The 115,343-nt window shown below is 70.7% G+C and carries 99 protein-coding genes, 2 tRNA genes and 2 pseudogenes (1 of these 103 only partly in view); 26 read left to right on the top strand and 77 right to left on the bottom strand.

Features of this window, described 5'->3' with window-relative positions:
- Positions 1–1,049, top strand: partial view of an ABC transporter ATP-binding protein gene (locus ACFYY7_RS01780; RefSeq protein WP_388655732.1) — the 3' portion only. It extends 883 nt beyond the left edge of the window; only the last 1,049 of its 1,932 coding nucleotides appear in the window; its start codon lies off the left edge, out of view; its stop codon occupies positions 1,047–1,049.
- Between the two features lie 67 nt (positions 1,050–1,116).
- Here ACFYY7_RS01780 and ACFYY7_RS01775 read toward each other — a convergent pair whose 3' ends face one another.
- The 6 genes from ACFYY7_RS01775 to ACFYY7_RS01750 all read right to left on the bottom strand — a co-directional run bounded on the left by ACFYY7_RS01775 (position 1,117) and on the right by ACFYY7_RS01750 (position 8,335).
- Positions 1,117–2,220, bottom strand: a complete 1,104-nt coding sequence (locus ACFYY7_RS01775) for an RNA polymerase sigma factor (RefSeq protein ID WP_388655730.1) — start codon at positions 2,218–2,220, stop codon at positions 1,117–1,119.
- 204 nt (positions 2,221–2,424) lie between these two features.
- Positions 2,425–4,335, bottom strand: a complete 1,911-nt coding sequence (dnaG, locus tag ACFYY7_RS01770; RefSeq protein WP_388655728.1) for a DNA primase — start codon at positions 4,333–4,335, stop codon at positions 2,425–2,427.
- Positions 4,336–4,488: 153 nt separating this feature from the next.
- On the bottom strand, positions 4,489–5,754 hold the full coding sequence (locus tag ACFYY7_RS01765) for an NAD(P)/FAD-dependent oxidoreductase (protein ID WP_388655726.1): 1,266 nt from the start codon (positions 5,752–5,754) through the stop codon (positions 4,489–4,491).
- Between the two features lie 92 nt (positions 5,755–5,846).
- Positions 5,847–7,178 (bottom strand): deoxyguanosinetriphosphate triphosphohydrolase, encoded by a 1,332-nt coding sequence (locus ACFYY7_RS01760; protein WP_388655724.1) that lies wholly within the window; start codon positions 7,176–7,178, stop codon positions 5,847–5,849.
- A gap of 64 nt (positions 7,179–7,242) precedes the next feature.
- A complete protein-coding gene (locus ACFYY7_RS01755; RefSeq protein WP_388655722.1) occupies positions 7,243–7,470 on the bottom strand; it encodes a hypothetical protein in 228 nt (75 codons plus the stop codon).
- Between the two features lie 67 nt (positions 7,471–7,537).
- Positions 7,538–8,335, bottom strand: coding sequence for a Cof-type HAD-IIB family hydrolase (locus ACFYY7_RS01750; RefSeq protein WP_388657080.1), 798 nt, complete (start codon positions 8,333–8,335; stop codon positions 7,538–7,540).
- Between the two features lie 185 nt (positions 8,336–8,520).
- Here ACFYY7_RS01750 and ACFYY7_RS01745 point away from each other — a divergent pair, with 185 nt between their 5' ends.
- Positions 8,521–9,231 (top strand): vancomycin high temperature exclusion protein, encoded by a 711-nt coding sequence (locus ACFYY7_RS01745; RefSeq protein WP_266733182.1) that lies wholly within the window; start codon positions 8,521–8,523, stop codon positions 9,229–9,231.
- 54 nt (positions 9,232–9,285) lie between these two features.
- Here the strand turns inward: ACFYY7_RS01745 and cutA are convergent, their stop codons facing one another.
- Together cutA and ACFYY7_RS01735 are read right to left on the bottom strand one after the other, a co-directional pair.
- Complete coding sequence (gene cutA / locus ACFYY7_RS01740; RefSeq protein WP_388655720.1) at positions 9,286–9,624, bottom strand: divalent-cation tolerance protein CutA; 339 nt, start codon at positions 9,622–9,624, stop codon at positions 9,286–9,288.
- Positions 9,625–9,710: 86 nt separating this feature from the next.
- Positions 9,711–10,325: an NADPH-dependent FMN reductase gene (locus ACFYY7_RS01735; RefSeq protein WP_388655718.1), complete on the bottom strand. Its 615-nt coding sequence runs from the start codon at positions 10,323–10,325 to the stop codon at positions 9,711–9,713.
- A gap of 86 nt (positions 10,326–10,411) precedes the next feature.
- On the opposite strand from ACFYY7_RS01735, the gene ACFYY7_RS01730 reads away from it, so the two are divergent.
- From ACFYY7_RS01730 to ACFYY7_RS01715, 4 genes and pseudogenes are all read left to right on the top strand, one after another.
- Positions 10,412–11,212: an aminotransferase class IV family protein gene (locus ACFYY7_RS01730; RefSeq protein ID WP_388655716.1), complete on the top strand. Its 801-nt coding sequence runs from the start codon at positions 10,412–10,414 to the stop codon at positions 11,210–11,212.
- A gap of 161 nt (positions 11,213–11,373) precedes the next feature.
- A pseudogene (locus tag ACFYY7_RS01725) lies at positions 11,374–11,940 on the top strand (IS200/IS605 family accessory protein TnpB-related protein); the annotation flags it as partial.
- Positions 11,941–12,361: 421 nt separating this feature from the next.
- Positions 12,362–13,153 (top strand): hypothetical protein, encoded by a 792-nt coding sequence (locus tag ACFYY7_RS01720; protein ID WP_388655714.1) that lies wholly within the window; start codon positions 12,362–12,364, stop codon positions 13,151–13,153.
- Positions 13,154–13,252: 99 nt separating this feature from the next.
- On the top strand, positions 13,253–13,876 hold the full coding sequence (locus tag ACFYY7_RS01715) for a class F sortase (RefSeq protein ID WP_388655712.1): 624 nt from the start codon (positions 13,253–13,255) through the stop codon (positions 13,874–13,876).
- 24 nt (positions 13,877–13,900) lie between these two features.
- Here the strand turns inward: ACFYY7_RS01715 and ACFYY7_RS01710 are convergent, their stop codons facing one another.
- Positions 13,901–14,689 carry a sulfite exporter TauE/SafE family protein gene (locus ACFYY7_RS01710; RefSeq protein WP_383709920.1) on the bottom strand — a complete coding sequence of 263 codons (789 nt, stop codon included), beginning with the start codon at positions 14,687–14,689 and terminating at the stop codon, positions 13,901–13,903.
- A gap of 182 nt (positions 14,690–14,871) precedes the next feature.
- Between ACFYY7_RS01710 and ACFYY7_RS01705 the strand changes: the two genes are divergently transcribed.
- Positions 14,872–15,801: an oxidoreductase gene (locus ACFYY7_RS01705; RefSeq protein WP_388655710.1), complete on the top strand. Its 930-nt coding sequence runs from the start codon at positions 14,872–14,874 to the stop codon at positions 15,799–15,801.
- Between the two features lie 13 nt (positions 15,802–15,814).
- On the opposite strand, the gene ACFYY7_RS01700 is transcribed toward ACFYY7_RS01705, so the two are convergent.
- From ACFYY7_RS01700 to dusB, 4 genes are all read right to left on the bottom strand, one after another.
- Entirely contained in the window at positions 15,815–16,222 is a 408-nt protein-coding gene (locus ACFYY7_RS01700) for a VOC family protein (protein ID WP_388655708.1), read from the bottom strand.
- A gap of 136 nt (positions 16,223–16,358) precedes the next feature.
- A complete protein-coding gene (locus ACFYY7_RS01695; RefSeq protein WP_388655707.1) occupies positions 16,359–17,333 on the bottom strand; it encodes an ArsR/SmtB family transcription factor in 975 nt (324 codons plus the stop codon).
- Between the two features lie 538 nt (positions 17,334–17,871).
- Entirely contained in the window at positions 17,872–20,619 is a 2,748-nt protein-coding gene (gene ppdK / locus ACFYY7_RS01690; protein WP_388655705.1) for a pyruvate, phosphate dikinase, read from the bottom strand.
- A gap of 600 nt (positions 20,620–21,219) precedes the next feature.
- Positions 21,220–22,368 (bottom strand): tRNA dihydrouridine synthase DusB, encoded by a 1,149-nt coding sequence (gene dusB / locus ACFYY7_RS01685; RefSeq protein WP_388655703.1) that lies wholly within the window; start codon positions 22,366–22,368, stop codon positions 21,220–21,222.
- Between the two features lie 70 nt (positions 22,369–22,438).
- Between dusB and ACFYY7_RS01680 the strand changes: the two genes are divergently transcribed.
- A complete protein-coding gene (locus ACFYY7_RS01680; protein WP_388655701.1) occupies positions 22,439–23,923 on the top strand; it encodes an MFS transporter in 1,485 nt (494 codons plus the stop codon).
- Here the strand turns inward: ACFYY7_RS01680 and ACFYY7_RS01675 are convergent.
- From ACFYY7_RS01675 to ACFYY7_RS01665, 3 genes and pseudogenes are all read right to left on the bottom strand, one after another.
- Positions 23,896–24,027: pseudogene (locus ACFYY7_RS01675) on the bottom strand (XRE family transcriptional regulator); the annotation flags it as partial. The gene ACFYY7_RS01680 and the pseudogene ACFYY7_RS01675 overlap by 28 nt on opposite strands.
- Positions 24,028–24,261: 234 nt before the next feature.
- Positions 24,262–24,498: a DUF6243 family protein gene (locus ACFYY7_RS01670; protein WP_266733156.1), complete on the bottom strand. Its 237-nt coding sequence runs from the start codon at positions 24,496–24,498 to the stop codon at positions 24,262–24,264.
- Positions 24,499–24,737: 239 nt separating this feature from the next.
- Positions 24,738–26,120, bottom strand: coding sequence for a glycine--tRNA ligase (locus ACFYY7_RS01665; RefSeq protein ID WP_383709946.1), 1,383 nt, complete (start codon positions 26,118–26,120; stop codon positions 24,738–24,740).
- 206 nt (positions 26,121–26,326) lie between these two features.
- Here ACFYY7_RS01665 and ACFYY7_RS01660 point away from each other — a divergent pair, with 206 nt between their 5' ends.
- The 4 genes from ACFYY7_RS01660 to ACFYY7_RS01645 all read left to right on the top strand — a co-directional run bounded on the left by ACFYY7_RS01660 (position 26,327) and on the right by ACFYY7_RS01645 (position 29,527).
- Positions 26,327–27,283, top strand: a complete 957-nt coding sequence (locus ACFYY7_RS01660) for a metal ABC transporter substrate-binding protein (protein ID WP_388655698.1) — start codon at positions 26,327–26,329, stop codon at positions 27,281–27,283.
- Between the two features lie 65 nt (positions 27,284–27,348).
- Entirely contained in the window at positions 27,349–28,131 is a 783-nt protein-coding gene (locus tag ACFYY7_RS01655; protein WP_388655696.1) for a metal ABC transporter ATP-binding protein, read from the top strand.
- A 2-nt stretch (positions 28,132–28,133) separates the two neighbouring features.
- Entirely contained in the window at positions 28,134–29,027 is an 894-nt protein-coding gene (locus ACFYY7_RS01650; protein WP_376320758.1) for a metal ABC transporter permease, read from the top strand.
- Between the two features lie 65 nt (positions 29,028–29,092).
- Positions 29,093–29,527 carry a Fur family transcriptional regulator gene (locus ACFYY7_RS01645; RefSeq protein ID WP_266733149.1) on the top strand — a complete coding sequence of 145 codons (435 nt, stop codon included), beginning with the start codon at positions 29,093–29,095 and terminating at the stop codon, positions 29,525–29,527.
- 78 nt (positions 29,528–29,605) lie between these two features.
- On the opposite strand, the gene ACFYY7_RS01640 is transcribed toward ACFYY7_RS01645, so the two are convergent.
- The 5 genes from ACFYY7_RS01640 to leuA all read right to left on the bottom strand — a co-directional run bounded on the left by ACFYY7_RS01640 (position 29,606) and on the right by leuA (position 34,541).
- Positions 29,606–30,139, bottom strand: coding sequence for a YcxB family protein (locus ACFYY7_RS01640; protein ID WP_388655694.1), 534 nt, complete (start codon positions 30,137–30,139; stop codon positions 29,606–29,608).
- A gap of 23 nt (positions 30,140–30,162) precedes the next feature.
- Positions 30,163–30,987 (bottom strand): isoprenyl transferase, encoded by an 825-nt coding sequence (locus ACFYY7_RS01635; RefSeq protein WP_266733146.1) that lies wholly within the window; start codon positions 30,985–30,987, stop codon positions 30,163–30,165.
- 35 nt (positions 30,988–31,022) lie between these two features.
- Positions 31,023–31,769, bottom strand: coding sequence for a DNA repair protein RecO (recO, locus tag ACFYY7_RS01630; protein ID WP_266733144.1), 747 nt, complete (start codon positions 31,767–31,769; stop codon positions 31,023–31,025).
- 57 nt (positions 31,770–31,826) lie between these two features.
- Positions 31,827–32,504, bottom strand: coding sequence for a TerB family tellurite resistance protein (locus ACFYY7_RS01625; protein ID WP_388655692.1), 678 nt, complete (start codon positions 32,502–32,504; stop codon positions 31,827–31,829).
- 240 nt (positions 32,505–32,744) lie between these two features.
- On the bottom strand, positions 32,745–34,541 hold the full coding sequence (gene leuA, locus ACFYY7_RS01620) for a 2-isopropylmalate synthase (protein WP_388655690.1): 1,797 nt from the start codon (positions 34,539–34,541) through the stop codon (positions 32,745–32,747).
- 294 nt (positions 34,542–34,835) lie between these two features.
- On the opposite strand from leuA, the gene ACFYY7_RS01615 reads away from it, so the two are divergent.
- Positions 34,836–35,912, top strand: a complete 1,077-nt coding sequence (locus ACFYY7_RS01615; RefSeq protein WP_388655688.1) for a M4 family metallopeptidase — start codon at positions 34,836–34,838, stop codon at positions 35,910–35,912.
- A 31-nt stretch (positions 35,913–35,943) separates the two neighbouring features.
- The gene (locus ACFYY7_RS01610; protein ID WP_266733137.1) at positions 35,944–36,210 is read left to right on the top strand and encodes a protealysin inhibitor emfourin; all 267 of its coding nucleotides are present in this window, start codon (positions 35,944–35,946) and stop codon (positions 36,208–36,210) included.
- A 105-nt stretch (positions 36,211–36,315) separates the two neighbouring features.
- On the opposite strand, the gene era is transcribed toward ACFYY7_RS01610, so the two are convergent.
- The 9 genes from era to ACFYY7_RS01565 all read right to left on the bottom strand — a co-directional run bounded on the left by era (position 36,316) and on the right by ACFYY7_RS01565 (position 44,819).
- The gene (era, locus tag ACFYY7_RS01605) at positions 36,316–37,290 is read right to left on the bottom strand and encodes a GTPase Era (protein WP_266733136.1); all 975 of its coding nucleotides are present in this window, start codon (positions 37,288–37,290) and stop codon (positions 36,316–36,318) included.
- Positions 37,291–37,352: 62 nt separating this feature from the next.
- The gene (locus tag ACFYY7_RS01600; protein ID WP_388655686.1) at positions 37,353–38,297 is read right to left on the bottom strand and encodes a WxL protein peptidoglycan domain-containing protein; all 945 of its coding nucleotides are present in this window, start codon (positions 38,295–38,297) and stop codon (positions 37,353–37,355) included.
- Positions 38,298–38,409: 112 nt separating this feature from the next.
- Positions 38,410–39,765 carry a beta-xylosidase gene (locus tag ACFYY7_RS01595; RefSeq protein ID WP_388657077.1) on the bottom strand — a complete coding sequence of 452 codons (1,356 nt, stop codon included), beginning with the start codon at positions 39,763–39,765 and terminating at the stop codon, positions 38,410–38,412.
- 190 nt (positions 39,766–39,955) lie between these two features.
- Positions 39,956–40,309 carry a cytidine deaminase gene (locus ACFYY7_RS01590; RefSeq protein WP_388655684.1) on the bottom strand — a complete coding sequence of 118 codons (354 nt, stop codon included), beginning with the start codon at positions 40,307–40,309 and terminating at the stop codon, positions 39,956–39,958.
- Between the two features lie 48 nt (positions 40,310–40,357).
- On the bottom strand, positions 40,358–40,711 hold the full coding sequence (locus ACFYY7_RS01585; RefSeq protein ID WP_351251266.1) for an MmcQ/YjbR family DNA-binding protein: 354 nt from the start codon (positions 40,709–40,711) through the stop codon (positions 40,358–40,360).
- On the bottom strand, positions 40,708–42,000 hold the full coding sequence (locus ACFYY7_RS01580) for a hemolysin family protein (protein WP_388655682.1): 1,293 nt from the start codon (positions 41,998–42,000) through the stop codon (positions 40,708–40,710). The genes ACFYY7_RS01585 and ACFYY7_RS01580 overlap by 4 nt, the downstream gene beginning before the upstream one ends.
- The gene (gene ybeY / locus ACFYY7_RS01575; protein ID WP_072483570.1) at positions 41,997–42,494 is read right to left on the bottom strand and encodes an rRNA maturation RNase YbeY; all 498 of its coding nucleotides are present in this window, start codon (positions 42,492–42,494) and stop codon (positions 41,997–41,999) included. The genes ACFYY7_RS01580 and ybeY overlap by 4 nt, the downstream gene beginning before the upstream one ends.
- 12 nt (positions 42,495–42,506) lie before the next feature.
- Entirely contained in the window at positions 42,507–43,535 is a 1,029-nt protein-coding gene (locus ACFYY7_RS01570; RefSeq protein ID WP_388655680.1) for a PhoH family protein, read from the bottom strand.
- Between the two features lie 177 nt (positions 43,536–43,712).
- Positions 43,713–44,819 (bottom strand): carbohydrate kinase family protein, encoded by a 1,107-nt coding sequence (locus ACFYY7_RS01565; RefSeq protein WP_388657074.1) that lies wholly within the window; start codon positions 44,817–44,819, stop codon positions 43,713–43,715.
- A gap of 368 nt (positions 44,820–45,187) precedes the next feature.
- Between ACFYY7_RS01565 and ACFYY7_RS01560 the strand changes: the two genes are divergently transcribed.
- The gene (locus tag ACFYY7_RS01560) at positions 45,188–46,543 is read left to right on the top strand and encodes an MFS transporter (protein WP_388655679.1); all 1,356 of its coding nucleotides are present in this window, start codon (positions 45,188–45,190) and stop codon (positions 46,541–46,543) included.
- On the opposite strand, the gene ACFYY7_RS01555 is transcribed toward ACFYY7_RS01560, so the two are convergent.
- From ACFYY7_RS01555 to hrcA, 9 genes are all read right to left on the bottom strand, one after another.
- Positions 46,507–47,499, bottom strand: coding sequence for an adenosine deaminase (locus ACFYY7_RS01555; RefSeq protein ID WP_388655677.1), 993 nt, complete (start codon positions 47,497–47,499; stop codon positions 46,507–46,509). The two genes, ACFYY7_RS01560 and ACFYY7_RS01555, sit on opposite strands and share 37 nt — an antisense overlap.
- A gap of 59 nt (positions 47,500–47,558) precedes the next feature.
- Complete coding sequence (locus tag ACFYY7_RS01550; protein WP_388655675.1) at positions 47,559–48,467, bottom strand: ribonuclease Z; 909 nt, start codon at positions 48,465–48,467, stop codon at positions 47,559–47,561.
- Between the two features lie 18 nt (positions 48,468–48,485).
- On the bottom strand, positions 48,486–48,845 hold the full coding sequence (locus tag ACFYY7_RS01545; protein ID WP_388655673.1) for a histidine triad nucleotide-binding protein: 360 nt from the start codon (positions 48,843–48,845) through the stop codon (positions 48,486–48,488).
- A 239-nt stretch (positions 48,846–49,084) separates the two neighbouring features.
- Complete coding sequence (locus ACFYY7_RS01540) at positions 49,085–52,309, bottom strand: PDZ domain-containing protein (RefSeq protein ID WP_388655671.1); 3,225 nt, start codon at positions 52,307–52,309, stop codon at positions 49,085–49,087.
- An 80-nt stretch (positions 52,310–52,389) separates the two neighbouring features.
- Positions 52,390–52,923, bottom strand: a complete 534-nt coding sequence (locus ACFYY7_RS01535; RefSeq protein WP_388655669.1) for a hypothetical protein — start codon at positions 52,921–52,923, stop codon at positions 52,390–52,392.
- 142 nt (positions 52,924–53,065) lie between these two features.
- Positions 53,066–53,812 carry a 16S rRNA (uracil(1498)-N(3))-methyltransferase gene (locus ACFYY7_RS01530; protein ID WP_388655667.1) on the bottom strand — a complete coding sequence of 249 codons (747 nt, stop codon included), beginning with the start codon at positions 53,810–53,812 and terminating at the stop codon, positions 53,066–53,068.
- The gene (locus ACFYY7_RS01525) at positions 53,809–54,882 is read right to left on the bottom strand and encodes a nitronate monooxygenase (protein WP_388655665.1); all 1,074 of its coding nucleotides are present in this window, start codon (positions 54,880–54,882) and stop codon (positions 53,809–53,811) included. The genes ACFYY7_RS01530 and ACFYY7_RS01525 overlap by 4 nt, the downstream gene beginning before the upstream one ends.
- A gap of 281 nt (positions 54,883–55,163) precedes the next feature.
- Positions 55,164–56,300, bottom strand: a complete 1,137-nt coding sequence (dnaJ, locus tag ACFYY7_RS01520; protein WP_376417895.1) for a molecular chaperone DnaJ — start codon at positions 56,298–56,300, stop codon at positions 55,164–55,166.
- Positions 56,301–57,317, bottom strand: a complete 1,017-nt coding sequence (gene hrcA, locus ACFYY7_RS01515; RefSeq protein WP_266733116.1) for a heat-inducible transcriptional repressor HrcA — start codon at positions 57,315–57,317, stop codon at positions 56,301–56,303. It abuts the gene before it with no gap.
- A 199-nt stretch (positions 57,318–57,516) separates the two neighbouring features.
- Here hrcA and ACFYY7_RS01510 point away from each other — a divergent pair, with 199 nt between their 5' ends.
- Positions 57,517–58,239 (top strand): MBL fold metallo-hydrolase, encoded by a 723-nt coding sequence (locus tag ACFYY7_RS01510; protein WP_388655663.1) that lies wholly within the window; start codon positions 57,517–57,519, stop codon positions 58,237–58,239.
- A gap of 32 nt (positions 58,240–58,271) precedes the next feature.
- Positions 58,272–59,108: a DUF3097 domain-containing protein gene (locus ACFYY7_RS01505; RefSeq protein WP_388655661.1), complete on the top strand. Its 837-nt coding sequence runs from the start codon at positions 58,272–58,274 to the stop codon at positions 59,106–59,108.
- Positions 59,109–59,226: 118 nt separating this feature from the next.
- Here ACFYY7_RS01505 and hemW read toward each other — a convergent pair whose 3' ends face one another.
- The 4 genes from hemW to lepA form a co-directional block, all read right to left on the bottom strand.
- Positions 59,227–60,468, bottom strand: a complete 1,242-nt coding sequence (gene hemW, locus ACFYY7_RS01500) for a radical SAM family heme chaperone HemW (RefSeq protein ID WP_388655659.1) — start codon at positions 60,466–60,468, stop codon at positions 59,227–59,229.
- 72 nt (positions 60,469–60,540) lie between these two features.
- On the bottom strand, positions 60,541–62,466 hold the full coding sequence (locus ACFYY7_RS01495; RefSeq protein ID WP_351251788.1) for an ATP-binding SpoIIE family protein phosphatase: 1,926 nt from the start codon (positions 62,464–62,466) through the stop codon (positions 60,541–60,543).
- 186 nt (positions 62,467–62,652) lie between these two features.
- Positions 62,653–64,542: an AMP-dependent synthetase/ligase gene (locus ACFYY7_RS01490; RefSeq protein WP_388655657.1), complete on the bottom strand. Its 1,890-nt coding sequence runs from the start codon at positions 64,540–64,542 to the stop codon at positions 62,653–62,655.
- A 315-nt stretch (positions 64,543–64,857) separates the two neighbouring features.
- Entirely contained in the window at positions 64,858–66,732 is a 1,875-nt protein-coding gene (gene lepA, locus ACFYY7_RS01485; RefSeq protein ID WP_388655655.1) for a translation elongation factor 4, read from the bottom strand.
- Between the two features lie 215 nt (positions 66,733–66,947).
- On the opposite strand from lepA, the gene rpsT reads away from it, so the two are divergent.
- Positions 66,948–67,214, top strand: coding sequence for a 30S ribosomal protein S20 (gene rpsT, locus ACFYY7_RS01480; protein WP_072483588.1), 267 nt, complete (start codon positions 66,948–66,950; stop codon positions 67,212–67,214).
- Positions 67,215–67,510: 296 nt separating this feature from the next.
- On the opposite strand, the gene holA is transcribed toward rpsT, so the two are convergent.
- Positions 67,511–68,497: a DNA polymerase III subunit delta gene (gene holA / locus ACFYY7_RS01475; RefSeq protein ID WP_266733107.1), complete on the bottom strand. Its 987-nt coding sequence runs from the start codon at positions 68,495–68,497 to the stop codon at positions 67,511–67,513.
- A 279-nt stretch (positions 68,498–68,776) separates the two neighbouring features.
- Here holA and ACFYY7_RS01470 point away from each other — a divergent pair, with 279 nt between their 5' ends.
- The 4 genes from ACFYY7_RS01470 to ACFYY7_RS01455 all read left to right on the top strand — a co-directional run bounded on the left by ACFYY7_RS01470 (position 68,777) and on the right by ACFYY7_RS01455 (position 70,549).
- The gene (locus tag ACFYY7_RS01470) at positions 68,777–69,325 is read left to right on the top strand and encodes an aldo/keto reductase (protein ID WP_388655653.1); all 549 of its coding nucleotides are present in this window, start codon (positions 68,777–68,779) and stop codon (positions 69,323–69,325) included.
- A complete protein-coding gene (locus ACFYY7_RS01465) occupies positions 69,292–69,681 on the top strand; it encodes an aldo/keto reductase (protein WP_388657071.1) in 390 nt (129 codons plus the stop codon). The genes ACFYY7_RS01470 and ACFYY7_RS01465 overlap by 34 nt, the downstream gene beginning before the upstream one ends.
- 65 nt (positions 69,682–69,746) lie before the next feature.
- Positions 69,747–70,001, top strand: a complete 255-nt coding sequence (locus tag ACFYY7_RS01460; RefSeq protein ID WP_266733105.1) for a hypothetical protein — start codon at positions 69,747–69,749, stop codon at positions 69,999–70,001.
- A gap of 80 nt (positions 70,002–70,081) precedes the next feature.
- A complete protein-coding gene (locus ACFYY7_RS01455; protein ID WP_388655651.1) occupies positions 70,082–70,549 on the top strand; it encodes a DUF5959 family protein in 468 nt (155 codons plus the stop codon).
- Positions 70,550–70,659: 110 nt separating this feature from the next.
- Here ACFYY7_RS01455 and ACFYY7_RS01450 read toward each other — a convergent pair whose 3' ends face one another.
- From ACFYY7_RS01450 to ACFYY7_RS01410, 9 genes are all read right to left on the bottom strand, one after another.
- On the bottom strand, positions 70,660–71,544 hold the full coding sequence (locus ACFYY7_RS01450; protein WP_388655650.1) for a YceI family protein: 885 nt from the start codon (positions 71,542–71,544) through the stop codon (positions 70,660–70,662).
- Between the two features lie 210 nt (positions 71,545–71,754).
- Positions 71,755–74,382, bottom strand: coding sequence for a ComEC/Rec2 family competence protein (locus ACFYY7_RS01445; protein ID WP_388655648.1), 2,628 nt, complete (start codon positions 74,380–74,382; stop codon positions 71,755–71,757).
- The gene (locus ACFYY7_RS01440) at positions 74,379–75,011 is read right to left on the bottom strand and encodes a helix-hairpin-helix domain-containing protein (protein WP_388655646.1); all 633 of its coding nucleotides are present in this window, start codon (positions 75,009–75,011) and stop codon (positions 74,379–74,381) included. Before ACFYY7_RS01440 ends, ACFYY7_RS01445 begins: the two co-directional genes overlap by 4 nt.
- Before the next feature lie 635 nt (positions 75,012–75,646).
- Entirely contained in the window at positions 75,647–76,492 is an 846-nt protein-coding gene (locus tag ACFYY7_RS01435) for a DegV family protein (protein WP_388655644.1), read from the bottom strand.
- A gap of 108 nt (positions 76,493–76,600) precedes the next feature.
- Positions 76,601–77,383 carry a hypothetical protein gene (locus ACFYY7_RS01430; protein WP_388655642.1) on the bottom strand — a complete coding sequence of 261 codons (783 nt, stop codon included), beginning with the start codon at positions 77,381–77,383 and terminating at the stop codon, positions 76,601–76,603.
- A gap of 163 nt (positions 77,384–77,546) precedes the next feature.
- Positions 77,547–80,420 carry a leucine--tRNA ligase gene (gene leuS, locus ACFYY7_RS01425; protein ID WP_388655641.1) on the bottom strand — a complete coding sequence of 958 codons (2,874 nt, stop codon included), beginning with the start codon at positions 80,418–80,420 and terminating at the stop codon, positions 77,547–77,549.
- Positions 80,421–80,763: 343 nt separating this feature from the next.
- Positions 80,764–80,836, bottom strand: a tRNA-Ala gene (locus ACFYY7_RS01420).
- Between the two features lie 142 nt (positions 80,837–80,978).
- A complete protein-coding gene (locus ACFYY7_RS01415; protein ID WP_015608461.1) occupies positions 80,979–81,212 on the bottom strand; it encodes a hypothetical protein in 234 nt (77 codons plus the stop codon).
- A gap of 248 nt (positions 81,213–81,460) precedes the next feature.
- Positions 81,461–82,912, bottom strand: coding sequence for an MFS transporter (locus tag ACFYY7_RS01410; RefSeq protein WP_388655639.1), 1,452 nt, complete (start codon positions 82,910–82,912; stop codon positions 81,461–81,463).
- Between the two features lie 270 nt (positions 82,913–83,182).
- Between ACFYY7_RS01410 and ACFYY7_RS01405 the strand changes: the two genes are divergently transcribed.
- Positions 83,183–83,962 (top strand): helix-turn-helix transcriptional regulator, encoded by a 780-nt coding sequence (locus ACFYY7_RS01405; RefSeq protein WP_388655637.1) that lies wholly within the window; start codon positions 83,183–83,185, stop codon positions 83,960–83,962.
- Between the two features lie 66 nt (positions 83,963–84,028).
- Here the strand turns inward: ACFYY7_RS01405 and ACFYY7_RS01400 are convergent.
- The 7 genes from ACFYY7_RS01400 to ACFYY7_RS01370 all read right to left on the bottom strand — a co-directional run bounded on the left by ACFYY7_RS01400 (position 84,029) and on the right by ACFYY7_RS01370 (position 88,246).
- Positions 84,029–84,101, bottom strand: a tRNA-Ala gene (locus ACFYY7_RS01400).
- A 105-nt stretch (positions 84,102–84,206) separates the two neighbouring features.
- Positions 84,207–84,860 (bottom strand): histidine phosphatase family protein, encoded by a 654-nt coding sequence (locus tag ACFYY7_RS01395; protein ID WP_388657068.1) that lies wholly within the window; start codon positions 84,858–84,860, stop codon positions 84,207–84,209.
- Entirely contained in the window at positions 84,857–85,288 is a 432-nt protein-coding gene (gene rsfS, locus ACFYY7_RS01390) for a ribosome silencing factor (protein ID WP_124717755.1), read from the bottom strand. The genes ACFYY7_RS01395 and rsfS overlap by 4 nt, the downstream gene beginning before the upstream one ends.
- Positions 85,289–85,402: 114 nt before the next feature.
- Positions 85,403–87,169 (bottom strand): LCP family protein, encoded by a 1,767-nt coding sequence (locus ACFYY7_RS01385; RefSeq protein WP_388655635.1) that lies wholly within the window; start codon positions 87,167–87,169, stop codon positions 85,403–85,405.
- A gap of 19 nt (positions 87,170–87,188) precedes the next feature.
- On the bottom strand, positions 87,189–87,806 hold the full coding sequence (gene nadD, locus ACFYY7_RS01380; protein WP_124717753.1) for a nicotinate-nucleotide adenylyltransferase: 618 nt from the start codon (positions 87,804–87,806) through the stop codon (positions 87,189–87,191).
- 38 nt (positions 87,807–87,844) lie between these two features.
- On the bottom strand, positions 87,845–88,009 hold the full coding sequence (locus tag ACFYY7_RS01375) for a hypothetical protein (protein WP_164495212.1): 165 nt from the start codon (positions 88,007–88,009) through the stop codon (positions 87,845–87,847).
- Between the two features lie 84 nt (positions 88,010–88,093).
- On the bottom strand, positions 88,094–88,246 hold the full coding sequence (locus ACFYY7_RS01370; protein ID WP_266733089.1) for a hypothetical protein: 153 nt from the start codon (positions 88,244–88,246) through the stop codon (positions 88,094–88,096).
- Positions 88,247–88,356: 110 nt separating this feature from the next.
- Here ACFYY7_RS01370 and ACFYY7_RS01365 point away from each other — a divergent pair, with 110 nt between their 5' ends.
- Positions 88,357–89,502, top strand: a complete 1,146-nt coding sequence (locus ACFYY7_RS01365; protein WP_388655633.1) for a M48 family metallopeptidase — start codon at positions 88,357–88,359, stop codon at positions 89,500–89,502.
- Here ACFYY7_RS01365 and ACFYY7_RS01360 read toward each other — a convergent pair.
- The 5 genes from ACFYY7_RS01360 to proB form a co-directional block, all read right to left on the bottom strand.
- Positions 89,414–90,556 carry a hypothetical protein gene (locus ACFYY7_RS01360; protein ID WP_388655631.1) on the bottom strand — a complete coding sequence of 381 codons (1,143 nt, stop codon included), beginning with the start codon at positions 90,554–90,556 and terminating at the stop codon, positions 89,414–89,416. The genes ACFYY7_RS01365 and ACFYY7_RS01360 overlap by 89 nt on opposite strands.
- Before the next feature lie 304 nt (positions 90,557–90,860).
- Positions 90,861–91,460, bottom strand: coding sequence for a hypothetical protein (locus tag ACFYY7_RS01355; protein ID WP_388655630.1), 600 nt, complete (start codon positions 91,458–91,460; stop codon positions 90,861–90,863).
- A gap of 109 nt (positions 91,461–91,569) precedes the next feature.
- A complete protein-coding gene (locus ACFYY7_RS01350) occupies positions 91,570–92,853 on the bottom strand; it encodes a glutamate-5-semialdehyde dehydrogenase (RefSeq protein WP_388655628.1) in 1,284 nt (427 codons plus the stop codon).
- Between the two features lie 97 nt (positions 92,854–92,950).
- A complete protein-coding gene (locus ACFYY7_RS01345; protein WP_388655627.1) occupies positions 92,951–93,451 on the bottom strand; it encodes a hypothetical protein in 501 nt (166 codons plus the stop codon).
- A 143-nt stretch (positions 93,452–93,594) separates the two neighbouring features.
- Positions 93,595–94,728 (bottom strand): glutamate 5-kinase, encoded by a 1,134-nt coding sequence (proB, locus tag ACFYY7_RS01340; protein ID WP_388655625.1) that lies wholly within the window; start codon positions 94,726–94,728, stop codon positions 93,595–93,597.
- Between the two features lie 388 nt (positions 94,729–95,116).
- Here proB and ACFYY7_RS01335 point away from each other — a divergent pair, with 388 nt between their 5' ends.
- Together ACFYY7_RS01335 and rfbC are read left to right on the top strand one after the other, a co-directional pair.
- Complete coding sequence (locus ACFYY7_RS01335; protein WP_388655623.1) at positions 95,117–97,156, top strand: glycosyltransferase family 2 protein; 2,040 nt, start codon at positions 95,117–95,119, stop codon at positions 97,154–97,156.
- Positions 97,157–97,242: 86 nt separating this feature from the next.
- Complete coding sequence (rfbC, locus tag ACFYY7_RS01330) at positions 97,243–97,842, top strand: dTDP-4-dehydrorhamnose 3,5-epimerase (RefSeq protein ID WP_388655621.1); 600 nt, start codon at positions 97,243–97,245, stop codon at positions 97,840–97,842.
- A 73-nt stretch (positions 97,843–97,915) separates the two neighbouring features.
- Here the strand turns inward: rfbC and ACFYY7_RS01325 are convergent, their stop codons facing one another.
- The 12 genes from ACFYY7_RS01325 to ACFYY7_RS01270 all read right to left on the bottom strand — a co-directional run bounded on the left by ACFYY7_RS01325 (position 97,916) and on the right by ACFYY7_RS01270 (position 115,309).
- Positions 97,916–98,710 carry a class I SAM-dependent methyltransferase gene (locus ACFYY7_RS01325; protein WP_266733080.1) on the bottom strand — a complete coding sequence of 265 codons (795 nt, stop codon included), beginning with the start codon at positions 98,708–98,710 and terminating at the stop codon, positions 97,916–97,918.
- 171 nt (positions 98,711–98,881) lie between these two features.
- Entirely contained in the window at positions 98,882–99,766 is an 885-nt protein-coding gene (gene rfbD, locus ACFYY7_RS01320) for a dTDP-4-dehydrorhamnose reductase (protein ID WP_388655619.1), read from the bottom strand.
- Complete coding sequence (rfbB, locus tag ACFYY7_RS01315; protein WP_124717742.1) at positions 99,763–100,749, bottom strand: dTDP-glucose 4,6-dehydratase; 987 nt, start codon at positions 100,747–100,749, stop codon at positions 99,763–99,765. The genes rfbD and rfbB overlap by 4 nt, the downstream gene beginning before the upstream one ends.
- Positions 100,746–101,816 (bottom strand): glucose-1-phosphate thymidylyltransferase, encoded by a 1,071-nt coding sequence (locus ACFYY7_RS01310; RefSeq protein WP_351251783.1) that lies wholly within the window; start codon positions 101,814–101,816, stop codon positions 100,746–100,748. Before ACFYY7_RS01310 ends, rfbB begins: the two co-directional genes overlap by 4 nt.
- A gap of 137 nt (positions 101,817–101,953) precedes the next feature.
- Complete coding sequence (locus ACFYY7_RS01305) at positions 101,954–103,165, bottom strand: glycosyltransferase family 2 protein (protein WP_388657065.1); 1,212 nt, start codon at positions 103,163–103,165, stop codon at positions 101,954–101,956.
- A 157-nt stretch (positions 103,166–103,322) separates the two neighbouring features.
- A complete protein-coding gene (locus tag ACFYY7_RS01300; RefSeq protein WP_388655617.1) occupies positions 103,323–105,368 on the bottom strand; it encodes a hypothetical protein in 2,046 nt (681 codons plus the stop codon).
- Positions 105,369–105,501: 133 nt separating this feature from the next.
- Positions 105,502–107,001 (bottom strand): bifunctional cytidylyltransferase/SDR family oxidoreductase, encoded by a 1,500-nt coding sequence (locus tag ACFYY7_RS01295; RefSeq protein WP_351251188.1) that lies wholly within the window; start codon positions 106,999–107,001, stop codon positions 105,502–105,504.
- 289 nt (positions 107,002–107,290) lie between these two features.
- A complete protein-coding gene (obgE, locus tag ACFYY7_RS01290; RefSeq protein WP_356078324.1) occupies positions 107,291–108,727 on the bottom strand; it encodes a GTPase ObgE in 1,437 nt (478 codons plus the stop codon).
- Positions 108,728–108,889: 162 nt separating this feature from the next.
- Positions 108,890–109,147: a 50S ribosomal protein L27 gene (gene rpmA, locus ACFYY7_RS01285; protein WP_018103204.1), complete on the bottom strand. Its 258-nt coding sequence runs from the start codon at positions 109,145–109,147 to the stop codon at positions 108,890–108,892.
- A gap of 14 nt (positions 109,148–109,161) precedes the next feature.
- Complete coding sequence (rplU, locus tag ACFYY7_RS01280) at positions 109,162–109,482, bottom strand: 50S ribosomal protein L21 (protein WP_030921216.1); 321 nt, start codon at positions 109,480–109,482, stop codon at positions 109,162–109,164.
- A gap of 760 nt (positions 109,483–110,242) precedes the next feature.
- Entirely contained in the window at positions 110,243–114,295 is a 4,053-nt protein-coding gene (locus ACFYY7_RS01275; protein ID WP_388655615.1) for an Rne/Rng family ribonuclease, read from the bottom strand.
- Positions 114,296–114,526: 231 nt separating this feature from the next.
- The gene (locus ACFYY7_RS01270; protein WP_388655613.1) at positions 114,527–115,309 is read right to left on the bottom strand and encodes a TIGR03936 family radical SAM-associated protein; all 783 of its coding nucleotides are present in this window, start codon (positions 115,307–115,309) and stop codon (positions 114,527–114,529) included.
- Between the last annotated feature and the right edge of the window lie 34 nt (positions 115,310–115,343).

Raw genomic sequence — 115,343 nt, 5'->3', positions numbered from 1 at the left:
AGGCGCAGTTCAACAGCGGGATCATGCAGCCGCTGATGATGTTCGTCTCCAACCTGAACTATGTGCTGATCGCCGTCGTGGGTGGTCTGCGGGTCGCTTCGGGCGCGCTGTCGATCGGTGATGTGCAGGCGTTCATCCAGTACTCGCGGCAGTTCTCGATGCCGCTGACCCAGGTCGCCTCGATGGCGAACCTGGTGCAGTCGGGCGTCGCCTCGGCCGAGCGGATCTTCGAGCTGCTGGACGCCGAGGAGCAGGGCACCGACCCCGCGCCCGGCGAGCGGGAGCGCCCCGAGGAGCTGCGGGGCAGCGTCTCGCTGGAGAAGGTGTCGTTCCGTTACGACCCGGAGAAGCCGCTCATCGAGGATCTGTCGCTGAACGTCGAGCCGGGGCACACGGTCGCGATCGTCGGCCCGACCGGGGCCGGCAAGACCACGCTCGTCAATCTGCTGATGCGGTTCTACGAGGTGACGGGCGGCCGGATCACGCTGGACGGGGTCGACGTGACGAAGATGTCGCGCGACGAGCTGCGCCAGGGCATCGGCATGGTCCTCCAGGACACCTGGCTGTTCGGCGGTTCGATCGCGGACAACATCGCGTACGGCGCTTCGCGCGAGGTCACCCGGGAGGAGATCGAGGAGGCGGCGCGGGCGGCCCACGCCGACCGGTTCATCCGCACCCTGCCGGACGGTTACGACACGGTGATCGACGACGAGGGCTCCGGCGTCAGCGCGGGCGAGAAGCAGCTGATCACCATCGCGCGGGCGTTCCTGTCCGACCCGGTGATCCTGGTGCTCGACGAGGCGACGAGCTCCGTCGACACCCGTACCGAGGTGCTGATCCAGAAGGCGATGGCGCGGCTGGCCCACGGCCGTACGAGCTTCGTGATCGCGCACCGGCTCTCCACCATCCGGGACGCCGACATCATCCTGGTGATGGAGAACGGCTCGATCGTCGAACAGGGCACCCACGAGGAGCTGTTGGACGCCGAGGGCGCCTACGCACGGCTCTATTCGGCGCAGTTCGCGCAGGCGGTCGCCGAAGTCGACTAGGGACGCTGCCCGTTCGTACGTACGCGAGGGCCCGTACCGCTGTCCGGCGGTGCGGGCCCTCGCGGCGTCAGTCGAGGTAGCCGCGGAGCTGGTCGGCGAAGGCGTGGTCCCGCAGTTTGCTGAGGGTCTTGGACTCGATCTGGCGGATGCGTTCGCGGGTCACCCCGAAGATCCTGCCGATCTCCTCCAGGGTGCGGGGCCGTCCGTCGTCCAGCCCGTAGCGCAGCTGGACCACCTTCCGTTCGCGCTCGCCCAGGGTCGAGAGCACCGCTTCCAGGTGCTCGCGCAGCAGCAGGAACGCGGCGGACTCGACCGGGGACGCGGCGTCGCCGTCCTCGATCAGGTCGCCGAGGGCGACGTCCTCCTCCTCACCGACCGGGGCGTGCAGCGAGACGGGTTCCTGGGCGAGCCGCAGGACTTCACCGACCCGTTCCGGGGTGAGGTCGAGCTGGCCGGCGACCTCCTCCGCGGTCGGTTCGTAGCCGCGCTCCTGGAGCATCCGGCGCTGGACGCGTACGACCCGGTTGATCAGCTCGACGACATGGACCGGGACCCGTATGGTCCGCGCCTGGTCGGCGAGGGCGCGGGACATGGCCTGGCGGATCCACCAGGTCGCGTACGTGGAGAACTTGTAGCCCCGGGCGTAGTCGAACTTCTCGACGGCCCTGATCAGCCCGAGGTTGCCCTCCTGGACCAGGTCCAGCATGGTCAGCCCGCGGCCGACGTAGCGCTTGGCGACGGAGACGACGAGGCGGAGGTTGGCCTCGATGAGGCGGCGTTTGGCCATCCTCCCCATGACGACGAGGCGGTCCAGGTCGACGGCCAGCCGGGTGTCCGGGTCGGGGGCGCTCGCGAGCCGTTCCTCGGCGAAGAGCCCGGCCTCGACACGGCGGGCGAGCTCCACCTCGTCGGCGGCGCTGAGCAGGGGGATCCGGCCGATCTCCCGCAGGTACTGGCGGAAGAGGTCGGAGGACGGACCGGCGGCCTCCGGGCGGCTCCTCGGCCCGGACCGCTCCGGCGCCCTGGGCGGCTCCTCCATGAGCACTTCGGGCGGATCGGGCGGCTCGTTCGGTATCGGCGGCTCCACCGCGCCCTCCGGATGGTGCACGGCCCGGTTCTGCGCGGGGACGGCCGAGACGTGCTCGGTTTTGGTCAGGGTCCGGGTCTGCACGGGGGCGACCTCCAGGTGATCGCTGCCGGACCGCGGGGATGGAGGACCACCGTTCGATGGGCCGGCCGCGCTCCGATGTCTCAGGCACCGCACCCCAGTGTGGGGTAAGACACATCGCTGCCACGAGGGGCGTGCGGGGACTTTCTGAGTCCGGTCCGTGACCGGCCGGTTACGCGGGGGCGCTCCCGCTGCCGGGCCGGCGCGTCAGAGCGCGTCGGCCCCGTTGTTGCGCAGGGACTGGGCGTACTGCTGGAGGACCCAGACCTCGTTCTGCGCCGCCGCGAGGTGGTCCGGGGCGACATTGCTGCCGAGGCGGGCGAGGCTGCCCTGTACGTCGTTGATCCGGCGGTCGACGGCGCGCAGCCGGACCTGGACGAGCTGCATGCCCGCGTAGGTCTCGTCGATGGTCTTGCCGTGGAAGACCTCGACGGCGAGCTCGGTGACCAGATTGCGCACCGTGTCGTTGGGTGCCGCGTCCAGGACCTGGACCAGGTATTCGCGGGTCTCGGGCACGCCCAGCTCGGCGCCGCCGGCCTCAGCGATGCACTGCCGGACGGCGGCGTACGGCGGGGCGGTGAACTCGTCGGCCCCGTAGGCGTCGAAGGCCGGGGAGACCAGGGCGGGCTTCTGCAGGGCGAGCTTGAGCAGCTCGCGCTCGGTGCGGTGGGCGGGGCTGCGGAGGTTGAGCGCGGGGCCGGAGGGGGCGGCGGGGGGCGCCTGGACCTGCTGGTGCCGGGGGCCGCCGCGGGAGGGGGTCTGGCCGGGGCCCCGCTGGTCGCCCCGCTCGCGGGCCCAGCGGGCGAGCTGGCCGACGCGCTTGACGACGAACTGGGTGTCCAGGATGCCGAGCATGCCGGCCAGCTGGACGGCGACCTCGTGCTGCGAGGAGCTGTTCTTGATCCGGGCGACGACGGGTGCCGCCTCGTCGAGCGCGGCGCCGCGGCCGGCCGGGGTCTCCAGGTCGTACCGGCCGACGATCTGGCGGAGCGCGAACTCGAAGAGCGGGGTGCGGGGTTCGACCAGGTCGCGGACCGCCTCGTCGCCCTTGACCAGGCGCAGGTCACAGGGGTCCATGCCGTCCGGGGCGATCGCGATGTACGTCTCGGCGGCGAACTTCTGGTCGTCCTCGAAGGCGCGCAGGGCGGCCTTCTGCCCGGCCGCGTCACCGTCGAAGGTGAAGATCACCCGGGCGCTGCCGTTGTCCATCAGGAGCCGGCGCAGGATCTTGATGTGGTCGCCGCCGAAGGCGGTGCCGCAGGTGGCGATGGCGGTGGTGATCCCGGCGAGATGGCAGGCCATGACGTCGGTGTAGCCCTCGACGACCACGGCCCGGCTGGCCTTCGCGATGTCCTTCTTCGCCAGGTCGATGCCGTAGAGCACCTGGGACTTCTTGTAGATCGCGGTCTCGGGGGTGTTGAGGTACTTCGGTCCGTTGTCGTCGTCGCGCAGCTTGCGGGCGCCGAAGCCGACGACGTCGCCGGAGGTGTCGCTGATCGGCCACATCAGCCGGCCGCGGAAGCGGTCGATGGGTCCGCGCCTGCCGTCCTGGGAGAGGCCGGAGGCGATCAGCTCCTTGTCGCTGAAGCCCTGGCCACGCAGATAGCGGGTGAGGTGGTCCCAGCCGGCCGGGCTGTAGCCGACGCCGAAGTGGGCGGCGGCCGCCTGGTCGAAGCCGCGCTCGGCGAGGAACTTCCGGCCGATCTCGGCCTCGGGGCCGTCCAGCTGCTCGACGTAGAACCGGGCGGCCGCCTTGTGCGCCTCGACCAGCCTGATGCGCTCGCCGCGCTGGTGGGAGGGGTTGTAGCCGCCCTCCTCGTACCGCAGGGTGATGCCCGCCTTGGCGGCGAGCCGCTCGACGACCTCCGCGAACGTCAGATGGTCGATCTTCTGCACGAAGGCGATCGTGTCGCCGCCCTCCTGGCAGCCGAAGCAGTGGAAGAGACCCTTGCTCGGGCTGACCTGGAAGGAGGGGGACTTCTCGTCGTGGAACGGGCAGAGCCCCTTGAGGTTGCCACCGCCCGCGTTGCGCAGCTGGAGATACTCGGAAACGACGGCGTCGATCGGGACCGCGTCCCGTACCGCCTTCACATCGTCGTCATTGATCCTGCCTGCCACGGGTGAAGTCTACGGGTGGGCTACGACAGCCGTGGAGCGCGCCGATGTGATCCGTGGAACCGGTGGGACCGCGCGGACCGGCCGGGTCGGTCCGGGAGCGGCTCAGCCCAGGGGGTGTCTGATGAATGGACGCCGCGACGCCGCAGGCATTTGTCAGACAGCCCTTAGGGATTCCAGCGGCACCGACGGGTCCGCCAGCGCGTCCGGGTCGATCTGCCGGCCGGACCGGATCAGCCCCTGCACGGTCTCGGTGACGTCCCACACGTTGACGTTCATCCCGGCCAGCACCCGGCGGTCCTTCAGCCAGAAGGCGATGAACTCCCGCTTCCCCGCGTCGCCCCGGATGACCACCTGGTCGTAGCTGCCCGGCGGCGCCCATCCCGAGTATTCGAGGCCGAGGTCGTACTGGTCGGAGAAGAAGTACGGCACCCGGTCGTAGCTGACCTCCTGGCCGAGCATGGCGCGGGCCGCGGCCGGGCCGCTGTTCAGCGCGTTCGCCCAGTGCTCCACGCGCAGCCGGGTGCCGAGCAGCGGGTGCTCCACGTTGGCGACGTCACCGGCCGCGAAGATGTGCGGGTCGCTGGTGCGCAGCGAGGCGTCGACGGCGATGCCGCCGCCGACCGCGCGGGGAGCCATGGCGAGCCCGGCGGTCTCGGCGAGGGCGGTGCGGGGCGCGGCGCCGATCGCGGCGAGCACGGCGTGGGCTGGGTGCTCCTCGCCGTCGTCGGTGCGGACGGCGAGCACCAGGCCGTCCTGGCCGATGATCTCGGTGAGGCGGAGGCCGAAGTGGAAGCGGACCCCGTGGTCGCTGTGCAGATCGGTGAAGATCTGGCCGAGCTCGGGGCCGACGACCTGGTGCAGCGGGGTCGGCTCCGGTTCGACGACGGTGACCTCGGCGCCGTACCCGCGGGCCGCCGCCGCGACCTCCAGGCCGATCCAGCCGGCCCCGGCGATCACCAGATGGCCGTTGTCGCGGCCGAGTGCGGTCAGCACGTTGCGCAGCCGGTCGGCGTGGGCGAGGCGGCGCAGATGGTGGACGCCGGTCAGGTCCGTGCCCGGGACGGCGAGGCGGCGCGGCTCGGCCCCGGTGGCGAGCAGCAGTTTGTCGTAGTGGACGACGGTGCCGTCGCCGAGCTTCACGGCGCGGGCCTCCCGGTCGAGCGAGGTGACGGGCTGCCCCAGGTGCAGCTCGATGTCGGCGCCCGCGTACCAGGCGGTCTCGTGGACGAAGACGCTGTCCCGCTCCTCCTTGCCGGCGAGATAGCCCTTGGAGAGCGGAGGCCGTTCGTACGGGTGGTCGCGTTCGTCGCCGAGCAGGATCACCCGGCCGCTGAAACCCTCCGCCCGGAGCGTCTCGGCCGCCTTCGCTCCCGCCAGTCCTCCGCCCACGATGACGAACGTGCGATGTGCGTCGACCACTTGGTGCCTCCTCGGTGCTTGCTTCGCGGCGCCGCCAACTGCGAGCGTCCCGCACGCAGCGTGATGGCGAAAGAGGGTGTACCCCGATCAGGTCACACCCGGTGTCTGCGCTCCGTGAGCGACGCGTGCAGCGAGCGGGCCGAGGCGTCGGTCAGGGCGGCGATCTGGTCGACCAGGACCCGCTTGCGGGCCCTGTCGTCGCGGGCGGTGTCGAACAGCGCCCGGAACTGCGGCTCCAGTCCCTCCGGGGCGCGGGCGGTCAGGGCGGCGGCCAGCTCGGCGATGACGATCCGCTGGTCGGCGCGGATCGCCTCCTGCTCGGCGCGCTGCATGACGTAACGGTCGGCGACCGCCTTGAGCACCGCGCATTCGTTGCGGGCCTCGCGGGGGACGACCAGCTCGGCGGCGTACCGGCCGAGGCGGCCCGTGCCGTGAGCCTGCCGGGTGCTGCTCTCGGCGGCTAGGCAGAACCGGCCGATCAGCTGGCTCGTCGCGTCCTTCAGCCGGGCCTGGGCGACGGCGGATCCGTCGTAGCCGTGCGGCCACCAGTCCTGGGCGACGAGCCGGTCCAGCGCGTCGGCCAGCTCCTGGGGGTCGGTGTCCGCCGGGACGTAGCGGCCGATGGCGACCGCCCAGATCGCGTCCCGCTCCGGTTCGGAGTAGAGGCAGTCGGGGTCGATGTGCCCGGCGTGCAGCCCGTCCTCGAAGTCGTGCACGGAGTAGGCGACGTCGTCGGACCAGTCCATGACCTGGGCCTCGAAGCACTTGCGGTCCCTCGGTGCCCCCTTGCGGGCCCAGGCGAAGACCGGCAGGTCGTCCTCGTACACGCCGAATTTCGGCGAGCCGGGGTCGGTGGGGTGCTCGCCGCGCGGCCACGGGTACTTGGTGGCGGCGTCCAGGGCGGCCCGGGTGAGGTTGAGCCCGACGCTGACCAGCTCGCCGGTGCGGGTGTCGGGCACGAACCGCTTCGGTTCGAGTCTGGTCAGCAGCCGCAGCGACTGGGCGTTGCCCTCGAAGCCCCCGCAGTCCGACGCGAAGTCGTTGAGCGCCTGCTCGCCGTTGTGTCCGAACGGCGGGTGGCCCAGGTCGTGGGCGAGGCAGGCGGTCTCGACGAGGTCGGGGTCGCAGCCGAGCGCGGCCCCGAGCTCGCGGCCGACCTGGGCGCATTCGAGGGAGTGGGTGAGCCTGGTCCGGGGGCTGGCGTCCCAGGCGTGGCCGCGGGTGCCCGGGGTGACGACCTGGGTCTTCCCGGCGAGCCGCCGCAGCGCGGCGGAGTGCAGCACCCGGGCACGGTCGCGCTGGAACGCGGTGCGGCCCGGCCGTTTGTCCGGCTCGGTGTCCCAGCGCTCGGCGTCGGCCGCGCCGTAGGGGCCGGTGCCGTGGTCGTGCGTGCCGTGGTCCTGCATGCCGTGCGTGCCGTCCATGGTCCGACAGTAAACGGCCGGACCGACAAGAAGGCTCAGGCAGGCGCCCGGAAATGTCCGTTCATCAGGTTTTCACTGCGGGCACTGTGGATGGTGCGGATGGTGCGGACATGCTCTGAGAGCTGTCCGGTGGCCGGGAGCGGGCCGGCTGGGCCGGTGCGGCCTTTCGGGTTCCGTTCCGCGTGACCAGTCCGAGCTGGGTGCCGAGCTGCGCGGTGATGCGGGTCAGCAGTTGCGCCGTGCTGTCGAGGGGCAGGGACTCCTGGGCCTGGGCCGGTGCCGGCTGCGTCATGGCTCGATGGTGCGGGAGGGAGGTTGCCGCGCCGTTGCGAGCGGGTGACGGGTGGCGTGCCGCCGGGTCAGCGGGCGGGTCCGAAGAGCCGCTCGATGACGTCCGCGACCCCGTCCTCCTCGTTGCTGAGCGTGTGCGTCGGTATCGCGGCCAGCACGCTCGGGTGGGCGTTGCCCATCGCGTAGCCGGTGCCGGCCCATTCGAGGACGGTCAGGTCGTTGGGCATGTCGCCGAAGGCGATGACCTCCGCGGCTTCGATGCCGCGCCCGGCGCACAGCACCGAAAGCGTGCCGGCCTTGGTCACGCCGGACGCGCTGATCTCCAGCAGTCCGCGCCCGCCGGAATGGGTGAGCTGCACCCCGTCGACCGCCCCCGCCTCGGCCGCCGCCAGCAGTGCGTCCGCGTCGAGCCGGTCCGACCAGGCGAGGAGCTTGGTGACGGGGACATCGGCCAGCCAGAGGTCCGCGAGCGCCGGTACGGGCAGCTCGGCGCCGGCGTCCTCGGAGAGCCGCAGGCGGTAGGCCGGTTCGTACAGGATGTGGTTGCCGGTCTCCAGGGCGAAGCCGATCCCGGGCACGGCGGCGGCGAGCGCGGTGGCCACGCGGCGGGCGGTGGTGAGCGGCAGGGCACGGGAGGAGACGACGGTGCGCGTCCCGATGTCGTAGACCATCGCCCCGTTGCTGCACACCGCCGTGCCCGCGAAGCCGGCGGCGTCGGCGAGCCGGTCGACGAACCTGGGCGGCCGGGCGGTGACGAGGACGATCTCCGCGCCGGCGCTCTCGGCGGTGCGCAGGGCGCGCAGGGTGCGGGGCGAGAGGGTGCCGTCGTTGCGCAGGAGGGTGCCGTCGAGATCGGAGGCGATCAGTCGTGGACGCAGCATTGGGCGATGGTATTGGCCTGACCGCCCGGCGGTCCGCGCGGCCCCGGACCGGTGAGGCCGGACCTGAGCGGCCGTGCGGCATTCGTCCCGCCTGTCGGAGAACTCTTTCGGCCTCCGGTTCGTCCGATCAAGTGGGACGACGGAGCACGGCACGGAAAGAGGGGGCTCCCATGCGGGTGAAGTGGCCGGGACGGCAGGTGCTCGGGCGGTTGCGGCCGCGATGGCCGCGCACGCGGCGCGGGCAGCGGCGGGCCGTGCAGGGGGTGATGCTCGCGTGTGTGGCCGGGCTGGCGCCCATGACCTGGATGTACTCCGTGGCCGACGCCCGGGTCAGGACGACCGCGGACGCGCCCGCGCAGCAGGTGGCCGTGGTGTTCGGGGCGGGGCTCTGGCAGGGCAGGCCGTCGCCGTATCTCGCCAACCGGCTGAAGGCCGCCGCCGAGCTGTACCGGGACGGGAAGGTGAAGGTCGTGCTCGTGACCGGTGACAACAGCCGGAAGGAGTACGACGAGCCGGATGCCATGCGCACCTATCTCACGGAGCACGGGGTGCCGGACGAGCGGATCGTGAGCGACTTCGCGGGGTTCGACACCTGGGACTCGTGCGTGCGGGCCAAGAAGATCTTCGGGGTCGACCGCGCGGTGCTGGTGAGCCAGGGGTTCCACATCCGCCGGGCGATCGCCCTGTGCCGGACCGCGGGGATCGACGCGTACGGGGTCGGCGTGGACGCCAAGCACGACGCGACCTGGTACTACGGCGGGACGCGGGAGGTGTTCGCGGCGGGGAAGGCGGCGCTGGACGCCGTCTTCAAGCCCGATCCGCACTTCCTGGGGCCCCAGGAGACGGGGATCGGGGAGGCACTGGCGGCCGGGGAGCGGTAGACCCGCAGCCCGGGAGGGGCCCGCGACTGCGGCCCGTCCGGCCCCCGGGCCGCCCTACAGCGAGGTGACCGGAGCGGTCTCGGCCGAGACCCAGGCGAGGTAGCGGGCGCTGCCCCGTACCACCGGGACCGCGATGATCTCCGGGGTCTCGTAGTCGTGCGCCGCCTCCAGATGGGCCTCCAGTTCGTCGTACCGCTCCGCTGTCGTCTTGAACAGCAGCTGCCACTCCTCGTTGGTCTCGATGGCGTTCTGCCAGCGGTAGACCGAGGTGACGGGCGCGGAGATCTGTACGCAGGCGGCGAGCCGCGCCTCCACCGCGCCCTGCGCCAGGGCATGGGCCTTCTCCTCGCTGTCCGTCGTGGTCAGTACGGTCAGCCATGCCGGCGTCGTCACTTTCGGCTCCTGCGGGGTCGGGTGGCGGGGTGTCCCGGTACCCGTCGATTGTCGGGGACGCCGCGGCGTGGCGCAGCGCTCCCGGGTCAGGCGCCGTACGGGCGGACCGCCTTGGCCTCGCGCAGGGCGTGTCCCCACCAGACCAGCTGGTCGAGCAGCACCTTGGCCGCCGCGTCGCAGCCCGCCGGGTCCCGGTGCCTGCCCTCGTCGTCGAACAGGGCGCCCGCGTTGTGGAAGGACACGGTCTCGCGGATGCCGACGGTGTGCAGCTCCGCGAAGACCTGCCGCAGCTGCTCGACGGCGCGCAGCCCGCCGGAGACCCCGCCGTACGAGACGAAGGCGACGGGTTTGGCCTGCCACTCGTCGCGGTGCCAGTCGATGAGGTTCTTCATCGGGGCCGGGAACGAGTGGTTGTACTCGGGGGTGACGACGACGAAGCCGTCGGCCGCCGCCAGCCTGGACGCGACGGCCGCGAGCCGGGCCTGCGCGTCGGCGTCGGGCCGGAAGGAGAGCGCGACCGGGAGGTCGAGTTCCGCGACGTCGATCAGATCGGTCTCGATGTCGGGGCGGGGGCCGGTGTGCGAGAGGAACCAGTCGGAGATGACGGGGGCGAACCGCCCCTCGCGGTTGCTGGCGAGGATGACCGCGATCTTCAGGGGCGTGGTGGACGAGGGCGAGGAGGATGCTGTGGTGAGGTCCATGCCGAAAGGCTCGTATGTCAACCGAGGTTGAGGTCAAGCGACTTCCGTCGGTCCGTACCGTCGGGCGTCGCGGCTACGGTGGAGGCATGGTGACTCCCCCGCCCGCGCCCTTCCCGTACGCCGAGTTCGACGGCCGTCCGGCCACCGAGGCGGACCTGCGGATTCCGGCCTTCCTCGGCTACGGCCATTTCACGGCCATGCAGGTCAGGGACGGAAAGGTGCGCGGCCTCGATCTGCATCTGGCTCGGCTGGACGCCGCGAACCGGGAGTTGTTCGAGCGCCCGCTGGACGGGGAACGGGTCCGCGGGCTGGTCCGGCACGCGCTGGACGGTGCCGGGGCGCGGGACGCCTCGGTCCGGGTCCACGGCTATCTGCCGCCGGGTGACCCGGAGACGACCGTCATGGTCACGGTGCGCGGACCGGCCCGGAAGTCCGCCGAACCGCACGCCCTGATGTCCGTCCCGTACGCCCGTACCGTGCCGCACATCAAGCGGCCCGGGGAGTTCGGCCAGACGTACTACGCGCGGCTGGCCGCCCGCGCCGGGTTCGACGAGGCCCTGCTGACCGCGCCGGACGGCTCGGTGACGGAGGGCGCGATCACCAACGTCGGCTTCTGGGACGGGACTTCGGTGATCTGGCCGGACGCGCCGTGCCTGATCGGCATCACCATGGCGCTGCTGGAGCGGGAACTGCCGGGCGCGGGGCTGGAGTCCGTACGGCGTCCGGTGGCCCTGGACGGGCTGGGCGCGTTCCGGTCGGCGTTCCTCACCAACTCGCAGGGCATCGCGCCGGTCGGGCGTATCGACGACATGGAATTCGTGGTGGACGAGGAGCTGATGCGGCGGATCGGGCAGGCGCACGACGGCGCGCGGTGGGACACCGTCTGACGCACCCCGGCCCCGGCTGTGTACGGGGCGCGAGCTGCTGTCGGTTTGCTGAGCTCGAGTGCGTTGCAGTGAGCAGGAAGTGGGTCCTGGCGGTGGCTTCGCGGAGTGGAACGGGGGTTCTGGGGCCGAATGGGTGACCTTGGCGGCTGCTGCTCATTGGGCTGGGCAGTGGGTGTCCGGCCTTGGGGGGAGGGGGTGTTGTACGGGAGTTGGCGGCGCCGTCCGTGGTGCCCGGCCCCTGCGGGGTGGCGGTCCGGGACCGTCTCAAGCACCTCACACCCCAGGACGAGAAAGTCCTGCGTGCGGTGGGTGAGCACCAGGGGCGTCTGGCCTCGCGTGATCTGAAGGCCCGTTGTGCGGACGGTCTGGGGCACGGTGCGGAGTCCTGGGCGTCGCGGAAGCGGGGATTGACCGGGGCGTCGTCGTCGCGGATCGCGGGTGCGATCACCAAGGCCACACACGACCAATGGGCACTCGCCCGCCGCTGCCAGACCGCCCACATCCAGACACTCGAAGCCGGGATCAGGGCCCTGCGGCACCGCCTGTCCCTCCCCATCGGGCAGAAAGGCACCAGGCGGGCAGCTGGTGGCTGTCGCTCCCGGGGTGAGTGGTTCCACAAGTCCCGCCGCCTCAAAGCCCTGGAAGCCCGGCACGATGCCGCAGCCCGTGACCGGCGGACCGGACGCGTCCGGGTCGTGCGGGGCGGCAAGCGTCTATGTGCGGCGAGGGCTTTCTGGGTACGGAGCGTGCACGAACGGGCGCCATCCGCTTCCGGCCCGCTTCCCCGCCGCGCGAATCCGCCCTCACCGGGCCCGGGGGGGGTGGGCCCGGTGAGGGCGGCGGCCGGGGGCGGCCTCGTACACCGTCCCGTGGGGGGTGACAGACGTGTGCCCGGCACCCGCGAGGTCATGCGTGTGACGTGCGCCACTTTCCTCCGGGCTCCGGTCACCCGATCGGCACCGGGCGGCAGAGGGTCGGCTCCACCTGCACCGATCACCGCTGTGACCTGCACGGTCACCTCTTGGCAAGAGGGCCACGCCGGTCCGTTCGAGTGAAAGCTGACTCGGTGTCAGCAGGCATGGGTGGCGGGCGGCCCGTTAGCTCAGGGGCAGGACACACCTACTCGTGCCATCGCCGGAGGAACCCCCCATGCGTCCTGTCCGCCTAGTGACCGGTACCGCCGCATCCGCGGTCACCATAGCCACGCTCGGCTTCCTCACCGCCGGCCCCTCCGCGTACGCGGACGAGGCCGGCGCGCAGCGGATCAGCTCGGCCGATGCCGTGTCGCGGGCCACCGGGGACGAAGCCTCGGACAACGGGGCCTCGGGCGACGAGTCCGGGTCCGGGTCCGGTGCGGACACCACGTTCAGTCTGGACAACCTCTCCAACCTCATCGCGCCCTCGCTGCTCGACTCCGCCGGCGGGTTCACCGCCCCGGGCAGGGACGAGGGCACGGGCCAGGACGAGGACACGGGCCGCGACGAGGGCACGAACCAGGGCGAAGGCACGGACCGCGGCGAGAAAACGGACCAAGGCGAAGGCACGAACCAGGGCGAAGGCACGGACCAGGGCGAGAAAACGGACCAGGACGAAGGCACCGACCGCGGCGAGAAAACAGACCAGGACGAAGGCACCGACCGCGGCGAGAAAACAGACCAGGACGAAGGCACCGACCGCGGCGAGAAAACAGACCAGGACGACAGCTCCGGCGGACGCGAGAGCGGGAGCCCGTCCAAGGAAGGGGGCTCGGGCAAGCACGACGGCTCGTCCTCCGGGAACCGCCCCGATGGCCCCACCGGCCACGTCAAAACCGGAGTCGGCGGCAGCGTCCGGCCCGACACCACCCAAATCGCGGCGGGCGCCGGCGTTCTCGCCGCGACCGCCGTCGGCGGAGCCTGGCTCCTGCGTCGCCGGGCGAGCGGCACGCAGGCAGCCGGCTGACGGAGACGGATTCACGTCTCCGTACCGCCTGGTTTCCGTCCCGGTGGCCGCGCGCCACCGGGACGGGACCGTCCCCGTTCCATCACCCGGAGGACGACCGTGACCCAGAAGGCCAAGGGCTGGCTGCTGGTCATCGCAGCGCTGGCAGGCGTCTGGCTGATCCGCAACGGCGCCGGCGCCCAGCTTGTCCCGCCCCGGCCGACCGCCGCCCAGGCGTTCACCGGCGGCCCGGAGCCCCAGCCAGGATCGCCGGTCGCCGAACCCCTGAGGCCTTCCGCCCCCGTGCGCATCCGCATCCCCAGCATCCGGGTGGACGCCCCGGTGATGCGTCTCGGCCTGGGGACGGACGGCAGTCTCGACGTGCCCCCGGCCGGCAACCGCAACATCGTCGGCTGGTACCGGGACGGCACTCCCCCGGGCTCCAAGGGCAGCGCGATCGTCGCCGGCCATGTGGACAACGCCCAGGGCCGGTCGGTCTTCTACGACCTGGGCGCCCTGCAGAAGGGCAGCACGGTCGAGGTGGTCCGCCAGGACGGGCGCACCGCCGTCTTCTCCCTGGACGCGATCGAGGTCTACGAGAACAAGGACTTCCCCGACAAGCGGGTGTACGGCGCCGCCTCCTTCGCCTCGCTGCGGCTGATCACCTGCGGCGGCGGCTTCTCGAAGGAGACGGGGTACCAGGGCAATGTGGTGGCGTACGCGCATCTGACCGCCGTCCACTGAACCCGGTTGCCGGGCACGGGCCGTTCAGGCCGTCCACTGGTCGAAGCCCAGCTTCGCGACCAGCGAGAACACCACGACCAGCAGCACGCCGCGGACGAACTCGCTGCCCTTGCGCAGCGCCATCCGCGCCCCGATGAGCCCGCCCGCCAGGTTGAACACCGCCATCAGCGCGGCCAGTTGCCACAGCACGCTGCCCTGGTAGGCGAACATCGCCAGCGCGCCGCCGTTGGTGCAGACGTTGACGATCTTGGCGGTGGCGGACGCCGTCACCAGGTCGAGGTGGAGCACCGCGGTCAGCGCCAGCACCAGGAACGTGCCCGTGCCGGGGCCGAACAGCCCGTCGTAGAAGCCGATTCCGCCGCCGACCAGCACGATCGCGGTGACGGTGCGGGCCCGGGTGACCCGCTGCCGCGCACCGTCGTCCGTGTCCTTGCCGAACGAGGGCCGCAGCATCACGAACGCCGCGACGGCCAGCAGCACCACCATGATCACCGGCCGGAGCACCTCGCTGCTGATCCCGGCGGCGAAGAACGCGCCGGCCATCGATCCGGCCAGCGCCGCGAGCCCGATCCGCAGCGCGGTCCCGATCTTCACCGGCGCCTTGCGTACGTACGTCACGGCCGCCCCCGACGTACCGACGATCGCGACCGCCTTGTTGGTGCCGAGCACCTGCGCGGCCGGGACGTGCGGCAGGCCGAGCAGCAGCGCGGGCAGCAGAAGCAGTCCGCCGCCGCCGACCACCGCGTCGATCCAGCCCGCCGCGGCCGCCGCGAGACAGAGGATGATCAGAGTGGTGAGCGCTATGTCCGGCATGATCATGACCTTATGGACACGATCTGCGCGCCGTCCAACGTCCTCGGCCGGATCACAGAAAAGTTGAGCGACTCCTGAGGTTCACGCGCCCCCCGCACCCCCGTACCGCCGGTGCTCACCGGCCCTGGATCCGGACCGGCCCGACCGGTCCGGGCGGCACACCGCGGTCGTACGCTGGGCCCATGAGCCACGGCTGGAGCGCGAACGACATCCCGGACCAGAGCGGCCGTACGGCCGTGGTCACCGGAGCCAACAGCGGCATCGGTCTGCACACCGCGCGGGAGCTGGCCCGGCACGGTGCGCGGGTCCTGCTCGCCTGCCGTGACGAGGCACGCGGCAAGGAGGCCGAGTCCCGTATCCGGAAGGCCGTGACCGGCGCGGACGTGGCGTTCGTACCGCTCGATCTGGCCGATCTGGGCTCGGTGCGCGAGTTCGCCGCCTCCCGTGCGCCCGAGCGGATCGATCTGCTGATCAACAACGCGGGCGTGATGGCCCTTCCGTACGGGACGACGGCCGACGGCTTCGAGAGGCAGTTCGGCATCAACCACCTGGGGCACTTCGCCCTGACCGGGCTGCTGCTCCCCCGCCTCCTCGACACCCCCGGGGCGCGTGTGGTGACCGTCTCCAGCGGGATGCACGCGCTGTCCGACATCGACATGGGGGATCTCAACAGCGAGCGCGACTACCGTCGCTGGATCGCCTACGGCCGCTCGAAGACCGCCAATCTGCTCTTCGTCCACGAGCTGGCGCGACGGCTCACGAAGGCGGGCTCCCGGCTGGTGGCCGCCGCCGCGCACCCGGGATACGCGTCGACCAACCTTCAGTCCGCCGCGGCCCGGATGGAGAACCGGCGGGCGGTGGAGCGGTTCTTCGAGCTGGGCAACCGGATCGTCGCCCAGCCCGCTTCGGCCGGTGCGCTGCCCACGCTGCACGCGGCCACCGCGCCCGGCGTGCGCCCCGATTCGTTCACCGGGCCGGGGCTGCTGGGCTGGCGCGGCGCCCCGGCCCCGTCCTGGCGTGCGGGCTGGACCCGGGACGACGTCACGAGCGAGCGGCTCTGGATGGCGTCCGAGCAGCTCACCGGCGTGACGTATCCGGGCCTCGCCCCCTGATTCCGGGTCAGCCCTACTGGGCCTCCACCGCGGCCGGGTCCATCCACATGACCTCCCAGGTGTGGTTGTTCGGGTCCTGGAAGGAACGGCCGTACATGTGGCCGAAGTCCATCGGCTCGTTGGCGGGCGAGCCGCCGGAGGCGAGGGCGGTGTCGACCAGCTCGTCCACCTTCTCCCGGCTCTCGGCGCTCAGGGCGAGGATCACCTCGGTGGACTTGGAGGCGTCGGCGATCTCCTTCTTGGTGAACTCCTTGAAGCGCGGCTCGGTGAGGAGCATCGCGAAGATGGTGTCGCTGATGACGAGGCATGCGGTGTTCTCGTCGGTGAACTGCGGGTTGCACGAGAAGCCCAGCTTGCCGAAGAAGGCCTTGGTCGCTTCGAGGTCCTTGACCGGCAGGTTGACGAAGATCATCTGAGGCATGGCCGCTTCGCTCTCTCTCTGTTGTTCGAACGTGTACGACAGGTAGACGGCGGGGCGTCGCGGAACTCATCGCCGCCCGGACAGAAAAATTTTCGCCGCTCCCGCGCCCGTCCGCCCGCCGTCGCGTCCGCCCGGCTCAGGACAGCGCGAGCGGGGCGCCGCCCCTGAGCAGCGATCCGCCCAGCGGCGTCAGCGTGTGCAGGACCGAGCCGCCGTGCCGCAGGGTGTGTATGAGGCCCGCCTCGCGCAGCACACAGGCGTGCTGGCTCGCCGAGGCGAGGGACACCCCGGCCCGCAGTGCGAGCTCGCTCGTCGTACAGCCGTTCCCTATGGCGCTCAGGACCGTCGACCGGGTGCTGCCGAGGAGCCGGCCGAGCCAGGGGCCCGGTTCGGCGAAGACCGGGGCGCGGGAGTGGGTGACCGGGTAGACGAGGACCGGCGGGAGCCCCGGGTCGCGGTAGACGACCGGGGTGACGCGGCAGAAGAAGGACGGCTGGAGCAGCAGCCCCCGCCCGTCCAGATGGACGTCCCGGTCGACGGGGTAGTCCGCCTCCAGCACGGGGGCCCGCCAGCGGATCATCGGCGGGAGGGAGGCGAGCAGTTCGTGCGCGCCGCCGTCCAGGAGGGCGCGGCCTCGTACGGCGCGGTCGGCCTCGACGCTGGCCCGGATGTGCGGCCAGTACGGCTCGATGGCGGCACGGTGGTAGCTGCGCAGCGCGTCGACGAGGCGGCCGAGCGGTTCGGCGCGGCCGTCCGGGGCGAGGCACGCGTCGCGGCGTTCGGCGCCGAGCAGCGCGAGTTCGGCCCGGACCCGGCCGGGCGGGGTCTCGCGCAATGCCTGCATTCCCGCGTCGATGCCGTACGGTTCGCCGCATTCCTGAGAAGGCGTCAGGAAATCCGGGAAATAGCCGCGCGGTGGAATCACGGCGGACAGCAGGCGTACTTCACCATTCAACCGAGGCCGGGTTTCCGTACGCCATTTCCCGAACACCGCGGAACCGCGCCGGTCCCGCAGCCGGTGGAAACTCAGAGCGGTTTCCCACAGCGCGTCGGGCCGGGTGGCCATCCGCACCTGGGAAAGGTCCACTCCGGACATATGGATACGCAGCACCGGTCCCCCACCTGTTGCACCTGCAATTACCCCCACCCCAGGGTAGGTGATCCGTAACAGCACGTCACCACGGGGTTTCGGCCAGAGGTGAAACGCCTCGCACCCGCACACCGTGAACCGAAAAGCTGTACGGCGTCGGGTACGAATCCGGCGCCACCGGAAGGGTGAGTGAAGGCCGTGGGGGGTTTCGCTCACCCGGCGGCGGTGGACGACGGTGCGGCTCCGTGCCCGATGGGGTAACCCGGGTGCGGCCCATGGATGGGGATCCATGGGCCGCATCCCGGTCCGTTCCAGGCCCGTGCCGGGCCCGTTCTTTGCGTATTGAACGAACTTTGCGTAATGCGCGAAGAAACGCGAAGAAAAAGGCACAACGCCGCACAACGATTTTCCCCAGAACGAAACGGGACGGCGGCACCCCCGCACAGGGTGCCGCCGTCCTCGGGTGTTCCGGAGTTGCCGTCGAGCCGGTGAGGGTCGTTCCCGGCCGACGGCGGCTCCAGGTCAAAGGGTCATGCGGTCAGGGGTGTCCGGCGCCGGCTCAGCGGCTGTCGCTGCCGGTCGAGCCCGCCGCCGCACGGCCCGCTTCGAGCCGGGCCACGGGGATGCGGAACGGGGAGCAGGACACGTAGTCCAGACCCACCTCGTGGAAGAAGTGCACCGACTCCGGGTCTCCGCCGTGCTCGCCGCAGATGCCGAGCTTCAGGTCCGGGCGGGTGGCCCGGCCGGCCGCGACGGCGCTGCGGACCAGCGAGCCGACGCCGTCCTTGTCGATCGTCTCGAACGGCGACACCCCGAAGATGCCCTTCTCCAGGTACGCGGTGAAGAACGAGGCCTCCACGTCGTCGCGGGAGAAGCCCCACACCGTCTGGGTCAGGTCGTTCGTACCGAAGGAGAAGAACTGCGCGGCCTCGGCGATCTGGCCCGCGGTCAGCGCGGCGCGCGGCAGCTCGATCATCGTGCCGATGGTGAGCTTCAGCCGGGTGCCGGTGGCTGCCTCGACCTCGGCGATGACCTGGTCGGCCTCCTCGCGGACGATCTCCAGCTCCTGGACCGTGCCCACGAGCGGGATCATGATCTCGGCGCGCGGGTCACCCTTGGCGTTCTTGCGCTCGGCCGCGGCCTCGGCGATCGCCCGTACCTGCATGGCGAACAGGCCGGGGATGACGAGCCCGAGGCGCACACCGCGCAGGCCCAGCATCGGGTTCTGCTCGTGCAGCTTGTGCACGGCCTGGAGCAGGCGCAGATCGTTCTCGTTGGCGTCCTTGCGGGACTCGGCGAGCGCGACCCGCACCGAGAGCTCGGTGATGTCGGGCAGGAACTCGTGCAGCGGCGGGTCGAGCAGCCGTACGGTGACGGGCAGACCGTCCATCGCCTCGAACAGCTCGATGAAGTCGGCCTTCTGGAGCGGGAGCAGCTCCTCCAGCGCGGTCTCGCGCTCGGCGTCGGTGTCCGCGAGGATCAGCTTCTCGACCATCTCGCGGCGCTCACCGAGGAACATGTGCTCGGTGCGGCACAGGCCGATGCCCTGGGCGCCGAAGCGGCGGGCCCGCAGCGCGTCCTCGGCGTTGTCGGCGTTGGCCCGCACCCGCAGCCGGCGCACCCGGTCCGCGTACGCCATGATCCGGTGCACGGCGGCGACCAGCTCGTCGGCGTCGTCGGCGCCGGCGTGCATCCGGCCCTCGAAGTACTCGACGACCGGCGACGGCACGACGGGGACCTCACCGAGGTACACCTTGCCGGTGGAGCCGTCGATGGAGACGACGTCACCCTCCTCGATGACCCGGCCGCCCACGGTCATCCGGCGGCGCTTGGTGTCGACCTCCAGGTCCTCGGCGCCGCAGACACAGGTCTTGCCCATGCCGCGGGCGACGACGGCCGCGTGCGAGGTCTTGCCGCCGCGCGAGGTCAGGATGCCCTCGGCCGCGATCATGCCGTCGAGGTCGTCGGGGTTGGTCTCGCGGCGGATCAGGATGACCTTCTCACCGGACCGGGACCACTTGACCGCGGTGTACGAGTCGAAGACGGCCTTGCCGACCGCGGCGCCCGGGGACGCCGCGATGCCACGGCCCAGCAGCTCGGTCTTCGCGTCATCGTCGAAACGCGGAAACATCAGCTGCGCCAGCTGCGCGCCGTTGACCCGCTGGAGCGCCTCGGCCTCGTCGATCAGGCCCTGGTCGACGAGCTGGGTGGCGATACGGAACGCGGCACCGGCGGTGCGCTTGCCGACCCGGGTCTGGAGCATCCACAGCTGGCCGCGCTCGATGGTGAACTCGATGTCGCAGAGATCCTTGTAGTGGGTCTCCAGCGTCTTCATGATCTGCATCAGCTGGTCGTACGACTTCTTGTCGATCGACTCCAGCTCGGCGAGCGGCACCGTGTTGCGGATACCGGCGACGACGTCCTCGCCCTGCGCGTTCTGCAGGTAGTCGCCGTACACGCCCTGGTGGCCGCTGGCCGGGTCACGGGTGAACGCGACGCCCGTACCGGAGTCGGGGCCGAGGTTGCCGAAGACCATCGAGCAGACGTTGACGGCCGTGCCCAGGTCGCCGGGGATGCGCTCCTGGCGGCGGTAGAGCTTGGCCCGGTCGGTGTTCCACGAGTCGAAGACGGCCTTTATGGCCAGGTCCATCTGCTCGCGCGGGTCCTGCGGGAAGTCGCGTCCGGCGTCCCGGGCGACGATCTTCTTGAACTGCTTGACCAGCTTCTTCAGGTCGGACGCGTCGAGGTCGACGTCGACGGTGACGCCCTTGGCCTCCTTCGCCGCCTCCAGCGCCTCCTCGAAAAGGTCGCCGTCGACGCCGAGGACGGTCTTGCCGAACATCTGGATGAGGCGGCGGTAGGAGTCCCACGCGAACCGCTCGTCGCCGGCCTGGGCGGTGAGACCGACCACGGACTCGTCGGAGAGGCCGATGTTGAGGACCGTGTCCATCATGCCGGGCATCGAGAACTTCGCGCCGGAGCGGACGGAGACCAGCAGCGGGTCGTCGGCCTGGCCGAGCTTCTTGCCCATCCGCGCTTCGAGGGCGTCGAGGTGGGCGCTGACCTCGGCACGGAGCGCGGTCGGCTCCTCGCCGCTTTCGAGGTAGACCTTGCACGCCTCGGTGGTGATGGTGAATCCCGGAGGGACGGGAAGCCCGAGGTTGGTCATCTCGGCGAGGTTCGCGCCCTTGCCGCCGAGGAGATCCTTCAGATCCTTGTTGCCCTCGGTGAAGTCATAAACGAACTTCTCGCCCTTGAGCTCCGGGGATTCCGGGGTGGCTACCTGGGGATCTTTGTTTTCCGACACGGGTCTCGACTCCTCGAGGACGCGGTGGCTGCCCTGACGGCGAGGAACATACCCAGATCGAAGGTGTCTGGGTACGTCCACTTGCGCGTCATGAGGCCTCAACCACCCGTCCGCCAGCAGATCGAAAGTGACGCGACCTGTAGCCCGATCAGCAGTATGTGTTCATTTCTTGAACACATAAACACCGAGAGCCACCAACAACCGCCATTTTGATGACACTGTGCAGCGGAAGCGTCGATCGATCAAAGTGGAGACCCTTGGCACCCAGTGCCATTATTTGAGAAATGCAGCCCTTAAAATTGCGCTCATCTGAGCACACAAGCCCTCAGGGTGGCGAGAATCACTTCGCGATCGGCGCTCAGATGTCACCATCCGGACTCCCGATCGGCGACTGCGCGTCACACCATGATCACCGAGGTGCACCCAGGACGGGCCGGAGTCACCACACGACGCCCGTTTCCGACTCGTTCGAGCCACCTGCCGACCGAACCGTCACCGAATCCGGCCGAATGCAACGCCCGAAGGTGCTCAGATGAGCGAGCCAAAAGAAGAGGCACGCGGTGCCTATGGCGCCGCGTGCCCACAGAAGGCCGGAAGACCTCAGCCGCCCGAGGTGTCCAGCTCCGCGTCCGGGCTCACGCCCGCGCAGTCGTACGGGTCCTTCAGCCAGCCGTCCGGCAGCACCACGCGGTTGTTGCCCGAGGTGCGCCCGCGCGGCCCGTCCGCGCCGTCCGGCCACGGCTGGTCCAGATCCAGCTCCTGCAACTGCCCGCCGAGCTCCTCCAGCGACGAGGTGACCGCGAGCTTCTTGCGCATCTCCGAGCCGACCGCGAAGCCCTTGAGGTACCAGGCGACGTGCTTGCGGAAATCGATCACACCGCGCGTCTCGTCGCCGATCCACTCCCCCAGCAGCGTCGCGTGCCGCAGCATCACGTCGGCGACCTGCCGCAGCCCCGGCGCCTGCCGCGCCTGAGAGCCCTCGAACTCGCTCACCAGGTCGCCGAAGAGCCAGGGACGGCCCAGACAGCCGCGGCCCACGACCACACCGTCGCAGCCGGTCTCGCGCATCATCCGGCGGGCGTCGTCCGCGCACCAGATGTCGCCGTTGCCGAGGACGGGAATCTCCGGGACGTGCTCCTTGAGGCGGGCGATGGCGTCCCAGTCGGCGGTGCCGCCGTAGTGCTGGGCGGCCGTCCTGCCGTGCAGGGCGACGGCCGTGACGCCCTCCTCGACCGCTATCCGGCCCGCGTCCAGATAGGTCATGTGGTCGTCGTCGATGCCCTTGCGCATCTTGATCGTGACCGGCAGCTCACCCGCGTTGGAGACCGCCTGGTTGAGGATCGCGCGCAGCAGCGGCCGCTTGTACGGGAGCGCCGAGCCTCCACCCTTGCGGGTCACCTTGGGGACCGGGCAGCCGAAGTTCAGGTCGATGTGGTCGGCGAGGTTCTCGTCGACGATCATCCGGACGGCCTTGCCGACGGTGACCGGGTCCACTCCGTACAGCTGGATCGAACGCGGGGTCTCGCTCGCGTCGAAGTGGATCAGCTGCATGGTCTTCTCGTTGCGCTCGACCAGCGCCCGCGTGGTGATCATCTCGCTGACGAACAGCCCCTTGCCGCCGGAGAACTCCCGGCACAGGGTGCGGAACGGGGCGTTGGTGATGCCGGCCATGGGGGCGAGCACCACCGGCGGCTGCACCGTGTGCGGGCCGATCCGGAGCAGGGGAAGAGAGGGGGCGAGCGTGGTCATTGCTCCATTGTCGCGTACCGGACGGGTCTCCCCGGCAGCGGAGTTCGTTAGTTATCCGTACTATCCATGTATGCCCGAGCTCAGTCACCGCCGACGGCAGTTGGTACTGGCGATCTGCTGCATGAGTCTGCTGATCGTCAGTCTCGACAACACCGTGCTCAATGTCGCCCTGCCGTCCATGCAGAAGGAACTGCACGCCACCGTCGCGGGCATGCAGTGGACGATCGACGCCTACACCCTGGTCCTGGCCTCGCTGCTGATGCTCGCGGGCTCCACCGCCGACCGGATCGGGCGCCGGAAGGTCTTCAAGACCGGGCTCGTCCTGTTCACCCTCGGTTCGCTGCTCTGCTCCGTGGCGCCCAACCTGGAGTCGCTGGTGGCGTTCCGGATGGTGCAGGCGGTGGGCGGCTCGATGCTCAACCCGGTCGCGATGTCGATCATCACCAACACCTTCACCGACCCGCGCGAGCGGGCCCGCGCCATCGGGGTGTGGGGCGGTGTCGTCGGCATCTCCATGGCCGCCGGACCGGTGGTCGGCGGTCTGCTGGTGGACTCGGTGGGCTGGCGGTCGATCTTCTGGATCAACCTGCCGGTCGGCCTGGCCGCGCTGCTGCTCACCTGGCGCTACGTCCCCGAGTCGCGCGCCCCGAAGCCGCGCCGCCCCGACCCGGTGGGGCAGCTGCTGGTGATCGGGCTGCTCGGTTCGCTGACGTACGCGATCATCGAGGCGCCCTCGCAGGGCTGGGACTCACCGCTGATCCTGCTGTTCGCCACGCTCGCCGGATGTTCCCTGATCGGGCTGCTGCTGTACGAGCCCCGGCGTACCGAGCCCCTCATCGAGCTGCGGTTCTTCCGCAGCGCCCCGTTCAGCGGCGCCACGGTCATAGCGGTCAGCGCCTTCGCCGCGCTGAGCGGGTTCCTCTTCCTCAACACCCTGTACCTGCAGAACGTGCGCGGGCTGAGCGCGCTGCACGCCGGGCTGTACATGCTGCCGATGGCCGCCCTCACCTTCGTCTGCGCGCCGCTGTCCGGGCGGCTCGTCGGCAGCCGCGGGCCCCGGCTCCCGCTGCTCGTGGCGGGCGTGGCCATGACGGCGTGCGGGCTGCTGTTCGCCGCGTTCGACGCGGAGACGGACAACGTCCTGCTGTTCACCGGCTATGTGCTCTTCGGCCTCGGCTTCGGCATGGTGAACGCGCCGATCACCAACACGGCCGTCTCCGGGATGCCGCGCTCGCAGGCCGGGGTGGCGGCCGCGGTGGCCTCGACCAGCCGGCAGATCGGCGGGACGCTCGGGGTCGCCGTGATCGGTGCGGTGCTGGCGGCGGGGGTGGCCGGCACCGGGTCGCCGCGCGGCGCCGCCTACGCCGAGGCCTTCGTGGACGCGAGCAAGCCCGCCTGGTGGATCCTCGCCGGGTGCGGGCTGTCCGTCCTGCTGGTGGGGGCGCTGACGAGCGGGCGCTGGGCGCGGGAGACGGCGCGCCGGACCGCCGAACGGCTGGAGCGGCCGACGGACGCCCCGGCCGGAGGTCAGACGTCGGCGAGCTCCAGGGCCTGAAGCCGCTCCAGACGCTCCCGGATCTCCTCGTCGGCGGGGGCGTACGTCACCATGCGCGGCCCGCTCGACGGGCCGAGCCACAGGTCGGTGTGTTCGAGGCGGAGCACGGGCATGCGGGACGCGCTGGCCGTGACGCTGCTGGTGCAGCTGGCCGCGGTGGTGCTGACGACGCTGCTCGGTCTGCGGCTGCCGCGCAGGGTGGCGTGAGCGCGGGCGGCGACGGGGCGTGGGCCCGGATCACGGGGTGATCCGGGCCCACGGTCGTACGGGTGGTGGGGCGGCGTCGGCTCCCCGAGGAGGCATCAACTCCCCGAGGAAACATCAGCCCCGAGGGGGCGTCAGCTCTGGGCCGGGGCGTCCTGCTCGGGCGCGTCCGCGGCTCCGTCCGCCGGGGCCGCCCCGGGGGCGGCGCCGGACTGCGCGCGCTCACGCATCTTGCGCAGCAGCTCCTGCTTCTGGTCGGCCGCCGCCTTGCGGTCGGTGGTGCGGGCAGCGCCCACGCCCTGCTGATCGGCGCGGGACAGCTTCTTGCGCTGTCCGCCCACACCGAGAAGGTTGTTACGGCTCTTGGCCATGGCGTTCTCCCGTTCGTATGGCGAAGTGAGGTCTGAAGCGACCTTGATCGGTCCGGTGGACGGCGGGTGGTCGGACCCGCCGCGCGCTCACTCGTAGATCTGGAAGAACGAATACATGCCGGAACCGTACCCCGGCCCGATCGGCCGTCGCACCCATTTTCCGCCCGGTCGGGCGCGCGTACGGCGAAGCCCCCGGTTCCGTACGGGCAACCGGGGGCTTCGTCAGTACGAGCGATACGTCAGCAGCCGAGCAGGCGGGCGCCGAGGTAGGCCTGGATCTGGTCCAGGGAGACGCGCTCCTGCTTCATGGTGTCGCGCTCGCGCACGGTCACCGCGTTGTCGTCGAGGGTGTCGAAGTCGACGGTGACGCAGAACGGCGTACCGATCTCGTCCTGGCGGCGGTAGCGGCGGCCGATGGCGCCCGCGTCGTCGAACTCGATGTTCCAGTTCTTCCGCAGGTCGGTCGCGAGGCCCTTGGCCTTCGGCGACAGCTGCGGGTTGCGGGACAGCGGCAGGACGGCGACCTTGACCGGTGCGAGGCGCGGGTCGAGACGCATCACGGTGCGCTTCTCCATGACGCCCTTGGCGTTGGGCGCCTCGTCCTCGATGTAGGCGTCGAGGAGGAAGGCGAGCATCGCCCGGCCGACACCGGCCGCCGGCTCGATGACGTACGGCGTCCAGCGCTCGCCGGCCTCCTGGTCGAAGAAGGACAGGTCGGTGCCCGAGGCCTTGGAGTGCGCCTTGAGGTCGTAGTCCGTGCGGTTGGCGACGCCCTCCAGCTCGCCCCACTCGCTGCCGCCGAAGCGGAAGCGGTACTCGATGTCGGCGGTGCGCTTGGAGTAGTGGGAGAGCTTCTCCTTCGGGTGCTCGAACCAGCGCATGTTCTCCTCGCGCATGCCGAGGTCCGTGTACCAGTTCCAGCGCTGGTCCATCCAGTACTGCTGCCACTCCTCGTCCTCGCCCGGCTTGACGAAGAACTCCATCTCCATCTGCTCGAACTCGCGGGTGCGGAAGATGAAGTTGCCCGGAGTGATCTCGTTCCGGAAGGACTTGCCCATCTGGGCGATGCCGAACGGCGGCTTCTTGCGCGAGGTCTGCAGCACCTGGCCGAAGTTGGTGAAGATGCCCTGGGCGGTCTCGGGGCGCAGATAGGCGACCGAGCCGGAGTCCTGGGTCGGGCCGAGGTGGGTGGAGAGCAGACCCGAGAACTGCTTGGGCTCGGTGAAGGTGCCCTTGTTGCCGCAGTTGGGGCAGTTGAGCTCGGTCAGGCCGTTCGCGGGCGCGTGGCCGTGCTTCTCCTCGTACGCCTCTTCCAGGTGGTCGGCGCGGAAGCGCTTGTGGCAGGAGGTGCACTCGGTCAGCGGGTCCGTGAACGTGGCGACGTGACCGGAGGCGGACCAGACCTCGGGGGCGAGGATGACCGACGAGTCGAGACCGACCACGTCCTCGCGCGAGGTGACCATGTAGCGCCACCACTGGCGCTTGAGGTTCTCCTTCATCTCGACGCCCAGCGGCCCGTAGTCCCAGGCGGCGCGCTGGCCGCCGTAGATCTCACTGCACGGGTAGACGAAGCCACGGCGCTTGCTCAGGCTGACGATGGAGTCGATCTTGTCGGCGGCCACGGTGCTCTCTTCATTACGACGAAATTGGACAGGGGCGGCGCGAAGCGCCTCAGTGGGGGGGTGGTGGTCGGGAGACGGGCGGGCGAATGCTTCAGATTACCGGCGGGCACGGGCCCTGGATCAAATCGGTATCGGCGCGGTCGGCGGCAAAGTCATCTCATAGGTCTTGTTGACAATCGTTTCCAGTTTTGTTGAAAATGACTGTCATGAACGTCAGCCGCCGCCTCATACCCACCGCCGCCGTCGCCGGAGCAGTCGTCCTCGGCCTCACCGCCCTCACCGCCTGTTCCTCCTCGGACGCCGCGGACCACAAGAACGGCGACAAACTGGATGTGGTGGCCTCGTTCTATCCGATGCAGTTCCTGGCCGAGCGGATAGGCGGCGAGCACGTCTCCGTCACCACGCTGACCAAGCCGGGCGTCGAGCCGCACGACCTGGAGCTCAGCCCGCGGCAGATCGGCGGACTCACCGACGCCGACTACATCCTGTACCTCAAGGGCATCCAGCCCGCCGTGGACGACGCCATCGAGCAGTCCGGCGCGAAGGACGCCGTCGACGCCGCGAAGCTCACCACGATGGAGGACCACGGCACCGAGGCCGGCGGCGAGGAGCACGGCCACGAGCACCACGGCGACGAGGCCGGCGCCGACCCCCACATCTGGCTGGACCCGGTGAAGTACGCCGAGGTCGCCAAGGGCGTCGGGAAGTCCCTGGAGAAGTCCGACCCCGACCACGCCGCGGACTACCGGAAGAACACGGCCGCGCTGGTCACCGAGCTCGACGGGCTGGACAAGGCGTACACGGACGGCCTGAAGACCACCGCCACCAAGACGTTCATCACCACCCACTCCGCCTTCGGGTACCTCGCCGAGCGCTACGGCCTCACCCAGGAGGGCATCGCCGGCGTCGACCCCGAGGCCGAGCCCAGCCCCGCCCGGATCAGCGAGATCCACACCATCGCGGAGAAGAACGGGGCCACCACCGTATTCTTCGAGACGCTCGCCAGCGACAGGACCGCGAAGACCCTCGCCAAGGACACCGGCCTGAAGACCGACGTCCTGGACCCGCTCGAAGGAATCACGGACAAGTCCAAGGGCGCCGACTACATCGAGGTCATGCGGTCCAATCTCGCCGCCCTGCAGAAGGCGCTCGGCGCGAAGTGACCCCCGCGAACCCCGCAACACCCGCAACACCAGCGACACCCGCCACAGCAACACCGGAGGCGCACATGCCCGAGACCGGGAGCACCACGACCGACCCCGTGATAGCCCTGCGGGGCGCCACGGCCACGCTCGGCGCGCGCCCGGTGCTGCGCGGCATCGACCTGACCGTCCACCGCGGCGAGGTCGCCGCCCTGCTCGGCGCCAACGGCTCGGGCAAGTCGACCGCCGTCCGCTCCGTCATCGGGCAGGTCCCGCTCACCGGCGGCTCCGTCGAACTGTTCGGCACCCCGCTGCGCCGCTTCCGCTCCTGGGCGCGGATCGGCTACGTGCCCCAGCGCACCACGGCGGCCGGCGGCGTCCCCGCCACGATCCGCGAGGTCGTCACCTCCGGGCGGCTGTCCCGCACGAAGCTGGGCCTGCTCCGCAGGGCCGACCGGGCCGCCGTCGACCGGGCCATCGAGCTCGTCGGCCTCGCCGACCGCGCCAGGGACTCGGTGGACGCGCTCTCCGGCGGCCAGCACCAGCGGGTGCTGATCGCCCGCGCGCTGGCCGCCGAACCCGAGCTGCTGATCATGGACGAGCCGATGGCCGGCGTCGACCTGGCCAGCCAGGAGATCCTCGCCACGACCCTGCGCGAGCAGGTCGCGGCCGGCACCACGGTGCTGCTCGTCCTGCACGAGCTGGGCCCGCTGGAGCCGCTGATCGACCGCGCGATCGTGCTGCGCGACGGCTGTGTCATGCACGACGGGCCGCCGCCGAAGGCGCTGGGCCAGCACGCCCTGCCCGGACACGACCACGTACACCCCCACGCGGCCTCCGAGCCCGTCCGGACGGGACTGCTGAGCTGACCATGGAATTCCTCACCCCTCCCTTCATGCAGCGGGCCCTGCTCGCCGCCGTGCTCGTCGGCGTCATCGCGCCCGCCGTCGGCATCTACCTCGTCCAGCGTCGCCAGGCCCTGATGGGCGACGGCATCGGCCACATCGCGATGACCGGTGTCGGCCTCGGCTTCCTGCTCTCCACCAGCCCGGTCTGGATGGCCACCGCGGTCGCCGTCGCCGGTGCCGTCGTGATGGAGCTGATCCGCTGGTACGGGCGCACCCGCGGCGACATCGCGCTGGCCATGCTGTTCTACGGCGGCATGGCGGGCGGTGTGCTGCTGATCAACCTCTCCGACACCGGTTCCAACGCCAACCTCACCTCGTACCTCTTCGGCTCCCTGTCCACGGTCTCCTCCGAGGACATCACCTCGATCTGTGTGCTGGCCGCCTTCGTGCTGCTGGTGACGCTGGGGCTGCGCCGCCAGCTGTTCGCGGTCAGCCAGGACGAGGAGTTCGCCCGGGTCACCGGGCTGCCGGTGCGGGCGCTGAACCTGCTGGTCGCCGTGACGGCGGCGGTGACCGTCACCGTCGCGATGCGGGTCGTCGGACTGCTGCTGGTCAGCGCGCTGATGGTGGTGCCGGTCGCGGCCGCGCAGCAGATCTCCCGGTCCTTCAAGGTGACGTTCGTGCTGTCGGTCGTCATCGGTACGGCGGTCACCCTGGCCGGCACCGTCACCTCGTACTACCAGGACGTCCCGCCCGGCGCGACGATCGTGCTGCTGGCCATCGCGGTCTTCGTCGCCCTTACGCTGCTGGCGACCCCGCTGGCCAGGAGCCGCGCCCGCCGCAGCGAAGCGGCGTCCGGGGGATGCACCCTGGAGGTACCGGCCTCCCGTCCGGCCCCGGACGAGCTCCGGGTTTGACCGCGGCGTCCGGACGGGCTGGCACAATGGCCCGACACAGGTACGGGCGACACGAGGAGGCTGCTGTGGCGACGGCGCCGATCAGTGGAACGAACGCGGCCCCGGTACGCGGCCGGTCGACCCGGCAGCGGGCGGCGGTGGCGGCGGCGCTCGACGAGGTGGACGAGTTCCGCAGCGCCCAGGAGCTGCACGACGTGCTCAAGCACCGCGGCGACTCGGTCGGGCTCACCACCGTCTACCGCACCCTCCAGTCCCTGGCCGACGCCGGCGAGGTCGACGTGCTGCGCACCACGGACGGCGAGTCCGTGTACCGGCGCTGTTCGACCGGGGACCACCATCACCATCTGGTGTGCCGGATGTGCGGCAAGGCCGTGGAGGTCGAGGGGCCCGCGGTGGAGCAGTGGGCGGAGACCATCGCCGCCCAGCACGGGTATGTGAACGTGGCCCACACGGTGGAGATCTTCGGCACCTGCGCGGAGTGCGCGGCCGCGAAGAAGTAGGAAGTGACGGGTGAGGGCCCGGGGGCGGCGCCCCCGGGCCCTCACCCGTCACGGAACCTTCGTCTCGAAGCCTTCGTCTCAGAGCCTTCGTACGTTGCGGTCGAGCACGCTCCGCAGCCGGTCGAGGTCGTCCGGCCCGCGCACACCGCGCTTGGGCAGCATGGTGATCCCGGTGGCCTGCTTGTCGCCGCTGAACAGCACGAAGAGCTGCGGCGTCTCCCGGTAGCGGGGCACCATCGACCAGTTGACGGTCGTGGTGCTGTGGTCCGTGGCCACCTCTATGCCGGTCTCGCGCACCACCGTGCGGCAGGTGCCCTGGCGTGCGGCGAACCGGTACAGCTGCCGGGCCTGGAGCCAGGGCGTCAGGACCACGGTCAGCATCACGAAGACGAGCCCCACCCAGACGGGCGCCCCCGGGCCGTGCCGGCCGCTCGCGATCGTGATGCCCATCAGCACGGCCAGCGCCGGCATCAGGATCAGCAGCTTGCGCTGCATGCGGCCGCTCGTACTGATCTTCGCGCGGGCGTTCAGCGCCTCCGCGAAATCGGCCGTGGTCGGCTGGTACTCCAGCTCGACCACGGCACTCTCCACGTCCCACCCCTGACTCGTCATGGGGCGGAATCGTAACGGCAGGGTCAGACGGCCGGCCCGGCGGTCCCCGCCTCCACCGCGCCACCGAAGCGCCGGTCGCGCTGGGCGAACTCCAGGCAGGCCCGCCACAGGTCGCGGCGGTCGAAGTCCGGCCAGAGCACGTCCTGGAAGACCATCTCGGCGTAGGCGCTCTGCCAGATCAGATAGTTGGACGTGCGCTGCTCGCCGCTGGGGCGGACGAAGAGGTCGACGTCCGGCATGTCCGGGTAGTAGATGTACTTCGCGAAGGTCTTCTCGTTGACCTTGGACGGGTCCAGCTTCCCGGCCGCGACATCCTGCGCGATGCGCTGCGCGGCGTCGGCGATCTCGGCCCGGCCGCCGTAGTTGACGCAGAAGTACAGCGTCATTTTGTCGTTGTCCTTGGTCTGCTCCTGGGCGACCTGGAGCTCCTGGACCACGGACTTCCACAGCTTGGGCATGCGGCCGACCCAGCGGATGCGGATGCCCAGTTCGTCCATCTCGTCGCGGCGGCGGCGGATCACGTCCCGGTTGAAGTTCATCAGGAACTTCACCTCCTCCGGGGACCGCTTCCAGTTCTCGGTGGAGAACGCGTACAGCGAGAGGTTCTTGACGCCCATCTCGATGCAGCCCTTGAGGACGTCCATGACGACACCCTCGCCGACCTTGTGCCCCTCGGTGCGCGGGAGGCCGCGCTCCTTGGCCCAGCGGCCGTTGCCGTCCATCACGACGGCCACGTGCTTGGGCACCAGCTCGCCGGGGATCTTCGGGGGCGTGGCACCGGAGGGGTGCGGCTCCGGGGTCTTGTAGTCGCGCCGGTTACGGCCGCCGAGCATCCCGCGTACTGCCATGAACTGTCTCGCTCCCTGTGCCTGATCTGCCTGTGTCACTTCTCTACGTACCGCAGTGAGCGCAGCCCGCGCTCCAGATGCCAGTGCAGATAGGCGGACACCAGCCCGCTCCCCTCCCTGACATGACGCGGCTCGCACGCGTCCGCCGTCTCCCAGTCGCCGCTGAGCAGTGCGCTCAGCAGCGTGACGGCCTCAGCCGAGGGTACGACGCTGCCGGGCACCCGGCAGTCGCCGCATATGACGCCCCCCGCCGCGACCGAGAAGAACCGGTTCGGTCCGGACATTCCGCACTTGGCGCAGTCCTCGAAGCTGGGTGCGTAGCCGTTGACGGCGAGCGAGCGCAGCAGGAAGGCGTCGAGGATGAGATGCGGCTCGTGTTCGCCGCGGGCGAGGGTGCGCAGCCCGCCGACGAGCAGCAGGTACTGCTGGACGGCCGGCTCGCCCTCGTGGTCGGTGAACCGCTCGGCGGTCTCCAGCATCGCGGTGCCCGCGGTGTAGCGGGCGTAGTCGGTGACGATGCCGCCGCCGTACGGAGCGATCGTCTCGCTCTGGGTGCAGAGCGGCAGCCCGCGGCCGACCAGTTCGCTGCCCCGGGCGAAGAACTGCACGTCGACGTGGGAGAAGGGTTCCAGCCGCGCCCCGAACTTGGACTTCGTGCGGCGCACCCCGCGCGCGACGGCGCGTACCCGGCCGTGGCCGCGGGTCAGGATCGTGATGATCCGGTCGGCCTCGCCCAGCTTCTGCGTGCGCAGCACCACGCCGTCGTCCCGGAACAAGCTCATGCGTCCATTGTCCGGTACGGGGACGGCCCGCGGGGCCCCCGGCCCCGTCCGGGGCCGTCAGGAGGGCGTGCGCGCCGCCTCGGCGAGCAGTCGGGCGGTGTCCTGGGCGCAGAGCTGGAGCGCGCCGCCGACCGCGGTCAGCACCTCGCGCTCGGCCGGTCCGTACGGGCCGTCGGCGAGGGCGATCCGGGCGCCCTGGAGCAGAATCGATTCACGTCCGGCGGGGGCCAGGTGCGGGGCGAGGGGTTCCAGCGCCTCGTGCAGTTCGATGGCGAGGGCCGCTCCGCACGCCTCGGCCGCGGGGTCGAAGGCGGAGCCGTGGCCGGTGTCGGGGGCGAGGACCTCGACGACGGTGCGGAGCTGTTCCTCGGTGCAGTCCTCGAACCCGGCGCCGCGCACGATGACGGCCGCGGTCTCCAGCACCGTGCGGGAGGTGGTGCCGCCGGCCGCGAGGACGCCGAGCGCGACGGTGTGGACGGCGTCCCGGAGCATGGCGGAGAGCCGGGTGGTGGTGGGGTGGCCGAGCGCGTCGGTGCCGAAGTGCTCGCGGCAGGCGGCGCATTCGACGACGGGGCCCACGGTGCCGCGCCGCAGCATCGGCACACCGAGCACCGCGAAGCGCCGACGGCCGGTGAGACGGCGGTAGTTGCGGTCGCCGCCGCAGCCGGGGCAGAAGAACTCCCCGTCGCCGACGGGGTCCCAGACGGTGCGGATGCCACAGATACGCAGCTTCATGGCGCGTTGTCCCAGGCCTGGCCGCACGTCGCACACCTCCGTAACTCCCCCGTAGCCCTAAAAGCACGGGAGGTGCCCCCTCCGGCAACATTGCCGTGTGGACGTGATGTTAACCACAGTCGTGATGTGACGTCAGTACCTCGCTCGTCACAACCGCCCGGAGATGGCCGAACCCCGCCCCCCGGAAGCGGGTGGACGGGGTTTTCGGCCGTGCGGACGCGCGCCCTCGCGGGCGCCGGATCAGCGGGTGGCGCGGTTGACCGCGGAGACGACCGCCTTCAGCGAGGCCCGGGTGGTGTTGGCGTCGATGCCGATGCCCCACAGGACCTTTCCGTCGATCGCGCACTCGATGTACGAAGCGGCCTGGGAGCTGGCGCCCTCGCTCATGGTGTGCTCGGTGTAGTCCAGCAGACGGGCGTCGATGCCGATGGCCTGCAGCGCTTCGAAGAACGCGGAGATCGGTCCGTTGCCGGTGCCGGTCAGCACAGTGTCCGTGCCGTCCACGGTCGCCTCGACGGTGATCGTGTCCTTGCCGTCGGAGCCGGTGGTGGACTGGCCGGTGCGGATCTGTACGCGCCCCCATCGAGCCGCAGCGTTCTCCGGGTTCGGCAGGTACTCGTCGCGGAACGTGGACCAGATCTGCGTCGGCGTGACCTCGCCGCCCTCGGCATCCGTCTTGGCCTGAATGATCCGGGAGAATTCGATCTGCATCCGGCGCGGCAGGTCCAGCTTGTGGTCGTTCTTCAGGACATAGGCGATTCCGCCCTTGCCGGACTGCGAGTTGACCCGGATGACGGCCTCGTAGCTGCGACCGACGTCCTTCGGGTCGATCGGCAGGTACGGCACCGCCCACTCGATGTCGTCGACCGTCTTGCCCTGGGCGGCCGCGTCGGCCTCCATGGCGTCGAAGCCCTTCTTGATGGCGTCCTGGTGGGAGCCGGAGAAGGCGGTGTAGACCAGGTCGCCCGCGTAGGGGTGGCGCGGGTGGACCTCCATCTGGTTGCAGTACTCGCTGGTGCGGCGGATCTCGTCGATCTGCGAGAAGTCGATCTGCGGGTCGACGCCCTGCGAGAACAGGTTCATGCCCAGGGTCACCAGGTCGACGTTGCCGGTGCGCTCGCCCTGGCCGAACAGGCAGCCCTCGATCCGGTCCGCACCGGCCATGATGGCCAGCTCGGCGGCGGCGACGGCGGTGCCGCGGTCGTTGTGCGGGTGGACCGACAGGCAGACGAACTCGCGGCGCGACAGATTGCGCGACATCCACTCGAACCGGTCCGCGTGCGTGGACGGCGTCGAACGCTCCACGGTGGCGGGCAGGTTGAGGATGATCTCGCGGCCCTCCTCGGGCTGCCAGACGTCACAGACCGCCTCGCAGACCTCCAGGGCGAAGTCCAGCTCGGTGTCGGTGAAGATCTCGGGGCTGTACTGGTAGCCGAAGGTCGTCTCGGGGCCCAGCAGCTTCTCCGCGTACTCCATGACCAGCCGGGTGCCGTCCACGGCGATCTGCTTGATGTCGTCCTTGGAGCCGCGGAAGACGACCCGGCGGAAGGTGGGTGCCGTCGCGTTGTACAGGTGCACGGTGGCGCGGCGGGCGCCGACGACGGACTCGACGGTCCGCTCGATCAGGTCCTCGCGGGCCTGCGTCAGGACGGAGATCGTCACGTCCTCGGGGATCGCTCCCTCTTCGATGATGGAGCGGACGAACGCGAAGTCGGTCTCACCGGAGGACGGGAAGCCGACCTCGATCTCCTTGTAGCCCATGCGTACGAGCAGGTCGAACATCTCGCGCTTGCGGGCCGGTGACATCGGGTCGATCAGGGCCTGGTTGCCGTCGCGCAGATCGGTGGAGAGCCAGCGGGGAGCGACCGTGATCCGGTTGTCCGGCCAGGTGCGGTCCGGGATGTCGACGGCCTCGTAGCTGCCGTACTTGTGGATCGGCATCCCGGACGGCTTCTGCAGCTGAGTCGCGTTGGTGATCGGCGTCGGACGGCCGACAGCGGTTTCAGCGGGGGACTGAGCGGGATTTGCGGCGGTCATGGCGTACGGCTCCTCGGGATCCAACCAATGGGTCGGCCGACTGTGTCGCTGCAACACAAGACTCCGCGGGGAGGGGGTCGGCCTACGACTACAGGCCCTCGCCGCGGCAGCTAAGAAGAAGCAGCCCGAAACGCATGATGCGACGAGACTAACCGAGTGGCGCCTGATACGTCGGTCCCGTATCAGTATGCGGGACCGGGCGCAGGAAACGCCCAAGCGTGATCGATCACTCCATTTCGTCAATCCTGATCGCAACCAGTGACAACGCGATTACCTGCTGCCACAGTCGGCGGTATGCACCCTCAGTCACAGCACGGGTTCCGCCCCGTCTTCTGCACGATCGTGCCGCCCCAGGTCCTGGACAGGCTGTCGCAGTCCGACAACCCCGATCTCTCCGGTCCCGCCCGCCGCACCCTGGAGGGCGACGCGGCCCGCCGCACCCGCCGCCAGATGGCCACGGTCGTCACCGTGCCCGTCGCCCCCGCGCCCGACGGGGAAGCGTCCGACAAGCCCGAGCGCGTCCTGTACGACTGCCGCCACCGCACCAAGCTGCCCGGCACCAAGGTCCGCTCCGAGGGCCAGGACCCGACGAAGGACGCGAGCGTCAACCGCGCGTACGCGGGACTCGGCGCCACCTTCGAGCTGCTGCTCAAGGCGTACGGCCGCAGTTCGATCGACGGCAACGGACTGCCGCTGATCGGTTCCGTGCATTACGACGAGAAGTACAACAACGCCTTCTTCGACGGCGAGCAGATGGTCTTCGGCGACGGGGACGGCGAGATCTTCCTGGACTTCACCGTCGCCATCGACGTGATCGGCCACGAGCTGACCCACGGCCTGACCCAGTACACCGCCAATCTGAGCTACTACGGCCAGTCCGGAGCGCTCAACGAATCCATGTCCGACGTCTTCGGCTCCCTGGTCAAGCAGTACTCGCTGGGCCAGAGCGCCGACCGGGCCGACTGGCTGATCGGCGCCGGGCTGCTGGCGCCCCGCGTCCAGGGCGTCGCGCTGCGCTCGATGAAGGCGCCGGGCACGGCGTACGACGACGACGTGCTGGGCAAGGACCCGCAGCCCGCGAAGATGGAGGACTACATCCACACCAGCGAGGACAACGGCGGGGTGCACCTCAACTCGGGCATCCCGAACCGCGCGTTCTATCTGCTGGCGACGGCGCTCGGCGGCAATGCGTGGGAGCGCGCCGGGCAGCTCTGGTTCGATGTGCTCACAGGTGGTCAACTGGCCGTGGACGCGGACTTCGCGTCCTTCGCCCGTCTTACGGTCGCAGCGGCCCGCAGCCGCTTCGGCGAGGGCGACGAGGCCGAGGCCGTCCTGAAGGCATGGTCGGAAGTGGGCGTACCGACCGCGTAGGGCACGGACGTCCGGCGTTGGAGGGCATCGCATGCGGATTCAGGTCAGCAGGACCGGCGGCTTCGCCGGCATCGCACGCCACAGCGAGGTCGACACCGCCGGGCGGGACGACGCCCCGGAGTGGGAGGCACTGGCCGAGTCGGCGCTGGCCGCGGGCCACGACACCCCGCCCAAGGGGGTGCCGGACGGCTTCCGGTACCGGATCACGGTCGGCGACCGTACGGTCCACTGCGCGGACCCGAGGCTGACCGACGCCCAGCGGGCACTGGTCTCACGCGTCCTGAAGGAGGGCGCGTGAGACCGGCTTGCGCGTGAGGCCGGTCTCCGCGTGGGACGGGTCTCCGCGTGAGCCGGGTCGCCGGTTTCCGCCTGACCCGGGTCGCCGGTTTCCCTGTCGTCCGGCTCAGAACCCCAGCTTGCGCAGCTGCTTGGGATCGCGCTGCCAGTCCTTCGCGACCTTCACATGGAGGTCCAGGAAGACCGGTGTGCCGAGCAGGGCCTCGATGTGCTTGCGGGACTTGGTGCCGACGTCCTTCAGCCGCTTGCCCTTCGGGCCGATGATGATGCCCTTCTGGCTCGGGCGCTCGATGTAGACATTGGCGTGGATGTCGAGCAGCGGCTTGTCCGCCGGGCGGCCCTCGCGCGGCAGCATCTCCTCGACGACGACCGCGATGGAGTGCGGCAGCTCGTCCCGTACGCCTTCGAGCGCAGCCTCGCGGATCAGCTCCGCGACCATGACCATCTCGGGCTCGTCGGTGAGGTCGCCCTCCGGGTAGAGCGGCGGGCTCTCGGGGAGCAGCGGGGCGATCAGGTCGCCCAGCAGATCGACCTGCGTGTCCTTGACCGCGGAGACCGGAATGATCTCCGCCCACTCGAAGCCGAGCTCCTCGCCGAGGCGGGAGACGGCCAGCAGCTGTTCGGCGAGCTGCTTGGAGTCGACCAGGTCGGTCTTGGTGATGATGGCGATCTTCGGGGTCTTCTTGATGCCCGCGAGTTCCTTGACGATGTACTTGTCGCCGGGGCCGAGCTTCTGGTCGGCGGGCAGGCAGAAGCCGATGACGTCGACCTCGGCCCAGGTGGTGCGTACGACGTCGTTGAGCCGCTCGCCCAGCAGCGTGCGCGGCTTGTGGAGGCCGGGGGTGTCGACCAGGATCAGCTGCGCGTCGTCGCGGTGCACGATGCCGCGCACGGTGTGCCGGGTGGTCTGCGGCCGGTTGGAGGTGATCGCCACCTTCTGGCCGACCAGAGCGTTCGTGAGGGTGGACTTGCCCGCGTTGGGGCGGCCCACGAAGCAGGCGAAACCGGCCCGGTGGGGGGCCTTGCCCGCGGCCTGCTGCGCGGCGGCATCTGTGTCAGGTCGAACGCTCATGGCGCCCATTGTCCCCGATCCCGGCGGCCCCGCCGTACCAAGGGCCGCGGCGGGGCCTGTCGGATGTCGTCTCAGGCGGTGCGGGTACGGCCGCGGCGGGCCCGTATCCACAGCCCTGTACCGCCGCCGACGATCACCAGCAGGATCCCGGCCACCAGCCAGGGCAGGGCGAAGTACGAGGCGGTGGCGGACTCCCGGGTCTCGCGGGCGCTCGCGGTCAGCCGGATCTCGCCCCATTCCAGCTGCGGCGCGCCGGCCCACTGTTCGGTCAGCCGGACCTCCTGGCGGGGCAGCAGCTCGGAGGGGATCTTCTTCAGGTCGCGGGCGAGCAGGGTGCGGCCGAAGAGTCCCTCGGCCTTGAGGGCGACCTTGGGGCTGAGGGTGACATTGCCCCGGTTGTGGAGCGTGTACGAGATGACGGCCCGGCTCTTCCCGGTGCCGGGGACCAGCGGCTGGGTGTGCTCGACCCGGATGTCGTCCACGGAGAGCGCGGGCATGGTCGGGCCGTTCACCCGCAGATAGATCCGGGCGCCGACCGCCTTCTGGATGCCGACGGCGACGGCGCCGGCGTCGGCGGGGTCGATGCGCTCGTCGAGCGCGACGAGCGCGCCGGGGTGGTCGCCCGGTTCGGCGTTCTCGGGGACGGCGATGGTGACCGGGACGGTGACCGAGCCGTGCGGCTTCACGGTGACCCGGTCGCGGCCGGTCCTCGCCCAGGCGCCGATCGAGCGCTGCTTCTCGTCGCGGGTCCGTACGGCGAAGCCGCCGTCGCGGGCGGTGTTGTAGGCGTCGGCTGCGTACAGCCGGAAGGTCTGCGGCCGGTCCGTCTTGTTGGTGACGGTGACCTTGTCGTGGAGCGTGGCGCCCGGGTCGGCCGAGAGGAAGAAGTACGGGCGCTGACCGGCCCGTCCGGTGGCCGGGTAGACCGACCAGCTGCCGTTGTCCGCGGCGCCGGCGACGGGCGCGCCGGTCAGCAGGAGGACGCCGGCCAGGAGCAGTACGTAGATGTTGCGCACGGTGCGGAACCCCCGGGTGATGGTCGGGACGGCGGTCCGGGCGGGTGCGCGCCCGGTCCGCCGGTTGCTCAGGAGCGCTCGGGCCTCTCGGCCACGTGAGAGTGCCTCTCGGTCACGTGAGGGTGAGGGTGAGTACGCCGGAGTACGCGCCGGGGGCGGTGTACGCCGGTACGTTCAGCGCGAGCCGGGCGTCGACGGTGAACTCGCCGCCGGTGACGGTGCCGTTCGGCGTGGACGCCAGCGTGGCGCCCGCGCTGCCGACCGACCCCTCGGAACCCGCCGCACAGGTGCTCGGGCTGCCGGGCTTCGTCGCGCAGACCGGAGTCCAGGAGAGTGCGGACGCGCCGATCGTCGCGCCGCCGGGGCCCTGGAAGTCGGTGACCTTTCCGGTCAGGGACCAGCCCGCGGGGCCGCCGCGGAAGTCCTCGACCGTCACCGTCTGCAGGGAGCCGCGGGAGGCGCCGCCCCGGCCGAAGTCGACCGCCGACATCTCGACACTGTCCCCGGCCTGGACCATGGAGAGTGTGCCCGCCCTGATGGAGGTGTTGAGCTGCTGGCTGCCGTCCGGGGTCTCGCCGCCGCCACCGGTGACGGTGTAGGCCTGCGGGCCGGCACCCTTGGCCGGGTCCCAGGCGCCGCCCTCGTAGGCGACGATGCCGGTGGTCGCCGGGTCGCTGACGGTGAGCCGGCCGCTGAAGCCGCCGGAGCCGTCCGCCTTCACCGTGGCCGTGTCGGCGGTCTGGGTGTCACCGGCCCGGCCGGCGAGGGTGATGTCCGCGCCCGGGGTGAACTTCGACCCGTTGACGGCGACCTCGTCGCCCGCCTTGCCGGACGCGGCCCCGAGCTGGATGGCACGCTCGTTGACCTGGCCGCCGTCGTCCGTCGCGATGATCGTCTCGGAGACGGGGGCGGGCGGGTCGATCACGGTGCAGGGCGTGTCCAGCTCCATGATGTAGCTGGTGTGGATGTTGTAGTCGCCGGGCGACAGGGTGATCGAGCCGGGCGCCGTGACCGTGAAGGTGCCGGTCATCGAGAACGACGGGAAGGTGCCCTTGCCGGGTACCGGGTCGTTCTTCTTCGGGCCCGCGACGGTGACGCTCGCGCTCTGCGCACCGCCGACGGTGACCTTGCCGGTCGGCGTCATGATGTCGGCGGGCAGCGCCAGATCGACCGGGTTGCTCGCGGCGGCTTCGACGACGGTGTACGTGACCGTGACCGTGTCGCCCACCTTCGGGGCGGCGTTGTCGACGGTGATCGAGGCCTTCGTCGTACCGTCGATCGGCGGGATGCCCGCGATGGCCGGCGGGATGCAGTGGGTGGGGAAGTCCACCGGCACCGAGGCGGTGACCATGGCCTGCGCGGGGGCCGCGAGCCCCCCTCCCCCGGCCACGACGAGCGCGCCGACACCGAGCGCGGCGGCCCAGCGGTGGCGGTGTCCGGGCCGTCTTGGGACGCCGGATCTTCGCATGCTGATTCTTCGGACGGTCGGACGCATGGAGCCCCCTCCTGCGGATGCGGCGCAGCGGCTCTCCGCGCCGACGGGGGCCCATTGACGGCTCCGGCCGAAAAGAAGTCAATGGAAGCGAAATGCGTCGACTGATGGTCCATCAGATGCTGTCAAGATCCCTGTGCCGGAGGGATCTCGACCGCATCCGTCGTCAGCCGGCCGTCACACTGATCCGCAGGGTGCCGTCGGGCCCGGCGAGCAGGACGGGGGTGTCCGGGCCGCCCAGGTCCCTTACCGCGGCGCGGTCCTCGTCCGAGGGGGTCTCGGCCTCGGAGACGACCGCGGCCGCCTCCAGGGAGGTGGCCCCGCTGGCCACGGCCATCGCCACGGCTGTCTGCAGCGCGCTGAGCTTCAGCGACTCCAGCCGTACGGTGCCCGCGACATACGTACGTCCGGTCTCGTCCCGTACGGCCGCGCCCTCCGGCACACCGTTGCGGGCGCGGGCGCTGCGCGCCAGCGTGACGATCTTGCGGTCCTCGGCGCCGAGGTCGGTGCTCTCAGTCATGTGCCGAGCATACGAACCGGGCGCGCGGGCACTCGCACGGGACGGCCCCTACGGCCGGTCGAGCCGCAGCCGGTCCGCCTTCGGCAGCCCCGCCACCACCAGGTCGTAGGAGTCCTCGATCAGCTCGCGGAGCACCCGGTCCGGCACCCCGGACACCGTCACCGTGTTCCAGTGCCGCTTGTTCATGTGCCAGCCCGGCACCACCGCGTCGTACTTCTCCCGCAGCCGCACCGCCTCGTCCGGGTCGCACTTCAGGTTCACCGTCAGCGGCCGGGCGTCCAGCGCGCTGAGCGCGAACATCTTGCCGAGCACCTTGAAGACGGAGGTCTCCGGCCCGAACGGGAACTCCTCGGCGCTCGCGTTGAACTCCAGGCAGAACGCCCGCAGCTGCTGCGGAGTCATCCCTCGTCCTCCCCCTGGGCCGCCACGGGCTCCACCAGCACCGTGACGATCTTGTTGCGGCGGCCCGCCGGGGACTCCGCGGTCAGCCGCAGCCGGCGGCCGTCGGGCAGGTCGACGACGGCCGAGGCCCCGGCGATCGGGACCCGCCCGAGCGCCTTGGCCAGCAGTCCGCCGACGGTCTCCACGTCCTCGTCGTCGTACTCGTCGAGGCCGAACAGCTCCCCGAGGTCGCCGATGTCGAGGCGCGCGGTCACCCGGAAGTTGTCGCTCCCCAGTTCCTGGACGGGCGGGAGTTCGCGGTCGTACTCGTCGGTGATCTCGCCGACGATCTCTTCGAGGATGTCCTCGATGGTGACGATGCCGGCCGTGCCGCCGTACTCGTCGATCACGACAGCGACGTGGTTGCGTTCCTGCTGCATCTCGCGCAGCAGGTCACCGGCGTTCTTGGTGTCGGGCACGAAGGACGCCGGCCGCATCGCGGTGGAGACCACATCGGCCTCCGACTCGCGGTTGATGTGTGTCTTGCGGACCAGGTCCTTGAGATACACGATGCCGACGATGTCGTCCTCGTTCTCCCCGGTGACCGGGATCCTCGAGAAACCTGAGCGCAGGGCCAGCGTCAGCGCCTGCCGGATCGTCTTGTAGCGCTCGATGCAGACCAGGTCCGTCCGCGGCACCATGACCTCGCGCACGAGCGTGTCACCGAGCTCGAAGACGGAGTGCACCATGCGGCGCTCCTCGTCCTCGATGAGCGACTCCGCCTCGGCGAGGTCGACCATCGCGCGCAGTTCCGCCTCGCTGGCGAACGGGCCCTTGCGGAATCCCTTGCCCGGGGTCAGCGCGTTGCCGATGAGGATCAGCAGCTGCGGGATCGGACCCATGACCCTGGCCAGCGGCAGCAGGACGTACGCCGCGGCGGTGGCCGTGTTCAGCGGGTGCTGGCGGCCGATGGTGCGCGGCGAGACCCCGATGGCGACGTAGGAGACGAGGACCATCACGCCCATGGCAACGGCCAGCGCCTCCCAGGTCTCGGGGAATTCCTTCAGGCAGGCGTACGTGACGAGCACCGCGGCCGACATCTCGCAGGCGACCCGCACCAGCAGGGCGACGTTGAGATAGCGGGTCGGGTCCGCCGCGACCTGCTCCAGCTTCCCGCTGCCGCGCCGCCCGGAGCGGACCGCCTCGGCGGCCCGGAAGCTGGAGACCCGGGCGATGCCCGCCTCCGCGCAGGCCGCCAGCCAGCCGACGACGACCAGCAGAACGGCCCCGAGAACGAGAGGAACGCTCACGAGACGGTGGGGGCGGGCGACGGGCCGGTCAGGCCGTGCTCGGCGCGCCAGCCGTCGACGATCGCGGCCTGGAGCCCGAACATCTCGGCCTTCTCGTCCGGCTCCTCGTGGTCGTACCCGAGGAGGTGCAGCACCCCGTGGACGGTGAGGAGCTGGAGCTCCTCGTCCATGGAGTGCCGGGTCTCCGCGTCCTCGCCCTGCTTCTTGGCGACCTCCGGGCAGAGCACGATGTCACCGAGGAGCCCCTGCGGGGGCTCCTCGTCGTCCTTGGCCGGCGGACGCAGCTCGTCCATCGGGAAGGACATGACATCGGTCGGGCCAGGGAGGTCCATCCACTGGATGTGGAGCTGTTCCATGGCGTCGGTGTCCACCACGATCACCGAGAGCTCGGAGAGCGGGTGGATCCGCATCCGCGCGAGCGCGTAGCGGGCGATGTCGAGGATCGCCTGCTCGTCGACCTCGGTTCCGGACTCGTTGTTGACGTCGATCGACATGGTGCGCTGCGACTACTTCCGTTTGTGGCTGTCTCGGTTGTCGTACTTCTCGTACGCGTCGACGATACGGCCGACGAGCTTGTGCCGGACGACATCCTGGGAGGTGAGCCGGGAGAAGTGCACGTCCTCGACGCCGTCCAGAATCTCCTGGACCTGGCGCAGACCGCTCTTGGTGCCGTTCGGCAGGTCGACCTGGGTGACGTCACCGGTGATGACGATCTTCGAGTCGAAGCCGAGCCGGGTCAGGAACATCTTCATCTGCTCGGCGCTGGTGTTCTGCGCCTCGTCGAGGATGATGAACGCGTCATTGAGCGTACGGCCGCGCATGTACGCCAGCGGCGCCACCTCGATCGTGCCCGCCGCCATCAGCCGCGGGATCGAGTCGGGGTCGAGCATGTCGTGCAGCGCGTCGTAGAGCGGGCGCAGGTACGGGTCGATCTTCTCGTAGAGCGTGCCGGGCAGGAAGCCGAGCCGCTCGCCCGCCTCGACGGCGGGACGGGTCAGGATGATCCGGTTGACCTGCTTGGACTGCAGGGCCTGGACGGCCTTCGCCATGGCGAGATAGGTCTTGCCGGTACCGGCGGGGCCGATGCCGAAGACGACCGTGTGCTTGTCGATCGCGTCGACGTAGCGCTTCTGGTTGAGCGTCTTGGGGCGGATCGTGCGACCGCGGCTGGAGAGGATGTTCTGCGTGAGCACCTCGGCCGGGGTCTCCTCGCCGTCCCCCTCCCCGTTCTCAGTCGCCCTGAGCATGGCGATCGAGCGTTCCACTGCGTCCTCCGTCATCGGCTGACCGGTGCGGAGCACCAGCATCATCTCGTCGAACAGGCGCTGGATCAGCGCGACTTCCGTCGCGTCTCCGGCGGCGCTGACCTCGTTTCCCCGGACGTGGATGTCGGCCGCCGGGAAGGCCTTCTCGATCACGCGCAGCAAGGCGTCGCCTGAGCCCAGGACGGTCACCATCGGATGGCTGGCAGGGACGGTGAAGTGGGCTCGCGCCTGCCTCGGCGCAGGGGTCTGGGCTGTGGGTGTCTGAGTCATGGGCCGGCTCTGTGGCCTGCACATACCTCCCGTTGCAAGGTCCTCGCCGATCGACAACCTCTCGGATTACCAAGCCTACGACTCCGCACCGACAACACCGAGAGCTTTTTCGCACAGGCTCGCGAACGGGTGCGCCCGTTGGTGGTGCGCCCCTGCCCTCGGTGGTGCGCCCCTCGGTCAGGCGGGGTGACGGAAGCCGATCGTCGGGACCGCCCGGCGCAGCGGCCAGGGCCGGGCGGCGGCAGGCAGCAGCTCGTCCAGGAAGGCGTACCGCTGGAGCGCGGCCGGGTCCTGGCCGGCGACGGTGCGGATCTGCTGCCACCATGCGGCGATCTCCGCCCAGCCCGGCGCCGACAGCGATCCGCCGAACTCCTGGACCGAGAGCGCGGCGGTCAGTCCGGCGAAGGCCAGCCGGTCGGCCAGCGGCCAGTCCGCCAGGGTCCCGGTGACGAAACCGGCGACGAAGACGTCGCCCGCACCGGTCGGGTCGAGCGCCTCGACCTCGATCGCGGGCACCTCGGCGCTCGCCCCGGTCGCCGAGTCCACCGCGTAGGCGCCCTCCGCGCCCAGGGTGACCACGGCGAGCGGCACGCGCTCGGCCAGGGCGTGGGCGGCGGCGCGCGGGCAGTCGGTGCGGGTGTAGCGCATCGCCTCCTCCGCGTTGGGCAGGAAGGCCTGGCAGTGCTCCAGGTCGGTGAGGGCGTCCAGGTCCCAGCGGCCGGTCTCGTCCCAGCCGACGTCGGCGAAGATCCGGGCGCCGTTGCGGGCCGCGGTGGCCACCCAGGGCTCGCTGCGGCCGGGGGCGAGCGAGGCGACGGCGGCCCGCGCGCGCGGCGGGCAGCACGGGAACACCTGTTCCCCGGTGGGGACCGCGGGGCCGGGGGCCTCGTGGCCGTGCGAGACCATCGTCCGCTCGCCCTCGTACGCCATCGAGACGGTCACCGGCGAGTGCCAGCCGGGGACGGTGTGCGACATGGACAGGTCGATGCCCTCGCCCTGCTCCAGGGCGTCCCAGCAGTACTCCCCGTAGTGGTCGTCGCCGAACGCGGCGGCCAGCGAGGTGTGCAGCCCCAGTCTCGCCAGGGCGGTCGCCATGTTGGCGACCCCGCCGGGGCTGGAGCCCATGCCGCGCGCCCAGGACTCGGTGCCGCGCACCGGGGCGCTGTCGAGGCCGGTGAAGATGATGTCGAGGAAGACCGTGCCGGTGAGGAAGACGTCGCAGGCCGGGTCCTGCGGGGCGCGCAGCCCGCCCAGTGGGTCGATACCTGGGATGTCCGCTGGGATGTCTGTACTCACCTTGCACTCCCCGGTCGTGGCAGATCCGGCCAGTGTGCCCGATTCACCGCCGTAACCGGAGGGCGCGCGCCGTCGGCCGCGAAGGGCCCGGCACCTCACATGCGGTCCCCGACCTGCATAAACATGCGCTGCTACCCGGACCTCCGGAAGGTAAACGCGCAAGTGACCCAGATCACACTGGGGTGGCTTTCGGTCGACTGGCCGCAGTTGATACAAATTGGCCCGCGAGCCCCGTCGGTGACAGTTACCGAAGAGTGGCCCGAATTCCCCGTATTTCCCGCATTGCCCTCCCCTGCCTTTCCGCATCACCCTCCCCTGCCTTCTCTGCCGTCCCAGGCATGTCTTCAGGAACGCCCATGTCCTCGCGCCCTCGCGCCGCGTGGCCCCTGGTCGCCGTGTTCACCGCCGGTTACCTCGCCGCCTATCTGCTCCCCACCATCGTCGGGCGGCTCTCCGTCTATCTCGGCCTCAGTACGGCGCAGGCGGGGCTGGTCGGCAGTGCCCTGCTGCTGAGTTCGGCGACCGCCGGGTTCACGCTGGCGGGCCGGGTCGAGACGTACGGGCCGCGGCGGCCTGCCCGGATCGGGCTGGTGCTGGCCACGGTGGGGTACGGCTGCGCCGCCCTGGCCGGGTCGGTGCCGCTGGTGGTCATGGGCGCGATGATCGGCGGCCTCGGTTCCGGTACGGCGACCGCGGTGGCCGCCGCGGGCATCGCCGCCCAGCGCGATCCGCACCGGACCTCGTCGCTCGGGCTGCTCAGCGTCTCCGCGACGGCGGGCGCCCTCTATCTGACGATCCCGCACCTCGGCGGCGGCCACCGGCTGCCGTTCGCCTCGATCGCCCTGGTCGCCCTGCTCGTCTGGCCCGCCACGGCACGGCTCGGCGGCGTCACGCCCACCGGACCCGCCGCCCCGGTCGCGGGCCGGCTGCCGCACCGCCGTTCCGGTCTGGTGCTCGCGGGCGGCATGCTCGTCTGGTCGATGGCGCAGAACGCGCTGTGGGGTGTCAGCAGCCGGATCGGGGTGTCCCAGGTCGGCCTCTCCGAGGTCACCATCGGCGCGGTGTTCGCCGCCGCGCTCGGTGCGGGTCTGCTCGGGGTGATGGGCGCCGGGATGCTGGGCGCCCGGCTCGGCCGGGCGGTGCCGATCGGCATGGGCACCGTGATCATCGCGGCGAGCATCGTGCTCAGTTCCTCGGCCGGGAACCTCGGCCAGTTCGCGACCGGCGAGATCCTCTGGAACACGGTCTACCCCGTGGTCCTGTCGTACCTGATCGGCCTGGCCGCCTCCCTGGACGTACGCGGCCGCTGGGCGGTCCTCGCGGGCTCCGCCTCGTCCGTCGGGGTGGCCTGCGGGCCGGTACTGGGCAGTGTGCTGTCCGAGCAGGCCGGGTACCCGGTCATGGGCCTGATCCTGGGCGCCGTCACGCTGCTGGTCGCGGCCCCGGTCACGGCCGTCGCCCTGCACACCGGCGGCCGTCCGCTGGTGCCGGGATCGGTGCGCCGCAGGGGCGGCGCCCCGGCCGCGCTGCTCGCCGTCACCACCGGAGCGGTGCCCGGCGCCGTACCCAAGCTGGGCGCGCCCGAGCAGGCCGTCACGGAGATCAGCCTGCCGGTGCGCCGCAGGCGCCCGGTCCGGACCGCGTTCCGGACGGCCGGCCCGGCGGGCGGAGCCGGTCAGTCGAACGCGTACGCGTCGACCTCGGACAGGTAGCGCGCCCTGCGCTCCTCGTCGTGGTCGAGGAAGGCCGCCTCGAAGGAGTTGCGGGCCAGGGTGCGCAGCCGCTCCTGGTCCAGGTCGAGCGCCTCGTGGACGGCGTGGAAGGTGTCCCCGACGTATCCGCCGAAGTAGGCGGGGTCGTCGGAGTTCACCGTGCAGAGCAGTCCGGCGTCCATCATGGCCCGCAGCGGGTGCTCCTCCAGGGTGTCGATGGCGCGCAGCCGTACGTTGGACAGCGGGCAGAGGGTGAGCGGCACCCGGTCCGCGACCAGCCGCTCCACCAGCTCCGGGTCCTCCATGCAGCGCAGCCCGTGGTCGATGCGCTCGACCCCGAGGACGTCCAGCGCCTCCCGGATGTACTCGGGCGGGCCCTCCTCGCCGGCGTGGGCGACCTTGCGCAGCCCGAGTGCCGCGGCCGCCTCGTACACCTCGCGGAACTTGACGGGCGGATGGCCGACCTCCGCCGAGTCCAGGCCGACAGCGCTGATCCGGTGGAGATGCGGCATCGCCGCCTCCAGGGTCGCCATCGCCGAGTCGGCGGACTCGTCGCGCAGGAAGCACATGATCAGCTGGGTGGAGATGCCGTGCCTCTCCTCGCTGCGGTCCAGCGCCCGGCCGAGCCCCTCGACGACGGTGCTGATCGAAACGCCCCGGGCGGTGTGCGCCTGCGGGTCGAAGAAGATCTCCGCGTGCCGGACGCCCTGGGCGGCGGCGCGGGCGAGGTACGCGTCGGCGAGCTCCTCGAAGTCCTGCTCGGTCCGGAGCACCGCCATCAGCGCGTAGTACAGGTCGAGGAAGCTCTGCAGGTCGTCGAAGAGGTAGGCGGTGCGCAGCGCTTCGGTGTCCGCGTACGGCAGCTCCACGCCGTTGCGTGCGGCGAGCGCGAAGGCCAGCTCGGGTTCGAGGGTGCCTTCGATGTGGAGGTGGAGCTCGGCTTTGGGGAGGGGCACGGGTTTTTCACGCTCACAGACGGTGGTGCTGGTGTGGTGCTGAATCGCTGCTGATGTGTTCAGAGGTGCCGGCTGGGCACGGGAACGCGGTCGAGGTCCCGGGCGACGGTCAGTTCGCCCTCGAACCCCGCGGCGCGGGCCTGGGCCACGAAGACTGCCGGGTCGTCGTAGCGCTGCGAGAAGTGCGTCAGCACGAGGTGCCGCACGCCCGCGTCCCGGGCCACCCGGGCCGCCTGGCCGGCGGTCAGATGACCGTGGTCGGTGGCGAGCCGTTCGTCCTCGTCGAGGAAGGTCGACTCGATGACCAGCAGGTCGCAGCCCTCGGCGAGCACCTGCACGCCGTCGCAGAGCCTCGTGTCCATGATGAACGCGAACCGCTGGCCGCGCCTGCGCTCGGAGACGTCGTCGAGCGTGACGCCGCCGATGGCGCCCTCGCGCTGGATCCGGCCGACGTCCGGCCCCTTGATGCCGTGCTCGGCCAGTTTCGCGGGCAGCATGCGCCGCCCGTCGGGCTCGACGAGCCGGTAGCCGTACGACTCGACGGGGTGCGAGAGCAGGTGGGTGCTGAGCGTGTACGTGTCGGTGGTGGCGAGCACCCCGTCGGCGGCGACCGGGGCCTCGGCCAGCTCGACGGACTCGCGGTAGGCGGTGGCGTACCGCAGCCGCTCGAAGAAGTGCTGCCCGCTCGCCGGGTAGTGCGCGGTGACCGGGTGCGGGACCTGGTCGAGGTTGATCCGCTGGATCACCCCGGCCAGGCCGAGCGAGTGGTCACCGTGGAAGTGCGTGACGCAGATCCGGTTGATGTCGTGCGCGGCGACACCGGCCCGCAGCATCTGGCGCTGGGTGCCCTCACCGGGGTCGAAGAGGATGCCCTCGCCGTCCCAGCGCAGCAGGTAGCCGTTGTGGTTGCGGTGTCTGGTCGGGACCTGGCTGGCGGTGCCGAGGACCACGAGTTCTCGTACGGACACGGTGTGCGATCGACCGTTCTAGCCGGGGGGCCACTGCAGTCCGCGGCCGCCCAGGACGTGGGCGTGCGCGTGGAAGACGGTCTGGCCGGCGCCGGAGCCGGTGTTGAAGACGACCCGGTAACCGGTGTCCACGATCTTCTCGTCGGCGGCGACGTGTCCGGCCTCGCGCAGTATGTCGGCGGCGATGCCCGGCTCGGCGGCGGCGAGCGCGGCGGCGTCCGGGTGGTGGACGCGGGGGATGACGAGAACGTGGGTGGGGGCCTGCGGGTTGATGTCCCGGAAGGCGACGGTGGTCTCGGTCTCGCGGACGATGGTTGCCGGGATCTCACCCGAGACGATCTTGCAGAACAGGCAGTCGGGCTGCGGTTCTCCCGCCATGGGGTGGCTCCTCGCTAGGTGATGATCGTTGTACGGCATGGTATCGGCCCAGCGATCCAGCCCCTCCGGAACCCGAAATCCAGCCCCTCCGGCGATTGAGGAGCGGGGGTCCGGGGGCAGCGCCCCCGGTTACGGGAAGGGGCGGGGGTCCGGGGGCAGCGCCCCCGGTTACGGGAAGGGGCGGGCAGGGGCAACGGGCCCGCCGCAGGCGCTCCCCACCCGCACCCGCCCCGCTCCCCCTACGCCTCCGGCAGTTCCGGCAGCCCCGGCGCCCGCTTCGCCGGCGTCTCGGCCAGCGACTCCAGCGCGATCCGGATCGCCTCGTCCAACTGCGGATCCCGCCCCGCCGCATAGTCCTGCGGTGTCACCACGACCTCGACATCGGGATCGACCCCGTGGTTCTCCACGCCCCAGCCGTAACCCTCGAACCAGAACGCGAACTTGGGCTGGGTGACCAGAGTCCCGTCCACCAGCCGGTACTTGCTGTCGATGCCGACCACGCCGCCCCAGGTCCGGGTGCCGACGACCGGGCCGATGCGCAGCGCCTTGATCGCGGCGTTCACGATGTCGCCGTCGGAGCCGGAGAATTCGTTGGCCACGGCGACCACCGGGCCGCGCGGCGCGTCCAGCGGGTAGCTGAACGGCTGCCTGCCGCGCGGCAGGTCCCAGCCGATGACACGGCGGGCGAGCTTCTCCACGATCAGCTGCGAGGTGTGGCCGCCGCGGTTCTCCCGTACGTCCACGACCAGCCCCTCGCGGGCCACCTCGACCCGCAGGTCCCGGTGGAGCTGCGCCCAGCCCGCGCCGACCATGTCCGGGACATGGAGGTAGCCGAGGCGGCCGCCGGAGTGCTCGTGCACGTAGGCCCGCCGGTCGGCGACCCAGTCGTGGTAGCGCAGCGCCTCCTCGTCGGCGACCGGTACGACGACGACATGGCGGGCGTTGCCGCCGTCCACCGGCGAGACGGTCAGCTCGACCGGCTTGTCCGCCGAGCCGACGAGCAGCGGTCCGGGCCCGGTCACCGGGTCGACCGGGCGGCCGTCGACGGCGATGATCGCGTCCCCGGCGCGTACCGCCACGCCGGGCGCGGCGAGCGGGGAGCGGGCCTCCGGGTCGGAGGTCTCGGACGGCAGGACCCGGTCGATCCGCCAACTGCCTTCATCCGTACGGGAGATGTCCGCGCCGAGCAGCCCCTGCCGGGTCGATTCGTCGCCCCATCCGCCGGACGGCCGCACATAGGCGTGCGAGGTGCCGAGCTCCCCCTGCACCTCCCAGAGCAGGTCCATCAGGTCGTCGTGGGTGGCGACCCGCTCCAGCACCGGGCGGTAGCGGTCCAGGACCCCGTCCCAGTCGAGGCCGCCCATGTCGGGGCGCCAGTAGTTGTCCCGCATGATGCGCCCGGCCTCGTTGTACATCTGGCGCCATTCGGCGGCCGGTTCGAGGGTCCGCCGGATCCGGGAGAGGTCGACGGTGACGCCGCCGTCGTCGTCATCGGCGGCGACACGGCTGTCGGACGGCACGGCGCGCAGCTTGCCCCGGGTCTGCATGACCACCCGCTTGCCGTCCCCGCTGACCGCGAAGTCCCTGACTCCGGAGGCCAGTTCCTCGCAGCGCAGCTTCTCCAGGTCGTACCGCTCCAGGACCGTCTCGGGCCGCCGGGAGTCGGGGGTGGGCCCGCTGGTGCCGAGCACCCCGGTCACCGGGTGGCTCAGCCACAGCAGCCCGTCCTTCGCGGCATGCAGCGTGGAGTAGTTGGCGGCCTCGACGGGCAGCGGCACGATCCGGTCCGCGAGTCCTTCGAGGTCGATCCTGGTGACGGGGAGCGCGGTCGGGTTGTCCTGGTCGCCCTCGCCGCCGCTCTTCTCGGTCGGGCGGCCGTGGCGCTGCGGCCCGAACGGGGAGGGCGTGGTGGCGGCGAGCGTCAGCAGGTGCGGGCGGCAGGCGCCGATGAACGCCAGGTCGAAGACATGGGCGTCGTAGACCGGGTCGAAGGAGCGCTCGGAGAGGAAGGCCAGGTGCTTGCCGTCGCCGGTGAACGCGGGGGCGAAGTCCCGGAAGCGCAGCGGGGTGGCCTCGGTGACCGAGAGGTCGGCGAGGTGGGCGAGCTTGAGCTGGCTGAGCGGCTCGGGCCCGGGGTGGGACCAGGCGAGCCAGGAGGAGTCGGGCGAGAAGACGAGGCCGGAGGCGTCGCCGTGCTCGCTGCGGTCCACCTCGTGGACCTCGCCGCTCTCCCGCTCGACGATCAGGATCCGCCCGTCGTGCGCGGCGACGGCGAACCGGCTGCCGTCGGGGGCCGGGGCCAGTTCGAGGACCCGGCCGATACGGCCTGCGGCGAGGCGGCGCGGTACGGCGCCGGGGGCGGTTCCGGTGGCGGGTGCGCACTCCAGGGCGTCGTCGCCCTCGGCGTCGGTGACCCAGACGACGTGCTGGTCGCCGTCGGCCTGGAAGGCGCGGGGCAGTCTGGCGCGTACGCCCGGCTCGACGGCGAGCGCGCGGGCCGGGCCCTCGCTGTGGGTGACCCAGTGGACGGCGCCGCGCGTCCCGACGGCGCTGCCGCGGCCGGTGCGGTCCGGGGACGCGGAGTCGAGATGGCTGCCGGCGTGCACGGGGTGCGGCTGGAGGTCGGCGCGCTGCCCGCCGAGCCGGATGTCGATGCGGCGGGGCCCGTCGCCCTCCAGGTCGTCCAGCAGCCAGAGTTCACCGGCCGAGGCGTAGACGACGCGGGTGCCGTCGGTGGACGCGTGGCGGGCGTAGAAGCCCTCGATGCCGGTGTGGCGGCGCAGATCGGAGCCGTCGGGGAGCGAGGAGTAGAGCGCGCCGACGCCTTCGTGGTCGGAGAGGAAGGCGACGCGCCCGCCCACCCACATCGGGCATTCGATGTTCCCGTCGAGGTCGGCGTGGAGCCGTACGAACTCCGCCGGGCCGTCCTCCGGGGACTCCTGCTCGATCCACAGCTTGCCCGCCGTGCCGCCCCGGTAGCGCTTCCAGGCGGCGGCCTCGCGCCCCATGGTGACCGAGAGCAGCAGGACCCGGCCGCCGGGCCCGTACGCGAGCGACCCGACCGGCCCGTACGGCAGGGTCCGGGCGGGTCCGCCGTCGACCGGCACGGCCCTGGCCCAGGTGCGCCGGAACGAGGCCTGCCCCTGGGCGCTGATGACCAGCACCTCGCCCTCGGGCGTCCAGCCGTGCACGGCGGTCCGGGCGTCGCCCCAGTGGGTGAGCCGCTGGGAGGGGCCGCCGTCGGCCGGTGCGATGTGCACCTCGGGGGCCCCGTCCCTGGTGGACGTCCAGGCGACCCGGGTTCCGTCGGGCGATATCCGGGGGCCGGCGACCGGCCGGTTGTCGGCACAGACGCGCCAGGCTCGGCCGCCGTCCAGCGGCGCCAGCCAGACATCGTCCTCGGCGGTGAAGGCGATCGAATCGCCCTGGACATGGGGGTATCGGAGGTAGGCAGACTGCGTCACACCGGTCACCCTAGGTCGCGGTTCCGCTCCGCGTAAGCGGGTTGGCCGGAGTTCGACGGGCCGCCGAGGGGCGGGCCGGATCACTTGCCCATGGGTGTCTCGGTCACCGTCACCGTGACGGTGACCACCGGCCTCAGGCCCTGGCCGCCGCCGGCCGGCGGCGGATTCACCACGGCGGTCGACGGGGCGGCGTCGCAGTTGCCGAGCACATCCGCCCGGAAAACGGCCTTCCCGCCCGTCTTCGCGGTCAGGTCCCCGCGCACGCAGCGCCCGCCGAGCTCCTGGGTCACCTTGCCGGTGAGGGTGATGGGCTCGCCCTGCCCGGTCTTGCCGGTGCAGTCGACGTCCGCGATCCGGCGCGCGGACGCGGAGGGCTGTACGCCCCCGGCCGGGTACCCGTCGACACCGGCGATGCAGTTCAGCCACTGCACGTCGACCCCGTTGCTTTCCAGTGCGCCGGTGCCGACCCGGTCGGTGGTCACGGCGATGGAAGCGGAGTTCAGCCCGCCCTGGGGGTCACAGGCGGCAGCTCCCGCGACCGCCGCGACCACGAGTGCGGACGCGGCCAGAAAGCGCCGTTCTCTTCCCTGACCCCATGCCCTTGATGTCCCCATACGGGCAGCTTCCCACCGTTCGCTCGCGAAGCGGTAGACGGCTTGCGGCCAAAACCGCGAGCGGCTCCGGCGCACGCGACGGGGCGCGCGGCAGGCTCACAACGGGGCGTACTCCGGCCTCACGACGGAGCGCGCAACGGCCTCACGACCAGCGGCCGGTGCGCCCCAGCAGCAGTGCGGTCGCCGCCGTGCCCGCCGTGGAGGTGCGCAGCACGCTCGCGCCGAGCCGGCAGGTCCTGGCACCCGCTACGGCGAACGCCGCCAGCTCCTGCGGCGACACCCCGCCCTCGGGACCCACGACGAGCACGATCTCGCCCTGTTCGGGGAGCGGGACGGTGGCCAGCGGTTCGCTGTCGTGCTCCCGGTCCTCGTGCAGGACGGCGGCGAAGTCCGCCGCGGCCAGCAGCGCGGCGACCTGCTTGGTCGTCATCGCGTCGGCCACCTCGGGGAAGCGCACCCGGCGGGACTGCTTGCCCGCTTCCCGGGCGGTGTTGCGCCATTTCGCGAGGGACTTGAGGCCGCGGTCGCCCTTCCACTGCGTGATGCAGCGCGACGCCTGCCAGGGCACGATCGCGTCGGCCCCGGTCTCCGTCATCGTCTCCACGGCGACCTCGCCGCGGTCGCCCTTGGGCAGGGCCTGGACGACGGTGATGCGGGGAGCGGGCCGGGGCTCCTCCCGGATCCCGGTCAGACCGGTGAGGACGAGCCGGTCCTTGCCCTCGGCGGCCAGGACGACGCCTTCCGTCCAGTGGCCGCGCCCGTCGGTGAGCACGACGTCCTCACCGGCGTGCAGCCGCTTGACCGACACGGCGTGCCGGCCCTCGGGCCCCTCCAGGACGAACTCGGGCCCGCCGGGGACCTGTTCGACGACGAAGACCGGTGCGGTCACTGCGTACTCCTTGTGCTCACTGCCGTCCGTGCGGCGTCCAGTTCTTCGGCGAGCAGCCTGACCAGCCGGCCGGCCGGCAGCTCGCGTGCCATCCGGTGTCCCTGCCCCGCCCACAGGGCCATGCCCTGCGCGTCCCCGGCCTTCGCCGCCGCCTTGCGCAGCCCTGCGGTCAGATAGTGGACCTGCGGGTAGGCGGCGGGGGCGTACGGGCCGTGCTCGCGCATGAACCGGTTGACCAGGCCGCGGGCCGGACGGCCGGAGAACGCCCGGGTCAGGGCGGTCCGTACGAACAGCGGGTTGGTCAGGGCCTGCTTGTGCAGCGGGCTCGCCCCGGACTCGGGGCAGATGAGGAACGCCGTGCCGAGCTGCGCCGCCTCCGCGCCCGCGGCGAGCACCGCGGCGATCTGGGAGCCGCGCATCAGCCCGCCGGTGGCGACGATCGGTATCTGCACGGTCTCGCGGACCTGGGACACCAGTGAGAGCAGCCCGATTCCGGCGCCGTCGGTCTGCGGGTCGTCGCGGTGGGTGGACTGGTGGCCGCCCGCCTCGACGCCCTGGACGCAGACCGCGTCGGCGCCCGCCCACTGGGCGGTCTGGGCCTCCTCGGGCGTGGTGACCGTCACGACGGTGTACGTGCCGACGCCGGCGAACGCGTCGAGGGTGTCGCGGGTCGGGCAGCCGAAGGTGAACGAGACGACCGGGACCGGGTCCTCCAGGAGGATGGCGATCTTGGCTTCGTAGTTGTCGTCGCCGCCGGAGTCCGGATCACCGAGCGGGGTCTCGTACCAGGCGGCCTCGCCCGCGAGCTGGTGCCGGTACACCTCGACGGCGCTCGGGTCGGCGAGCGCCGGCTGCGGCATGAAGAGATTGACGCCGAAGGGCTGACCGGTCAGCCCGCGCAGCTGCTTGATCTCGTTGTACATGCCGTCCGCCGTCTTGTACCCGGCGGCGAGGAAACCGAGCCCGCCCGCCTCACAGACGGCGGCGACGAGCTGCGGACAGGATGCGCCCCCCGCCATCGGGGCCTGCACGATCGGATACCGGCAGAGATCGGTCAACGCGGATGACATGACCGCATCGTGTCACGTCCCGCCCGGCTCGGGGCGCGCGGGACGGGGTCCGCTTTGTACTGAACGCCGGACAAGGTCCGTACGCGAATGCCGGACGGGTTCATACGCGAACACCCGACAGGTCCGTACGCGAACAACGGGCGGGTTCATACGCGAACGCCGGACAGGTTCGTGCGCGGACACCGACAGGCCCGCACGCGAACGCCGGACAGGCCCGCCGAGCGGGTCCGTCCGGCGTCCGGAAACGGTGTGCGGGCCGGTCATCAGCCGCCGTTGGCCGGTCAGCGGCCGTTGAAGGCGTCCTTCAGCCGGGAGAACAGCCCCTGCTGGCCGGGCTGGAACTGGCCGGTGGGCCGCTCCTCGCCGCGCACCTTCGCCAGGTCGCGCAGCAGCCGCTCCTGCTCCGGGTCCAGCTTCGTCGGGGTCATCACCTCGACGTGCACGATCAGGTCGCCGCGCCCGCCGCCCCGCAGATGCGTGATGCCGCGGCCGTGCAGCGGCACCGACTGGCCGGACTGGGTGCCCGGCCGGATGTCGACCTCCTCCAGGCCGTCGAGCGTCTCCAGCGGCACCTTGGTGCCGAGCGCGCCCGCCGTCATGGGGATGGTGACCGTGCAGTGCAGGTCGTCGCCGCGGCGCTGGAACACCGAGTGCGAGAGCTCGTGGATCTCCACGTACAGATCGCCGGCCGGGCCGCCGCCGGGGCCGACCTCGCCCTCGCCCGCGAGCTGGATGCGGGTGCCGTTGTCGACACCGGCGGGGATCTTCACGGTGAGCGTGCGCCGCGAGCGGATGCGGCCGTCGCCGGCGCACTCCGGGCACGGGGTCGGCACGACCGTGCCGAAGCCCTGGCACTGCGGGCAGGGCCGCGAGGTCATGACCTGGCCGAGGAAGGACCGGGTGACCTGGGAGACCTCGCCGCGGCCGCGGCACATGTCACAGGTCTGGGCGGAGGTGCCGGGGGCGGCGCCCTCACCGCTGCACGTCGTACAGACGACGGCCGTGTCGACCTGGATGTCCTTGGTGGTGCCGAACGCCGCCTCGGCGAGATCGATCTCCAGACGGATCATCGCGTCCTGGCCGCGCCGGGTGCGCGAACGGGGTCCGCGCTGCGACGACGTGCCGAAGAACGCGTCCATGATGTCGGAGAAGTTGCCGAAGCCGCCCTGTCCGAATCCGCCCGCGCCACCGCCGCCGGAGGCGGACAGCGGGTCGCCGCCGAGGTCGTAGACCTGCTTCTTCTGCGGGTCCGACAGCACCTCGTAGGCGGCGTTGATCTCCTTGAACCGCTCCTGGGTCTTCGGATCGGGGTTCACATCCGGGTGCAGCTCGCGGGCGAGCCGCCGGAATGCCTTCTTGATCTCGTCCTGAGATGCGTCGCGGCGCACGCCGAGTACGGCGTAGTAGTCCGTGGCCACTTACGACTCCGCCAGGATCTGTCCGACGTAACGTGCCACTGCGCGTACCGCTCCCATCGTTCCGGGGTAGTCCATGCGGGTCGGTCCGACCACGCCGAGTTTGGCGACTGCCTCGTCGCCCGAACCGTAGCCGACCGCGACGACGGACGTGGAGTTGAGCCCCTCGTGGGCGTTCTCGTGCCCGATACGTACGGTCATGCCCGAGTCCTTGGCCTCGCCGAGCAGCTTCAGCAGCACGACCTGCTCCTCCAGTGCCTCCAGCACCGGCCGGATCATCACCGGGAAGTCGTGCCCGAAGCGGGTGAGGTTGGAGGTGCCGCCGATCATCAGCCGCTCCTCCGTCTCCTCGACGAGGGTTTCGAGCAGGGTGGAGAGCACGGTGGACACGGTTCCCCGGTCCTCGCTCTCGAAGGATTCCGGCAGGTCCTGCACCAGCTGCGGGACGTCCGCGAAGCGGCGTCCGACGACCCGGCTGTTGAGCCGGGCCCGCAGATCGGCGAGAGAGGTCTCGCCGAACGGGGCTGGGCAGTCGATCATGCGCTGTTCGACCCGGCCGGTGTCCGTGATGAGCACGAGCATCAGCCGGGCGGGTGCCAGGGAGAGCAGTTCCACGTGCCGCACCGTCGAACGGGTCAGCGAGGGGTACTGCACGATGGCGACCTGCCGGGTCAGCTGCGCGAGCAGCCGTACGGTGCGGCCCACGACGTCGTCGAGGTCGACCGCGCCGTCGAGGAAATTGTGAATGGCGCGACGTTCCGGCGTCGAGAGGGGCTTGACCCCCGCGAGCTTGTCGACGAAGAGCCGGTAGCCCTTGTCCGTCGGGATGCGTCCCGCGCTGGTGTGGGGCTGGGCGATGAAGCCCTCGTCCTCCAGCACCGCCATGTCGTTGCGGACGGTCGCCGGGGAGACCCCCAGCTTGTGCCGCTCGGTGAGCGCCTTGGAGCCGACGGGCTCCTCCGTGCCGACATAGTCCTGGACGATGGCGCGCAGCACTTCGAGTCTGCGTTCGCTGAGCATCGCGCACACCTCCAGCTGTGTTTCCTCGTTGGTTCTCGGGTCGTTCCTGTTTCTCTGCCCAGGAATCCGCCTGGCACTCTGTCAACGCGAGTGCCAGCAACCCCCCGGCCAGTGTACGGCGGCCGAGTGGGGACCTAGCAAGGGCGACCGGCCACGCTACCTCGCGACCTCGCAGGTGGTTTGCGGATAGCGTCACGGTATGGATGCCTCTTGGGAAGAGTTCGGCTGGGAGCGACTCGGTCACGGAGTGGGCCGGAGGCGCCTTCCCGGGTGGGACGCGACGGTCGCACTGGTGGCCGGAACGGACGGAGTGCTCCTCTACGACACCGGATCGACGCTCCGCGAGGGCGCCGAGGTGCGGTCCCAGGCACAGGCCCTGCTCAGCCGGAGGGTGACGCATATCGCACTCAGCCATCCCCATTTCGACCATGTGCTGGGCACCGCCGCGTTCTCCGGCGCCCAGGTGTACGGGGCGGTCGGCATGGCCGAGCTGCTGAAGCACGCGAAGGACGAGCTGCACACCTCGGCCGTGCGCCACGGGGTCGAGGAGCACGACGCGGCGGAGGCCGTCGACGCGCTGGTCGCGCCGCAGCACGAGGTGTGCGGCGAGTGGACGCTCGATCTGGGCGGCGGACGCGAGGTGCTGCTGGCCGACGTGGGCCCCGCGCACAGCGGCCACGACCTGGTGGTGGTCGTCCCCGGCTCCCCCGCGATCGTGCTCTGCGGCGACCTGGTCGAGGAGTCCGGCGAACCGCAGGCGGGCCGGGACGCCTTCCCCGCCCGCTGGCCGGCCTCCCTGGACCGGCTGCTGGCGCTGGGCGGCGAGGACGCGGTGTACGTGCCGGGGCACGGGGCGGTGGTGGACGCGGCGTTCGTACGCGACCAGCGCGAACAACTGGCCATGCGCTTCGGCGTGTCGTGATCCCCGGGGCCAAGTCGTCCTATCGTCGTCCGATGCGCAGCTACCAGCCGGACCTGACCCCGCCGTGGAAGAGGTCCGCCCCCGTTCCCGAGGTCCCCGCCGAAGCCGACCTGGTCGTGGAGGAGGTCGCCACCGGATTCTGCGGCGCGGTGATCCGCTGCGAGAAGACGGCCCAGGGCCCGACGGTGACCCTGGAGGACCGCTTCGGCAAGCACCGGGTGTTCCCGATGGAGCCGCGCGGCTTCCTGCTGGAGGGCCGGGTCGTCACCCTCGTACGCCCCTCGGCCGCCGCTCCGGTGCGCCCCGCGCGGACGGCCTCCGGTTCGGTCGCGGTGCCCGGGGCGCGCGCCAGGGTCGCGCGGGCGGGCCGGATCTATGTGGAGGGCCGGCACGACGCGGAGCTGGTCGAGCGGGTCTGGGGCGACGATCTGCGGATCGAGGGCGTGGTCGTCGAGTACCTGGAGGGCATCGACGACCTTCCCGCCGTCGTGCGGGAGTTCTCCCCCGGCCCGGACGCCAGGCTGGGCGTCCTGGTCGACCACCTGGTCCCCGGCTCCAAGGAGTCCCGGATCGCCGACCAGGTCACGGACGGGAACGTGCTGGTGGTCGGCCACCCCTACATCGACGTGTGGGAGGCGGTGAAGCCGTCCTCCGTGGGCATCGCGGCCTGGCCGGTGGTCCCTCGCGGCCAGGACTGGAAGACGGGCGTGTGCCGTGCGCTCGGCTGGCCGGAGAACACCGGCGCGGCCTGGCAGCACATCCTGTCCAGGGTGCACTCCTACCGCGACCTGGAGCCGTCCCTGCTGGGCTCGGTGGAGCACCTGATCGACTTCGTGACGGCCCCGGCTTCAAGCCCCTCCGGCGGTTGAGGAGCGGGGGTCCGGGGACGGAGCCCCTGGTTGCGGGAGGGGGCGGGGCAGGGGAGCAAGTCCGCCGCAGGCGCACCCGCAGCCGCACCGCACCCCGCGCTCGCGCCCCGCGCCACCCTCAGTCCACCAGGTCCCGCACCACCGCGTCCGCCAGCAGCCGCCCCCGCAGGGTCAGCACCGCCCGCCCCCGCTCGTACGGCCCGGACTCCAGGAGCCCGTCCGCCAGCGCACGGCGGGAAGCGGCCAGTCCGGCCGGGGCCAGGATGTCGAGCGGGCACCCGTCCTGGAGCCGGAGCTCCAGCAGGATCCGCTCGACCCGCCGGTCCTCCTCGGAGAGGATCTCGCGCCCGGCCCCCGGCGACCGCCCCTCGGCCAGCGCCTGCGCGTACGCGCCCGGGTGCTTCACGTTCCACCAGCGCACCCCGCCGACGTGGCTGTGCGCCCCGGGCCCGGCGCCCCACCAGTCGGCCCCGCGCCAGTACAGCTCGTTGTGCAGGCAGCGGCCCTCGGGCGTGCGGGCCCAGTTCGACACCTCGTACCAGGAGAAGCCCGCCGCGGTCATCGCCTCGTCCGCGATCAGGTACCGGTCCGCGTGGGCGTCGTCGTCGGTCATCGGGATCTCGCCGCGCCGGATCCGGCGGGCCAGCTGGGTGCCCTCCTCGACGATCAGCGCGTACGCCGACACATGGTCCGGCCCCGCCCCGATCGCCGCGTCCAGCGAGGCCCGCCAGTCGTCGTCGGACTCCCCGGGCGTGCCGTAGATCAGGTCGAGGTTGACGTGCTCGAAGCCCGCCTCCCGGGCCTCGGCGACACAGGCCTCGGGCCGCCCCGGCGTATGCGTACGGTCCAGGATCTTCAGCACGTGCTGCCGGGCGCTCTGCATCCCGAAGGAGATCCGGTTGAAGCCGCCCTCGCGCAGTTCGGCGAGGTACGCCGGGGAGACGGACTCCGGATTGGCCTCGGTGGTGATCTCGGCGTCGTCCGCGAGCCCGAACTCGTCCCGGATCGCCCCCAGCATCCGGACCAGGTCCGCGGCGGCCAGCAGGGTCGGCGTGCCGCCGCCGACGAAGACCGTGCGGACCGGGCGCGGGTCGTCGCCGAGGACCTTGCGGGCCTGGCGGACCTCGCCGATCAGATGCTCGGCGTAGTTGTCCCTGGAGGCCAGCGCGCCGCCGGAGCCGCGCAGCTCGGTGGCGGTGTAGGTGTTGAAGTCGCAGTAGCCGCAGCGGGTCGCGCAGTACGGCACGTGCAGGTAGAAGCCGAGCGGCCGGCCGGCGGCGCCTTCCAGGGCATGGCGGGGCAGCGCCCCGTCGTCGGGTACGGGTTCACCATCGGGCAGTACGGAAGGCATACCGCCCATTGTCGCTCGCCGCCGGAGAACCCCCGGCCACGCCCATGATCACGGAGGCCGCCCGGCCCCGGCCACGCGTCCTCACCCCGCCTGGAGCACCAGCAGCGCCAGGTCGTCGTCGGGCGGCCGCTCGGCGAATTCGTGCACCGCCCGCTTGATCCGGTCCGCGATCCCGTCCGCCGACAGCCCGGTGCAGCCGGCCAGCGCCTGGGACAGTCCGTCCCCGTCGTCGAACATCAGCGGCCCGCAGCGCCGCTCCGTCACCCCGTCCGTGACGCACAGCAGGCTGTCGCCGGGCGCCAGCTCGAAGCTCTGGCTCTCGTACGCGACGTCGTCGAAGATCCCGAGCAGCATCTGCGGCTCGGCGGCCGGGCGCACCTCGCCGTCGGGCCGCAGCAGCAGCGGCAGCGGGTGGCCGGCGCTGGCCAGGGTGCAGCGCACGCCGCCGCCGGGCAGCGGTACGAGCTCTCCGTACAGCAGGGACAGGAAGCGGGACTGCCCGGTGTCCGGGGTCTGCTGGCCGCCGGCGGCGGCCACCATGAGCGCGGCGGCCTCGGCGGCCTCCATCGCGTCGTCGAGGAGCAGCCGGTTGAGCCGGTCCAGGACCTCGCCGACGCCGAAGCCCTCGCGGGCCAGCAGCCGCAGCCAGGGGCGGGCGAGGCCGGTGACGACGGCGGCCTCGGGGCCGCTGCCCTGCACATCGCCCAGCACGAAGCACCAGCGGTCGCCGGGGCACGGGAAGATGTCGTAGAAGTCACCGCCGACGACGCCGTCGTCGCTGGGTTCGTACACCAGCGAGCTGGTGACCCCCGGTATGTCGGCGACCTTGCCGGGCAGCAGGGCACGCTGCAGGATGCGGCTGATGGTGGCCTGCCGGGTGTACTCGCGGGCGGCGCCCACGGCGAGGCCGACGCGGCGTACGAAGTCCTCGATGAGCGCGGTCACCTCGTCGGGGACGCGGGCGAGGCCCTCCCGGCCGAGGAGTACGGCGCCGAGCGTCCGGCCGCCGGAGGTGATCCGGTAGGCGAGGGCGGACGCGGCGGGTTCGTCGGCCTTCGCGCCCTCCTCCTCGCCGCCGGGCCACGGCATGGAGACGGGCCCGGTGCCGACCCGCTCGGGGAGCCGGATCGGGTCCTGTTCCAGCAGGGTGCGCAGCTGCCCGGTCTCGGCCTCGTCCCGGTGCCAGATGCTGGCGAGCCGGGGTACGGCGGAGGGGCCGCCGTTCTCGGGTTCCAGCCAGATCGCGCACCAGTCGGCCAGCCTGGGCACCAGTAACTGTCCGGAGAGCGCTGCCACGATGTCCTCGTCGAGCTGGCCTGCGAGCAGGTCCGAGGCCTCGGCGAGGAAGGAGAGCGCGCCGCGGCCGGCCCAGTCCGCGTCGTCGCGCAGCGCGCGGCGGGCGGTGGGGGCGAGCAGCTCGGCGGCGCGCAGCCCCTGCTGGAACCCGGGCTCGGCCGCCGGTTCCGGGAAGGGGTTCCAGTCGTCCACGGGGAGCCTGGCCCAGACGGTCTTGAGGCCGGTGCGGTAGGTGATGCCCCAGCGTTCGGCGAGGGTGCCGACGAGCTGGAGCCCGCGACCGTACTCGGCGGGCTCGTCGGGGCCGACGAGGCTGGTGCCCTCCGCGGCGTCGGCGGCGCTCCCGGACTCCGGGCGGTCGCTGCGTACGGCGCGGGCCGGGTGGTGGTCCGAGACCTCCAGCACCAGGGCCGCGACCTCGTCCTCCGCGGCCTCCTCCAGCCGGGCGAGCACCTCCACGTTGGTCCCGGCGTGCACGACCGCGTTGGTGACCAGCTCGCTGACGACGACTTCCGCGTCCTCGGCCACGCGCTCGCTGAACCCCACGGCCGCGGGCAGTCCGAGCCCGGTCCACTCGCCGAGCGCGGCCCGGACGAACCTGCGGGCGGCGGAGGGTGCGAGGAGGTTCCCGGGCAGGGACGTATGGGCGACCGGCCGTGCGTCCGCACGGCCTGCGGGATCACCGGGACGCTGAACGATGTCCCGCTGCAAGGGAATGGGCCCCACGGTGCAGCTCCTGACCTGTTCTCGCTCTGTCTGTTCTCGTTGCTGTCTGTCTGTTCTCGTTGGGCGGCGCTGACGACACCGACAGAGTGACAGATGGACCATGCCCATAAGCAACGAGTTGCCGAAGTGAGCAGAGAAAAAGAGCGGGGAGGAACACCGTGGGGGCAGGCCCTATGCCTCGCGGGTCCCCGCGTACATGTCGTCGATGAGGCCCTTGTACGCGCGCTCGACGACCGGCCGCTTCAGCTTGAGGCTGGGCGTCAGCTCGCCGTGCTCGATGTCCAGGTCGCGGGGCAGCAGCCGGAACTTCTTGATGGTCTGCCAGCGCTGCAGGCCCTCGTTGAGCCGCTTCACGTAGCCCTCGATGAGCGCGACGGCCTGCGGGGAGGCGACCACTTCGGCGTACGGCTTGCCGCCCAGGCCGTTCTCGGCGGCCCAGCCGAGGATGGTCGGCTCGTCGAGCGCGATCAACGCGGTGCAGAAGTTCCGGTCCGCGCCGTGCACCAGGATGTTGGAGACGAACGGGCAGACCGCCTTGAACTGTCCCTCGACCTCCGCCGGGGCGATGTACTTGCCGCCGGACGTCTTGATCAGGTCCTTCTTGCGGTCGGTGATCCGGAGGTAGCCGTCCACGGACAGCTCGCCGATGTCGCCGGTGTGGAACCAGCCGTCCGGCTCCAGTACCTCGGCGGTCTTCTCCGGCTGCCCGTGGTAGCCCTCCATCAGGCCGGGGCCGCGCAGCAGGATCTCGCCGTCGTCCGCGATCCGTACCTCGGTGCCGGGGAGCGGCTTGCCGACGGTGCCGGTGCGGTAGGCCTCGCCCGGGTTGACGAAGGAGGCGGCGCTGGACTCGGTGAGGCCGTAGCCCTCCAGGATGTGGATCCCGGCGCCGGAGAAGAAGAGGCCGATGTCGGGGGCGAGGGCGGCGGAGCCGGAGACGCAGGCGCGCAGCCGGCCGCCGAAGGCCTCACGGATCTTGGCGAAGACGAGGGTGTCGGCGACCTTGTGCTTGGCGCCGAGCCCGAACGGGACGGAGGCCGTGCCGGTGCGCCGGAAGTTGTCCTGCGAGACCGTCGCGTACTCGCGGGCGACCCCGGCCGCCCACTGGAAGATCTTGTACTTGGCCCCGCCGCCGGCCCGCGCCTTGGCGGCGACGCCGTTGTACACCTTCTCGAAGATGCGGGGCACCGCGGCCATGTACGTCGGCTGGACCACCGGCAGGTTCTCGATGATCTTGTCGACCCGGCCGTCGACGGCGGTGACGTGGCCGACCTCGATCTGGCCGGAGGTGAGGACCTTGCCGAAGACGTGCGCGAGCGGCAGCCAGAGGTACTGGACGTCGTCGGCGGTGATGAGGCCGGTGGCCACGGTGGCCTTGGCCATGTACGACCAGTTGTCGTGCGGCAGGCGCACGCCCTTGGGGCGGCCGGTGGTGCCCGAGGTGTAGATCAGGGTGGCCAGCTGGTCGGCCGTGATGGCGGCGACCCGCTCCTTGATCGCCTCGGGGTGCTGCGCCAGGTACTCGGCGCCGCGGGCCTCCAGCTCGGCGAGGGTGAGCACCCAGCCCTCGGGGTCGCCCTCGGCGGGGTCGGCGCCCTCGGGGTCGATGACGACGACATGGGCGAGGTCCGGCAGCTCGGCGCGGCGCTCGCGGGCCTTGGCCAGCTGGGCGGCGTCCTCGGCGATGAGCACCCGGCTGTCCGAGTCGGAGAGGATGAACGCCGACTCCTCGGCATTGGTCGACGGGTAGATCGTGGTGGTGGCGGCACCCGCGCACATGACACCGAGGTCGACGAGGATCCATTCCACCCGCGTGCCGGCGGCGAGCGCGATCCGCTCCTCCGGCTTCACGCCCAGACCGATGAGCCCGGCCGCGATGGCGTAGACCCGCTCGGCGGCCTGCGCCCAGCTCAGCGACTTCCACTCATCGGGTCCCGCACCGGTGGCCGCGGGGACGGGGTAGCGGTAGGCCTCCCCGTCCGGGGTGGCCGCCACGCGGTCGATGAAGAGGTTCGCCACGGAGGGCGGTCGGTTCTCGATCAAGGTCAGTGTGTCGCTCACGACGTCCTCCGGGCCTGCGGCAGTGCTTCACGACCGGCTGCTGGTTGCTGCTTGTTCCTCGCGGCTGTTCCTCGCGGGGCTTGTTTAACTGGTGAGTAACTACGAAGCCGTGATCAGGGTAGAGCGCCCGCGTCCACCGCGTAAGGGGCAACGAGCCGCCGCTTCATAACAAACGGGCCCCCGCGTCGCGAGATGCTGCGACGCGGGGGCCCGTTCGGGGTACCGGAGGGTGGAGCGGGTGCGGCAGCCCAGGCGTGGCCCGGGTGCCGCTCGGACGTGGCCCAGGTGCGGCTCGGGCGTGGCTCGGGCGGGCTACTACTTCTTGCCCTTGCTCTCGCCGCCCGACTCGTCCGTGGACAGCACGGCGATGAAGGCCTCCTGCGGCACCTCCACGTTGCCGACCATCTTCATCCGCTTCTTGCCCTCCTTCTGCTTCTCCAGCAGCTTCCGCTTACGGGAGATGTCACCGCCGTAGCACTTGGCGAGGACGTCCTTGCGGATGGCGCGGACGGTCTCACGGGCGATGACCCGGGAGCCGATGGCGGCCTGGATCGGCACCTCGAAGTTCTGCCGCGGGATCAGCTCGCGCAGCTTGGCGACGAGCCGGACGCCATACGCGTACGCCTTGTCCTTGTGCGTGACCGCGGAGAACGCGTCGACCTTGTCGCCGTGCAGCAGGATGTCGACCTTGACGAGCTGGGCGGACTGCTCGCCGGTGGGCTCGTAGTCGAGCGAGGCGTAACCCCGGGTCTTGGACTTCAGCTGGTCGAAGAAGTCGAAGACGATCTCGGCGAGCGGCAGGGTGTAGCGGATCTCGACCCGGTCCTCGGAGAGGTAGTCCATGCCGAGCAGGGTGCCGCGCCGGTTCTGGCAGAGCTCCATGATCGCGCCGATGAACTCGCTGGGGGCCAGGACCGTGGCGCGCACGACGGGCTCGTGCACCTTGTCGATCTTGCCCTCGGGGAATTCGCTCGGGTTGGTGACGGTGTGCTCGGTGCCGTCCTCCATGTCGACGCGGTAGACCACGTTGGGGGCGGTGGCGATGAGTTCGAGGCCGAACTCGCGCTCCAGCCGCTCCCGGATCACGTCGAGGTGGAGCAGACCGAGGAAGCCGACACGGAAGCCGAAGCCGAGAGCCGCGGAGGTCTCCGGCTCGTACACCAGGGCGGCGTCGTTGAGCTGGAGCTTGTCCAGCGCCTCGCGCAGATCCGGGTAGTCCGATCCGTCCAGCGGGTACAGACCCGAGAACACCATCGGCTTGGGGTCCTTGTAGCCGCCCAGCGCCTCGGTCGCGCCCTTGTTCAGGGAGGTGATGGTGTCACCGACCTTGGACTGCCGGACGTCCTTCACACCGGTGATGATGTAGCCGACCTCGCCCACGCCGAGGCCGTCGGCCGGGGTCATCTCCGGGGAGGAGACCCCGATCTCCAGCAGCTCGTGGGTGGCGCCGGTGGACATCATCCTGATGCGCTCGCGCTTGTTGAGCTGGCCGTCGACCACACGGACGTACGTGACGACGCCTCGGTACGAGTCGTAGACCGAGTCGAAGATCATCGCGCGGGCCGGGGCGTCCGCCTGGCCGATCGGGGCCGGGACGTCCCTGACCACCCGGTCGAGCAGCGCGTCCACTCCGACGCCGGTCTTCGCGGAGACCTTGAGCACGTCCTCCGGCTGGCAGCCGATGAGGTTGGCCAGCTCCTCGGAGAACTTCTCGGGCTGCGCGGCCGGCAGGTCGATCTTGTTGAGCACCGGGACGATGGTGAGGTCGTTCTCCATCGCCAGGTAGAGGTTGGCCAGGGTCTGGGCCTCGATGCCCTGCGCGGCGTCGACCAGCAGGACCGTGCCCTCGCAGGCGGCGAGCGAGCGGGAGACCTCGTAGGTGAAGTCCACGTGGCCCGGGGTGTCGATCATGTTGAGGACATGGGTGCGGCCCTGGCCCTCGCCCGTGGTGGGCGCCCAGGGCAGCCGCACCGCCTGGGACTTGATGGTGATGCCGCGCTCGCGCTCGATGTCCATCCGGTCGAGGTACTGAGCACGCATCTGCCGCTGGTCGACCACACCGGTCAGCTGGAGCATCCGGTCGGCAAGGGTCGACTTGCCGTGGTCGATGTGCGCGATGATGCAGAAGTTGCGGATCAGCGCCGGGTCGGTACGGCTCGGCTCGGGCACGTTGGTAGGAGTCGCGGGCACGCAGGGTCCTGATTCTTGAGACGCCGAACGCCGTGTCTCGGGTCGATGTCGGGTCGGTCGGATCGATACGTAGCCTCCATCGTCCCATGGTTGCGGGGCGGAGACCGGTTTGGGCCGGTCGGAGTGGGGCTGGTACCGTTGACAGCTGTGCCTCGCGACTCTCTCAGGCCGTGGGGCGCACATCGAAGATCCAACGAACCTGAAAAGGCTCTTTCGTGGCGAACATCAAGTCCCAGATCAAGCGGAACAAGACGAACGAGAAGGCGCGCCTGCGCAACAAGGCCGTCAAGTCCTCGCTCAAGACCGCTATCCGCAAGGCCCGTGAGGCTGCCGCCGCCGGTGACGTCGAGAAGGCCACCTCGGCCGCTCGCGACGCCTCCCGCGCGCTCGACAAGGCCGTCTCGAAGGGTGTCATCCACAAGAACGCCGCCGCCAACAAGAAGTCGGCGCTGGCCTCCAAGGTTGCCTCCCTCCAGGGCTGAGCATTCTGATGTGATCGCCGGGACGGACCCAGCGGGCCCTCTCTCCCGTTCCTGACCGGCACCCCGCGCCGCACACCGAACCTGCGTTCGCCACGCGGGTGCGGCGCACCAAGCGCGAACCGAAGGCCCCGGCCTCAGCTCTCCCCAGAGCGAGACCGGGGCCTTCGGCGTACGCACTCAGTGCGGGGCGGGGCCTTCGGGGCTGGGCCTTCGGCGTACGTACTCGTGGCCGGGCGGAACCTTCGGCATACGTGCCCGTGGCCGGGCGGGGCCGGTGTGGTCACCCGGCCCCGGGCTCACCGCCCCGACCGTGCCGCCCGCGCGATCGCGACCACGGCCTTCTCCAGGGCGTACTCCGGGTCGTCGCCGCCGCCCTTGACCCCCGCGTCGGCCTCCGCGACCGCCCGCAGGGCGAGGGCCACCCCGTCGGGTGTCCAGCCACGCATCTGCTGCCGCACCCGGTCGATCTTCCACGGCGGCATCCCCAGCTCACGGGCGAGGTCGGCGGGCCGCCCGCCGCGGGCCGAGGACAGCTTGCCGATCGCCCGTACGCCCTGCGCCAGCGCACTCGTGATCAGCACCGGCGCCACCCCGGTCGACAGCGACCAGCGCAGCGCCTCCAGCGCCTCCGCCGCCCGGCCCTCCACCGCACGGTCGGCGACCGTGAAGCTCGACGCCTCGGCGCGGCCCGTGTAGTAACGGGCGACGACCGCCTCGTCGATGGTGCCCTCGACATCCGCGACCAGCTGCGAGACCGCACTCGCCAGCTCCCGCAGATCGCTGCCGATGGAGTCGACCAGCGCCTGGCACGCCTCGGGCGTAGCCGAGCGCCCCAGCGCCCGGAACTCCGACCGTACGAACGAGAGCCGCTCGGCCGGCTTGGTCGTCTTCGGGCAGGCGACCTCCCGCGCACCCGCCTTGCGCGCCGCGTCCAGCAGCCCCTTGCCCTTGGCGCCGCCCGCGTGCAGGAGCACAAGGGTGATCTCCTCGACCGGGTCGCCGAGATACGCCTTGACGTCCTTGACCGTGTCGGCGGAGAGATCCTGCGCATTGCGCACGATCACCACCTTGCGCTCGGCGAAGAGCGACGGGCTCGTCAGCTCGGCCAGGGTGCCGGGCTGGAGCTGGTCGGAGGTGAGGTCTCGGACATCCGTGTCGGGGTCGGAGGCCCGAGCCGCCGCCACCACCTGTTGCACGGCGCGGTCGAGGAGCAGGTCCTCCTGGCCCACGGCGAGCGTGAGGGGGGCGAGCGGGTCGTCGGTGGAATTCCTTCTGGTGGCCATCGTCGTCCAGCATCCCATGCACCACTGACAGCTCCCGGTCTCCCTCCCCCGCCCGCCCGGCCCTCCGCTCGCTCTGCTCGCCCTGGCAGGAAAATTCTGCACATTGCCAGGATTCCTGCCGCGACAACGGATCAAGCGAATTCCAGAGGAGAACCCGAATCGAGTTCGTCAATGATTCCACGCCGCCGTCTCGGCAATACCGGACTGGAGGTTTCCGCCCTCGGGCCGGGATGCATGGGAATGAGTCAGAAATATGGAACTCCGGACGACACGGAGTCCATGAGGACCATCCGTCGGGCCCTCGACCTCGGCTGCGATTTCTTCGACACCGCGGAGTCCTACGGCCCGTTCGTCAACGAAGAACTCTTAGGCAGGGCACTGCGCGGCCGCCGGGACGACGCGGTCGTCGCGACGAAGTTCGGCTGGGAGTACGAGGGCACCGCACGGGGCGCGCTCAACAGCCGGCCCGAGCACATACGCGAGGCGGTCGACGGGAGCCTGAGCCGACTGGGTACGGACCGGATCGACCTGCTCCACCAGCACCGGGTGGACCTGGAGGTGCCGATCGAGGACGTGGCCGGGGCGGTCGGCGAACTCATCGCGGCCGGAAAGGTTCTCCACTTCGGCCTCTCGGAGGCGGGAGCGAGCACCGTCCGCCGGGCTCACGAGGTCTGTCCCGTATCGGTTCTCCAGACGGAGTACTCGCTCTGGGAACGCCATCTGGAGCAGGAGATCCTGCCGGTGATCCGAGATCTGGGAATCGGCCTCGTTCCCTATTCACCGCTGGGTCGAGGATTCCTGATTCACCGCTGGGTCGAGGATTCCTGACCGGCACGGCGATCCGCGCGGAGGAATATCCGGAGAACGACTACCGAAGGCACGATCCGCGATTCCAGGGCGATAATTTCAGGATCAATTCCGCGGCCGCCGACGTGGTCCGGGACGTCGCCCGCGGGTGCGGTGCGACCCCGGCGCAGGTGTCGCTCGCCTGGCTGCTGCACCGGGGCGACGACATCGTGCCGATCCCCGGTACGAAGCGCAGGCCGACGCTGGAGGAGAACCTCGCGGCGGCGGAACTCACGCTCGTCCCGGACGAGCTGCGGCGCCTGGACACGCCGCTGCCGCCGTCGGTGGTCGCCGGCAGCCGGTACCCCGAGAGCGTGATGCACATGAACGGCCGCTGAGGGCTGTCCGGCCAGAAGCCTCCTCGCCGGGCCGTGCGGCACACCCAGTAGGGAAGAATGGGCAGGTGAGCGATGTGAGACATGTGCTGGTGCTGCCCGACCGCGATGCCGCCGAGGAGGTGGCCGGAGAGCTCGCCGACCGGTTCGGGGTCGCCGAGGAGCCCCAGCTCGTACGCGATGCGCTGGCCGGTGAGGACGACGCCGAGGACGCCCAGTGGCTGGTGGTCGTGGAGGACCCGTCGGGGCGGCTGGACTCCTCGGCGCTGGATGCCTTCGCCGCGGAGTACGAGGGGTGGCTCGAAGCGCCTCAGAACTCCTGACTGAATGATCTTCGAGACGTGAGCGTCGGTCCGTGAGTCCTGCGTGACGACGGTGATCGTCTTGGGTTTCGGGAGGGCTCGTGGTTGAGGACGACGGGGTGGACTTGATCCACATGGCCGGCGCGGACAGTAGCGTTCGGCTGCGAGTACTGGGTCGGCACATACCGGGGGCGACTCCGTACAACGACTACCTCGGCGCCGAGATCATCGTCACGAGTGGCTTCGCCAACGGGCGCCTCGAGGTGCGTCTGTCACCCGAGGATCTGGACGACTGGCACTCGGCCCTGGACGAGCTTGCAGCCGGCAGTGCCGTCCGCTGGCTGCGCAATACCGAGATCCGAATTGAGATCGACCGCCAGTTTTCGGTGCCCGTCCCCATCGTCACTCGTCACGGTAAAGGACGAAGCCGAGTCGATCTCCTGGTACGAGTCTGGTTGGACGTGGGCCACGGCTGGGTCGATGACCTGCGCAGGCAGTACGAGCAGGTGCGGAGGACCTGGCCGAACGAAGTGGTCACATCACCGCGGGCACTGAACTACTGGAGGTGAAGCGAGCCGGCCGACGCCGGCCGAAACCGATCTCCTGCGGTTGGCGCCCCCAGGCGGTCCCGGTATGCAGAGATCATTCCGCCAGGAGTTCTTGGCAGGGCGCCCGCGGCTCAGGTCTTGGGGACGATCTGGATGTCCATGTCTATGGAGATGCTGGATCCGACGGCCGCGATGCCTCGGGCCAGCATGGTCTGCCAGGTGAGGGTGAAGTCCTCGCGGTGCAGTTCCGTGGTGGCCCGGCAGGCGGCGCGGGTCTCGCCCTCCAGGCCGTTGCCCAGGCCGAGATACTGGGTGTCCAGGGTGACCGTGCGGCTGACGCCGTGCAGCGTGAGCGCACCGGTGACGCCCCAGCGGGTGCCGCCCCGGTGGACGAAGCGGTCGCTGTAGAACTCCATCGTCGGGTAGCGCCCGACGTCGAGGAAGTCGCTGGAGCGCAGATGGTCGTCCCGCATCTGGACATTCGTGTCGATCGACGCGGCGTCGATGATCACGTGCATGGCCGAGTCCTCCATGCGGTCGGCTATCCGCACGGCACCCGCGAAGTTGTTGAACCGGCCGTGGATGCGCGCCAGACCGATGTGCCGGGCCGTGAAGCCGATCTGTGAATGCATCGGCTCGACTTCCCACTCCCCCGGTGCGGGAAGCTGCGGAGGCGCGGACAGTTGCAGGGTCACATCGCCCAGACTCGCGTGACCGCCCTCGGCCACAGTGGCCGACGCATGGAACGGGGTGAAGCCCTCGGCCGTGACGGCCAGCCGGTACTCACCGGCCGGGACGGTGGCGAGGACATTGCCGAACGGGTCGGTCTCACCGCCGAAGACCTTGCGGCCCGCGCCGTCGGTGACCACGAACTCGGCCTGCGGCACGACCGCGTTGACCGGGTCGAGCACCCGGCAACTGAGCAATCCGGCAGTGCGTGGCACTTCCAGCCCGGCCAGGGCATTGCCCTGCGCCACGCCCGTCGCTCGCCTGCTGTTCAGCCAACGACCGAACATGTTTCACCTTCCCCCGGGGACGATTCACCTTGGGGCCCGGCGGCTGGACGTCTCTGTCGGAGCAGCGGCCCACCGACGAGCATGCATTCGATCACCATTGTGCCGTTCGAGGCAAACAGAGCAGCTCGGAGGGGCTTGGAATGGCTTGGGCGGAGGTGTTACCGAAGGTCCGGTTTTGCCCCGCGGCCGGGCACACGCGGCTCGTTCCGGTCATGACCGGCCCACCGCCCGCAGCCCCGGCCCGGCACCCGTCAGGGCGATCGCGCCATCGGTGTCCGTACGCAGCACCACGGCGCCGCCCGCTCGGAGCGCCTCGACGGTTCGCGCGGCCGGGTGACCGTACGGGTTGTCCCTGCCCACGCTCACCAGGGCGAACCGCGGACGCGCACTGCGCAGCAGCGCGGGGTCCTGATGCGCTGAGCCGTGATGCGCGACCTTGAGCACGTCCACCCTCGGCAGTGCGGGATATCGGCGCAACACACCTTGCTGGGCCTGTGGTTCGAGGTCTCCCAGGAGCAGCAGGGTCAACCCGCCGGTTCGGACGTACAGGGTGACACTGGCATCGTTCGGCTCCAGCGGTACGGGGCCGGTGCCCTGGCCCATCGCTGTTCCGCCGGCTCCCGTGGCGCTCGCCGGCCAGAGGACCCGCCAGTCGAGCGCCCCGATCCGGCGGCGTTCCCCAGGCGCGGCCCGCACCAGGGGCACATGCGATTCGGCCGCCGTTCTCCGTACGAACGCGACCTGGTCCGGCGGTTCGTCCAGGCTCGTCGTCTCGATCGCACCCACCGCCCTGCCCCGCAACACCCCTGGCAGGCCCCGCACATGGTCGGCGTGAAAATGCGTGAGGACCAGGAACGGCACCTCGGTGATGCCGAGGTCGCGAAGGCACCGGTCGACGAGCGAAGGATCGGGGCCCGCGTCGACGACCACCCCCGCACCGTCCCCCGCCGCCAGCACCAGGGCGTCCCCCTGGCCCACGTCGCACATCGCGAACGTCCAGCCCGGCGGCGGCCATCCGGTCAGCACCCGGGTGAACGGCACCGGGCGCAGCACTGCGAGGATCAACAGCAGCGCGGCGGCCGAACAGACCCAGGGGTGCCGCACGATTCGCCGGGCGAAGAGCACCACCAGAGCGGTCAGCGCGGTGAGCAGCACCGCCCCCTTCCCGCCGTCGGGCCAGTCGATCTCCGCCCCGGGCAGGGCCGCCCCGGTGCGGGCCACCGTGGCGATCCAACCGGTCGGCCACCCCGCGATCCGGGCGAGCAACTCCGCCACCGGTATGGCCACCGGCGCCAGGGCGAGCGCGGCGAATCCCAGGACCGTGGCCGGTGCCACCGCCGGCTCGGCCAGCAGATTGCACGGAATCGCCACCAGGCTGACCCGGGAGGCGAGCAGCACGACCACCGGCGCGCACACCGCCTGCGCAGCGGCTGCCGCGGCCAGCGCCTCGGCGAGCCGGGCCGGAACTCCGCGCCGTTGCAGTGCATCGCTCCATCTCGGGGCGATCGTCAGCAGGGCGCCGGTGGCCAGCACGGAGAGGACGAAGCCGTAACTGCGCGCAAGCCACGGGTCGTGGAGCACCAGCAGGAGAACAGCGGCTGCCAGCGCGGGAATCAGCGATCTGCGCCGCCCCGTTCCGATGGCGAGCAGGGTGATCAGCCCGCAGGCCGCCGCCCGCAGAACGCTCGGCTCAGGGCGGCAGACGATGACGAAGGCAAGCGTGAGCCCGCCGCCGAGCAGTGCCGTGAACCGCAGTGGGATCCCCAACCGGGGTGCCAGCCCGCGGCGTTCGGCCCGGAGCGCCGTGCCCGGTGGTCCGATGAGGAGAATAAGAAGGATCGCGAGGTTGGAGCCGGAGACCGCCATCAGGTGGGTGAGATCGGCGGCCTTGAACGCCTCGTGCAGTTCGGGGGTGATCCGTGACGTGTCGCCGACCACCAGGCCCGGGAGAAGGGCCTTCGCATCGGGATCCAGCCGTTCGGTGGCCTGCCGCAGTCCGCCGCGCAGAGCGCCTGCCGTGCGCTGGAGAGCGGAAGGGGGGCCGATGACGCGAGGCGGCCCCTTGCCCTCGGGCCGCAGCACGGCGGCACTGCGCTCCCCGTCGTGCAGCGGCGGCGAAAGCCGGCCGCCGACGCGCAGGTGGGTGGAGGGGAGCAACTGCTGCCACTGCCCCGTCGATCCGCCGGGCGAGATGATCAGCAGCACCGGCGTACTCAGCCTGGTGACCGCGCCGTCGGGCCCGGTCAGCCGGGTGATCTCGGCGTCCACGAGGAGGGCGGCGGGCATGCTGTGGTCGCCCCGCACCCGCGGCGTGGTCCGCCGGGCATCGGACGTCACCGTCACCTCCGCCTCGACCCTCGCGAACCGCTGGGCCAGCGCATGGACCGGCCCCTGCCGTACGTCCTCGCTGTGCAACCCGGCCGATGCGGCCCCGGCCGCCGCACAGAGCAAGGCCGCGGCGGCGGCAGTGGCGGTCGCCGTGGCCCGTGGCCTCCGCCGACCGCGTGACGCGGCCTCGCACCTCGCCCCTTCCTCGCCCGCCTCCGCGTCCCGGGACTCCCCTTCGCCCTCGCTCTCGCCTCCCTCTTCGTCCTCGGCCGACCTGCGCAGCGCCCGGGTTGCCGAGGCTCCCGCCATGGCCAGGAGCACCATGGCCGTGCCCACGCAGAGCATCACGCCTGCCGTGGTCCAACGCCCCGGCGCGCTCAGCGCCAGCGCCGCTCCGGCCCAGGCCGCCAAGGCAGGCGGGACCAGACGGAGATCGGCCGGGCCCTCCTGCCGCGGTTCGGAGAGACCGAGCCGACGGCCCGAAGCCGCATGGACGTCCAGGTGGCTCATGGCCCCACCAGTGGTCGGAGGTCGGCGAACCGGCGGTCACCGATCCCGTTGACCTCACGCAGTTCATCGATGGACCGGAAACCGCCGTGCTGTGCGCGGTAGTCGACGATGTGCTGGGCGAGGACCGGGCCGACGCCGGGCAACGTGTCCAGTTGTTCGACGGTCGCGGTGTTGAGGCTGACCGGGCCGGCCACAGAACTACCGACCCCACTGCTGCCCAGCGCGACTCCTCCCGCCCCACCCTCAGTTGGAGGACCGGACGGGGCGCCCACCACGATCTGCTCGCCGTCCATGAGCACCCGCGCGCGGTTGAGCCCGGTGAGGTCTGCTCCGGCCCGGACTCCGCCGGCCGCACGTAGCGCGTCGACCACCCTTGAGCCGGACGGCAGTTGCCGGATCCCGGGCCTTCGCACCTTTCCGCTCACGTCGACGACGATGTGCCCGCCCGGCCCTGTCGCGGGTGGAGGACCCGGTGAGGGCTCCGGCACTCCGACGTCCTCCGACGCCGGAGGCGATGTCCGGGCGTGCGCGGCCTCGTCGACCAGATCGGGGGCGCGCACGGATTGGGGGCGCGCGGACCAGAAATGCACTGCGGCGAAGACTCCGGCCGCAACCAGGACAACAGCCAACGCGGCAAGGGTCTTTGGCTCCAAGCCGCATCTGAGCTGAAGCCACACCGGAATCCGTTCCCGCAGCGCAGGAACCAATCTCTCCCGCCACCGCCCTGCCGCCCCGGAGACCGGAACCGAGGTCGAGACCGGGGCCGGGGCCGGAGTCGTAGCCGGGGCCATGGCTGGGGCCGGGGCCATGGCCGAGTTCGATACTGGCTCCGTGGCCGAGGCCGGAGCAGATACCGAAGCCGGGGCAGCCCCCAGCACGGGCCGCGCTACCCGCCCGCCGGCCCCGCCCGTCATGAGCGCGTCCGCCCGACGGCGCGAAGCCGCCGCTACGGCGTTCGCACCCCCGCGCAACGCCCGTCGCCGGCCGGGCCCGAAGCCCGGCCCCGAGCCTGGTCCGGTGCCGGCGCCGCCGCCTGGTCCGGTGCCGGGGCCACTGCGAACACGGACGTCCGAGGCCGGGGCCCGTCCGGGGCCGCTGCCGCTGGTTGCACGAGGTGATCGGGGAGTCATGCCTCACGACGGTAGGCACATCTGCCCGAACCCGCTGAGCAGCCTCAATTCCGGTGGACAACCGACCAGTTGTGGATAACTCGGCCACCCCTGAGGGTTACGTGCGAGTGACCGGCAGGACCGCCCGCCCCGGATCAGCGCGGCGAGACCACTGCCCCGAGCAGACCGGGTCCGGTGTGCGCACCGATCACCGCGCCCACCTCGCTCACATGCAGATCGACCAGCCCCGGCACCCGCTCACGCAGCCTCTCGGCGAGCCGCTCCGCCCGCTCGGGGGCCGCGAGGTGGTGCACGGCGATGTCCACTCGGCCGCTGCCCGCCCGTTCCGCGACGATCTCCTCCAGGCGCGCGATCGCCTTCGAGGCCGTCCGTACCTTCTCCAGCAGTTCGATACGGCCGCCGTCGAGCTGGAGCAGCGGCTTCACGGCGAGTGCCGACCCCAGCAGGGCCTGTGCGGCACCGATGCGGCCGCCACGGCGCAGGTAGTCCAACGTGTCGACGTAGAAGTACGCGCAGGTGCCCGCTGCCCGCTTCTCCGCGGCCGCGACCGCCTCGTCCAGGCTTCCGCCCGCCTCCGCCGTCTCCGCCGAGGCCAGGGCGCAGAATCCGAGGGCCATGGCGACCATCCCGGTGTCCACCACCCGTACCGGAATCGGCGCCTCCTTCGCCGCGAGCAGGGCGGCGTCGTACGTACCCGAGATCTCGGCCGAGAGGTGCAGCGAGACGATGCCGGTGGCCCCCGCCTCGGCCGCATCCCGGTACGCGGCGGCGAACACCTCGGGACTCGGCCGGGACGTGGTCACGGGACGACGCTTCTGGAGCGCCACGGCGAGGGAACGGGCCGAGATCTCGGTGCCGTCCTCCAGAGCCTGATCACCGAGGACGACGGTCAACGGCACCGCGGTGATGCCGTGCCGCTCCATCGTCTCGGGCGGCAGGTAGGCCGTGGAATCGGTGACGATCGCGACATGGCGGGACATGAGCGGGAGGTTACCTGGCGAGTCCGTGTCCCGGCAGTCCGACCCCGGCCGAATGATCTCTCCTGACCGCTTCGGACCGCATCCGGTCACCGGCGGTCATCGAACGTGTCAGTTCGTCGTCTCGGGCCGGGCCGTCTTCTGCCATGGGTATGCGGTCTGCCGTCGCGGGTCGGGAGCCGTGATCGCCCGCGCCGCATCATCGGCCGGCCCGCTCCCCTGCTCCGGCCGCCGGTCCTGCTCAGGCCGCGGTTCGTGCCCCGGCCGCTGGTCCTGACCCGGGCCCCGGCTCTGACCGCTCGCGTCGCCCTGCGGTCGGCCGCCCTGTCCCTGGACCGGTTCGTCCGTCTCCGCGGTCCAGTGCCGAAGCGCCCCCGCCTCCACGTCGATCTGTGCGTTCAGCGCGTCCAGCGAGTCGTCCGCGAACCGCCGCGCCCGGTCACGCGCGGCCCATCGCAGCGAATCCGCGGAGTGCGTGATCCGCTCCGTACGCTGCTTCAGGCTCGGCAGCATCGAGGCGACAGTCGCCCGGTCGGGCTCGCGTTCCAGTTTCTTCAGCTCGTCGTCCAGCTCACGGCCGTGCACGCTCAGCCGCTGGAACAGGCCCAGCGACTCCGAGAGCGAGGCGTCCTCGGCGACCCCTGCCCGCAATGCCTCCTGCGTGGCCCGCATGGATGTGCGCAGCGCCAGCCGGAGCTGCGCCAGCTCGCCGCCCACGCCCGTCTGCCCGTAGCTCTTCGCCCGCAGCGTGGTCTCCTCGACGGTGCGGCGCGCCTGGCTGATCGTTCGGTCCACACCGCGCTTCGCCGCGCCCACTGCCTTGACGCCCGCGTACACGCCCAGGGCCAAGAACGCGAAGAAGAGCAACCCCAGAATCAGGATCACGGAATCCATGAGCGCCCCTCGGATGTCGTTTCGGCTGCCGGTGCCGGCCCCTCCACCGTAAACGGAAAGGGCAGGCCGAGGGTTCCTTCGGAACCCCCAACCTGCCCGTAGGGGAATGCCCCCACCCCGTCGCGCGGGGCGCGGTCAGCGCCTCACGCGGGACGCCTCGTCATCACGCCGGGACGATGTTGACCAGCTTCGGCGCCCGCACGATCACCTTGCGGATGCCTGCGCCGTCCAGCGCCGCCACCACGGCCGGGTCGGCCAGGGCCAGCGCCTCCAGCTCCTCGTCCGTGATCGACGGGGAGATCTCCAGGCGCGCCTTGACCTTGCCCTTGACCTGCACGACGCAGGTCACGGTCTCGTCCACGACGTACGCCGGGTCGGCGACCGGGAAGTCCTGGTGCACGACCGAATCGGTGTGGCCCAGCCGGCGCCACAGCTCCTCGGCGATGTGCGGGGCCAGCGGCGCCACCAGCAGCACCAGCGACTCGGCGACGGACCGGGACAGCGGCCCGCCCGCCTTGGTCAGGTGGTTGTTCAGCTCTGTGACCTTGGCGATCGCCGTATTGAAGCGCATTCCAGCCATGTCCTGGCCGATCCCGTCGATCGCCTTGTGCAGCGCACGCAGCGTCTCCTCGCCCGGCTCCGTGTCCACGACGGTGACCTCACCGGTCTCCTCGTCGACGACATTGCGCCACAGGCGCTGCAGCAGCCGGTACTGGCCGACGACGGCGCGCGTGTCCCACGGCCGCGACACGTCCAGCGGGCCCATCGCCATCTCGTACAGGCGCAGCGTGTCCGCCCCGTACTCGGTGCAGATCTCGTCCGGCGTGACGGCGTTCTTCAGGGACTTGCCCATCTTGCCCAGGACGCGGCTGACCTTCTCGCCCTGGTAGTAGAACTGTCCGTCGCGCTCCTCGACCTCGGCCGCCGGGACCGCGATGCCGCGGCTGTCCCGGTAGACGAACGCCTGGATCATGCCCTGGTTGTACAGCTTGTGGAACGGCTCGACGGACGAGATGTGCCCCAGGTCGTGCAGCACCTTGGACCAGAAGCGGGCGTACAGCAGGTGCAGGACGGCGTGCTCGGCGCCACCGACGTACAGGTCGACACCGCCGGTCGGCTGCCCCTCGCGCGGACCCATCCAGTACTGCTCGATCGCCGGGTCGACCAGCTCGGTGTCGTTGTTCGGGTCCAGATAGCGCAGCTCGTACCAGCAGGAGCCCGCCCAGTTGGGCATGGTGTTGGTCTCGCGGCGGTACTTCTTCGGACCGTTGCCGTCGCCCAGGTCCAGGGTGACGTTGACCCAGTCGGCGTTCCGGGACAGCGGGGTCTCGGGCTGGGTGTCGGCGTCGTCGGGGTCGAAGGTGCGCGGCGAGTAGTCGTCGACCTCCGGCAGCTCCAGGGGCAGCATCGACTCGGGCAGCGGGTGGGCGATGCCGTCCTCGTCGTAGACGATCGGGAAGGGCTCGCCCCAGTAGCGCTGGCGGCTGAACAGCCAGTCACGCAGTCGGAAGTTGACGGTGCCCTCGCCGACGCCGTGTGCCGTCAGCCACTCGGTGATCTTCGCCTTGGCGTCGACGACACCCAGGCCGTCCAGCGAGATCTCGTCGTTGGCGGAGTTGACCAGCTTCGCCTCGTACGAGCCGAAGGCGTCCTCCCACGTCGAGGTGTCCGTGCCGCGGTCGTCCGACGGCTCGACGACACAGCGCATCGGCAGCTCGAAGGCGCGCGCGAAGGCGAAGTCGCGCGCGTCGTGCGCCGGTACGGCCATGATCGCGCCGGTGCCGTAGCCCATCAGGACGTAGTCGGCGATGAAGACGGGGACCTTCTCGCCGCTGACCGGGTTGGTGGCGTACGCACCGGTGAAGACACCGGTCTTGTCCTTGGCCTCGGCCTGCCGCTCCACGTCGGACTTGGCGGCGGCCAGCTTGCGGTAGGCGGCGACCGCCTCGGCCGGGGACGCGTATCCACCGGTCCACACCGCGTGGGTGCCCTCGGGCCAGGCGGCCGGAGTGATCTGTTCGACCAGCTCGTGCTCGGGCGCCAGCACCATGTAGGTGGCGCCGAACAGGGTGTCCTGGCGGGTGGTGAAGACGGTGATGCTGCCGGCGCCGTCGACCGGGAAGTCGACGCGCGCGCCTTCGGAGCGCCCGATCCAGTTGCGCTGCTGCAGCTTGATCGCCTCGGGCCAGTCCAGCCCGTCCAGGTCGTTCAGCAGCCGGTCGGCGTAGGCGGTGATGCGCATGTTCCACTGGCGCAGCTTGGCCTTGAAGACGGGGAAGTTGCCGCGCTCGGAGCGGCCGTCGGCCGTCACCTCTTCGTTGGCCAGGACGGTGCCCAGGCCGGGCGACCAGTTGACGGGCGCGTCGGAGGCGTACGCCAGGCGGTACTCGCCCAGGATGTCCGCGCGCTCGGTGGCGCTCAGCGCGCTCCAGTCACGGCCGTCCGGGGTGGGGCGTGCGCCGCTCTCGAACTGTGCGACCAGCTCGTCGATCGGGCGGGCGCGGTCGGCCTCGGTGTCGTACCAGGAGTTGAAGATCTGCAGGAAGATCCACTGGGTCCACTTGTAGTACTCCGACTCGATCGTGGCGAAAGAGCGGCGCTTGTCGTGGCCCAGGCCCAGCCGGCGCAGCTGGGCGGTCATGTTCTCGATGTTGGACTCGGTGGAGACCCGCGGGTGTGTGCCGGTCTGCACCGCGTACTGCTCCGCGGGCAGGCCGAAGGCGTCGAAGCCCAGGGTGTGCAGCACGTTGTGCCCGGTCATCCGCTGGTGGCGGGCGAAGACGTCGGTGGCGATGTAGCCCAGCGGGTGACCGACGTGCAGGCCCGCACCCGAGGGGTACGGGAACATGTCCATGATGAACTTCTTCGGCCTGGCAGCCAGCTCCGGATCGCCCGCCAGGTCACCGGTCGGGTTCGGCGCCTCGTACGTGCCCTCGGCGTCCCAGAAGTCCTGCCAGCGTGCCTCGATGTCGGCGGCCATCGCCGCCGTGTAGCGGTGCGGCGCAGCCGTCTCGGCTGCGGAAGTCGTCTCGCTCATGATCCTCAAAGCTCCATCGATCGTCATCTGCCGGCGCCCATGTCTACGGACACGCGTCTACGGAAACGAAAAATCCCCTCGCACAGGAGGGGACGCCGCGCCGATTCCGACCAGGCATTCTCACCGGTCGGGACTGATCAGCGCGGCTCGCTAAGCAGAAGGCGTACGGCACGCATGGCGTCAGGGTACCGCACGGGCCCGGAGCGGGGCCGGGCGCGACCGAACCGTGGACGGGACAGCGGGAGCGTACATGCGACGGAACTCCCGGTTCCGGCATCGATACACGCACACATGCGAGAAGCGGGCCACCCTGCGTGGGTGACCCGCTTCTCTTACTTCCCTGTGGAGCTAAGGAGAATTGAACTCCTGACCTCCTGCATGCCATGCAGGCGCTCTACCAACTGAGCTATAGCCCCGTGCTTTTTCCCGCCCGGTTTCCCTGGCGACATCGAGAACATTACCGGTGACCCCGCCAGTCCACCAAATCGATTCCCGACCGCTCCGATTTGACCGGTTCTGCGCCACCTGGGCCGAGGCCGGCGGCGGCATCGAAGGGGGTCAGGCCGTGGCGAAGGAGTAGAAGCGCTTGAGCGTGCAGTGCTCCTCCAGCAGCCGACCGTAGATCGGCTCCCCCTCCAGCTCCCGATAGGTCTCGATCGGGTCGCCCTTTATGATCAGCGCCCGAGCGCACTCCTCGCACCAGTACTGGTACTCCGGATTGATCGGGTCCATGTCCCTGACGATGGGCGTACCGCTGCCGCACCAGTCGCATTTCCGCCTGTGTGCACCCATGGGTCAGCTCCGGCTTTGGCCGCGGGCGGTGCATACGAAGAAGGTCCCGCCGTTCTCCGGGGCTGCGGAGAGACCAGTAACTGCGGGGAAACCGGGACCTGCGGGAAGACCGGGAACAAGGAGCAGGTCCGGGACCTCGTGGCGGCTCGCAGGCATCGCGCTCCCTCCCGATCGGTCCGTCGCCCCCTCCGGCGCTCCGATTCTGCCATGACCCCGCAAGAGGGGCAGCCCACCGGAGTTGCGGCCGCTCACCGACGCCGTACGAGACCCATCGCCGCACCTGCCGCGGCGGCCGTCGAGAGCGCGAGGGCGCATACCCACAACGCATGCCCCGACCCCTGCGCCCCTTGCGTATCAAGGCGGTTGAGATAGAGCGTGCCGAACGCGGCGACCCCGGTCAGCTGCCCCAACTGGGTGACCGTCACCAGTACGCCGCTCGCATCGGCCGCGTCCTTGGGACTTACGTCCGCCAGCGCCCTCGTGAGGGTGGGGCTGAAGCCCAGCGCCAGGCCGGTGCCCATCGCCGCGAAGGCCGCGTACAGCGCGGGCCCGCCGTCGCCGCCACCACGCATCAGCAGCCCGACGGCCACGGAGGCGGCGGCCACGAGCACGAACCCGGCGGGCACCAGGGCCCCTTGGAGACCGGCGGGCCAACGCCGCCAGGTCAGTCCGGTCACACCGAATACCAGCGCGGTCGGTGCGAACATCAGCCCCGCGCGCAGCGGCGAGTAGCCCAGACCCCCCTGGACATGCAGTGTCATGGCGAAAAGGAAGCCCGCGTTGATCGCCATCACCAGGAGAATGCGCAGCGCCGCTCGGGCGATACCGGGAACACGCAGCACCCTGGGTGCGATCAGGGGCGCACCACCGCGCGCGGCCAGCCGTGACTCGTACCCGACGAAAGCGGCGAAGAGCCCCACGGAGGCGGCCAGGCAGACCTGGGACCAGGCCGGCCAGTCCAGCTCCTGCCCGAGCACCAGGGGGACGGTGAGCAGCGTGACGGCGGCGGCGAGCAGTACCAGCCCCGGCAGATCGAGGCCGCGGGCCCGTGCCTGGACCCTGCCGGGCGCGGTGCGCGGTTCGCGCGGCAGCACACGGATGCCGAGCACCAGCAGCACGAGCCCGATCGGCACGTTGACCAGGAAGACCGGCCGCCAGCCCGCGCCGAACAGATCGGCGCTGACCAGAACCCCGCCGACCACCTGCCCGGCGGCCGCCCCGGTGGCGAGCACCGCGCTGTAGGCGCCGAGCGCCCGGATCCGGGCCTCGCCGGTGAAGTGGCGCTGGATGAGGCTGAGCACCTGCGGAATCATCACCGCGGCGCCCGCGCCCTGCACCAGCCGGAAGGCGATCAGCTGCCCGGTTCCCGCGGCGAGTCCGCAGGCGAGCGAGGCCGCGGTGAAGACACCGAGCCCGGCCAGATGGGCCCGGCCGTGCCCGATCAGGTCGCCGAGCCTGGCGCCGGTGATGAGCAGAACGGCGTACGTGATGGTGTAGCCGGCCACGATGAGCTGCAACCCGGCTCCGGAGGCGCCGAGTTCGCTGCGGATCGTCGGGGCGGCGACGTTGACGATGAAGATGTCGAGCAGTGCCATGAACTGGGCCGCGAGCACCAGGGCGAGCACTCGCCCGGAGCGGTTGTCAGTGGCGGGGTCTTTACTGGTTACGGAATGTGGAGTTGCCTCGGATGCCGTCGTCATGACATCGAGCCTGGCCCCGGCCGAATACGGGTAACGAGAGCCCGCTGATGCTGGTACCGACAGCACCTGGCAACTCCCCTGCGGGTCACCGAACATGGGGGTGTGGCAGCGGTGACGACACATCAGGCGGCGGACCGGCTGGGAGATCGGGCAACGCCTCGGACAACGCCTCGGGCGACACCTCAGTCGTCGCCTCAGCCGGCGCCTCCGGCAGGCCGGCACCGGCGGCGTCCGGAGCTCGCGGCGTTCCTGCGCAATCGCCGGGCGCGGGTGACACCCGCCGATGTGGGCATGGCACCCGGGCTGCGCCGCCGCACCCCGGGTCTGCGCCGCGAGGAGGTCGCGCAGCTCTCCGGCGTCGGCGTCACCTGGTACACCTGGCTGGAGCAGGGCCGTCCCATCAACGCGTCACCGCAGGTGCTGGACGCCGTGGCGCGCACGCTCCGGCTGGACGCATCGGAGCGCGAACACCTGTACCACCTGGCGGAGGTGGCCTACGCGCCCGGCAGGCAGTCCGACGTCATCGAGGTGGGGCCGGAGATCCAGGGCATCATCGACGCGCTCGATCCGCATCCCGCCGTGGTCTACAACGCGAGATACGACATCCTGGCCACCAACCCCGCCTATCGCGACCTGTTCGCCGTCCCCGCGATCACGGGAACGGGGATACGCAACGTGCTGTGGACGTTGTTCACGGTGTCCGAGGATGCCTGTCCCGTCGTCCACCGGGCGCAGGAGCTGCCGATCATGGTGGCCACGCTGCGGGGTGCGTACGGGCGCCATACGGGCGAGCCCGCCTGGGAGTCGTTCGTCGAACGGCTCTCGGCCGCCAGCCCGTACTTCGCCGAGTTGTGGCGCAGCGGGGACGTCGCCCCGCCGGGGCCGCGGGTGAAGAGCTTCCGGCACTGGGCGGTGGCCGGGGACATACGGATGACCTCGGTGTCGCTGTCCATCAACGGCCTGCCGGAGTGCCGGATCGTGGCGTACACACCGGCGGACGAGGAGAGCAGGGAGCGGGTCGCCGCGTTGCGGCGGCGCCGGGAGAGCTGAAGGGCGGCAGGGCTGCAAGGCGGCATGCAAAGATCCCGCCCCCTGCTGGGGACGGGATCCTGATTGTGGAGCTAAGGAGAATTGAACTCCTGACCTCCTGCATGCCATGCAGGCGCTCTACCAACTGAGCTATAGCCCCGCTGTTCGCTGTGTTTCTCTGCGTTTCCGCGCTGCGAACAAGAAGAACTTTAGCCTGTGACCTGCCGGAAAGTGAAATCCGGCCGGTGCCGGGGTCGGGACGGCCTCAGGTGTCGTCGCCGAGCACCGGCTCGGGCAGCGTGCCGGCGTTGTGCTCCAGCAGGCGCCAGCCTCGCGCACCCTCGCCCAGCACCGACCAGCAGCAGTTGGAGAGCCCGCCGAGCCCTTCCCAGTGGTGCGCCTCCAGGCCCAGCAGCCGGCCGATGGTGGTGCGGATGGTGCCGCCGTGGCTGACCACGACGAGCGTCCCGTTCTCGGGCAGCTTGTCGGCATGTCCGAGCACCACCGGGGCGGCCCGGTCGGCGACCTCGGTCTCCAGTTCGCCGCCGCCGCGACGCACGGGCTCGCCCCGCTTCCAGGCGGCGTACTGCTCGCCGTACTGCCCGACGATCTCCTCGTGGGTGAGGCCCTGCCAGGAACCCGCGTAGGTCTCTCGCAGTCCCTCGTCGCGTGCGACTTCGAGGCCGGTGATCGCGGCGAGCTCGGCGGCGGTGGCCGCCGCCCGCTGCAGATCGGAGGCGACGATCGCATCCGGCTTCAGCGAGGCCAGCAGCCGGGCGGCCCGCTGGGCCTGCCCGACTCCGGCGTCGGTGAGTGCGATGTCCGTGGAACCCTGGAACCTGCGCTCCAGGTTCCAGGCCGTCTGGCCGTGACGCCAGAGGACGATCCTGCGGCCCCTGCCGCTTCCGCCGCTTTTCAGCTCTGCTCACCTTCCGTGCTGCCGGTGAGCCGGGCGTGCTCCTCGGCCTTCCCGCGGGTCTTGACGGCGTCCTCGGGAAGCGCGATCTCGGGGCAGTCCTTCCAGAGGCGCTCCAGCGCGTAGAAGACCCGCTCCTCGCTGTGCTGGACGTGGATGACGATGTCGACGTAGTCGAGGAGGATCCAGCGCGCGTCGCGGTCGCCCTCGCGGCGCACCGGCTTGGCGCCGAGCTCCTTCTGGAGCCGCTCCTCGATCTCGTCGACGATCGACTTGACCTGGCGGTCGTTGGGGGCCGAGGCCAGGAGGAAGGCGTCCGTGATCGACAGCACGTCGCTGACGTCGTACGCGATGATGTCGTGCGCGAGCCGGTCGGCGGCCGCCTGAGCGGCGGCGTTGATGAGCTCGATGGAGCGGTCCGTGGCGGTCACAAGCAGGCTTTCGTCGGCGGTCAGAGAGACCTCTAGGGTCTCACGGACCGCCGACAGCCCACGCAGCGATTGTCCGAAGATCGAATCGACATCATCCGGGCGGCCGGACGCGGGTCATTTGATCTTGTAGTCCTGGCCGAGCAGGACGGACACGTCCGCGTTCGCGGCGGGCTTGCCCTGCTTCACCGCGCCCGTCGGCAGGCCCAGGGTCTTGGCGACCTGCGTCGCCTTCTCCTTGTCCGCCGCGGTCCTGTAGACGACCTCGGACAGTGCCACGGTCTCCGCCGTTCCGCCTCCGACGAAGGTGTAGCCGCCATTGACCAGCTTGACCTGCGCGGATCCCGTGCCGTCCTGGTCCCCGGTGGCGTTCTTGAGGCCGACCCGCACCGGTGCGTCCGCACCGGCGCCCGGGGCCTTGACCGAACCGCCCAGGATGTCCTTGACGACGTTCTCGGTGGCCGCGTCGGTCAGTGATCCGTCGGCCTGCACCGGCAGCACCGCCGTCTTGTAGTCGCCGACCTTGGCGTGCTGGGCGAGCTTCGCCAGCGAGGCTCCCAGGTCCTTCTCGGGAAGCGAGGGGTCGAGGATCTGCGCCAGCGTCTGCACGGTGACCGTGGCGGCCTTCGGGTCGTCCGACACCTTCCGCAGCACGCCGCGCATGACCTCCCCGAACCGCGTGAGCTGCTTCGTCTCGGCCTCGCCCGGCCCGCGGTAGGTGGCGTACGCGACGGCCATCCGGCCGCTCAGGGTCTGTGCCTCGCCCTTCTTCACCAGGGGGGAGGCGCCCTTCTTCTCGTCCGGCACATCGGTGTCGGTGTCGACCTCGATGTTGCCGACCAGATCGACAAGGGTCTCCAGGTACGGAGTGTCGAGCCGCCAGGTGCCGCTGATGTCGGTGCCGAGCAGGTTGCCGATGGATTCGCGGGTGCCGGTGGTGCCGTCGTCCTTGACGGACTTGCCGAGGGTGGTCGCCACGCCGTCCTCGTCGGCGACCGCGAGCGAGTTGGGGAGCAGGACCGTGGTGCCCTGTTTGGTCGTCACATTGTCGACGAGCAGCGCCGTGGAGGTGCCGCCCTTCTTGGTGTTGTGCAGATGGACCACGATGACGTCCCGCTTCTGCGGGCCCGTCGATGCCGTGCTGTCCTTGTCCGAGCCGGACAGGCCCGGGATCATTCCGGCGGACCAGAGGTAGCCGACACCGCCGACCACCACCAGGGCCACCACGACTATGAGCGCGACCATGCGGTTGCGGCCGCGACGCCGTGCCTCCTCGCGCCGCTCGCTGCGGCTCTCGGTGAACTTCAGCCAGTCGATGACGTCTTCGGAGTCCTCGTCGGGCTCCTCGATGAAGGAGAACTGCTCGGTGCGGTAGTCGCGGTCGCCACGGCGCTGCCCGGGGACGGCCGCGTCCGGCTCCGCGCCGGGCTCGGGTCCGGGTTCCGGCGGGGTCGGAGCGGCAGGTGCGGGCGGGGCGGGCTGCGGGGCTGCCTGCTGCGGGATGTTCCACTGCTGGGTCGTGTCGACCGCGGCGGGCTGCCGGCCCGTGTCGTAGCCGTAGCCGTCATAGCCGCCGTACGCCTGCTGCTGAGGCTCGTGGGGCTGTTGGGGCTGCTGCGGCTGGGACGCATAGGGGTCGTACCCCTGCGGCTGCACATGCTGCTGAGGCTGCTGCGGCTGGGCATACGGGTCGTATCCGTACCCCTGGCCCCCCTGCTGAGGCTGCTGTGGCTGCTGGTTCTGCTGCGGCTGGGACGCATACGGGTCGTACGGCTGCTGCTGGACGTGCTGCGGCTGCTGGTACACCGGCTGCCCGTACTCGTCGTAGCCGATGATCTGCGGCTGCTGGTAGTACGGGTCGTAAGCGTTCTGTCGGTCGTTCACCGGTGCCCCTCTGCGTCGCTCATTCGCCGCGGTACAGCTGGCGCTTGTCGATGTAGCGGACCACGCCGTCCGGCACCAAGTACCAGACCGGATCCCCCTGCGCGACCCTCTCACGGCAGTCCGTGGACGAGATAGCGAGCGCGGGAACCTCCACGAGGGAGACCCCGCCCTCCGGCAGTCCGGCGTCCGTGAGCACATGCCCCGGCCGCGTCACGCCGATGAAGTGGGAGAGCGAGAACAGTTCGTCCGCGTCCCGCCAGGTGAGGATCTGGGAGAGCGCGTCGGCACCGGTGATGAAGAAGAGGTCCGCGTCGCCGTGGATCGCGCGCAGGTCCCGCAGGGTATCGATGGTGTACGTGGGCCCGCTGCGGTCGATGTCGCTCCGGCTGACCGAGAACTGCGGGTTGGACGCTGTCGCGATGACCGTCATCAGATAACGGTCCTCGGCCGGGGAGACATGCTTGTGGCTCTTCTGCCACGGCTGCCCGGTCGGAACGAAGATCACCTCGTCGAGGTGGAACTGGGCGGCCACTTCGCTGGCCGCCACCAGGTGTCCATGATGGATCGGGTCAAACGTCCCGCCCATTACGCCGAGTCGGCGCTTTCCGCGGCCGGTAGGCACTTCCTGCTCTCCCATGCGTGCAGAGCCTACTGGCACAGCTGTACGCCTTCGTCTCAGCGGTCGCGGTTGAAGCGAGTGGTGATCCACAGCAGGAGCAGCAGCGCGATGAACGCACCGCCCCCGGTCACGTACGGGCTGAGGCTTTCGTGGTTGCCACCGTGCTCGCCGCCTTCGGAGGCGAGAGTGACCAGCTGGTGTGCGGTGCTCGTGAGGCTCATCTTCGGCAGGACCTATCGATCGGGAGTCGGAAGGAAGACGTCGCGCACATCGTATGCGGGCGCCCCGGGCACGCTCACGCCGACTCAGTCGTTGTTGTCGTCGTTGCGGTATCCGCGGAGCAGGAACCAGCCGAGCAGCCCGGCTCCGACGAGCGAGACGAGCAGCACGATACGAAGCGTGTTGCCGGGCCCCTGGGCCCCGGATGCGGCGGCGAGCAGAGCAACGGTGTGCGGCATGTCGGGCGTCTCCTCAGTTATCCACAGCCCCCCGCACACCGTAGCCCCAGGACCTACGCTGGGATTTGTCAGGGGGCGAGTGACATCTCGTACGAACAGGGGGCCCATTCATGACCGAACACAGCAGCGAGAGCCACAAGAACGTGCCGAGCAGGCAGCGCAGGCGTTTCGCAGGGATCTCGTCCCGGGCCTACGAACACCCGGCGGACCGCTCGGCCCTGGTGGCCCTGCGCAAGCTGAGCGGTTTCGACACCGTGTTCAAGACACTGAGCGGCCTGCTGCCCGAGCGCAGTCTGCGACTGCTCTTCCTCTCCGACTCCGTCCGGGTGAGCGACGCGCAGTTCGCCCATCTCAACGACATGCTTCGCGATGCCTGTTACATCCTGGACCTGGAGAAGGTCCCGCCGATGTACGTCAATCAGGACCCGCAGCCCAATGCCATGTGCATCGGTCTCGACGAGCCGATCATCGTGGTGACGACGGGGCTGGTGGAGCTGCTCGACGAGGAGGAGATGCGGGCCGTCATCGGCCACGAGGTGGGGCACGCCCTCTCGGGCCACGCGGTGTACCGCACGATCCTTCTGTTCCTCACCAATATCGCACTGAAGGTCGCCTGGATCCCGCTCGGCAACGTCGCGATCATGGCGATCGTGACGGCGCTGCGCGAGTGGTTCCGCAAGTCCGAGCTCTCGGCCGACCGGGCCGGGCTGCTCGTCGGCCAGGATCTGCAGGCGTCGATGCGCGGCCTTATGAAGATCGCGGGCGGCAACCACCTGCACGAGATGAACGTGGACGCCTTCCTCGCCCAGGCCGACGAGTACGAGAAGGGCGGCGATCTGCGGGACTCCGTACTCAAGATCCTCAACCTGCTCCCCCGCTCGCACCCGTTCACCACGGTGCGCGCCGCCGAGCTGAAGAAGTGGTCCGAGACCCGCGACTACCAGCGGATCATGGACGGTCACTACCCGCGGCGCGACGAGGACAAGGACACCTCGGTGACCGACTCCTTCCGGGAGTCCGCGGCCCACTACGCGGACACGGTGCGCACCAGCAAGGATCCCCTGATGAAGCTGGTCGGCGACATAGCGGGCGGCGCCGGGGACCTGGGCGGCAAGCTCCGCGACAAGTTCACCGGCCAGGGCGGCAGCTCAGCGGGCAAGGGCGGTGCTAAGGACGGCTCCGCGGACTCTGCGAGGCGGGAAGAGCCGCAGAACCCTGATGGGCCGGGGACTGAGCCGGGGTCTGCGGGGAGCTGACCGCCAGGGTCCCGCAGAGCGCCGCCGTGGGCCGGCCCGTCGCGTACGGGTCGGTGCCCGCGGGGCCGCGAAGGACGGCGCGCTGCCCGGCGAGCAGTGGGCGCAGCGCACCGGTGGTGTCCGCCGGGCACGACTGCGGTCCGGCCTGGACGTAGCTGGTGCGCAGCTCCAGCCGGTGCAGCCGCAGGTCCTCCCGGTCGAAGCGGAAGTGCAGCTCGCGCCGTACGGTGAAGAGCGAGGCGCCGCCCGCCGGTTGGGGCCCCGCGACGGCCGGGCGGAGCGTGTAAGTGAAGGTGTGGTCCGACACCACCTCCAGGGTGTCGGACCCCTCCTCGGTGTAGCTCAGAGTGCCCCGGACCCGGATGTCCGGACCGGCCAGGGCCACCTTCGCCGGGTCGAACCGCACCAGCCAGCCGGTCGCGGCATGCTGACCATCGTCCCGCGGGTGGTTCATGCTGCGCTCGAACTGGGCCGTCTGATCCGGGTCGAGCAGCATTTCCACCGGGCGCGCAGCGGCGCCGGTGAGCACGTCGGGGTCGAGCGAGGAGGCCACCAGGTAGTCCTTGACCGTGGTCAGGGCCGTCGCCACCTGGCTGTCCGTGAAATTGTCGGTCCGCCTGATCGCCGGCAGATTGATGCCGTCGGCACCTGTTCCGGAGTGGGCGGCGGGGCTCCGGGCCAGGAGGGCGGCAGCGGTTCCGCCCGGTACGACGCCCTGCGGCGCCAGGGGCACGACGGTCGACCTCAGCGGCTCGGCCCGTCTGCCGATGGGCGCCTCGTAGGGGTGGCGGAGGCCCATGTACACGGCCATTCCGAAGGCCAGGGCGATCAGGAGGACCAGGGCGATGGCGGCTCGGGGCCCGTTGCGCAGGCGCCTGGCCGGCAGACTGCGTACGGCGGGGGCGTGGTCCTCCATGCGCTCCTGGGCGGAGAATTCCCGCAGCCGGGCAGCGCGCACGAACGACTCGTCGAAGACGAGTGACCGGTACTCGTCCTCACCACCGCCCGTCGGACTCTCGGGCGGCCCTTCCGGTGGTTCTCCGCGACCTGCCATGACTTCTCCCGACTCCACGTCATCGACCGGGGCCGAAACGCTTCGCTCCGTCTCGGCCGAACGGCTTCGACAGGGCCTGCCCGTCATGAGTTCGTATGACGTCGCACGACTGCGCATGTACGGACGAGTGAGAAGCCCCCTCGGAGAGAGGGGTCACACCTTCAGGGTAGGTCGATTACGGCCGCGATAAACGCCGAGCCGCGAGCGAACCATGGGAGAAACGGAGAAACGGCCGACACGCTTGCCGAACGCCGCCGACGCGGTGCCTGCCCGCCGCCGGACCGTGCCCCGGTCGGCGCGTGCCTCAGTCCGTGCGCGGGATCGCGGACACCGTGGGGCGCAGAAAGCCCGTGGGCGCCGATGGGGTGGCGTCGGGGGCGGAACTCGGCGCGCTGTCCACGCCGGTCGTGGCGGGCGGCGGGGCGGGGTCCTGACGGCTGCCCGAGGTGTTCCGGTAGACGGCGCTGAAGGCCAGCGCGACCATTCCGATGCCCATCAGCACGGCGAGCAGCCAGGCCACCGGCCGGTGCCAGCGCGCCGCACCCCGGTAGGGCCGCAGAACGCCGCCGTGGCGCCCGTAGGGCCCACCACTGCCGTAGGCGTCATCGGGGTCCAGTGGGTCGTCGTAGGCGCCCTCGCGGCTGTACGCGCCGGGGCCGTACCTCTCGTCGTAGAGCTCGTCGTCCAGGGGGCCGCCGCCCGCCCGTGCCCGGGAAGCCTCGGCCTCGGCGCGCGCCTGGGCGGCCGCCAGCAGCCGCTCCACAGCGGTCGGCTCATGGATCGCGGCGGCCCGTACGAAGTCCTCGTCGAACACCACGGAGGCGAAGTCCTCGTCCGCGCCCCCGCGGTCGTCGTCGGGCTCCCAGCCGTCCGGGAACGGCCTGCCCCCCACGTCGTCCGGCACGGCTCCAGACTAGCCCCGCCGGGACGTTCTGGGCAGGGAGCCCGCAACATTCACCGGCCCCGTGACGGCCGCTGAAGGTCGCCGAAGGCCGATGAATGCCACCGCAGGGTCACCGTACGTGGCCGTCGCCCGTGACGATGTACTTCGTCGAGGTGAGTTCCGGCAGGCCCATCGGGCCCCTGGCGTGCAGTTTCTGCGTGGAGATGCCGATCTCCGCGCCGAAGCCGAACTGACCGCCGTCGGTGAAGCGGGTGGACGCGTTCACGGCCACCGTCGTGGAGTCCACCAGTTGGGTGAAGCGGCGGGCCGCGGCCTGGGAGGTGGTCACGATCGCCTCGGTGTGTCCGGAGGACCAGAGCCGGATGTGCGCGACGGCCGCGTCCAGCGAGTCCACGACGGCCGCGGCGATGTCGTAGGAGAGGTACTCGGTCTCCCAGTCCTCCGGCGTCGCCTCGACCACGGTGGCCTTGGACCCCTCGGCGTGTTCGAGCACCCGCTCGTCGCCGTGGACGGTCACGCCCGCCTCGGCCAGTGCGTCCAGGGCGCGCGGCAGGAACTGCGCGGCGACGTCCTTGTGGACCAGCAGCGTCTCGGCGGCGTTGCAGACGCTCGGACGCTGCGCCTTGGAGTTGATCAGGATGTCCACGGCCATGTCGAGATCGGTCTGCGCGTCCACGTAGACATGGCAGTTGCCGGTGCCGGTCTCGATGACCGGCACGGTGGATTCCTCGACCACCGTGCGGATCAGCGAGGCGCCGCCGCGCGGGATGAGGACGTCGACCAGGCCGCGGGCCCGCATCAGCTCCCGTACCGAGTCACGGCTCTCGCCCGGGACCAGCTGCACCGCGTCGGCCGGGAGGCCGGAGCCGCCGACCGCGTCGCGCAGCACCCGTACCAGTGCGACATTGGAGGAGTACGCGGAGGACGAGCCGCGCAGCAGGACGGCGTTGCCGGACTTCAGGCAGAGGGCCGCGGCGTCGACCGTCACGTTGGGCCGGGCCTCGTAGATGATCCCGACCACGCCGAGCGGCACCCGGACCTGTCGCAGGTCGATGCCGTTGGGCAGGGTCGAGCCGCGGACGACCTCGCCCACCGGGTCGGGCAGTGCCGCCACGTCCCGCACATCGGCGGCGATGGCGCGGATCCGATCCGGGGTGAGGGTGAGCCGGTCGATGATCGACTCGCTGGTCCCGGCCTCCCGGGCGCGGGCGACGTCCTCGGCGTTGGCCGTGACGATCTCGCCCGTCCGCACCTCCAGCGCGTCCGCGATCGCCAGCAGTGCGTCGTCCTTGGCCGCGCGCGGCAGCGGCGCGATGTCCGCCGCGGCGGAGCGTGCCCGGTAGGCGGCCTGGGCGACCGGGGACATGTTGTCGTACGGCGAGAGCGTGGTCATGCCCGCAGGGTAGTGCGCACACTGCGGGCATCCGTCACTTATCCCGTGATGCGAGACAGCCACGGCCGGGACAACCGTTTTGGCAGCGGGCGCAGGGTCAGTACGGGTGCACTCCGACCGGAGCGGCCGGGGGCGGCCCGTACCCCTCCGCGACGCGCTGGTGGTACGTCTCGCGGTCGATGACCTCAAGGCCGACGATCTCCCACGGAGGGAGCCTGGCCGTGGAGCGGTGTTCGCCCCACAGCCGCAGCGCGACGGCCGCCGCGTCGTGCAGATCGCGGGCCTCTTCCCAGTAGCGGATCTCCGCGTGGTCGGCGGCGTACCGGCTGGTCAGCAGGAAGGGATGGTCGTGCGCGAGCTGTTCGAGTCCGCGTCTGATCTCCGACAGAGGAGTGGCGGCTCCCGAGACGCTGAGCGTGATGTGCCACAGCCTCGACGGGGTGCGTTCCTCCTTCACCACCGTCTGCTCGGACCCGATGGTCCGATCGTCCCCTCGCTCCTTGGTCCGGCTCCCGTCGAAGCCGGCACCTGCTCCGACGCTGGTCAGGGCCCTGCCACCCGTTCCTCGGGGCGGCGCCCCCGGGCGCGCTCGTCTCACCGGCGGCCTCCTGTGAATGCGTTTGCTGTGCTGTACCCCGCTGTTTCCCCGTTACAAAGTTGACCAGCCCGCGGCCGGGGATGGGGCGGTTTTCGTGAAGGTCCCTGCCCCGAGGCTGGACTTTCAGTCGTTTCAGGACTGTGTCAGGAGTGCAGTACGACCAGATCGTCCCTGTGTACGACCTCGCGCTCGTAGGCCGGGCCGAGCTCCCGTGCCAGTTCACGGGTGGAGCGGCCGAGCAGCTGCGGGATCTCCTTGGCGTCGAAGTTGACGAGTCCGCGGGCCACCGCCCGGCCTGCGAGATCACGCAGTTCCACCGGGTCACCGGCGGTGAACTCGCCCTCGACCGAGGCGATTCCGGCGGGCAGCAGCGAGCTGTGGCGTTCGACGACCGCCCGCACGGCCCCGTCGTCGAGGGTCAGTGAGCCCTGCGGGGTGGAGGCGTGGGCGAGCCAGAGCAGCCGGTCCGCGGAGCGGCGTCCGGTGCGGTGGAAGTACGTGCCGGTGTCGCGGCCGGCCAGGGCGTCGGCGGCCCGGCTCGCCGAGGTGAGGACGACGGGGACGCCGGCGGCCGTGGCGATCCGGGCGGCCTCGACCTTGGTGACCATGCCGCCGGTGCCGACGCCCGCCTTCCCGGCGCTGCCGATGGTGACGCCCGCCAGGTCCTCCGGACCGGTCACCTCGGCGACCCGTGAGGTGCCCGGGGTGCTGGGGTCGCCGTCGTACAGGCCATCCACGTCCGAGAGCAGGACCAGCAGATCGGCGCGGACGAGATGGGCGACGAGCGCGGCCAGCCGGTCGTTGTCGCCGAACCGGATCTCGTCGGTGGCGACGGTGTCGTTCTCGTTGACGACCGGGAGCGCGCCCATGTCCAGGAGCTGGTCGAGGGTGCGGTAGGCGTTGCGGTAGTGGGCGCGGCGGCTGGTGTCGTTGCTGGTGAGCAGCACCTGGCCGACGCGTACGCCGTACCGTGCGAAGGAGGCGGTGTAGCGGGCGACGAGCAGTCCCTGGCCGACGCTGGCGGCGGCCTGCTGCCGGGCCAGGTCCTTGGGGCGGCGCACCAGTCCGAGCGGGGCGAGCCCGGCCGCGATGGCGCCGCTGGAGACGAGCACGATCTCGCGCTCCCCGCCGCTGCGCACCTTCGCCAGCACGTCGACGAGCGCGTCGACACGGTCCGCGTCGAGGCCGCCGGCCGCGGTGGTGAGGGATGAGGAACCGACCTTGACCACGATCCTGCGGGCCTCTGTGACGCCCTGCCTTGCCCCTGCCACTTCCATCCCCAATGATTCGGCCTCGCCCAGCCCTCGCAATCTACGCGAGCGGCGGATCCGGCGCCCGCGCGTTCCGCCCTCTGGACCTCTGGGCCCTGGACCTCCGGGCCTCCGGGCCTCTGGCCGGATCCGCCGCAACCCGGCACTTGCGCCGCACCGGCCGTTCATGCGCGCGACCGCGCGCGTATACCGAATGTCCCGGGACTCCTCGGGCGGTATCCACGCACTGTCGGCAGGATCACGCCGAGCCGGTATGCGCAACCATCTCGGCATCTCGACCATCTAACAGCCGATAGGGTGCACGGCGGGTGGCTTCTTATGCCCATTTTCAGCAGCGCAGGCCCCGCACCCGCCGCCGGCCAAAGGGACTTCCAACAGACATGGGACAGCAGCAATGCCAGTCAAAGTAAGTGTCGTCATTCCTGTATACAACCCGGGCAAGTACATCGACCCCTGCATCGACTCGCTGCTGCGACAGACCCTCCCCGCAGGGGAATTCGAAGTTCTCTTCGTCAACGACGGCTCGACGGACGACACTCGTGAGCGACTCGAAAAACTGGCCGAGGAGCACCCGCATTTCCGTGTGATCACCATCCCGAACTCCGGCTGGCCCGGGAAGCCCCGCAACATCGGTGTGGACGAGGCGAAGGGTGAGTACGTCCAGTTCGTCGACCAGGACGACTACCTCGCCTCCGGCGCCCTGCAGCGGCTGTACGACATGGGCCACCGCAACGGTTCGGACATCGTCATCGGCAAGGTGGCGAGCAACTTCCGCGGCGTCCCGCACGGCGTGTTCAAAAAGAACCGCGAGAAGTGCACCCTGCACGACGCGCCTCTGTACGACAGCCTCACACCGCACAAGATGTTCCGTACGGAGTTCCTCCGCGAGAACGGCATCGCCTACCCCGAGGGCAAGCGCCGGCTCGAGGACCAGCTCTACATGATGCAGGCGTACTTCCCCGCCAAGGTCGTCTCGATCCTCGGCAGCTACACCTGCTACTACTACTCCCGCCGGGACGACGGCCAGAACGCCGGATCCGCGAAGATCATCCCGTCCGGCTACTACGGCAACCTCCGCGAGGTCCTCGACGTCGTCGTGGAGAACACGGAGCCCGGCGAGTTCCGGGACATGCTGCTGCGCCGCTTCTACCGTGTCGAGATGCTCGGCCGGCTCAGCGAGCCCGCCGTCCTCAAGTACGACCCCGCGTACCTGGACGAGATGTGCGACGCCGTCCAGGACCTGGCCACGGACTTCATGCACGACGGGGTGCACGACGGGCTCGGCCCGGTGCTCCGGCTGCGCTCCACGCTGCTGCGCAACAACGACCGCCAGGGCCTCGTCCGGATCTCCCGCTTCGCCGCATCGGTCAAGGCGGCGGCTCGCCTGGAGAAGTTCGCCTGGCGGCCGGACGGCAAGATCGACCTCACCATCAGCGGCCGCCTCGTCCACGGCGAGGACCAGGCCCCGCTGACGCTGCTGCGCCGCGACGGGCGCTACTTCCTGCACCCCGACATCACCGAGGGCCTGCTGCCGGACGGCGAACTCCTGGACGTCACCGACGACATGGCCGGATTCTCCGCCGAGCTGTCGCTGCGCAACCGCGAGACCGCCGTCGAGTGGTCCTGCCCCGCGACCTTCACCGCCCACGTGGAGGAGCTCGGCGACGACGTCTGCGAGGTCGTCCTGCACGGCAGCGGCCAGATCGGCTCGGAGGCGGTCAAGGGCCGCGGCCGGGTGTCGCGCGGCTTCTGGGACGTCTGGGTGCCGCTGCGCGGTCTCGGTCTGGTCCGCAAGGCCCGGCTCGGCGCCGACCGCGCCCCGGAGGTGGACGCCGCCTGCCTGCCCGCCTCGCTGGGTTCGCCGGCCCGCGCCGTCATTCCGTACTTCACCGACCCGCACGGCAACATCACCCTCGACGTGGCCCGCCGCGCCAAGAGGCTGGCCGAGTACCTCGAGGGCCGTCCGGTCCGCCGCTCCCCTTCCAGCCCCACCGAACTGCGGCTGGACCTGTTCACCACGTCCGCCACCGTGCCCTCCGCGACCACGCTGGTCCTGAGTCCGGCGGACGGCGCCGACGGGCCGTCCCACCAGTTCCGCACCATGCTGCGGCCCACCGACGGCCTGGCCCACCTCACCGTGCCCGACCGCGCGCCGGACGTCACGCCCGGCACCTGGAAGCTCGGGGTCCGGCTGGACGGCGACAAGCACCCCGCGTTCCACCTCTGCGACGTCACCGTCGGCAGGGGCGGCCGGATCACCGTCCCCCGGAGCCTGCCCGCGATCGAGGCCGAGATCATGCAGGGGATCGTCGGCAGGCGCCGGAAGGCGAAGCTGCGCCGCGCGCTGCGTACCGTCGGCGGTCCCATCGTGCGCAGGCTCCCGGCCAAGAGCCGCAAGCGGGCGCGGCGTCTCGCCGCCCGGTTCACCGGCTGACCGAGCCCCGCACCTCCGTACGTTTCCCACCAGAACACACCGGCCGGGTCCATCGGCCATGAACGACAGAACAAGGACGTGATCGCATGCGGCAGCTCTCCATCGCAGGGGCCTGGGTGCATGAGCCCAAGGTCTTCCCGGACAGCCGCGGCAGCTTCCACGAGTGGTTCAAGGCGTCGGAGCTCAGCGAGGCCGTCGGCCACACGCTGCGGCTGGCGCAGGCCAACTTCTCCGTCTCCAGCCGGGGGACGCTGCGCGGGGTGCACTTCGCCGACGTACCGCCGAGCCAGGCGAAGTACGTCAAGTGCATGCGCGGCGCGGTGCTCGACGTCATCGTGGACATCCGGGTCGGCTCCCCCACGTACAAGCAGTGGGAGGCCGTCCGGCTCGACGACGTGGACCACCACTCCGTGTACCTCGCCGAGGGCCTCGGCCACGCCTTCATGGCGCTGACGGACGACGCCTCGGTCGCCTATCTGTGCTCCGAGGGCTACGCGCCCGGCCGCGAGCACGGCATCAACCCGCTCGACCCCGAGCTGGGCATCGAGTGGCCGCAGGGGATCACCCCGCTGCTGTCCGACAAGGACGCCGCGGCGCCCTCGCTGGCCGAGGCCGAAGAGCAGGGCCTGCTGCCCTCGTACGAGGCGTGCCAGGAGTACTACGCGCAGCTGCGGGCCCGCGGCTGAGCCGTCCGGGACGGTACGCCGAAGCCCCCGTGGTCCGTACGGATCACGGGGGCTTCGCGTCGTCCGGGTGCGGTCAGCCCGTCACCGACTCGATGCGCGAGCGCAGCGGCGCGAACGCCGAGCGCGGGCGGCGCAGGTTGCGGGCGCGGGCCAGGGCCGGCCAGAAGTCGGCGCGGAGCAGCGCCTCGGGGCGGACCGCGTTCTTGCGGACGAGCACCTCTTCGGGCACGTCCTGCGGGTCGGGTACGACGAACTCCTCGATGATCTTGTCGTACTCGTTCTTCAGGACGTTGTTCTCCGGGTCGGCGCCGAACACGGCGACCACGCCGGTCGGTTCGGTGTCCACCTCGACGACCAGCAGATCGGGGCGGTAGCGGCGCAGCACCTGCACCACCTTGTACACATCGCCGGTCCAGTACTTGGTGTGCCGGTCGCGGGCCGCCTCGTCGACGTCGCGCGGCAGCATGTCGTCGAGCACGATCACGCTCGACCAGCGGGAGTGCTTCTCCACGTTCATGAAGTCGCGCAGGGCGTACTCGAAGAGGTGCATCCCGTCGATGAAGGAGAGCTCCAGCTTCGGGTCTCCCCCGAGGACGTTGAGCGCGTCGCGGCGGGCGAGGGCGCGGAACGGGTTCCGGCCGTTGCGCAGGTGCAGCAGCGGGTCCTTGCGGGCGAAGAAGTCGTCGCTCGTGGCTCTGACCAGGTGGACGTCACAGCTGATGTCCGTCACGACCCGGAAGGCGGGGTCGACGGCGACGGAAGGGACCCGCGAGAGGGCCAGGCTTCTGCCGTCGTTGACCCCGATCTCCAGATAGTTCCGAGGCCGGTAGACGCGGTGCAGATGGCGCAGGAAGTCGTGGCGGTTCACGTGGAGCTGCCCTTCGGAGGAAACCAACTGGTCTGGTTCCCGGCGAAGTTACCTCATGACCGCACTGTGATGTAAGCGTTCTCCCCGATGTAAACCTTGGTTATAAATTTCTTTGAAATTCGACGAGATTCGACCAGCCATACGGTCAACTGATGATCACGGCCGTTGTGATCATGGTCGTTCTGCCGCGACAAGTGCCGGAAATGCTTCCTCAAGTGCCGCCCGCCAGTTCCGGACCGGTTCGATCCCGGCCGCGGCCCAGCGGTCGTGGCCCAGCACGCTGAACGCGGGCCGGGGGGCCGGCCGCACGAAGGCCTCGCTGGTCGTGGGGCGGACCCGCTCCGGGTCGGTGCCGAGCAGCCGGAAGATCTCCCGGGTGAAGCCGAACCAGGTCGTCTCGCCGCCGCTGGTGCCGTGGTAGACGCCTGCCGGAGCGGTGCCCGCGAGGGCGGCCTGCCCCAGCCGGACCAGCCGGTCGGCCAGGTCGACGGTCCAGGTGGGCTGACCGCGCTGGTCGTAGACCACGTCGAGGGTGTCCTTGACGCCCTCCAGCTTGATCATCGTACGGACGAAGTTGCCGCCGCCCGCGCCGTACAGCCAGGCGGTGCGGACCACGTAACCGGTCTCCGGCAGGGTGCTCAGCACGGCCTGCTCGCCGGCCAGCTTGGTGCGGCCGTAGGCACTGCGCGGTCCGGTCGGGTCGTCCTCTGCGTACGGCTTCTCGCCGTCACCGGCGAAGACGTAGTCCGTGGAGACCTGAAGGAGAACGGCGCCGTGTTCGCGGCAGGCCTCGGCGAGGACGGCGGGGCCCGTGCCGTTGACCCGCAGCGCGGCGTCCTCCTGGGACTCCGCGTCGTCGACCGCGGTCCAGGCGGCGCAGTTCACCACGACGGCGGGGCGGTGCTTCCCGAAGGCCGCCCGTACCGACTCCGGGTCGGCGATGTCCAGTGCCGCCCGGTCCGCGGCGACGGCGGTGACGTCCTCACCGGCCAGCCGGGCCAGGACGTCCTGGCCCAGCATCCCGGCGGCTCCGGTGACCAGCCAGACGGCGCTCACAGGGCGGCCCGGTCCTTCAGCGGCTCCCACCAGGCGCGGTTGTCGCGGTACCACTGCACGGTCTCGGCGAGGCCGGTGCGGAAGTCCTTGCGGGGCTCGTAGCCGAGCTCCTCGCGGATCTTGGTGCAGTCGACCGAGTAGCGGCGGTCGTGGCCCTTGCGGTCCTCGACGTAGGTGACGCTGGTGTCCCAGTCGGCGCCGCAGGCGTCCAGCAGCAGGCCGGTGAGCTCCTTGTTGGAGAGCTCGGTGCCGCCGCCGATGTTGTAGACCTCGCCGGCCCGGCCCTTGGTGCGGACCAGTTCGATGCCCTGGACGTGGTCGTCGATGTGCAGCCAGTCGCGGACGTTGGCGCCGTCGCCGTAGAGCGGGACCGTCTTGCCGTCCAGCAGGTTGGTGACGAAGAGCGGGATGACCTTCTCGGGGAAGTGGTGGTGCCCGTAGTTGTTGGAGCAGCGGGTCACCCGCACGTCGAGGCCGTGGGTGCGGTGGTACGAGAGCGCGATCAGGTCGCTGGACGCCTTGGCCGCGGAGTACGGCGAGTTGGGCGCGAGCGGGTGGGTCTCGGGCCAGGAGCCCTCGTCGATCGAGCCGTAGACCTCGTCGGTGGAGATGTGCACGAAGGTCTTGATGCCCGCCAGGTGCGCGGCGTGGATCAGGGTGTGGGTGCCCACCACGTTGGTACGGACGAACTCGGCGCCGCCGTCGATGGAACGGTCCACGTGGGACTCGGCGGCGAAGTGCACCACCTGGTCGTGCTCGGCCATCAGCTTGGCGACCAGCTCCGGGTCGCAGATGTCACCCTGCACGAACCGGAAACCGGGGTGGTCTCGCACCTCGTCGAGGTTGGCCGGGTTGCCCGCGTAGGTGAGCTTGTCGAGCACGGTGACGGCGATGTCGCCGGGGCCCTCGGGGCCGAGCACCGTACGGACGTAGTGCGAGCCGATGAAGCCGGCGCCGCCGGTCACCAGGATGTTGGTGGTCATGAAGAGATCTGCACCTTGCTGTGGTCGCCGAGCACGAGTCGGTGGGCGGACGGGGAACGGGGGGCGGGGGTCACTTCGACGTCACGGCCGATGAGCGACGCCTCGACGCGGCGGACACCCGCGATGGAGGCGCCCCGCAGAACGATGGAGTACTCGATCTCGCTGTCCTCGATGCGGACGTCCTCCGAGACCGAGGTGAACGGGCCCACGTACGCGCCGCTGATCACCGAACGGGCACCGATGATCGCGGGCCCGACGATGCGACTGCCGCTGACCTTGGCGCCCGGCTCGATCCGGACGCGGCCGATGATCTCGCTGTCCGCGTCGACGTCGGCACCCTCCTGGAACGGCTCGACGGCCTCCAGGACGGTCCGGTTGACCTCCAGCATGTCGGTGACGTTGCCGGTGTCCTTCCAGTAGCCGCGGATCGTGGTGGAGCGCACGTCGCGCTTCTGGTCGATCAGCCACTGGATGGCGTGCGTGATCTCCAGCTCGCCGCGCCAGGACGGCTCGATCGAGCGGACCGCCTCGTGGATGGCGGGGGTGAAGAGGTAGACGCCGACGAGCGCCAGATCGCTCTTGGGCTCCTTCGGCTTCTCCTCCAGCGCCGCCACCCGGCCGTCGGCGTCGAGCTCCGCGACGCCGAAGGAGGTCGGGTTGGGCACCTGCGTCAGCAGGATCTGCGCATCGGGCCTGTCCGCGCGGAACCCGTCCACCAGACCGGTGATCCCGCCGACGATGAAGTTGTCGCCGAGGTACATGACGAAGTCGTCGTCGCCCAGGAAGTCGCGGGCGATCAGCACCGCGTGGGCGAGGCCGAGCGGCTCGTCCTGCGGGATGTAGGTGACCTCGATGCCGAGCGCGGAACCGTCACCGACCGCCTCACGGATCTCGGGGGCGGTGTCGCCCACGATGATGCCGACCTCGGTGATTCCCGCTTCCGCGATGGCTTCCAGCCCGTAGAACAGCACGGGCTTGTTCGCCACCGGAACCAGCTGCTTGGCCGAGGTGTGTGTGATGGGACGCAGGCGGGTGCCGGCCCCTCCGGATAGTACGAGAGCCTTCACGTGACCAGTCCCCATGGTGTTCTGTCGGTCCTGTCGCGGGCGCGACGTCCGAACGATTTTACTGAGCTTTTCTGAGTGTTTTTCAGCGAAACGGTCCTGCGGGTTCGCTCGGAGTCCGCCCGGCGGACGAGCGGCTGTCACTCCACGGTCAGCCGCGCCTTCCATCGCCGCACGTCGCGGCGCATCCTGCGGACCACCCGCCGGGACAGCGAGGCCCGGCGGGCGGCGACCTTCGGCCGGTCGATCCGCTTGCCGTCGTGCCAGTCCGGCACGGTGACCTCGTAATTGGAGTCGGCCAGGCCGACCGAACGGTCGCGGAAGTGCGGGTACGCGAGGTAGAGCGTCCGGCCGTCGCGCGAGCCGACCACGTCCGGGACCGTCTTCGCCCGGATGTACCGCACCATCTCGACGAGCAGGTCCGGCCTGCCCCGTGCCACACAGGCGAGACGCAGCCGCTCGGACACCTTGATCAGCCGGGCCACGCCGTCGTCCCAGTACGCGTCCATGAGTGGAGCCGCGAGTTCCATCTTGTGCCGCCGGACTTCCTCGGAATCCTTCAGCACCACGGGGCCGAACTGCTGGAGCATCCCGACGGTGAAGGGCCGGACCATGAGGAAGTCTCTTTTCGGCCCGGCGGGCTCGATCCGGTGAATGAGAGCCATCATGGCGCGCATCGAGTCGAAGCGCCATTCATAGGTGCCGCTCTTCGTGACGTGCTTCCCGTCGTCACGGCCCACCAGGTAATAGCAGACATAATTGGAGATCACCGAGATCCCGGCGCCTCGCAGATACGCCTCCATCGTGAAGAGGGCGTCCTCGCCGGTCTTGAGATTCTCGTCGAATCTCAAGGAGAGACGTTCCAGGAGTTCACGCCGGAAGAGCTTCTGGGCGCTCAGGGTGTAAATGACCTTGGAATTGTAGACGTCGACCCGTTCCTTGGTGGCGCGCCACATCGACTGCGGCGCTCCCCGGTTCACGCCGACCACCTTGCCGAGCACCACATCGGTGCCCGCCCGGTCGGCCATGGCGACCATCCGCTCCAGGGCCTCGTCACCGAAGTAGTCGTCGGCGTCCAGGAAGAACACATAGCGGCCGCGGGCCAGGTCGATACCCACATTGCGCGGCCCGCTGGGCCCGCCGGAGTTCTTCTGTCTTACCACTCTCGCCGGGACCTTCGACCGCGCGGCGAATTCCTCCAGGTACTCGCCCGTTCCATCGGTGGAACCGTCGTCGACCGCGACGATTTCGATGCGGTCGGCGCCGAGGGTCTGCGCCTCCACCGATTCGAGACAACGGATGAGGTAGGGCATCGCCTCATATGCACCGACAACCACAGTCACGTCAGGAATTTGCGTCTCGTTCACACAAACAGAAGACAGCCGACCCGGTGCATTGGTTGTCTCACGCCACGCGGCCAAAAGGTGACACTCATCACAAAGGCCCGGCACAACCCTTTGGGGGGTATGCCGGGCCTTGCTCGATCATGTAAGGCGAATGGTCGACTTCTCAGCCGCCCACGGGTTCACCCAGGCTCTTCGCCACTCCGGTGTTCCGGGCGTCGGACTTGACCGCGAGCTCCTTCACGGCCGTGTCGAACTGCACGATCGAGGTGGGCTCGTCCGGCCCGAGGAGGTACTGCTTCAGCTCGCGCCTGGCGTCCGCCCTCGCGTCCGTGGCCGGAGATGTCACCGCGGTGAGCAGTTCGTCCAGCTCGGCCGCCGAGTTGGACAGGATCACCGCGGCACGCACCGCGGTGTTCTGCCGGCGGAACTCTTCCTCGCCCAGTTCGGCCGAGTCCGTGACCGCGTACGGCTTGCCGCTCGCGATGAAGTCGGACACCACGCTGGAGATGTCCGAGACCATGGCGTCCGACTCGTTGAAGCAGTCGTACAGCCGCATCTGGGCGCCGGTGATGACCCGGTGCTCCCACCAGCCCTGCGCACGCCAGGACGCGGCGTTCCACTCGTCCTTGAGCTTCGCCGTCTCGGCCTCGCGCGCCGGGTCGGCCAGCGAGTCCCGGGACAGCTCGGCCTCGTCCCGGGCGGTGCGGCCACCGCCGGCCAGCTCGGCCAGCCGCGCCTCGATACGGACCAGCTCGGCCCGCGCCGCGGCCTGCTCGCCCTGGAGCGCGGCCGATTGCTCCGCCCAGCGGGGGTCGCCGGCGCGTTCGGCTGCGGCCTGCTCGATCATCGCGGTGATACGCAGGTGCACGGCCTTGGCCTTGGCGCTGCGGGTGCCGGTGAAGGGGTGCGGCTTGTACAGCAGCCGGACCGGCTGCTCGGCCTCCAGCAGCCGCCTGACGATGTTCTCGCCGGCCAGCAGCAGGGAGGTGTTGCCCGGGTTGTCGTCCCAGCCCTCCCAGGTGGGGGCGTACAGCACGGTCGGGATCGGGTTCTTCTGCGTACCGGACCAGGACTGGATGGTGGCCAGCTGCGGGCGGCCCACTTCCACGATGTCCTCGTCGCGCACCCCTACGTCGGCCAGCGCGTAACGGTCGCGGCCGGCCCGGCCCGCGGTCCACACCTCGTCGTACACCTTGCTGTACGGGTTGACGCTGGCGATCTTGTCGCTGTCGCCGTGGCCGATGAAGACGTGCTTCATCGTCGGCACCCGCAGCAGGTGGATGTTCTTGCCGACGTTGGCCGCGTAGAGCGCGACCCGCACCGACGAGAGGTCCAGGTTCATCAGGTGCACGCCACCGGGCACGCAGAGCACCGGCACCGAGGTCGTGGCGAGCTGCGGAACGATGTTGCGCTCACGGAGCAGGATCATCGGCCGGCCGTCGAGCTGCGCCATCGTCTCCAGCCACATGTTGACCTGGTAGGCGGAGTCCTTGGAGCCGGAGAAGTACAGCATCACGGTCGGCCGGTACTCGGCGAGCCAGTCGCCCACCGCGTTGAGGACCTTGGTCTCCGGGGGTACGAGCCGGCTCGGCCGGACGTACGGCAGCAGCGCCGCCAGGTAGCAGACCGCGAGAACGAGCGTCAGGCCGAGGCCGATGTACGCGATGGCGTCCTTGCCGGTCTCGACCGCGACGAGCACACCCACCATCGAGAAGACGTCCAGGTGCAGCATCTTCTCCGCGGGCCGGCTCATCAGGCTCTGCGGCGGGGCATCCGCTATCCGCACCGACGCCAGGTCGATGTTGCGGGTGACCACCGGAAGCTTGCGGCGGAGCCGGATCAGGGTGACCATCGCGCTCTGCGGCGCCTGGAGTCCGTAGAACGCCAGGAGGCAGGCGACCGTCACGTAGAAGAGCGTCTCCTCGCCGTATCCCATGCGGGAGAGCAGCAGGACGAGCAGCAGCTGCCGGACCAGGAAGCGGATCGAAAGCCCTGCCCGCACCGCGGCGAGCCGGTTGATCAGGTAGCTGCCGCAATGGTGCAGATACCGGTCCGCGAGATAGGTGGCCGCGGTGGCCGCGGCGAAGAACCAGAGATTGGGGATTATCGCCGCGAGCATTATGCACGGGAACCCCAGAGCCACCAGGAGCGCGGCGGCCAGCTCCGAACCGCTGCCCACCCGAGCCAAACGCATGGCTTTCGAAATCACGAAGTACCGCTCCCGAGGGTGCCGACTTGTTTACCTTACGAGGGGAATGTGAAGACAGAGCTTCACGAATTCGGACCCCTGCAGTTCGCGCTCGGCGACTGCAGGGGTCCGAATAATCGATTGTCAAGCAGTATTACACATCGGCCTGTCGGTCCAGGACAGCGGCAAGGGCCTGCTCGAAACCGGACGCCTCGGAGGCACCCCGGGTCGGGTCCTGCTGGCGTACGTCGATGACGTGGCCGGTCATCTCCGAGAGCAGCACGTCGAGCGAGGTCCGGGCGACCGCCTCCGAGGAGAGCAGCGTGCCCGCGGGCTCGTCGCCGAACGCCTTGGTGCGCATCGGGGTGGCGGTGCGCTCGGGGTTCACGCAGTTCACCCGCACGCCGTCGGCCGCCCACTCGTCCGAGAGCGCCTGGGTGAGGTTCACCATGGCGGCCTTGGTCGACGAGTAGAGGCTGTACTCCGCGCGACCCCGGGTGTAGCTGCTGGAGGTGTAGAGCAGCAGCTGGCCCTTGGTCTCGGCGAGGTACTTGTACGAGGCGCGGGCGATCTGCACGGGTGCCAGGTAGTTGACGTTCAGCGCTTCCTGGATGACCGCGCTGTCCGTCTCGGCGAGCTTGCCGATGCGGAGCACGCCCGCGGTGTTGATCACGTAGTCGACGCGGCCGGTGTCGGCGTACGCCTTGGAGAGCGCCTCGTCGATGTGCTCGGGGTTCTCCACGTGCGTACCGGTGGTGGAGCGGCCCAGGGCGTAGACGGTGGCGCCGTAGGACTCGGCGAGCGTCGCGATGTCCGCGCCGATGCCGTACGAGCCGCCGAAGACGACGAGGGTCTTGCCGGTGAGCAGCTCGCGGTAGGCGGCGTCGTCGGCCGGCTGCGGAGCGGCCGTGGAGGCCAGCTGGAAGAGCTTGTCGGCGATGAAGACGTCGACCGGCTGCGTGACCTTCATGTTGTACTCGTCGCCGGCCACGACGTAGATCGGTACGTCGGGGAGGTACTTGAGCACGACCGAGCAGTCGTCGGTGGCCTGGAAGTTCGGGTCGCCGGCTGCGACCTCGTAGGCCCGGCGGATCGTGGAGAGCTTGAAGGCCTGCGGCGTCTGGCCACGGCGCAGCCGGGAGCGGTCGGGCACATCGGTGATGAACTCGCCGTCGCCGCCGTGGGTGCGGGTCACGATGATCGTGTCCGCGGACGGGATGGCGACGTCGACCGCCTGGTAGCGGTCCAGTGCGTCGACGCAGTCCTTGATGACGCGCTGCGAGAGCAGCGGGCGCACGGCGTCGTGGAAGAGGACGTTGCGGTCCTCGCCCTCGGCCAGGCCCTCGCCGAGCGCCGCGATGGCACGCTCGGTGGTCTCGTTGCGCGTGGAGCCGCCCTCGATCACCTTGGTGACCTTGGTGAGCCCCGCCTTGGCCACGATCTTCTCCACGTCGGGCACGTAGCCCGGAGCCATCAGCACGATGACGTCGTCGATGGAGTCGGCCTGCTGGAAGATCGACAGCGTGTGCTCGATGACAGCCTTGCCTGCGATCTTCAGCAGCTGCTTGGGAATGGACAGACCCACGCGCTGGCCGGTACCGCCGGCGAGCACGACTGCTGTGGTTCGGGCTTTGGCTATGTGCTGAGCAGACACAGACGACCTACCTTGCGAGGGCTGGGAGATACCGCGATGGTTGCACTCTCCGTTACCGTCTCGCAAGGTGGACGTCGGCCACCGCATGCCGTATCGAAACCTTTTGTTGCCTTGCGATCAGGGCGAATACCGGAATTAGCGCTTCCTGGCCAGGTGACCGACGCCACACGAGTGAGCGGCATGATTCACCCTTGAGCGGGTCCGGTTCCCCCGGACGTATGACGCGGAGAACGTGCGCGGCCGCCGGACAGGCTTGCGGAACAGCCTGTCCGGCGGGCCGGTGCGCGGTCTAGAACGGGTTGAACTCGTCGAACTCGCGCTGGGCCTCGTCGCGTTCCGACTCGCGCTCGCGGCGGCGCTGCGCCGCCGGGCGCGGTGCTTCGAGCCGGTGGTCCTCGCCACGACGGCCGAGCATCTCCGCACCGGCAGCCAGGGTCGGCTCCCAGTCGAAGACGACCGCGTTGTCCTCGGCACCGATGGCGACGCCGTCGCCCGCACGGGCACCGGCCTTCATCAGTGCGTCCTCGACACCGAGGCGGTTGAGCCGGTCGGCCAGGTAGCCGACGGCCTCGTCGTTGTTGAAGTCGGTCTGGCGCACCCAGCGCTCCGGCTTCTCGCCGCGCACCCGGTAGATGCCGTCCTCCTCCAGGGTGACGGTGAAGCCCGCGTCGTCGACGGCCTTCGGGCGGATGACGATCCGGGTCGCCACCTCCACCGGCTTGGCCGCACGCGCCTCGGCGACGATGCCCGCGAGCGCGAAGGAGAGCTCCTTCAGACCGGTGTGGGCGACGGCGGACACCTCGAAGACGCGGTAGCCGCGCTCCTCCAGGTCCGGACGGATCATGTCGGCGAGGTCCTGGCCGTCCGGGATGTCGACCTTGTTGAGGACGACGATGCGGGGCCGGTCCTCCAGGCCGCCGTACTGCTTGAGCTCCTCCTCGATGATGTCGAGGTCGGAGACCGGGTCCCGGTCGGACTCCAGCGTCGCGGTGTCCAGCACGTGCACCAGCACCGAGCAGCGCTCCACGTGCCGCAGGAACTCCAGGCCGAGGCCGCGGCCCTGGCTGGCGCCCGGGATCAGGCCGGGGACGTCGGCGACGGTGTAGACGGTGCTGCCCGCGGTGACCACGCCGAGGTTCGGGACCAGGGTCGTGAAGGGGTAGTCGGCGATCTTCGGCTTGGCCGCAGACAGCACGGAGATCAGCGAGGACTTGCCGGCGCTCGGGTAGCCGACCAGCGCGACGTCGGCGACGGTCTTGAGCTCCAGGACGATGTCCCGGGCCTCACCGGGCTCGCCGAGCAACGCGAAGCCGGGGGCCTTGCGCCGGGCGGAGGCCAGCGCGGCGTTGCCGAGGCCGCCGCGGCCGCCCTGGCCGGCGACGAACGTGGTGCCCTGGCCGACCAGGTCGGCGAGCACATCGCCGTTGCCGTCGAGCACGACCGTGCCGTCGGGCACCGGCAGGACCAGGTCCTGGCCGTCCTTGCCGGAACGGTTGTCGCCCGCGCCGGGCTGGCCGTTGGTGGCCTTGCGGTGGGGGTGGTGGTGGTAGTCGAGGAGCGTGGTGATCGCCTGGTCGACGACCAGCGTCACATCGCCGCCGCGGCCGCCGTTGCCGCCGTCGGGACCGCCGAGCGGCTTGAACTTCTCACGGTGTACGGAGGCACAGCCGTGGCCCCCGTTACCCGCGGCGACATGCAGCTCGACGCGGTCCACGAAGGTGGTCATGGTTGAAACCTCCAGTTACATACATGCAGAAATGTCTCACTCGTGCTGTCCCCATGGCGGAGAAAGCCGTCTCTCATGGGAGAAACACGCGAAAGGCGGACCCGCTTCCCGTACGGGAAGTGAGGTCCGCCTCCGCAGAAACCGCTCGACGAGCGCCGAAAATCAGCCGGCGATCGGAACGATGTTCACGACCTTGCGGCCACGGTGCGTGCCGAACTCGACCGCACCGGCGGCGAGAGCGAACAGCGTGTCGTCGCCGCCACGGCCGACGCCCGTGCCCGGGTGGAAGTGGGTGCCGCGCTGGCGGACCAGGATCTCACCGGCGTTGACGGCCTGACCGCCGAAGCGCTTCACGCCGAGCCGCTGAGCATTGGAATCGCGCCCGTTCCGGGTGGACGATGCGCCCTTCTTGTGTGCCATGTCTCCTCAGTCCCTTACTTCGCAGCCGCGGGGATACCGGTGACCTTGATCGCCGTGTACTGCTGGCGGTGACCCTGGCGACGGCGGTAGCCGGTCTTGTTCTTGTAGCGAAGGATGTCGATCTTCGCGCCCTTGTGGTGGTCCACGACCTCGGCCTGGACCTTGATCCCGGCCAGCACCCACGGGTCGCTGGTCACGGCGTCGCCGTCGACCACGAGCAGGGTCGAGAGCTCGACCGTGTCGCCAACCTGGGCAGTGGAAATCTTGTCAACCTCAACGATGTCACCGACAGCAACCTTGTGCTGGCGGCCACCGCTGCGCACGATGGCGTACACGCGGATCTCTCTCTCGCTCTGAACGGAGCCCCTGATGCCAGCCGCCCGCGCAGGCCGGGGCCCGCGACGATCCGGAAGGATGAGCGGCCTCTCCTGACGAACGGATCCGCCGGGAGGAATGTGCTCAGGGGAAGGCGCGCATGGAAAAACACGCCGATGGACAAGATTACGGGGCCGCCTCCTGACGGTCAAACCGGGTCTCCGGCATGATCCGCGGCAGCCGACGGACCGGGCACGCGGTTCAGCCCCGGCACCCCCCCCCGGCACCTTCGCTCCGCGCCCCGGAGGCGATGCCCGCCGACCCTCACCGGGAATTCATTCGGCATCGCCGGCAGAAGCAAGAAAAAACGAGCAGAAAATGCCGGAGCTGCTGCCTCTGAATTTGCGATGACCCCAAATCTGGCGGGCCGCGAGATCGTCGGCTCCGGCACCGATGCGTGTTTCCGGATGGGGAAATTCGGCCCGTTCCGGCCCAGGCATCAGCAGCAGGAGAAGGGGGTTACGGGCTCGGCGGCGGCCACGGGCTGTCCCGTGGAGCGAGACCGACCGGGCTGCTGATGCGCAGCGGCTGGTCCGGCCGAGTCCCGGTCCGAACCGCGATGGAGCGGCTCGCCCTCAAGAGCTTCCGCGCGGCTGTCGACGTCAATTGGCGGGCCCTTGCACGTCCATATGCAACGCCGCGGTATCGAGCTGCGGGACAAAAATGGAGAGGTGCTGCCCCCTCCGGGGGACAGCACCTCTCCTATCCGCTGGCTGTCGCCTACGCCTCGGCGTCGGCCGAGACGGCGGACTTCGGCGACTTCTCGGCGGCGACCGTCTTCTTGGCTGCTGCCTTCTTGGCCGTCGTCTTCTTCGCGGCGGTCTTCTTGGCAGCCGTCTTCTTGGTGGCCGCCTTCTTGGCGGTGGCCTTCTTGGCGGTCTTGCGGGCCGCCTTCTTGGCCGGGGCCGTTTCGGCGGTCTCGGCGTCGGGCGTCGGCTCGGTTTCGGGCTTCGGCTCGGCTTCCAGCTTCGGCTCGGCCGTGGCGGTCACCACGACGACCTCCGCCCCGTCCGTACCGGCGGGCGAGCCCGCGGGGGCGGTGACCTTGCGGGTCGCCCGGCGACGCGCACGCGGCGGGGCGGCCTCGGGGGCCACCTCCTCGGGTGCGGCCTCGGGCTGCGCGGCCTCGACGACCGGTTCCGGCTGCTCGACCATCTCGGCGGCCGGCGCCTCGGCGACCGGCTCGACCGGGGCGGGCGAGCCCGCCGGGGCGGTCGCCTTCCGGGTCGCCCGACGGCGCGTACGGCCCTGGGGGGCCTCGGCCGCGGGGGCCTCCTCGACCACCGGGGCCGGTGCCTCGGCGACCGGCTCCGGCTCCACGACCGGCTCGGGCTCGGCGACCACGACCGGCTCCGGCTCGACGACGGCCGGGGCAGCGGCGGCCGCGGCCTTCGGGGCGCCGGCCGGGGCCGTTGCCTTACGGGTCGCGCGGCGACGGCCCCGGCCGCGCGTGGCGGCCGCCTCGGCCTCGGCCGGGCTGCTGTACAGCTCCTCGTCCGGCACGAACTCCGGCTCGGGCAGCGCAACCGGGGCGGCCACCTCGGCAGCCACCTCGGCCTCGGTCTCGACCTCTGTCACGGTTTCGGCCTCGGCCACGTGCTCGTGGTCGACGCCCCGGCCGCGCTTCTTGGAACGCTTGCCGCCGCCACCGACCGTGGTCGGCTGCTCCATGTGCACGATGACACCGCGGCCGTTGCAGTGGACGCACGTCTCGGAGAAGGACTCCAGCAGACCCTGGCCCACCCGCTTGCGGGTCATCTGGACCAGGCCCAGCGACGTGACCTCGGCGACCTGGTGCTTCGTACGGTCGCGTCCCAGGCACTCCAGCAGGCGCCGTAGCACCAGGTCCCGGTTGGACTCCAGCACCATGTCGATGAAGTCGACGACGACGATGCCACCGAGGTCGCGCAGCCGCAGCTGGCGCACGATCTCCTCGGCCGCCTCCAGGTTGTTCTTGGTGACGGTCTCCTCGAGGTTGCCGCCCTGACCGGTGAACTTGCCGGTGTTGACGTCGACGACGACCATCGCCTCGGTCTTGTCGATCACCAGCGAGCCGCCGCTCGGCAGGTAGACCTTGCGGTCCAGCGCCTTCATCAGCTGCTCGTCGATCCGGTACGTCGCGAAGATGTCGACCTCGGAGGTCCACCGCGACAGGCGGTCCGTCAGGTCGGGCGCGACCTGCGAGACGTATCCGTGGATGGTCTCCCACGCGTCGTCGCCGCTGACGATGACCTTGGAGAAGTCCTCGTTGAAGATGTCGCGGACGACCCGGACGGTCATGTCCGGCTCGCCGTAGAGCAGGGTCGGCGCGTTGGAGCTGCCGGTGCTCTTCGACTTCTTCTGGATGTCCTCCCACTGCTGCTGGAGCCGCTCGACATCGCGGCGCAGCTCGTCCTCGCTCGCGCCCTCCGCGGCGGTACGGACGATGACGCCCGCGTCCTCGGGGACGATCTTCTTGAGGATGGTCTTCAGCCGGGCCCGCTCGGTGTCGGGCAGCTTGCGGCTGATGCCGGTCATCGAGCCCTCGGGCACGTAGACCAGGTAGCGGCCGGGCAGCGAGACCTGGCTGGTCAGGCGGGCGCCCTTGTGGCCGATCGGGTCCTTGGTCACCTGGACGAGGACGGACTGGCCGGACTTGAGGGCGGTCTCGATACGGCGCGGCCCGTGGGCCATGCCGAGCGCCTCGAAGTTGACCTCACCGGCGTACAGGACGGCGTTGCGGCCCTTGCCGATGTCGACGAAGGCGGCCTCCATGGACGGCAGTACGTTCTGCACCTTGCCCAGGTAGACGTTGCCGACGTAGCTGGTGGCCTGCTCCTTGTTGACGTAGTGCTCGACGAGCACGTTGTCCTCGAGGACGCCGATCTGAGTGCGCTCGCCGTTCTGGCGGACGACCATGACCCGCTCCACGGCCTCGCGGCGGGCCAGGAACTCGGCCTCGGTGATGATCGGGACGCGACGGCGGCCCTGCTCACGGCCCTCGCGGCGGCGCTGCTTCTTGGCCTCCATACGGGTCGAGCCCTTGATGGACTGGACCTCGTCGAAGCCGGTGCCGGGCTCCCGCTCCTCCTTCTTGCGGGGCTCGCGCACCTTGACGACCGTGCGCTCCGGGTCGTCCGTGCCGCTGTCGGCGTCGGCGGAGACATCCCCGCTGCGACGACGACGGCGGCGCCGGCGGCGGCTGCTGCTCGAACCGGCGGCGGACGCCTCGTGGTCCTCGTCCTCCTCCTCGGGCTCCTGGGCGCGCTCCTGCTCGTCCTCGGCGTGGTCGGCGGCGGCTTCGTCGCCGTGCTGCTCGGCGGCCTCGTCACCCTCGGCGGCCTCGCCGCGACGACGGCGACGGCCACCACGACGGCGACGGCGCGAGGGCCGGTCCCCGTACTCGTCCGTCTCCTCGCCCTCGCCCTCGTGCTCGGCCTCGGCCTCTGCCTCGGTCTCCGGCTCCTCCTCGGCCGGCTCCTCCACGGGAGCCACGGCCTGCTCGGGCTCGGCAACCTCGCCGCGACGGCGGCGACGGCGGCGCGAACCGCCCTGCGGCGCGGCCTCGGCGGCCGGGGCCTCGACGGTGGCCGTCGGCTCCTCGACCGTCTCGGCCTCCTCCTCGGCCTCGACCTCTTCGTAGCGCGACGCCGCCGCAGCGGCGGCCGCGGTCTCCGGGGTCTGGAACATCGGCTCGGCGAAGACCGGCGCCTGGAACACGGCAACGGCGGGGCGCGCGGCGCGACGGCTCTTGCGTACGGGCTCCTCGGCCTTGGCCGTGAACTCCGGCCGGCCGGCGGGGGCGGTGGCCCGGCGGCGCTGACGGCCGCGCGGCGCGGCCTCCTCAGCCTCAGCGGGCTCAGCGGGCTCAGCGGGCTCAGCGGGCTCAGCGGGCTCAGCCGCAGGCTTCTCGGCGGCGGCCTCGGGCACGCTCTCGCCGGTCTCCTCGGTCTTTTCGGCGGCCTTCGGCGCGCCTGCCGGGGAGGTCGCCTTGCGGACCGCACGGCGACGGCCGCGCGGGGCCTCGACGGCCTCGGCGACGGGCTCGGTGACCTCTTCCGCCTCGGCGACCGCAGGCGCGGCGCTCTCCACGACCGGCTCGACGTGCTGCGGGGCACCGGCCGGGGCCGACGCCCTTCGCCGGGTGCGACCGCGCGGCGCGGCGGGCTCGGGCTCGGCGATCTCGGCGGCCGGCTCGGGCTCGACGGCGGCCGGTGCCTCCTCGACGATCTCCACGGCTTCGGCGGCCTGCGGCGCACCCGCCGGAGCGGTCGCCTTACGGACGGCACGACGACGCGGACGCGCGGGCGCAGCCTCCACGACCTCGGCCTCGGGCTCGGCGGCCTCGGGCTCAGCAACCGGCTCGGCGGCCTTCGGCGCACCCGCCGGGGAAGTCGCCTTGCGCACCGCACGACGACGCGGACGCGCAGGCGCGGCCTCCACGACCTCTGCGGCCTCTTCGACCTCGGCCTCGGCAACCGGCGCGGCGACCTCGGTCACCTCGGCGGCCTGCGGCGCGCCCGCCGGGGCGGTCGCCTTGCGGACCGCACGACGGCGCGTGCGGGCGGGCGGCGCGGCTTCCGCCGTCGCGGCGCTCTCGGCGTCGGCGGGCTTTTCGGACACTGCGGCGTCAACGGCCGGTATGGCGGGCGCGGCCGAAGCCTGGGCTTCCGCCACCGGCGGACCGGCCGGGCGGGACGCTGCGCGGCGCCTGCGGCGCGGCGGCAGCTTGTCTCCGGGTGCGTTGTTCTCTTCGGCGTTCCCGGTCGTGCCGGGTTCGTTGGACTGGGGCATGCGGGCGGTTCTCCCGTCAGGCTCCCGGGCGCCGCGCCTGGTTCCGGTCCGGCACGGTCCGCGTGATGTACGCGGCTCCGCCGTCCGGGGCGCGGGCGCCGCACGGGAACTCAATGTCTGGCTCGCCGGTTCCGTACGCGTGGTGCGTACGGCCTGGCGAAAGTCTTATGGGTCATCGCGCGGCCCGAACCGGAAGGCTCCCGAGTCGGAGGCTGCGCTGCAACGACCGCCTTACGCGGAACCTGTACCTTCCGGCGCCGTCGCGACGGCGGTCCCGGTGGCCGCTGATGGAGCGGCCGGGGCTGCCTCGCGGTCGGGCGCGAGCGGGTCGGTCACCGTGCCGGACTCCTCGTCGAAGAGCCCCTGCGCCAGCCTGGTCACCGCTGCGGGGACCGGCGGCGCCAGGTCGGCCACAACGCGGAGACCGGACAGGACGTCGTCAGGTCGCACGGCAGGTGTCACGTGCCGAACAACCAGCCGCAGTATCGCACAGGGCCTGTCCTCGGGCCTATCAGCCTGTGGATCAAGGGCCTGCAGGTCGACCACGGCGGCGCGGGCGTCGAAGGTGCGCATGCCGTTCTTGGCGCGGCGCTGGACCTCGACGGTCTCCGCCCCGTTGAACGCGGCCACGGCCTCGGCCGCGTCCGCCACGGCGACACCGTCGAGACGGAGCTCCCAGACGGAGGCGGTCAGCCGGTCGGCGAGACCCGAGGTACGGGCCTCCACGGCGTCGGTGATGTCGAGACCGTCCGGCAGCGAGTCGTTGAGCAGGTCCCGCAGGACGGCCGGATCGCGGGCCTCGGTGAGGGCGATCTCCAGGAACTCGGCCTCACTGCCCGTGCCGGTCGGGGCGGCGTTGGCGTACGACACCTTCGGGTGCGGGGTGAACCCTGCCGAGTAGGCCATGGGCACCTCGGAGCGGCGCAGTGCCCGCTCGAAGGCGCGCTGGAAGTCACGGTGACTGGTGAACCGGAGGCGGCCGCGCTTGGTGTAGCGCAGTCGGATGCGCTGCACTGCCGGTGCGGGCGGCGGGCCTTCGGGCTGTCGC

It is taken from the genome of Streptomyces sp. NPDC001933, assembly GCF_042890955.1.
Lineage (GTDB): Bacteria > Actinomycetota > Actinomycetes > Streptomycetales > Streptomycetaceae > Streptomyces.
This window is presented reverse-complemented; position numbering and strand designations above follow the sequence as displayed.

Coding starts and splice junctions, on each gene's coding strand:
- ACFYY7_RS01760 (WP_388655724.1), bottom strand. CDS start 7,178: ATGGACGGCACGCACGGCATGCAGGACCACGGCACGCACGACCACGGC.
- ACFYY7_RS01755 (WP_388655722.1), bottom strand. CDS start 7,470: ATGACGCAGCCGGCACCGGCCCAGGCCCAGGAGTCCCTGCCCCTCGAC.
- ACFYY7_RS01745 (WP_266733182.1), top strand. CDS start 8,521: ATGCGGGTGAAGTGGCCGGGACGGCAGGTGCTCGGGCGGTTGCGGCCG.
- ACFYY7_RS01735 (WP_388655718.1), bottom strand. CDS start 10,325: ATGGACCTCACCACAGCATCCTCCTCGCCCTCGTCCACCACGCCCCTG.
- ACFYY7_RS01730 (WP_388655716.1), top strand. CDS start 10,412: ATGGTGACTCCCCCGCCCGCGCCCTTCCCGTACGCCGAGTTCGACGGC.
- ACFYY7_RS01720 (WP_388655714.1), top strand. CDS start 12,362: ATGCGTCCTGTCCGCCTAGTGACCGGTACCGCCGCATCCGCGGTCACC.
- ACFYY7_RS01710 (WP_383709920.1), bottom strand. CDS start 14,689: ATGCCGGACATAGCGCTCACCACTCTGATCATCCTCTGTCTCGCGGCG.
- ACFYY7_RS01705 (WP_388655710.1), top strand. CDS start 14,872: ATGAGCCACGGCTGGAGCGCGAACGACATCCCGGACCAGAGCGGCCGT.
- ACFYY7_RS01700 (WP_388655708.1), bottom strand. CDS start 16,222: ATGCCTCAGATGATCTTCGTCAACCTGCCGGTCAAGGACCTCGAAGCG.
- dusB (WP_388655703.1), bottom strand. CDS start 22,368: ATGACCACGCTCGCCCCCTCTCTTCCCCTGCTCCGGATCGGCCCGCAC.
- ACFYY7_RS01680 (WP_388655701.1), top strand. CDS start 22,439: ATGCCCGAGCTCAGTCACCGCCGACGGCAGTTGGTACTGGCGATCTGC.
- ACFYY7_RS01670 (WP_266733156.1), bottom strand. CDS start 24,498: ATGGCCAAGAGCCGTAACAACCTTCTCGGTGTGGGCGGACAGCGCAAG.
- ACFYY7_RS01660 (WP_388655698.1), top strand. CDS start 26,327: ATGAACGTCAGCCGCCGCCTCATACCCACCGCCGCCGTCGCCGGAGCA.
- ACFYY7_RS01655 (WP_388655696.1), top strand. CDS start 27,349: ATGCCCGAGACCGGGAGCACCACGACCGACCCCGTGATAGCCCTGCGG.
- ACFYY7_RS01650 (WP_376320758.1), top strand. CDS start 28,134: ATGGAATTCCTCACCCCTCCCTTCATGCAGCGGGCCCTGCTCGCCGCC.
- ACFYY7_RS01640 (WP_388655694.1), bottom strand. CDS start 30,139: ATGACGAGTCAGGGGTGGGACGTGGAGAGTGCCGTGGTCGAGCTGGAG.
- ACFYY7_RS01635 (WP_266733146.1), bottom strand. CDS start 30,987: ATGGCAGTACGCGGGATGCTCGGCGGCCGTAACCGGCGCGACTACAAG.
- recO (WP_266733144.1), bottom strand. CDS start 31,769: ATGAGCTTGTTCCGGGACGACGGCGTGGTGCTGCGCACGCAGAAGCTG.
- ACFYY7_RS01625 (WP_388655692.1), bottom strand. CDS start 32,504: ATGAAGCTGCGTATCTGTGGCATCCGCACCGTCTGGGACCCCGTCGGC.
- leuA (WP_388655690.1), bottom strand. CDS start 34,541: ATGACCGCCGCAAATCCCGCTCAGTCCCCCGCTGAAACCGCTGTCGGC.
- ACFYY7_RS01615 (WP_388655688.1), top strand. CDS start 34,836: ATGCACCCTCAGTCACAGCACGGGTTCCGCCCCGTCTTCTGCACGATC.
- ACFYY7_RS01610 (WP_266733137.1), top strand. CDS start 35,944: ATGCGGATTCAGGTCAGCAGGACCGGCGGCTTCGCCGGCATCGCACGC.
- era (WP_266733136.1), bottom strand. CDS start 37,290: ATGGGCGCCATGAGCGTTCGACCTGACACAGATGCCGCCGCGCAGCAG.
- ACFYY7_RS01595 (WP_388657077.1), bottom strand. CDS start 39,765: ATGCGAAGATCCGGCGTCCCAAGACGGCCCGGACACCGCCACCGCTGG.
- ACFYY7_RS01590 (WP_388655684.1), bottom strand. CDS start 40,309: ATGACTGAGAGCACCGACCTCGGCGCCGAGGACCGCAAGATCGTCACG.
- ACFYY7_RS01585 (WP_351251266.1), bottom strand. CDS start 40,711: ATGACTCCGCAGCAGCTGCGGGCGTTCTGCCTGGAGTTCAACGCGAGC.
- ybeY (WP_072483570.1), bottom strand. CDS start 42,494: ATGTCGATCGACGTCAACAACGAGTCCGGAACCGAGGTCGACGAGCAG.
- ACFYY7_RS01570 (WP_388655680.1), bottom strand. CDS start 43,535: ATGACTCAGACACCCACAGCCCAGACCCCTGCGCCGAGGCAGGCGCGA.
- ACFYY7_RS01560 (WP_388655679.1), top strand. CDS start 45,188: ATGTCCTCGCGCCCTCGCGCCGCGTGGCCCCTGGTCGCCGTGTTCACC.
- ACFYY7_RS01545 (WP_388655673.1), bottom strand. CDS start 48,845: ATGGCGGGAGAACCGCAGCCCGACTGCCTGTTCTGCAAGATCGTCTCG.
- ACFYY7_RS01535 (WP_388655669.1), bottom strand. CDS start 52,923: ATGGGGACATCAAGGGCATGGGGTCAGGGAAGAGAACGGCGCTTTCTG.
- ACFYY7_RS01525 (WP_388655665.1), bottom strand. CDS start 54,882: ATGTCATCCGCGTTGACCGATCTCTGCCGGTATCCGATCGTGCAGGCC.
- hrcA (WP_266733116.1), bottom strand. CDS start 57,317: ATGCTCAGCGAACGCAGACTCGAAGTGCTGCGCGCCATCGTCCAGGAC.
- ACFYY7_RS01510 (WP_388655663.1), top strand. CDS start 57,517: ATGGATGCCTCTTGGGAAGAGTTCGGCTGGGAGCGACTCGGTCACGGA.
- ACFYY7_RS01505 (WP_388655661.1), top strand. CDS start 58,272: ATGCGCAGCTACCAGCCGGACCTGACCCCGCCGTGGAAGAGGTCCGCC.
- hemW (WP_388655659.1), bottom strand. CDS start 60,468: ATGGGCGGTATGCCTTCCGTACTGCCCGATGGTGAACCCGTACCCGAC.
- holA (WP_266733107.1), bottom strand. CDS start 68,497: ATGGCCACCAGAAGGAATTCCACCGACGACCCGCTCGCCCCCCTCACG.
- ACFYY7_RS01470 (WP_388655653.1), top strand. CDS start 68,777: ATGAGGACCATCCGTCGGGCCCTCGACCTCGGCTGCGATTTCTTCGAC.
- ACFYY7_RS01450 (WP_388655650.1), bottom strand. CDS start 71,544: ATGTTCGGTCGTTGGCTGAACAGCAGGCGAGCGACGGGCGTGGCGCAG.
- ACFYY7_RS01445 (WP_388655648.1), bottom strand. CDS start 74,382: ATGAGCCACCTGGACGTCCATGCGGCTTCGGGCCGTCGGCTCGGTCTC.
- ACFYY7_RS01435 (WP_388655644.1), bottom strand. CDS start 76,492: ATGTCCCGCCATGTCGCGATCGTCACCGATTCCACGGCCTACCTGCCG.
- ACFYY7_RS01430 (WP_388655642.1), bottom strand. CDS start 77,383: ATGGATTCCGTGATCCTGATTCTGGGGTTGCTCTTCTTCGCGTTCTTG.
- leuS (WP_388655641.1), bottom strand. CDS start 80,420: ATGAGCGAGACGACTTCCGCAGCCGAGACGGCTGCGCCGCACCGCTAC.
- ACFYY7_RS01415 (WP_015608461.1), bottom strand. CDS start 81,212: ATGGGTGCACACAGGCGGAAATGCGACTGGTGCGGCAGCGGTACGCCC.
- ACFYY7_RS01410 (WP_388655639.1), bottom strand. CDS start 82,912: ATGACGACGGCATCCGAGGCAACTCCACATTCCGTAACCAGTAAAGAC.
- nadD (WP_124717753.1), bottom strand. CDS start 87,806: ATGGGAGAGCAGGAAGTGCCTACCGGCCGCGGAAAGCGCCGACTCGGC.
- ACFYY7_RS01375 (WP_164495212.1), bottom strand. CDS start 88,009: ATGAGCCTCACGAGCACCGCACACCAGCTGGTCACTCTCGCCTCCGAA.
- ACFYY7_RS01370 (WP_266733089.1), bottom strand. CDS start 88,246: ATGCCGCACACCGTTGCTCTGCTCGCCGCCGCATCCGGGGCCCAGGGG.
- ACFYY7_RS01365 (WP_388655633.1), top strand. CDS start 88,357: ATGACCGAACACAGCAGCGAGAGCCACAAGAACGTGCCGAGCAGGCAG.
- ACFYY7_RS01360 (WP_388655631.1), bottom strand. CDS start 90,556: ATGGCAGGTCGCGGAGAACCACCGGAAGGGCCGCCCGAGAGTCCGACG.
- ACFYY7_RS01350 (WP_388655628.1), bottom strand. CDS start 92,853: ATGACCACGCTCTCGCCGTACGACAACATGTCCCCGGTCGCCCAGGCC.
- proB (WP_388655625.1), bottom strand. CDS start 94,728: ATGGAAGTGGCAGGGGCAAGGCAGGGCGTCACAGAGGCCCGCAGGATC.
- ACFYY7_RS01335 (WP_388655623.1), top strand. CDS start 95,117: ATGCCAGTCAAAGTAAGTGTCGTCATTCCTGTATACAACCCGGGCAAG.
- rfbC (WP_388655621.1), top strand. CDS start 97,243: ATGCGGCAGCTCTCCATCGCAGGGGCCTGGGTGCATGAGCCCAAGGTC.
- rfbB (WP_124717742.1), bottom strand. CDS start 100,749: ATGACCACCAACATCCTGGTGACCGGCGGCGCCGGCTTCATCGGCTCG.
- obgE (WP_356078324.1), bottom strand. CDS start 108,727: ATGACCACCTTCGTGGACCGCGTCGAGCTGCATGTCGCCGCGGGTAAC.
- rpmA (WP_018103204.1), bottom strand. CDS start 109,147: ATGGCACACAAGAAGGGCGCATCGTCCACCCGGAACGGGCGCGATTCC.
- ACFYY7_RS01275 (WP_388655615.1), bottom strand. CDS start 114,295: ATGCCCCAGTCCAACGAACCCGGCACGACCGGGAACGCCGAAGAGAAC.